Annotated in this window: 108 protein-coding genes, 1 tRNA gene and 3 pseudogenes (2 of these 112 running past the window's edge); 40 read left to right on the forward strand and 72 right to left on the reverse strand. The window is 65.5% G+C overall.

Going from position 1 to position 112778, the window contains the following annotated elements:
• From FHR04_RS05975 to FHR04_RS06015, 10 genes are all read right to left on the reverse strand, one after another.
• Positions 1-330, reverse strand: partial view of a hypothetical protein gene (locus FHR04_RS05975; protein WP_139401581.1) — the start only. It extends 408 nt beyond the left edge of the window; only the first 330 of its 738 coding nucleotides appear in the window; its start codon is at positions 328-330; the stop codon falls past the left edge of the window.
• Between the two features lie 29 nt (positions 331-359).
• Positions 360-1457, reverse strand: a complete 1098-nt coding sequence (locus tag FHR04_RS05980) for a hypothetical protein (RefSeq protein ID WP_139401583.1) — start codon at positions 1455-1457, stop codon at positions 360-362.
• Between the two features lie 161 nt (positions 1458-1618).
• Positions 1619-2017 carry a hypothetical protein gene (locus FHR04_RS05985; RefSeq protein ID WP_139401585.1) on the reverse strand — a complete coding sequence of 133 codons (399 nt, stop codon included), beginning with the start codon at positions 2015-2017 and terminating at the stop codon, positions 1619-1621.
• A gap of 47 nt (positions 2018-2064) precedes the next feature.
• Positions 2065-3663: a S49 family peptidase gene (locus FHR04_RS05990; RefSeq protein ID WP_139401588.1), complete on the reverse strand. Its 1599-nt coding sequence runs from the start codon at positions 3661-3663 to the stop codon at positions 2065-2067.
• A gap of 9 nt (positions 3664-3672) precedes the next feature.
• The gene (locus tag FHR04_RS20890) at positions 3673-3837 is read right to left on the reverse strand and encodes a hypothetical protein (protein ID WP_170213866.1); all 165 of its coding nucleotides are present in this window, start codon (positions 3835-3837) and stop codon (positions 3673-3675) included.
• Complete coding sequence (locus FHR04_RS05995; protein WP_420810987.1) at positions 3834-5159, reverse strand: phage portal protein family protein; 1326 nt, start codon at positions 5157-5159, stop codon at positions 3834-3836. The genes FHR04_RS20890 and FHR04_RS05995 overlap by 4 nt, the downstream gene beginning before the upstream one ends.
• A 16-nt stretch (positions 5160-5175) precedes the next feature.
• On the reverse strand, positions 5176-6651 hold the full coding sequence (locus FHR04_RS06000; RefSeq protein WP_139401592.1) for a hypothetical protein: 1476 nt from the start codon (positions 6649-6651) through the stop codon (positions 5176-5178).
• A gap of 330 nt (positions 6652-6981) precedes the next feature.
• Positions 6982-7536, reverse strand: coding sequence for a hypothetical protein (locus FHR04_RS06005; RefSeq protein ID WP_139401594.1), 555 nt, complete (start codon positions 7534-7536; stop codon positions 6982-6984).
• Between the two features lie 32 nt (positions 7537-7568).
• Positions 7569-7832, reverse strand: a complete 264-nt coding sequence (locus FHR04_RS06010; RefSeq protein ID WP_139401596.1) for a hypothetical protein — start codon at positions 7830-7832, stop codon at positions 7569-7571.
• A gap of 18 nt (positions 7833-7850) precedes the next feature.
• Positions 7851-9059 carry a DNA methyltransferase gene (locus FHR04_RS06015; protein ID WP_139401598.1) on the reverse strand — a complete coding sequence of 403 codons (1209 nt, stop codon included), beginning with the start codon at positions 9057-9059 and terminating at the stop codon, positions 7851-7853.
• A 513-nt stretch (positions 9060-9572) separates the two neighbouring features.
• Here FHR04_RS06015 and FHR04_RS06020 point away from each other — a divergent pair.
• Together FHR04_RS06020 and FHR04_RS06025 are read left to right on the forward strand one after the other, a co-directional pair.
• The gene (locus tag FHR04_RS06020) at positions 9573-9920 is read left to right on the forward strand and encodes a hypothetical protein (protein ID WP_139401600.1); all 348 of its coding nucleotides are present in this window, start codon (positions 9573-9575) and stop codon (positions 9918-9920) included.
• A 35-nt stretch (positions 9921-9955) separates the two neighbouring features.
• A complete protein-coding gene (locus tag FHR04_RS06025) occupies positions 9956-10234 on the forward strand; it encodes a hypothetical protein (RefSeq protein WP_139401602.1) in 279 nt (92 codons plus the stop codon).
• Between the two features lie 8 nt (positions 10235-10242).
• On the opposite strand, the gene FHR04_RS21570 is transcribed toward FHR04_RS06025, so the two are convergent.
• From FHR04_RS21570 to FHR04_RS06120, 20 genes are all read right to left on the reverse strand, one after another.
• Positions 10243-10365: a hypothetical protein gene (locus FHR04_RS21570; protein WP_276341346.1), complete on the reverse strand. Its 123-nt coding sequence runs from the start codon at positions 10363-10365 to the stop codon at positions 10243-10245.
• A 443-nt stretch (positions 10366-10808) separates the two neighbouring features.
• Entirely contained in the window at positions 10809-11132 is a 324-nt protein-coding gene (locus FHR04_RS06035; RefSeq protein ID WP_139401604.1) for a hypothetical protein, read from the reverse strand.
• 16 nt (positions 11133-11148) lie between these two features.
• Positions 11149-12597, reverse strand: a complete 1449-nt coding sequence (locus tag FHR04_RS06040; protein WP_139401606.1) for a hypothetical protein — start codon at positions 12595-12597, stop codon at positions 11149-11151.
• The gene (locus FHR04_RS06045; RefSeq protein ID WP_139401608.1) at positions 12597-12986 is read right to left on the reverse strand and encodes a hypothetical protein; all 390 of its coding nucleotides are present in this window, start codon (positions 12984-12986) and stop codon (positions 12597-12599) included. The genes FHR04_RS06040 and FHR04_RS06045 overlap by 1 nt, the downstream gene beginning before the upstream one ends.
• Positions 12983-13447 carry a PDDEXK family nuclease gene (locus tag FHR04_RS06050; protein WP_249039002.1) on the reverse strand — a complete coding sequence of 155 codons (465 nt, stop codon included), beginning with the start codon at positions 13445-13447 and terminating at the stop codon, positions 12983-12985. Before FHR04_RS06050 ends, FHR04_RS06045 begins: the two co-directional genes overlap by 4 nt.
• The gene (locus tag FHR04_RS06055; protein WP_139401610.1) at positions 13417-13806 is read right to left on the reverse strand and encodes a hypothetical protein; all 390 of its coding nucleotides are present in this window, start codon (positions 13804-13806) and stop codon (positions 13417-13419) included. Before FHR04_RS06055 ends, FHR04_RS06050 begins: the two co-directional genes overlap by 31 nt.
• Entirely contained in the window at positions 13787-14518 is a 732-nt protein-coding gene (locus tag FHR04_RS06060) for a hypothetical protein (protein ID WP_139401612.1), read from the reverse strand. Before FHR04_RS06060 ends, FHR04_RS06055 begins: the two co-directional genes overlap by 20 nt.
• Positions 14519-14550: 32 nt before the next feature.
• Positions 14551-15933, reverse strand: a complete 1383-nt coding sequence (dnaB, locus tag FHR04_RS06065; RefSeq protein WP_249039003.1) for a replicative DNA helicase — start codon at positions 15931-15933, stop codon at positions 14551-14553.
• On the reverse strand, positions 15915-16175 hold the full coding sequence (locus tag FHR04_RS06070) for a hypothetical protein (protein WP_139401614.1): 261 nt from the start codon (positions 16173-16175) through the stop codon (positions 15915-15917). Before FHR04_RS06070 ends, dnaB begins: the two co-directional genes overlap by 19 nt.
• On the reverse strand, positions 16172-17323 hold the full coding sequence (locus FHR04_RS06075) for a hypothetical protein (RefSeq protein WP_139401616.1): 1152 nt from the start codon (positions 17321-17323) through the stop codon (positions 16172-16174). The genes FHR04_RS06070 and FHR04_RS06075 overlap by 4 nt, the downstream gene beginning before the upstream one ends.
• Entirely contained in the window at positions 17320-17787 is a 468-nt protein-coding gene (locus FHR04_RS06080; RefSeq protein ID WP_139401618.1) for an ASCH domain-containing protein, read from the reverse strand. Before FHR04_RS06080 ends, FHR04_RS06075 begins: the two co-directional genes overlap by 4 nt.
• Positions 17784-17996, reverse strand: a complete 213-nt coding sequence (locus tag FHR04_RS06085) for a hypothetical protein (RefSeq protein WP_139401619.1) — start codon at positions 17994-17996, stop codon at positions 17784-17786. Before FHR04_RS06085 ends, FHR04_RS06080 begins: the two co-directional genes overlap by 4 nt.
• The gene (locus tag FHR04_RS06090; RefSeq protein ID WP_139401621.1) at positions 17977-18711 is read right to left on the reverse strand and encodes a hypothetical protein; all 735 of its coding nucleotides are present in this window, start codon (positions 18709-18711) and stop codon (positions 17977-17979) included. Before FHR04_RS06090 ends, FHR04_RS06085 begins: the two co-directional genes overlap by 20 nt.
• A gap of 61 nt (positions 18712-18772) precedes the next feature.
• Entirely contained in the window at positions 18773-19948 is a 1176-nt protein-coding gene (gene bet, locus FHR04_RS06095) for a phage recombination protein Bet (RefSeq protein ID WP_139401623.1), read from the reverse strand.
• A 289-nt stretch (positions 19949-20237) separates the two neighbouring features.
• On the reverse strand, positions 20238-20396 hold the full coding sequence (locus FHR04_RS20895) for a hypothetical protein (RefSeq protein WP_170213867.1): 159 nt from the start codon (positions 20394-20396) through the stop codon (positions 20238-20240).
• Positions 20393-20587, reverse strand: coding sequence for a hypothetical protein (locus tag FHR04_RS06100; RefSeq protein WP_139401625.1), 195 nt, complete (start codon positions 20585-20587; stop codon positions 20393-20395). Before FHR04_RS06100 ends, FHR04_RS20895 begins: the two co-directional genes overlap by 4 nt.
• A complete protein-coding gene (locus FHR04_RS06105) occupies positions 20584-20772 on the reverse strand; it encodes a hypothetical protein (RefSeq protein WP_139401627.1) in 189 nt (62 codons plus the stop codon). The genes FHR04_RS06100 and FHR04_RS06105 overlap by 4 nt, the downstream gene beginning before the upstream one ends.
• Complete coding sequence (locus FHR04_RS06110; protein WP_139401629.1) at positions 20769-21194, reverse strand: hypothetical protein; 426 nt, start codon at positions 21192-21194, stop codon at positions 20769-20771. The genes FHR04_RS06105 and FHR04_RS06110 overlap by 4 nt, the downstream gene beginning before the upstream one ends.
• A 296-nt stretch (positions 21195-21490) precedes the next feature.
• Positions 21491-21781, reverse strand: a complete 291-nt coding sequence (locus tag FHR04_RS06115) for a helix-turn-helix domain-containing protein (protein ID WP_139401631.1) — start codon at positions 21779-21781, stop codon at positions 21491-21493.
• Positions 21778-22011 carry a helix-turn-helix transcriptional regulator gene (locus tag FHR04_RS06120; protein WP_139401633.1) on the reverse strand — a complete coding sequence of 78 codons (234 nt, stop codon included), beginning with the start codon at positions 22009-22011 and terminating at the stop codon, positions 21778-21780. The genes FHR04_RS06115 and FHR04_RS06120 overlap by 4 nt, the downstream gene beginning before the upstream one ends.
• A gap of 141 nt (positions 22012-22152) precedes the next feature.
• On the opposite strand from FHR04_RS06120, the gene FHR04_RS06125 reads away from it, so the two are divergent.
• The 7 genes from FHR04_RS06125 (at position 22153) to FHR04_RS06150 (ending at position 27898) form a co-directional block, all read left to right on the forward strand.
• Positions 22153-22827 carry an XRE family transcriptional regulator gene (locus FHR04_RS06125; RefSeq protein WP_139401635.1) on the forward strand — a complete coding sequence of 225 codons (675 nt, stop codon included), beginning with the start codon at positions 22153-22155 and terminating at the stop codon, positions 22825-22827.
• Between the two features lie 62 nt (positions 22828-22889).
• Positions 22890-23300: a S24 family peptidase gene (locus FHR04_RS06130; protein WP_139401637.1), complete on the forward strand. Its 411-nt coding sequence runs from the start codon at positions 22890-22892 to the stop codon at positions 23298-23300.
• A complete protein-coding gene (locus FHR04_RS06135; RefSeq protein WP_139401639.1) occupies positions 23300-24253 on the forward strand; it encodes a hypothetical protein in 954 nt (317 codons plus the stop codon). Before FHR04_RS06130 ends, FHR04_RS06135 begins: the two co-directional genes overlap by 1 nt.
• Before the next feature lie 93 nt (positions 24254-24346).
• Positions 24347-24523 carry a hypothetical protein gene (locus FHR04_RS20900; RefSeq protein WP_170213868.1) on the forward strand — a complete coding sequence of 59 codons (177 nt, stop codon included), beginning with the start codon at positions 24347-24349 and terminating at the stop codon, positions 24521-24523.
• 60 nt (positions 24524-24583) lie between these two features.
• Complete coding sequence (locus FHR04_RS06140; RefSeq protein ID WP_139401641.1) at positions 24584-25795, forward strand: tyrosine-type recombinase/integrase; 1212 nt, start codon at positions 24584-24586, stop codon at positions 25793-25795.
• Between the two features lie 709 nt (positions 25796-26504).
• Entirely contained in the window at positions 26505-27047 is a 543-nt protein-coding gene (locus FHR04_RS06145; RefSeq protein WP_039683963.1) for a peroxidase, read from the forward strand.
• Entirely contained in the window at positions 27044-27898 is an 855-nt protein-coding gene (locus tag FHR04_RS06150) for a CPBP family glutamic-type intramembrane protease (RefSeq protein ID WP_139401642.1), read from the forward strand. Before FHR04_RS06145 ends, FHR04_RS06150 begins: the two co-directional genes overlap by 4 nt.
• A gap of 195 nt (positions 27899-28093) precedes the next feature.
• Here the strand turns inward: FHR04_RS06150 and FHR04_RS21660 are convergent.
• Positions 28094-28225, reverse strand: a pseudogene (locus FHR04_RS21660) (response regulator); the annotation flags it as partial.
• A 141-nt stretch (positions 28226-28366) separates the two neighbouring features.
• On the opposite strand from FHR04_RS21660, the gene FHR04_RS06160 reads away from it, so the two are divergent.
• The 3 genes and pseudogenes from FHR04_RS06160 to FHR04_RS21335 all read left to right on the forward strand — a co-directional run.
• On the forward strand, positions 28367-30013 hold the full coding sequence (locus FHR04_RS06160) for an IS1182 family transposase (protein WP_139401644.1): 1647 nt from the start codon (positions 28367-28369) through the stop codon (positions 30011-30013).
• Between the two features lie 54 nt (positions 30014-30067).
• The gene (locus FHR04_RS21330) at positions 30068-30511 is read left to right on the forward strand and encodes a helix-turn-helix domain-containing protein (RefSeq protein WP_249039004.1); all 444 of its coding nucleotides are present in this window, start codon (positions 30068-30070) and stop codon (positions 30509-30511) included.
• Positions 30512-30697: 186 nt separating this feature from the next.
• Positions 30698-30904 (forward strand): annotated as a pseudogene (locus FHR04_RS21335) (transposase family protein); the annotation flags it as partial.
• Positions 30905-32268: 1364 nt separating this feature from the next.
• Here FHR04_RS21335 and FHR04_RS06170 read toward each other — a convergent pair.
• A complete protein-coding gene (locus FHR04_RS06170) occupies positions 32269-34839 on the reverse strand; it encodes a DEAD/DEAH box helicase family protein (RefSeq protein WP_139401646.1) in 2571 nt (856 codons plus the stop codon).
• A gap of 455 nt (positions 34840-35294) precedes the next feature.
• Here FHR04_RS06170 and FHR04_RS06175 point away from each other — a divergent pair, with 455 nt between their 5' ends.
• A complete protein-coding gene (locus FHR04_RS06175) occupies positions 35295-35996 on the forward strand; it encodes a hypothetical protein (RefSeq protein WP_139401659.1) in 702 nt (233 codons plus the stop codon).
• A gap of 378 nt (positions 35997-36374) precedes the next feature.
• Here the strand turns inward: FHR04_RS06175 and FHR04_RS06180 are convergent, their stop codons facing one another.
• The 6 genes from FHR04_RS06180 to FHR04_RS06205 are packed head-to-tail and all read right to left on the reverse strand — an operon-like array spanning position 36375 to position 45459.
• Positions 36375-37559, reverse strand: coding sequence for an FHA domain-containing protein (locus FHR04_RS06180; RefSeq protein WP_139401661.1), 1185 nt, complete (start codon positions 37557-37559; stop codon positions 36375-36377).
• Positions 37560-37605: 46 nt separating this feature from the next.
• Positions 37606-40251, reverse strand: a complete 2646-nt coding sequence (locus FHR04_RS06185; RefSeq protein ID WP_139401663.1) for a right-handed parallel beta-helix repeat-containing protein — start codon at positions 40249-40251, stop codon at positions 37606-37608.
• Positions 40252-40269: 18 nt separating this feature from the next.
• Positions 40270-41904, reverse strand: a complete 1635-nt coding sequence (locus FHR04_RS20905; protein WP_170213869.1) for a PP2C family protein-serine/threonine phosphatase — start codon at positions 41902-41904, stop codon at positions 40270-40272.
• Between the two features lie 2 nt (positions 41905-41906).
• Positions 41907-42599 (reverse strand): FHA domain-containing protein, encoded by a 693-nt coding sequence (locus tag FHR04_RS06195; RefSeq protein ID WP_139401665.1) that lies wholly within the window; start codon positions 42597-42599, stop codon positions 41907-41909.
• Between the two features lie 26 nt (positions 42600-42625).
• Positions 42626-44146 (reverse strand): serine/threonine-protein kinase, encoded by a 1521-nt coding sequence (locus FHR04_RS06200; RefSeq protein ID WP_139401667.1) that lies wholly within the window; start codon positions 44144-44146, stop codon positions 42626-42628.
• A 2-nt stretch (positions 44147-44148) separates the two neighbouring features.
• A complete protein-coding gene (locus FHR04_RS06205; protein ID WP_249039005.1) occupies positions 44149-45459 on the reverse strand; it encodes a vWA domain-containing protein in 1311 nt (436 codons plus the stop codon).
• 220 nt (positions 45460-45679) lie between these two features.
• Between FHR04_RS06205 and FHR04_RS06210 the strand changes: the two genes are divergently transcribed.
• The 10 genes from FHR04_RS06210 (at position 45680) to FHR04_RS06255 (ending at position 63332) form a co-directional block, all read left to right on the forward strand.
• Complete coding sequence (locus FHR04_RS06210; RefSeq protein ID WP_211344174.1) at positions 45680-46594, forward strand: DUF4007 family protein; 915 nt, start codon at positions 45680-45682, stop codon at positions 46592-46594.
• The gene (locus FHR04_RS06215) at positions 46591-49944 is read left to right on the forward strand and encodes a hypothetical protein (protein ID WP_139401673.1); all 3354 of its coding nucleotides are present in this window, start codon (positions 46591-46593) and stop codon (positions 49942-49944) included. Before FHR04_RS06210 ends, FHR04_RS06215 begins: the two co-directional genes overlap by 4 nt.
• A gap of 539 nt (positions 49945-50483) precedes the next feature.
• The gene (locus FHR04_RS06220) at positions 50484-51275 is read left to right on the forward strand and encodes a phosphoadenosine phosphosulfate reductase family protein (RefSeq protein ID WP_139401675.1); all 792 of its coding nucleotides are present in this window, start codon (positions 50484-50486) and stop codon (positions 51273-51275) included.
• A 6-nt stretch (positions 51276-51281) separates the two neighbouring features.
• Positions 51282-52562: a DUF4007 family protein gene (locus FHR04_RS06225; protein ID WP_139401677.1), complete on the forward strand. Its 1281-nt coding sequence runs from the start codon at positions 51282-51284 to the stop codon at positions 52560-52562.
• On the forward strand, positions 52552-53043 hold the full coding sequence (locus FHR04_RS06230; RefSeq protein ID WP_139401679.1) for a hypothetical protein: 492 nt from the start codon (positions 52552-52554) through the stop codon (positions 53041-53043). Before FHR04_RS06225 ends, FHR04_RS06230 begins: the two co-directional genes overlap by 11 nt.
• Positions 53044-53054: 11 nt before the next feature.
• Positions 53055-58304, forward strand: coding sequence for a hypothetical protein (locus FHR04_RS06235; protein ID WP_139401681.1), 5250 nt, complete (start codon positions 53055-53057; stop codon positions 58302-58304).
• Complete coding sequence (locus tag FHR04_RS06240; protein WP_139401683.1) at positions 58301-60451, forward strand: DUF11 domain-containing protein; 2151 nt, start codon at positions 58301-58303, stop codon at positions 60449-60451. The genes FHR04_RS06235 and FHR04_RS06240 overlap by 4 nt, the downstream gene beginning before the upstream one ends.
• The gene (brxL, locus tag FHR04_RS06245) at positions 60448-61917 is read left to right on the forward strand and encodes a BREX system Lon protease-like protein BrxL (protein ID WP_139401685.1); all 1470 of its coding nucleotides are present in this window, start codon (positions 60448-60450) and stop codon (positions 61915-61917) included. Before FHR04_RS06240 ends, brxL begins: the two co-directional genes overlap by 4 nt.
• The gene (locus FHR04_RS06250) at positions 61914-63074 is read left to right on the forward strand and encodes a cysteine desulfurase family protein (protein ID WP_139401687.1); all 1161 of its coding nucleotides are present in this window, start codon (positions 61914-61916) and stop codon (positions 63072-63074) included. Before brxL ends, FHR04_RS06250 begins: the two co-directional genes overlap by 4 nt.
• A gap of 42 nt (positions 63075-63116) precedes the next feature.
• Positions 63117-63332 (forward strand): hypothetical protein, encoded by a 216-nt coding sequence (locus tag FHR04_RS06255; RefSeq protein ID WP_139401689.1) that lies wholly within the window; start codon positions 63117-63119, stop codon positions 63330-63332.
• Positions 63333-63725: 393 nt separating this feature from the next.
• On the opposite strand, the pseudogene FHR04_RS21665 reads toward FHR04_RS06255, so the two are convergent.
• Positions 63726-64683 (reverse strand): annotated as a pseudogene (locus tag FHR04_RS21665) (transposase).
• Between the two features lie 364 nt (positions 64684-65047).
• Between FHR04_RS21665 and FHR04_RS06265 the strand changes: the two are divergent.
• The 3 genes from FHR04_RS06265 to FHR04_RS06275 all read left to right on the forward strand — a co-directional run bounded on the left by FHR04_RS06265 (position 65048) and on the right by FHR04_RS06275 (position 67702).
• Complete coding sequence (locus tag FHR04_RS06265) at positions 65048-66304, forward strand: Fic family protein (RefSeq protein ID WP_139401692.1); 1257 nt, start codon at positions 65048-65050, stop codon at positions 66302-66304.
• 64 nt (positions 66305-66368) lie between these two features.
• The gene (locus tag FHR04_RS06270; RefSeq protein WP_139401694.1) at positions 66369-66848 is read left to right on the forward strand and encodes a transposase family protein; all 480 of its coding nucleotides are present in this window, start codon (positions 66369-66371) and stop codon (positions 66846-66848) included.
• A 173-nt stretch (positions 66849-67021) separates the two neighbouring features.
• The gene (locus tag FHR04_RS06275; RefSeq protein WP_139401696.1) at positions 67022-67702 is read left to right on the forward strand and encodes a hypothetical protein; all 681 of its coding nucleotides are present in this window, start codon (positions 67022-67024) and stop codon (positions 67700-67702) included.
• A gap of 36 nt (positions 67703-67738) precedes the next feature.
• Here the strand turns inward: FHR04_RS06275 and FHR04_RS06280 are convergent, their stop codons facing one another.
• Positions 67739-68077: a hypothetical protein gene (locus FHR04_RS06280; protein WP_139401698.1), complete on the reverse strand. Its 339-nt coding sequence runs from the start codon at positions 68075-68077 to the stop codon at positions 67739-67741.
• A 707-nt stretch (positions 68078-68784) separates the two neighbouring features.
• On the opposite strand from FHR04_RS06280, the gene FHR04_RS06285 reads away from it, so the two are divergent.
• Positions 68785-71730 (forward strand): DEAD/DEAH box helicase, encoded by a 2946-nt coding sequence (locus FHR04_RS06285; RefSeq protein WP_139401700.1) that lies wholly within the window; start codon positions 68785-68787, stop codon positions 71728-71730.
• A 182-nt stretch (positions 71731-71912) separates the two neighbouring features.
• On the opposite strand, the gene FHR04_RS06290 is transcribed toward FHR04_RS06285, so the two are convergent.
• The 3 genes from FHR04_RS06290 to FHR04_RS06300 all read right to left on the reverse strand — a co-directional run bounded on the left by FHR04_RS06290 (position 71913) and on the right by FHR04_RS06300 (position 74200).
• Positions 71913-72749, reverse strand: coding sequence for a phage NrS-1 polymerase family protein (locus FHR04_RS06290; RefSeq protein ID WP_139401702.1), 837 nt, complete (start codon positions 72747-72749; stop codon positions 71913-71915).
• Entirely contained in the window at positions 72746-73822 is a 1077-nt protein-coding gene (locus tag FHR04_RS06295; protein WP_139401704.1) for a zinc ribbon domain-containing protein, read from the reverse strand. Before FHR04_RS06295 ends, FHR04_RS06290 begins: the two co-directional genes overlap by 4 nt.
• 84 nt (positions 73823-73906) lie before the next feature.
• On the reverse strand, positions 73907-74200 hold the full coding sequence (locus FHR04_RS06300; RefSeq protein ID WP_139401705.1) for a hypothetical protein: 294 nt from the start codon (positions 74198-74200) through the stop codon (positions 73907-73909).
• A 1120-nt stretch (positions 74201-75320) separates the two neighbouring features.
• Between FHR04_RS06300 and FHR04_RS21575 the strand changes: the two genes are divergently transcribed.
• Positions 75321-75452 carry a hypothetical protein gene (locus FHR04_RS21575; protein WP_260170214.1) on the forward strand — a complete coding sequence of 44 codons (132 nt, stop codon included), beginning with the start codon at positions 75321-75323 and terminating at the stop codon, positions 75450-75452.
• On the opposite strand, the gene FHR04_RS06305 is transcribed toward FHR04_RS21575, so the two are convergent.
• The 10 genes from FHR04_RS06305 to FHR04_RS06345 form a co-directional block, all read right to left on the reverse strand.
• On the reverse strand, positions 75437-76627 hold the full coding sequence (locus tag FHR04_RS06305) for an MFS transporter (RefSeq protein WP_139401708.1): 1191 nt from the start codon (positions 76625-76627) through the stop codon (positions 75437-75439). The two genes, FHR04_RS21575 and FHR04_RS06305, sit on opposite strands and share 16 nt — an antisense overlap.
• Positions 76627-77166: a DUF6428 family protein gene (locus FHR04_RS06310; RefSeq protein ID WP_139401710.1), complete on the reverse strand. Its 540-nt coding sequence runs from the start codon at positions 77164-77166 to the stop codon at positions 76627-76629. Before FHR04_RS06310 ends, FHR04_RS06305 begins: the two co-directional genes overlap by 1 nt.
• 43 nt (positions 77167-77209) lie before the next feature.
• Positions 77210-77380, reverse strand: a complete 171-nt coding sequence (locus FHR04_RS20910) for a hypothetical protein (RefSeq protein WP_170213870.1) — start codon at positions 77378-77380, stop codon at positions 77210-77212.
• A complete protein-coding gene (locus FHR04_RS06315; RefSeq protein WP_139401712.1) occupies positions 77377-77703 on the reverse strand; it encodes an ArsR/SmtB family transcription factor in 327 nt (108 codons plus the stop codon). The genes FHR04_RS20910 and FHR04_RS06315 overlap by 4 nt, the downstream gene beginning before the upstream one ends.
• Before the next feature lie 207 nt (positions 77704-77910).
• On the reverse strand, positions 77911-78633 hold the full coding sequence (locus tag FHR04_RS06320) for a metallophosphoesterase family protein (RefSeq protein ID WP_139401714.1): 723 nt from the start codon (positions 78631-78633) through the stop codon (positions 77911-77913).
• The gene (locus FHR04_RS21635; RefSeq protein WP_338084763.1) at positions 78630-78833 is read right to left on the reverse strand and encodes an arsenate reductase/protein-tyrosine-phosphatase family protein; all 204 of its coding nucleotides are present in this window, start codon (positions 78831-78833) and stop codon (positions 78630-78632) included. The genes FHR04_RS06320 and FHR04_RS21635 overlap by 4 nt, the downstream gene beginning before the upstream one ends.
• A 14-nt stretch (positions 78834-78847) precedes the next feature.
• The gene (locus FHR04_RS06330; RefSeq protein ID WP_139401716.1) at positions 78848-80146 is read right to left on the reverse strand and encodes an arsenic transporter; all 1299 of its coding nucleotides are present in this window, start codon (positions 80144-80146) and stop codon (positions 78848-78850) included.
• Between the two features lie 5 nt (positions 80147-80151).
• A complete protein-coding gene (locus FHR04_RS06335) occupies positions 80152-80613 on the reverse strand; it encodes an arsenate reductase ArsC (RefSeq protein ID WP_139401718.1) in 462 nt (153 codons plus the stop codon).
• A 4-nt stretch (positions 80614-80617) separates the two neighbouring features.
• Positions 80618-80938: an ArsR/SmtB family transcription factor gene (locus tag FHR04_RS06340; RefSeq protein ID WP_139401720.1), complete on the reverse strand. Its 321-nt coding sequence runs from the start codon at positions 80936-80938 to the stop codon at positions 80618-80620.
• Positions 80939-81410: 472 nt separating this feature from the next.
• Entirely contained in the window at positions 81411-81608 is a 198-nt protein-coding gene (locus FHR04_RS06345; RefSeq protein ID WP_139401722.1) for a hypothetical protein, read from the reverse strand.
• Positions 81609-81828: 220 nt separating this feature from the next.
• Between FHR04_RS06345 and FHR04_RS06350 the strand changes: the two genes are divergently transcribed.
• On the forward strand, positions 81829-82137 hold the full coding sequence (locus tag FHR04_RS06350) for a GNAT family N-acetyltransferase (protein ID WP_249039007.1): 309 nt from the start codon (positions 81829-81831) through the stop codon (positions 82135-82137).
• A gap of 154 nt (positions 82138-82291) precedes the next feature.
• Here FHR04_RS06350 and FHR04_RS06355 read toward each other — a convergent pair whose 3' ends face one another.
• From FHR04_RS06355 to FHR04_RS06365, 3 genes are all read right to left on the reverse strand, one after another.
• A complete protein-coding gene (locus FHR04_RS06355; protein ID WP_139401723.1) occupies positions 82292-82630 on the reverse strand; it encodes a hypothetical protein in 339 nt (112 codons plus the stop codon).
• Positions 82631-82680: 50 nt separating this feature from the next.
• A complete protein-coding gene (locus FHR04_RS06360; RefSeq protein ID WP_139401725.1) occupies positions 82681-83727 on the reverse strand; it encodes a zinc ribbon domain-containing protein in 1047 nt (348 codons plus the stop codon).
• Positions 83728-83810: 83 nt separating this feature from the next.
• A complete protein-coding gene (locus FHR04_RS06365) occupies positions 83811-84098 on the reverse strand; it encodes a hypothetical protein (RefSeq protein WP_139401727.1) in 288 nt (95 codons plus the stop codon).
• 1895 nt (positions 84099-85993) lie between these two features.
• Between FHR04_RS06365 and FHR04_RS06370 the strand changes: the two genes are divergently transcribed.
• The 4 genes from FHR04_RS06370 to FHR04_RS06385 all read left to right on the forward strand — a co-directional run bounded on the left by FHR04_RS06370 (position 85994) and on the right by FHR04_RS06385 (position 89380).
• Entirely contained in the window at positions 85994-86998 is a 1005-nt protein-coding gene (locus tag FHR04_RS06370) for a DNA-binding protein (protein WP_139401729.1), read from the forward strand.
• A 147-nt stretch (positions 86999-87145) separates the two neighbouring features.
• On the forward strand, positions 87146-87610 hold the full coding sequence (locus FHR04_RS06375; RefSeq protein ID WP_139401731.1) for a hypothetical protein: 465 nt from the start codon (positions 87146-87148) through the stop codon (positions 87608-87610).
• Between the two features lie 237 nt (positions 87611-87847).
• Entirely contained in the window at positions 87848-88396 is a 549-nt protein-coding gene (locus FHR04_RS06380) for a DUF3995 domain-containing protein (protein WP_139401733.1), read from the forward strand.
• A gap of 3 nt (positions 88397-88399) precedes the next feature.
• Positions 88400-89380 carry a PDZ domain-containing protein gene (locus tag FHR04_RS06385; protein WP_139401735.1) on the forward strand — a complete coding sequence of 327 codons (981 nt, stop codon included), beginning with the start codon at positions 88400-88402 and terminating at the stop codon, positions 89378-89380.
• A gap of 198 nt (positions 89381-89578) precedes the next feature.
• Here the strand turns inward: FHR04_RS06385 and FHR04_RS06390 are convergent, their stop codons facing one another.
• Together FHR04_RS06390 and FHR04_RS06395 are read right to left on the reverse strand one after the other, a co-directional pair.
• A complete protein-coding gene (locus FHR04_RS06390) occupies positions 89579-93349 on the reverse strand; it encodes a hypothetical protein (RefSeq protein ID WP_139401737.1) in 3771 nt (1256 codons plus the stop codon).
• 94 nt (positions 93350-93443) lie between these two features.
• Positions 93444-94043 carry a hypothetical protein gene (locus tag FHR04_RS06395; RefSeq protein ID WP_139401739.1) on the reverse strand — a complete coding sequence of 200 codons (600 nt, stop codon included), beginning with the start codon at positions 94041-94043 and terminating at the stop codon, positions 93444-93446.
• A gap of 145 nt (positions 94044-94188) precedes the next feature.
• Between FHR04_RS06395 and FHR04_RS06400 the strand changes: the two genes are divergently transcribed.
• Entirely contained in the window at positions 94189-94866 is a 678-nt protein-coding gene (locus tag FHR04_RS06400) for a recombinase family protein (protein ID WP_249039008.1), read from the forward strand.
• A 178-nt stretch (positions 94867-95044) separates the two neighbouring features.
• Here the strand turns inward: FHR04_RS06400 and FHR04_RS06405 are convergent, their stop codons facing one another.
• Together FHR04_RS06405 and FHR04_RS06410 are read right to left on the reverse strand one after the other, a co-directional pair.
• Complete coding sequence (locus tag FHR04_RS06405; RefSeq protein WP_139401743.1) at positions 95045-95527, reverse strand: hypothetical protein; 483 nt, start codon at positions 95525-95527, stop codon at positions 95045-95047.
• 50 nt (positions 95528-95577) lie between these two features.
• Entirely contained in the window at positions 95578-95916 is a 339-nt protein-coding gene (locus FHR04_RS06410; RefSeq protein ID WP_139401745.1) for a hypothetical protein, read from the reverse strand.
• 175 nt (positions 95917-96091) lie between these two features.
• On the opposite strand from FHR04_RS06410, the gene FHR04_RS06415 reads away from it, so the two are divergent.
• Positions 96092-96628 (forward strand): hypothetical protein, encoded by a 537-nt coding sequence (locus FHR04_RS06415; protein WP_139401747.1) that lies wholly within the window; start codon positions 96092-96094, stop codon positions 96626-96628.
• Between the two features lie 115 nt (positions 96629-96743).
• On the opposite strand, the gene FHR04_RS06420 is transcribed toward FHR04_RS06415, so the two are convergent.
• From FHR04_RS06420 to FHR04_RS06430, 3 genes are all read right to left on the reverse strand, one after another.
• Positions 96744-98078: a glyoxalase superfamily protein gene (locus FHR04_RS06420; RefSeq protein ID WP_139401749.1), complete on the reverse strand. Its 1335-nt coding sequence runs from the start codon at positions 98076-98078 to the stop codon at positions 96744-96746.
• 883 nt (positions 98079-98961) lie between these two features.
• Positions 98962-99837: a hypothetical protein gene (locus FHR04_RS06425; protein WP_139401750.1), complete on the reverse strand. Its 876-nt coding sequence runs from the start codon at positions 99835-99837 to the stop codon at positions 98962-98964.
• 384 nt (positions 99838-100221) lie between these two features.
• Positions 100222-100497 (reverse strand): helix-turn-helix domain-containing protein, encoded by a 276-nt coding sequence (locus FHR04_RS06430; protein ID WP_139401752.1) that lies wholly within the window; start codon positions 100495-100497, stop codon positions 100222-100224.
• Between the two features lie 63 nt (positions 100498-100560).
• Between FHR04_RS06430 and FHR04_RS06435 the strand changes: the two genes are divergently transcribed.
• Both FHR04_RS06435 and FHR04_RS06440 read left to right on the forward strand, forming a co-directional pair.
• The gene (locus tag FHR04_RS06435) at positions 100561-101259 is read left to right on the forward strand and encodes a helix-turn-helix domain-containing protein (RefSeq protein WP_170213871.1); all 699 of its coding nucleotides are present in this window, start codon (positions 100561-100563) and stop codon (positions 101257-101259) included.
• The gene (locus tag FHR04_RS06440; protein WP_139401757.1) at positions 101256-102542 is read left to right on the forward strand and encodes a site-specific integrase; all 1287 of its coding nucleotides are present in this window, start codon (positions 101256-101258) and stop codon (positions 102540-102542) included. Before FHR04_RS06435 ends, FHR04_RS06440 begins: the two co-directional genes overlap by 4 nt.
• Positions 102543-102747: 205 nt before the next feature.
• Here FHR04_RS06440 and FHR04_RS06445 read toward each other — a convergent pair.
• From FHR04_RS06445 to FHR04_RS06455, 3 genes are all read right to left on the reverse strand, one after another.
• Positions 102748-102822 (reverse strand) — tRNA-Ala (locus tag FHR04_RS06445).
• A 149-nt stretch (positions 102823-102971) separates the two neighbouring features.
• Complete coding sequence (locus FHR04_RS06450) at positions 102972-103268, reverse strand: AzlD domain-containing protein (RefSeq protein ID WP_139401758.1); 297 nt, start codon at positions 103266-103268, stop codon at positions 102972-102974.
• Complete coding sequence (locus FHR04_RS06455; protein ID WP_139401760.1) at positions 103265-104011, reverse strand: AzlC family ABC transporter permease; 747 nt, start codon at positions 104009-104011, stop codon at positions 103265-103267. The genes FHR04_RS06450 and FHR04_RS06455 overlap by 4 nt, the downstream gene beginning before the upstream one ends.
• A 63-nt stretch (positions 104012-104074) precedes the next feature.
• On the opposite strand from FHR04_RS06455, the gene FHR04_RS06460 reads away from it, so the two are divergent.
• Positions 104075-104869, forward strand: coding sequence for an alpha/beta family hydrolase (locus FHR04_RS06460; RefSeq protein WP_139401762.1), 795 nt, complete (start codon positions 104075-104077; stop codon positions 104867-104869).
• 91 nt (positions 104870-104960) lie between these two features.
• Here FHR04_RS06460 and FHR04_RS21580 read toward each other — a convergent pair whose 3' ends face one another.
• The 5 genes from FHR04_RS21580 to fdhF all read right to left on the reverse strand — a co-directional run bounded on the left by FHR04_RS21580 (position 104961) and on the right by fdhF (position 111090).
• On the reverse strand, positions 104961-105092 hold the full coding sequence (locus FHR04_RS21580; RefSeq protein ID WP_260170217.1) for an MFS transporter small subunit: 132 nt from the start codon (positions 105090-105092) through the stop codon (positions 104961-104963).
• Positions 105093-105110: 18 nt separating this feature from the next.
• Entirely contained in the window at positions 105111-106532 is a 1422-nt protein-coding gene (locus FHR04_RS06465) for an OFA family MFS transporter (RefSeq protein WP_139401764.1), read from the reverse strand.
• A gap of 134 nt (positions 106533-106666) precedes the next feature.
• Entirely contained in the window at positions 106667-107488 is an 822-nt protein-coding gene (locus FHR04_RS06470; protein ID WP_139401765.1) for a formate dehydrogenase accessory sulfurtransferase FdhD, read from the reverse strand.
• 2 nt (positions 107489-107490) lie between these two features.
• Entirely contained in the window at positions 107491-107994 is a 504-nt protein-coding gene (locus FHR04_RS06475) for a helical membrane plugin domain-containing protein (RefSeq protein WP_139401767.1), read from the reverse strand.
• Positions 107995-108018: 24 nt separating this feature from the next.
• Entirely contained in the window at positions 108019-111090 is a 3072-nt protein-coding gene (gene fdhF, locus FHR04_RS06480; RefSeq protein ID WP_139401769.1) for a formate dehydrogenase subunit alpha, read from the reverse strand.
• Between the two features lie 164 nt (positions 111091-111254).
• Between fdhF and FHR04_RS06485 the strand changes: the two genes are divergently transcribed.
• Both FHR04_RS06485 and FHR04_RS06490 read left to right on the forward strand, forming a co-directional pair.
• On the forward strand, positions 111255-111875 hold the full coding sequence (locus tag FHR04_RS06485; protein WP_139401771.1) for a hypothetical protein: 621 nt from the start codon (positions 111255-111257) through the stop codon (positions 111873-111875).
• Entirely contained in the window at positions 111872-112453 is a 582-nt protein-coding gene (locus FHR04_RS06490) for a 3'-5' exonuclease (RefSeq protein WP_249039009.1), read from the forward strand. Before FHR04_RS06485 ends, FHR04_RS06490 begins: the two co-directional genes overlap by 4 nt.
• Before the next feature lie 14 nt (positions 112454-112467).
• Here the strand turns inward: FHR04_RS06490 and mntE are convergent, their stop codons facing one another.
• On the reverse strand, positions 112468-112778 hold the end of the coding sequence (mntE, locus tag FHR04_RS06495) for a manganese efflux transporter MntE (RefSeq protein ID WP_052195333.1). 622 nt of this gene lie beyond the right edge of the window; 311 of the gene's 933 nt are visible here — the last part of the coding sequence; the start codon falls outside the window, past its right edge — the gene reads right to left on this strand; it ends in the stop codon at positions 112468-112470.

The raw sequence follows: 112778 nt of genomic DNA on the forward strand, positions 1-112778 counted from the left end.
GAAGACGACACTCGCCACCACGTCGTCCTCCTTCAGGCCCATACCTTCCTGGACTTCCTCTGGCGCTTCCAGCGCGTCCAGGAAGGTCACGAAGGTGTACGTGCCGTCCTCGGCCACGAACACCACGGGGCTGCCGGCCTCGTAAGGGGTCAGCAGCGGTTCCTCCTGCGGCGCGGCAGGCACGGCTGGGCCCGCTGGGCCGATCTGGCCCAGGCGTTGCATCAGGCGGTAGTCGCGCCCAGCCTCCACCGGCACCGGGTCTCCTGGCTGGAGATGGACGGCGCCGAAGCGGAGGGGCCGGAGCGCGATGAATACTTGCTCTTTGGTCATTGAGGCTCCCTCAAAGGTGGTACTTGGGCTTACCAGTCGCTGGCCGCGGCTTCCACCACGTTGCTGAAGAACATGCCCAGGTCCGGCGCGACGATGTTCATGCCCACTGCCGTGTGCGCCTGCACCCAGTCCACGCCGCTGCGGTCGTCGTAGCCCCGGCGGATCAGCGCTAGGCCGCTGCCGATGCGTTCCTGCTCGCCCTTGAACTTGCTGTACAGGTTGTCCCACACGAAGGTGTAGCCGCCCGAGGGGGTGTTGCGACTGGGACGCGGCGCGGCGTAGGTCAGCAGCATGCTGCGCGGGTCCACGATGAACTTGAATTCGTCGTCCTGTCCTTCCAGCGCGGCGTTGTACACGCCGGTGGCGTCCATGACCCGCTCGACATCGAAGAAGCCGGCCATCAGGTCCAGATCGGCCACGCCCTTCTGGACGTACTTCACGCGGTCCACGATGTCCTCGTTAAAGGCCAGCGCGGCGGCCACGTCGCTGCCCAGGATCAGCCGGTTGGGCTTGCGGCCCGTCATCATCTTCATGCGGCGGGCGCGGGCACGGATGAACTGCGCCACGTTCACGCCCGGCTGATCGAAGCGCAGGAATTCCGGCGAGTCCGCGGCCTCGTTCGGGTTGGCAGCCACGCCGGTGTAGTTGAAGGCCCAACCCGCGTCCGGGCTCATGAAGCCCTCGATGAAGCGCAGATCGATGTCCGTGCGGGCCTGCTGGTTCAGGTACAGCGCGGCGTCTTCTTCCGGCTGCAGGGGGTTGCGGCTGCTGGCACGGTCCTCGGGATCAATGGCGCGTTCCAGGCTGCGGTGCGTGGTGCGGTAGTTGCCCTTCTTCTTGCTGGTGTGCGCCTGCACAGGCCGGTCACCATAGGCATGGTCACGGAACTCCGGGCGCAGCAGTTGGCCCCGGTTCCACACGTCGAACTCGCCAGCGGCCGTGTTCACGTTCACGGTAGGGAACACCTGCGGGGCCAGGAACTCCTGGTCCGCCTCGGTGTCGTCGATGGCGAGGTCCGTCAGGTAGCTGTCGCTGCGGCCGCCCTGGTGCATGGGAGGCAGCGGTCCGGTGGTGTCGTCGTAGGCCATCATCAGCGAACCCATCAGGTGGGTCAGATTTTTCAGCATGGGTGTCCTCCTGGGACAGGGATGGATGAAGCAGGCACGAAAAAGCCCCGGACTGACGTCTGGGGCGGCCCGCGCCGACTTCACCCGGTCGGTTTGCATTGAACGGTAAGGGGAGTGTAGATAGGGCCTGTGATCAGACCGTGACCGGCTTATGAGTCAGTTCAGGCCGTGCTGTGATCGAACTCGAAGGGCACGATGGCCCCGACAGGCCCAGCTTCCAGCACGATGCCGAACGCCTTTTCGCCTGCTGCGGCCTTCATGCCGACGCCATCTGCTCCGGCCTTGAGTTTGTCACCAGCTTTCAGGGCCTCGCCCCCCTTGATCTTGAGGCGGCCCTGGGTGTGCAGGGTGGTGCGGGCGCCCTTGCGGTCACCGGGGTAGAAGATGATGCCGATGACAGTATCGCCAGCACCAGCGACGTCGATCTCCTGATCGTTCTCGACTTCGGCGCTGTCGTTGCTGCTGGCACTGCCGGTCAGCTTGGCGGCGCGCCACTGGTAAGGGGTGAGGTCACGGGCGCTGGGCCCAGCGTGCGAGCCGGTGGGTTTGATGGTGGACACGGTTGGTCTCCTTGACGAGAGGGCGGAGAGGAGGGGCGGAGGTGGGCTTACTGAGCCCGGTACCGCTGGGCGAAGGCCGGGTCAGCCGCCAGGACCGCGCGGCCCGCGTCGGCGCGGCTGGTGCCCGGATTGGCCTTGATGTGGGCGGCCACACGGGTGCGGTAGTCGGCCTGCACGTTGCCGCTGTCGCGGTTGTCCTTGCTGCTGCCCGACTCGCTCAGGAGTTTTTGCTGTGCGCCGGTGGCATTCAGGCTCTGTTCCAGCGCCGTGTATTCCTCGGCGCTCAGCTTCTCGCTCGCACTCCGCAGGGTGGCCCCGAAGGCGGCGGGCTGACCCAGGGCGACGGCGCGCTCGGAGAACTCACGGTTCAGACGGTTGTCGCGCTCGGTGTTGGCCGTGGTCTGCGCGGTCTGGGCTTCCTGGCGGGCTGCGGCCGCCTCAGCCTGGGCGCTTTCGACGATGGCGCGGGCCTCGGGGCTGAGCTGACTGAGGTCCACGTTTGCGGCGGGCGTGCCGCTGCCCTGGGAATCCAGGTGGGCATTGAGGGCGTTGCGCTCTTCAGCGGTCAGCGCCTGTCCGGCCTGGACTTTGGCGAGGATGTCTTTAATGTTCATGGTCTGTTCCTCCTGCGCCTGGGGCGCTGAGATGGGGATGGAAGAACCCGCCTCCGTGGGGGCAGGCGGGTCTTCCGTGAGGCTTGCGTTCTGCTCAGCATCGGCGCTGGAGGCAGTGGGGGGAGGGGAAGCGCGGGCCTCCGGGTCTTCCTCGTCGTCAGGCGGCGGTGGCGGCGAGGGCTCGGGCAGTGGGACTGCACCGGTCTGCTCGCCGATGATGGTGCTCATGGTGCCGACGCGGTCTGCCAGGCCAGCCTTAATGGCGTCCGCCCCAGTCCAGACCTCACCGCTGGCCCACTGTTCGGCCACCACCGTCCGGGCTTTGCGGCGGCCCTTGGCCACTGCCGTGATGAACTGCGCGTACACGGCGTCCACCATCGCCTGGAACTCGGCTTTCGCCACGTCAGACAGCGGCTCGTAGGGTTGGCCGAGCGCCTTCTTCACGGCGCTGCGGATGTACGTGGCCACCACCCCCCAGTCGTTCAGGGCCTTGCTGTAGTCCATGTGGCTGATGATCACGCCGATGCTGCCGGTCAGGGCTGTCGGGCTAACCACGATCTCGCTGCACTGCGCGGCCACCCAGTACGCGGCGCTGCACGCCATGTCGTTGACCACGGCAGTGACGCGCTTCTTGCTGCGTGCATAGATCACGGCTTCCGCCGCCTCTACGGTTCCGGCCACCGTTCCGCCCGGGCTGTCGATGCTGACCACGATGCTCGTGACCGTCGGATCGTCGGCCAGTTGGCGGATCTCGCGGGCGAAGGTCTGCGGACTCAGGTAGCCGTAGTACGTCGCCCACTCCGGACAGCGGTTGATCACGACGCCGTGGAAGGTCACCAGGCCAACGCTGCGCCCGTTCTGTTTGACCAGCGGCAGTTTCTGCATGGTGACTTCGGGAGTGACGGTTTCTTCCATCGCCTGCATGGCCTTGCCGCTGGCGGCCAGTTGCTGCAGGTGGTCCAGCATCGAGTCCTTGATGGCCCAGGCCTGCCCGGAGAGGGCCTGTGTCAGGAATTGCGTGTTCTTGGACATGGCCTCTGCTTACCAGCGCTCGCCGGGGCCGTGGATGGCCCCAGGAAGAGGTGGAGTGGGCCGGGAGCTGCCCGGTGCTGGAGCAGGCCGGGGCGGCGGCGTGAGGACGCCAGGTTGCGGCAGTTCAGCGGCGGGCGGGGGGGTGCTGGGCGGACGTGGAGGCGGTGGGTTCATGTGTCTTCTCCTTGCTGCGGGCTGTCTTCGGCCCGCTCAGGCAGGCCCAGCTTCTGGCGCAGGCTGGCTTCCAGGTTGGGATCGTGCGTGATGCCGCCCGCATTCATGACACCCGCGAGCTGGTTCAGCAGGTTGCGCAGGGCCGCGTCACTCAGGCCGCCGTGCTCCAGCTCAGGCCACAACTCCGGAGGCACGCCGTTCAGGCGCATCAGGTTGGCCACGGCGAAGCGGTTGATCACCGACGCAATGCCGCCCAGGATGCCGGTCCCGGCCAGTTCGAACAGATCGGTCAGGTCTCCGCTCAAGGCCTGCGCGCCCTTGCCTTCGGAGCCCCCCAGCAGCAGGAAGGTGGACAGCAGGCTGGTGGCGATGCGCTGCGAGTAGCGCTTGATGATCTTGTCGGTGTCGTGGGCCCGGGTGCCGCCGCTGGTCAGCAGCTTGAAGGAATAGCCGGTGGGCAGGCGGTGGACCTTGCCGTCGTTGTCCGTCACTCCATATTCCTCAGCCGGGGTCAGGACGTAGGCGCGTTCATCGGCGCGCAACCCTGCCGCCATCTCCTGGACCAGTTGGACAGTGGACTGCTCGGCGGCGCTGGCTTCTGGACTGAGGTGCTCTACCGGCACGGTGACGTGCGGAATCCCGGCGAGGTCCCGTTCGATGCCTACCGCTTCAAACTCTTCCAGGCGAGTCTGGAAGCGGTAAGCCCGCCTGGCGTTGACCAGCATGGAGCGCCCTTCTGGATGCCCGCCCGCCTCGGTGGTGCGGAAGTGCAGGGCGCGCTGGATGGGGATGAACACTCGCCCGCCAGGGGCACTCTGGTACATGCCCTGAATACCGCCGTCGCCGTCATAAACCCAGGCGCTGAGGGTGCGCTGCGGGCGCAGAGCGAACTTGCGCCAGCCGATGCGGTTGTCGTTGAAGCGGCTGCGGTACTTCGCGTCTGGCTGCTCGGGGCCGCGCCGCAGTTTGTAGACCACCTCGAAGTAGGCCCAGCCGTGCACGAGCATGCTCAGGATCTCGGCCATCAGGGACGGCCAGGTGTGGCTCATGTCCGCCCGGCACTCTTCCAGGAACTCCGCCCAGAGTTGCGCCTCGGTGCTGTCGTCAGCGGGGACGGCGTGCCACTCCACCTGTCGGAACATGGACTCCAGCGCCAGGAACACGCCGCCGACCACGGGATCCTCATCGCGGATGCGCTGATAGAGCTGGGCGGCATACAGCCCTTCCTCCGGGAGGAACTCGCGGAACCAGGCGTCCTGACGGTGGCCGCTGACACCGATGATGCCGAGGTCTGCTTTCTGGGTTTTCTGGGGTTGCGTGATGGTCTGTCACCTCCTTTTACCTGCGGAACAGGGATTTCTTCTGGCCACCAATCGCCCCGGTGTTGATGGGGGCGGCCGGGGAACGGACGGGCGTGGCGGCCCGGCGCACCGCTACGAACAGCCGCTCCGGGGCCAGGGTCAGCACCGCGCCGTCCCCGTCGTCGGGCGACTGCCCTTTCGTGCGCTTCTTGAAGTCGGACTTCTTCTCCAGCTTGCGGACGTCACGGTCTCCCTTCGTGACGTAGCCGTACTTGCGTTCGGTCAGGTCCCGCTTGAGGAGCAGGGGAGGGTGCTCAATGCGGATGACACTTAGCACCTCATCGGTCAGGGCGTACATCTCGGTCACCAGATCGGCGTACTGGTCCGGATCCTTGGGCGAGCTGCCAAAGGCCACCTCGTGCACCACGTAGCCGTCGGGGAAGAGGGCCGCCAGTTCCACCAGCTTGCTCAGCCCGTCCACGATGCCGCCGCCGTAGCCAGCATCGACGCGAACACTCAGACGGGTCACGCCCTGCGCGGCCAGTCGCCGCGCCGCCCGTGCGACAGCTTGCACATAGCGGTCCGTGCGGGTGATCTCGTCCAGCTCCTGCGCGCCCTGGATGGCCTCCTCGAAGCGCAGCACGCGGCGGGCCAGGGAGTAGATCGTCCCGGCGTCGTCCCCGAAGCGGCTGCAATCCACGCCGATCTGAGCAGCCCAGATCTCGCGGGGTGGGTCTCCCTCAATCAGCGGCGCCGGGACAATCTCACGGTCCCGGCAGGCGTCAAAACGCCCGGCACTGATGAAGGTGTCGCCACCGCCACCGCTGGGTGGGATGCCAAGCGCGCCGTACAGAAACCCGCGCTTGGGGGCGAAAACAGTGCCAGCCGGGTGTACGCCGCCGCCAGCTTTCGGTACGGCCCACGGCACGCTGAAGGTGTGGCGGGCTTCGTCGTGGGCGGGCACCACCTCGCAGCCGAAGGTGCGCTGGTCCTCGATCCAGGCGTTGAAGGTGTCGCGCCCCGTGCCGCCGGGCACCTCACTGGTGCCGTTCCAGACGTTCGGGAAGTCCAGCAGGCTCAGGCGGAAGGCCAGGGCCAGCGGGTGCAGCTTCATCTCCTGGAAGGTGGATGAAGAGGTCTTGGGGTTGGCGATCAGCAGCCAGAGCCGCACCGTGTTTCCGGTGAACTGGCGCTTGACCGCGTCGTACATGAACTCGGGGATGCCCTCGGCTTCCTCGAAGACCCACAGGTGGAAGTCGTTGTGCTGGCCCTGGGCGCGCTCAGTGCCGCTGCCACCCGCGTCGTTGGTGGTGAAGCCCATCGCGAAGTGGTTGGCGGCCTGCTCGGCGCGCATGTCGCGGGGTAGCAGGCCCGGCATGACGTTGCGCCGCCGGGCGCGGGCATTGGTGACGTGGGTGCGCACATCCTTCCACAGGGTGTCGCGCACCTGCTGGACGCTGTTGGCGGTGGACTGGACGACGGAGGGCTGGAAGCAGCGGTAGAACCACGCCATGACGGGCGCTTCCAGCCCATAAGTTTTCCCAGGCCGTGGCCCGCCTCGACGACAAAGATGTACGGCACGTTCTGCTCGCCGTCCAGTTGCCGGATCACGCTGTCCTGAATCGCCTCCAGCACTTCATACTGGCCGGGCTTGCCATTCACGCCCTTCCAGGGGGTCATGCCCAAGACGCGCGTGCAGAAGCCGATCAAGTCGCGGCTGTAGCGTTCCGTCCACTTTTCCTGCTCATTGCGGTCCTGCTGCTGCGGCTGCAACTTGCCCATCTCTTGCAGCCTCTTCCTGGCGATGGCCCGCATCACGTCTCGCCGGGTGGGCTTATAGGCGCTAGAAGTCGTCATCTTCGTTCTCGTCGGGGGGCAGCATCCCGGCCAGTTGCCACAGCTCGGCCTCGCTGTGCTTATCCAGGTCATCGGGAGAGCGGATCCGCCCGATCTTGATGCTGACCTCCTCCATGCCCAGCGCCTTGCGCTCCAGCTCCGCGCCGATCTTGGCGTAGCGGGCGATGTCCACCGGTTCCAGCAGCTCAGGCTTCTGGTGCGAGAGGCCGCGCACGGCCAGGTGGATGAAGGACTTGCCCAGCCGGGCCTGGCGCACGCGGACCTCGGTCTTCATGTCGAGGTCAAGCTGCCGGAGCCTGCCGTCTACCTGCCGAACGAATTCGGCCTTCAGGTCTACCCAGTCTTCGGCGCTGGAACGTTTCTCGATGGCCCGTTTGGTGGGGTAGCCGTCGCGTGCGGCAAGAGCGGTAAACGTCACCGATTCGTCGCCCCGGATGTACTCGCGGCGGATAGCGTTCCAGTCATACTTGGGACGCCTGTCGCCCTGGGGCTTCGCCCCGCTGCTGCTGGTCTTTTTCTTCTGCTTGGCGGGGCTGGGCATGGATGGTCACCTCCTTCCAGGTGCATGTGAGTTCAGGCGGGAATCGTCACCAGATGCCCCACATGGATGTGATCGTTGCCGCCGTCCTTCTCGGTCACCCACTCCGGCACGCTGATCTCCCAGCGCTGGAAGTCCCGGCTGAAGTCGGGCACCTCGGTCAGCCGCAGCGGCATGCCTGCGCCCGCGTCAAGCTGCAGACGTACCGTGGCGATCATGCCGATCTCGGCGAGGCCGCTGAAGAGCTGGGCAACGGTGGTGTCGATGATTCGGGGGGTGGCAGCAGGCGTTCCGTTCATGCGTCCACAATCGCTCTGTTAGGCCCGCTGAAGGTGTTCGGGGCGTGTGCAGGACAGGCCCCGGCGCTCGGCCCGTTCCAGGACCGCGGACACGTAACGCGGCTCGATCTCAGTGGCGTAGCAGGTGCTGCCGTGCTGCTCGGCGGCCAGCAGGGTCATGCCGCTGCCCAGGCAGAAATCCAGCACGTTCATGCCGGGTTCGGCGAGCAGCTCCAGCACCCACACCCCAAGGGCAATCGGCTTCTGCGTCGGGTGGATCCGGCGCTCGTCGGTCTCGCTGGCCCGCGCGCCGCCGCTCCACAGGTGGCGGAACATGCGGGCGGCTCGGTGCTGGTTGGTCCAGGCCAGCTCGACGTCGGCGAAACTCATGCCGTCGTTCTGCTTGTCCCAGACCAGCCAGCCCATGCTGGGCGGAAGCAGATCGGCGTAGTAGTTGCCGCCCCACCAGATCTGCACGGCTTTCGGGTAACGCGTGACCGCCAAACGGTAAGCGCGGGCCGCGACGTCGGTGCTGTCGTCGCCCTGCACGGGCAGGTAGCCGTCGCTGCTGCCGATCATCCCCTTGCCGTCCACGATCTTGATGCCGTAGGGCGGGTCGCAATGGACCAGATCGATGGTGACCCAGCCGATCAAATGGTCCAGAGTGGCTGGATCGGTGCCGTCTGCGCAAAGGATGCGGTGGTGTTGGCCAGGGCGAGTCGCGCTCTCGATCAGCCACAAGTCCCCCGGCTGGACGTTCCACTTCGCCTGCGCGGCTTCGAGTTCGGCCAGGCGGGCGGGGGTGTCCTCGCCGTCGTTCTCGGCGGGGGCGTCGTCAGCCAGGTCCGCCAGGAGCGTGTCCAGATCGTCGGCATCGTAACCAGTCCCGATCAGGCCTGCTGGATCGTCTGCGGCCAGTTCTTGGAGCAGCTGGGCGAGGGCTTCTTCGTCGCGTGTCGCCAGCTCGGCGGTTCTGTTGTCCGCGAGGAGGATCTTCAGGGCGCGGGTGTCGTCCACGTTTACCCAGATCACCGGCACCTGCTGCGCGCCGGACTGGACGGCGGCCCGGTAGCGGTGGTGGCCGACCAGGATGTGTCCAGTGCTGCGCTGGGCGATCACCGCGCCATAGAAGCCGTTTTCCTCGATGCTGGCCTGAATGGCCTCGACATTACCGGTGTTCGGATTGCGCGGATGGGGCCGGAGATCGGCGACGGCGACGAGCTCCTGGGCGTGATTAATAATCTGCATGGTCCTCCATTTCCGCTGTCTACCGTGGTAGACGTGCAGTGACTTATTCCTGGTGGCAACGGCGGGACTCGAACCCGCGCACTGGTCAGCGTCAGACCTGTATCCAACCCGTCGTGCTCTCCGGGCCGTTGCCGTATCCAGCTTCGCCCTCACCGTCGCGCTCGCTCCTGCTGATCGGAGCGGCGTCTAGCAGCCTGCCCGCACCCATGGGGCGAGGGACTGACAGCAGCCGGTTACAGCGTCGCGCGTGCCAACTGCTCAGGGCCACGCTTCCTGCAACTCGCAGGCATGAGGTGACCGTCTCTCCGGTCATGTCACGACAAACCTGTTGTTGGCCTGCAAGGGTGACGGCAGGAGGCCGCCACCGGATTTCGGCAGCAATGGGCGGGCCACCTTCTGGGTCAGGGAAAGGCACGCCCCACCTCCGGTTACTCGGAACGCGGCGTAGTGGGGATGGCGGTCTGGGGTGAGTACACGGTGAGCCTGGGCGGTCCCCGTTGCTAAGCTGGCGCAATGAGCCGGCATTCGGTGCAGAAGTTCGTTCGGTTAGGCCATGACATCGAAATCATCAAGGACTGCCGGACCCTTCCAGGCCAGCTCCACCCGGAGGGCTGGCCCACCTTCGAAGTGCGTTACGGCCTGATCTTCGATGGCCAGCTGACCAACTGGAGTGACGTCGTGCGGGCCGCGGACGACGAGCGCACCGCCCTCAGAATGGCGGACCTGGGCCGACGCCGGGCGCTTCGACTGGGGCCGAGAGCCGCAGGCACGGGCTGTTCAGGCACGCCTTGTGGCGATCCGGCGGCCCCGACCGGGGGCGAGAACGGCACTGAGTCGTCTGATCAACCGGCGGCAGGGTAGGGGGCAGAGAAGACGCCAATGGGTACACTGGCGGCATGGTCAAAACGCCGATCCGACGGTTCTCATACCTGGATCACGACATCGAGATCATCCGGGACCGGACCAACCTCCCCGCCGCCTCGCAGCTCGAGCCGCGGGTCGGCATCCAGGTGCGCTACGGCCTGAAGTTCGACGGCCAGCTCACCGACTGGAGCGCCTTCGTCGAGGCCACCGAGGACGAGGCGTCCGCGCAGGCCATGATTGAGCTGGCCCTGCGGCGGGCCCAGGCCCTGAGCAACAAGAAGGGGTTCTCCGGCGTCTCGCCTGCGGCCTGAAGCGTCCGTTATGGGCGCCCCCGCCGGATCACGGGCGGTAGCTCTCCCCAGGCCGGGCAGCCGCCGAAGCACTCGCGGGTCAGGCCCAGCTCGTGCAGGTAGAACGGTTCGCGCACTTTTGGACGGGGCAAGGGTGGCCGTGGGTCAGGCCGGGCCAGATGCGCCTGGATCTGCTGGCGTCGGCGGTGACGTTTCGAAGCCTTTTTGCTGATGCCCACCACCTCCTGACACGAAAAAGCCCCACGCGGCGGTGGGGCGGCCCTCCCCGCCTTCACCCGGGCGGGATGTGTTGTCGGGTAAGGCGAATCTAGCCCACATCACGTCATGGGGGCGTGACGTTCGTCCCAGCCACGAAAAAGCCCCACACAGTGGTGGGGTGAAACTCCCGCCTCACATCGGCAGGGCCTGCTGGTGGATAGAGCGTAATCCGCCAAATGTCACACGGCTATGACGGTTCCTCACAAACATTGACCATAGAAAACCGCCCCGGAGGGCGACTGGTGGGGCGATCTCGACACTCTGAGAGCCAGGATAAAGATAATTAAGCGAATTAATGGGGTGTTTTGTCAAGCCCTCAGTACCGGTAGCGACGGCCACGGCGGCGCGGGGATCGTTTTGGCTTACTGAAAAGCAGTCCCAGGACAACCACAATGGCGGTCAATCCCTGCCAAAGATTAATGTCGTGCGTGAAGTAAATGCTCATAGCGACGACTGCAATTGGTATGGCAAAAGCAGCCAACACGAGGGGTGAAACCTTCTGGTTAAAGCGACCCGTCCATGCGAGACGAAGCAGTAAGACTGCAAATGCAGCGACGAACAGTGAAGCCAGTAGCCAAAGCGCCGAATAGATGTAAGGCTGATATTGAGTTGCTAGCGTGTTGAGAAAAAGATCAGGCATAAAAGGATTATAGATTTCATTGAGATGGTGTCAATGCAATTTTTGCAGAGGCGTCCCGAACCTTCTCTTCTTGCGGAGCATGATGTCCTGCAGTTGGGTGATCCGGTGGGATTTCCAGGCGATTTGCACCAGTGGCAAAATCATTTCGGAACAGGGCTGCCCGAATCGCTGAAAAGGCCCTCAAAAGATTGGGGTACTTACTCAACGTGGGTCTCAATTCCAGATACTCATCGTGTTCTTGGTAAATCATGTGCTCGTCGTCCGCCTGCCGCCGTCCCTGCTTGCGGCCGCCCGCCCGGTCACTGTGGTCCTCGATCCAGCGGCACAGCGAGGCCCAGCCCTGCGTCCCGACGCGCAGCCCAGTCAACGACTCGAGCTCGGCGGCGTTGGCCACCACGACGCTGTGACCGTCCTCGCCGTAGACGATGGTGAGGCGGGCGTAATACTGGGTCATCCCGCCGCCCTCGTGCTCCTCGCGGACGCTGAGCACATCGCCGTGGAAATAGCGTCCGGTGTGACGTTGGGTGCGGGTCCGGTCCAGTTCACGCTGGGCGGCCAGCGCAGTCAGCCGCAGTTGCTGCACTTGGAAAGCCAGGGTGAGCGCGTGATCTGCCTTGCCGGTCACCAGCATCTGGCAGGCTTCCAGCGCCAGGGGGTAAGCCTGGGTCAGGGTGTCCTGGGCCAGGGCGTGCAGCTCGCTGGGCTTGAGCGCGGTATTGCTGCCTGCCTCTGCCCCGCCAACGTCGCGCAGGCCCAGACCGATGAGCTGTCCCAGGACGCCGCGCACGCCGGCAGCCTCGCGCTCGGCTTCGCTCAAGTCGCGCACCTCGCGGTCTGAGAGGAAGTATCGGCGGTGGATGCATTTGGCAATGCTGTTGGTCATGGCCCGCTGCTCTTGGTCCAATCGTTCCACGTCGGTGTTCAGGGTGGGCGGGGACAGGGGCTGCGCTTTCGGCTGACCTCTCCCACCCCTGCCCGGTGGCTGCGCGGCAGTCTGCGCCTCTGCCTGTGCGGCCTCCAGCAGCACACGAGCGACGTCGAGCTTGGCCGCCTTCTCACTGCCCTTTGGGGCCACCATCCCGGCCAGTTGCCGGGCGCGGGCTTCACTGTCCTGCTGCTGTGCTGGGCTCGTCTCCCCCCGCAGCGCGGTCACCAGGCGTGTCCAGGCGGGGCGGCTGCGGGCGTCAGTCAAGAAGGCAGGGGTGTCTGCCTTGGGTGACGTGCGGCGAAGATGCCTCAGCGGCGCGGTCAGCAGCGCGCCATCAGGAAACTCCAGGCGCACGCTGGGGGTCTTCACGTCGTCGCGAGGGGCGCGGCGTACGGTGGCGCGGCTGCCGGAGTGGGGGCGCATGGTGGGCGGCAGGTAATACACGGTTTCGCCCACCTTCAGGTTCAGCAGGGCCTTGGCCCGCCGGCGCTCGCGGACAATCTCGCGCATTTCTTCTCGGGTGGGCGCATCGGACATCAGCGCACCTGACCTTCGAAGGGTTGCTCTTTCTGTTCCTGATCACGGCGCAGGTTTTCACGTGCCACCTCAGCCAGCGAGGGGCCACGCCGGGGGGCGTGGGCCGGGCCGTAGCGTTGGGCGTAGGTGTCCAGCGCCGCCTCGCCGAAGCCAGTCAACACGTAACCAGGGCCGTCCGGTCCCCACGTGACCCACTGGATGCGCCCGTCAGTTGACAGCACGCGTAAGAGGCCGCGCTGGTGGTCACTGATGGCCGCGCCTTCCTCCTGGGTCCACAGGCCGGAATCCTGCAAGGCATTCATGGTGGTTTTTGGAACGCCACTGAACACGGCCAGCAGGCGGTAGATGGGGGGCAGGTGGCGGTGGTGCTTTGGCTCTGGTTCGGTCATGCGTTTCTCTCCTCCTGCTCGACGGCCAGCAGGTCTTCTAGGGTCCAGACCACCACCACCCGGAATCCTGCGGCGCGCAGGCGGGCGTGACACTCCAGTTGAGCGGCGCTGGGTTTGTTCCCAGGTTGTTTGAGTTCGGCAAACCAGAGCCGACGCGGGGCGCGGTACAGGGTGAGGTCTGGCCAGCCTGCCGTGTACCAGATGGCCCCACCGCCAGCGCTGCCCTGCGGGCCTTCCTGGACGTCCCAGCCCAGCAGAATCAGTTGCTCCACCGCGTCGGCCTGGAAGGCCGCTTCGGAGGCGTAGCCGTTGCTGGCTGAACGTGGGAGGCCCCCGTCCGGCGTGCGGGCCGGGGCGGGGGTCTGGTGGTCAGGGAACAGGTGGGGGAACCGGCGCCGGTAGGCGCGCAGGAAGGCGTCGTCGAACGGGGTCAGAGCGGCACCTCTGCGCGTGGTTTGCACGGCGTCAGTCGCCGGGCTGGTGTGAATAGCCACCAGCGCCACCACGGGCACAGCCTCACGGTCTGCACGGCCACCGCCTCGAAGCGGGCCAGCAGCAGAGTGGCCGCGTCCCACTCTGCCTCGGCCAGCTTCTGGCCCCGGTGGGGCCCGCGCAGCACCTTCTGGGTCTCAAGGTCATACGGCAGCAACAGGCAGGAGCCCGCCGCTGTATCGATATCGCCAGGGTCAATGATGGCCCCCAGACTGTTGATGGCCGCGAGGGACTGACGGCGCTGTTCCGGGCAGCGCGGGCAACCCGCCCAGTGCCTGTTCCCGCCCCGGCACAGGGAGCAGGGCAGGTCACTCCGGGGCACGGTCACGCTCTCCTTCCCACATGGCGCGGGCGTGCCGAATGGCGTCCCAGAACGTTTTGCGGACTGGCCCTTCGCGACGTTCGCCGCTGCTGCGGTCTGTGGCGATGACCTGCCAGCCCTCGACGGTGCCCAGCAGTTCTACCTGGGCCAGGGAACGCAGATCGTCCAGCCAGTCCACCGGCTTCACGTCGTCGGTGCCCTGGAAGTCGCGCCGGTCCTGGCTTCCGCGCCGCACCGCTGTGGCGAGGGCCGGGCCGCGCTGCTTGGGGGGCAGGCTGCTGTACGGCACCGGCTTCCCGGTATCGGGATGTTCGATATGCGCGCCTTCGGCCATGGCCCGGTTCACGTCGGCCACCGCCTGCACGTCGGCGCTGCTGGGATGGGCCTTGCCTGTGGTGGCGCGGGTCACGTCCAGCACGATCTGGTAGTCCTCTGGCAGCACGCCGCCCAGGGCGCGGGTGATGCGCTCAGGGGGCAGCGGCAGATTCAGGACAGCGAACTCGCCAGCAGCGGCGGCGTAGTCGATCAGCTGGTAGGCACGCGGGCGCGAGAAGCCGAAACGGGCCAGGGCGTATTGCTCGAAGCTGGCAAACTCGCCGCGGTACAGGCGAGCGTCGCGAATCTCGGTCAGGGCGCGCCCCGCAAGCAGGGCGGCGGACGCGCCGACCAGGACCTGTTCTTCGAGCTCGGCCAGTCGGGCGCGCTCGTCAGGGGACAAGGACTGCAGCAGATCCGTTCGAGGGACAGCCGTCATGCGGCCCACTCCGCCAGACTGGCAAACCGCACGAACGCACTCAGGAACTGGAGCCTGACCGTCCCGACCGGCCCATGCCGCTGCTTACCGATAATGATCTCCGCAATGCCCTGCTGATCGGTCTGCGGGTTGTAATACTCGTCCCGGTAGATGAACATCACCACGTCCGCGTCCTGTTCCAGCGCGCCGGATTCACGCAAGTCGCTGAGCATGGGCCGATGGTTGGGCCGCTCTTCCACCTTGCGGCTGAGCTGGCTGAGCACCAGGAAAGGAATCCCGAACTCGCGGGCCAGTTGCTTCAGTGCCCGGCTGATCGTGCTGATTTCCTGCTGACGCTGATCACTGCCGCTCGTGCTGCCCGCATTCATCAGTTGCAGGTAATCGATGATGACCAGCCTCAGCGGCTTTTCCTTGTGTAGCCGACGCAGCTTGGAGGGCAGGGTTCGCAGGTGACTGTCGTTCGCCGCGTCATCCAGCAGGGTCAGCGGCAACTGGCCCAGGCGTTCGGCCTTCTGCTCGAAGCGGCTCTTCTGGGCCGGGGTCAGGTGGCCCCGGCCGAACATGGCCCCCTGCATGGCGGTGGCGTCAATGCTGGCTGCACTTGCCAGCAGGCGGACCACAAGCTGCTGGCGGGGCATCTCCAGACTCACCACTGCCACCTGCCCGGCGTCTCCCCGGTTCGCGAGTCCGGCGGCGACGTTCTCGCCGATGTTCAGTGCCAGACCGCTCTTGCCCATCGCAGGGCGCGCGGCCAGGATGTTCAGGGTGGACGGGAACAACCCGCCGCCCAGCTGATCGTCCAGGTCATGAAAGCCAGTGGACAGGGGCGCAACGCCCTGACCGCTCAGCACGTCGCTCAGCACGTCCACCACCACGTCACCCACGCTGAACGCACCGAACTGCGCGGTGGTGTCCAAGTCTGCGCCGATCTGCGCGGCCTGGGCCAGCACGTCCTCAAGGGGCAGTTGGGCGTCGTAGGCCGTGCGCTGCAGCGCGCTGCTCTGGCGGATCAGTTCGCGCAGGGTCCACTTCTCACGTACGATCCGGGCGTAGTGCTCGGCGTACGCGGCAGTGGGCGTCTGGTCCCCCAGGCCGATCAGGTAGGCCACACCGCCCACCTCGTCCAGTTCTCCGGTGCGGGTCAGTTCGGTGTGCAGGGTGGTCAGGTCCAGCGGTGAACCCTGAGCCTGCAGGCGTTGCATGGCCACGAAGATCTTGCGGTGGCCTTCCCGGTAGAACATGCTGGGGGTCAGTTCAGCGATGGCCTCCAGGCTGAGGATGTCGGGGTCCAGCAGCAAGCTGCCCAGCACGCTGATCTCGGCTTCCAGGCTGTGGGGGGGAACACGGGGGGCAAAGTCGCTCATTGCATGTCCTGCCATGCCTGCTCCTGCCGCTCGGAGGCGTACGTCTGAGAGTAGGCCCTGGCGTAGGCGTCCAGCGCGGTAGGGCCATAGCCCAGATAGGTGTCGTAAGCGTCTGGCGTGGAGTCAAACGGGTCAGGCTCAGTGATCACGCACTTCCAGCGAAATTGATCACGCACCTGAACTTCGGTCAGGTGGTAGCTGTGCCGGGCAATCAAGGCATTCAGCTCCCCTTCGGTGGTCAGCCTGGGTTCACTCACGCCAGCACCTCCCAGCCTGCCACCACGGCGTCCGGCCGATCCTGCGGGGCGCTGCCTTCCTCGAAAATCACGTTGCCATACGCGGTTTCTTCCACTGTCCAGACCTGGCCCGTCTGCGGATCGCGGCGGCGCTCGCCGGGCCTGCACTTCGCCTCGCCGAACACCCGTCCGACGTCCCTGGTCGTGCGCTGGGCCGCCTGTTTTGCGGCAGTCACCTTCGCCATGCGGGCCACCAGGGCGGGCCAGGGGTGGGCGTAGCTGCCGGCGGCAGTGATCTCGCCCGAGTGCTGGGCCAGATCGGCATGCATACCCGCCATCACCCACCCGGCAAACTGGAGGATCTGCGCGTCCTGCGCGGCTTTGGGCAGGCGGTGGGCGCGCGTCCAGGCGCTCCAGATGTCCCACGCGCCCGACGCCGTCAGCGTCTCCTGGGCCTCGCGGTACGTCGCCGGGCCGGGCGGAACAGTTTCAGAGTCGGTCACGTTAACGATTTCTCCCTTGCCTGACACGGTTTTTTCCTGTGAGGGTGAAGGCTTGTCGCCGCTGTTGGCCTCGTCAGAGGCCGCGCCGTCAGGCGCAAGCCGTTCGGGCGTTTCGGTTTTGAGTTCATTTTTTTGAAGTGAGGTTTCAAGGGCAACAACAGCCGGCGGAATCTGGGCGGGCCATAGAGACCCAGCAATGAAGATGTTGTTGTCTTTTAATTTCCTTCTCCTTCCTTCTACTTCCTTCAGGGAAAGAAATTTGCTGTACTGGACAGCGTTGCCGCTCTTAACTGACGTACGGTCATTCGCATTCCCGTTCGCACCACCGTTCGCATGGGCGTTCGCCGGGGTTTTGCCGTAGCGCCAGGCCCGGCCTTCCGAATGGCAAAACCCGGCTGCTTCCAGGGCCTTAAGGGCCTTCTCGACGGCCCGCTGACCCAGGTCCGTTTCAACCTGGATCTCGGCCACCGTCATGGGCGATTTGCGGGTGTAGTTGTGCCGCTCAGCAAGCGCGGTCAGGACACGGGTGTCGGCGCTGCCGTGGCGTTTCTGATAGTCGACCACGGCGCTGTCCGTCGTGGTGTACGTGCCGGCTTCCCGGCGGCGGGAGGTGCGCGGGGCGGGTTCGGCAGGGGCCGGAAATTTGAGGTTCTGCGCGGGGGTCATGCGCTCACCGCCTGATACAGCTCACGGACGCGAGCCAGAGCCTCAGGCTCCAGTGTCCACAGCCCCTGCGCGCCCCGGTGCGGGACGGCTTCAGGAAGGGGTGTGACTTTTAGACACCAGTGGTACTGATTCTGGGCTGCCCAGGGTGACGGGCTATCCCGTCGCACGTCCACCAGCTGGGCAACAGCGATGATGCCGGAATGAACCACTGCAGAAAGGCTATTTGGATGGATACTGGGCAGATTGCAACCCTGCCATTCCATCCACACCAAGGCGTCCATGATCTCGTTGGCATAATCGCTGTTGATCTTGTCTGAGCCGCCGTGCAGGGCCAGGAACATCCCCACGCTGCCACCTTGACGGGAAGGGTGCCAGGTGCGGTTCTCCACGTCCTTGCCCGCTGTCTGGAACGCCCACGCCCATGGGTGGCGCAAGGTCAGCCCACGAATCTCAGTGCGCGTCATGCTGCCACCACTTCAGCTGCCAGCGCCTCGCGCACCCGCTCCGCGAACGCCGCGCCGTGTGACGACGCCAGGGCGCACAGCATGGCCTCACGGGCTTCTTCGGGCAGCTCAGCCACCTGATCGGCCCAGAACAGCACCAGATCAGCGCTGACCCTGGAGTGGGGCAAAGGGGCCGAAGCTCGCACGGTTTCAATCGGCCGCTGGTGCATGACCTTCCCCTTCCACGTCGTGGCGAACTTCGGCCAAGACTTCCGTGCCTACCAGATCGGGCCAGTGCTTCAAGATGATGCCCCGCCATTCGGCCATGTCCTTTTCGTCGCTGCTCTTGGGGTCATCCCAGTCGGTGGGGTCATAGCCCACGGCCTGCAACAGCGTGGACAGGTCATCCATCGCGCAGCGGGCCAGGAACGCTTCGGGGCTGTCCGCGTCCTCAGTGATCGGCGTGAACTCGGCGTCCTCGGTCTCGCTGCTGGGCAGGGCCTGGATTTCCTTCGGTGCGTTCAGCACGCCCACCGTTACGGTCTGCGGGGCCTCCGGCTGCTGTTCCTCAGCCTCTTCAAACAGGCCTGCGCCCTTGCCCGGTTCCTGCACCTGGACGATCAGGGCCAGCTCAAAGCGGGCAGCATCGAACAGGCTGTTCAGGTCATCGCCCGCGTTTGCCCACTTCTGCAGCGTCGCCACCGGCACGAAGTCCTTCATCTTGCTGCCCTTGCTGGTGAAGACCAGCTTGCGGAAATCGCCGTCGCTGCGCTGGGCCACCCGCACGGTAAAGGTCACGTCCTTGCTGTCCTGGGCATTGTGGGCGGCGCGCAGGAATTCCAGGGCGTCAGCGGGCACCTGCACGTCCAGCAGGCTGATCAGGTCATCGTGCGTGTCGTATTTGGTTTCGGTGCGGTAGGCCCGGACGGTGTATTCGCTCTTCATGGTTGGCTCCCCGTGTTTGAATCAAGAAGTGAGCCGGGAAGCGGACCTCCCGGCCTTTGGGTTAAAAAGCGAGTACTTTTCTTTGAGCTTCGGAAAAAGCCTGTGCGGCCTCGTGGTTGTCCCAGCCGCTGAAGGTGTCGAGGATGCCCACGGCCTGTTCCTCGGTCAGCTCTTTGGTGCCGACGGCTGTTTCCTGGCCCGTGAGGTAGCCCCACAGGAATGCGCGGTCCTGGCTGGTCTTGGCTCCGGCGCGGGCGGCGTGCTGGCTCAGCAGTTGCCGCTGCTCTGACGTGGCCAGGGCGGGCGTCAGGACGGCGTCCACCACGTCCGGCTCTGTTGCGGTCTGCGGGGCTTCCTGGGCAGGCTCAGCGGGCGGGACGGGGCGGTTGCTCAGGACGGCTTTCAAGTCCTGGCGCAGCGCGGCGGCCTGGCTGGCGTTGGTGCGCCATTCGCTGTATCTGGCGGCGTAGGCCTTCTCGTCAATGTCGGGGCGGGCTTCGGCCCACAGGGCCTTGATCTCGCCCGTCAGGGCCTCGCTGGGGCCAGGGGTGCGGGCGGGGGTGCCGGCCTGTTCCTGGACTTCGCGGGTGATGTTGGCGGGGCGGGTGGTCTGGGCAGGTGCGGTGTCTTTGGGGTTGTCGGCCTGGGCCATTTCGTCAGAGGTGTACAGTCCCGAAAGATCGTTGGGGAAGGCGCTGCGCAGCGCCTGGGCCTCGGCGCACTTCGCAATCATGACGTCGGGCATCTTGCCCCACAGCCCCATCGGCGCCCCGTCCCGCTTCCGGCTGATGTACGCCTCCAGACGCGCCACGGCCCACAGCGGCTCAGCAAAGCCCCGGCGCAGCACGCCCACTTTTGCGGCGGCGGGTGGTTCTTTCTGGAGCCAGACGTCTTTCCATTCGCCGTCTTCACCGCACCAGAACGGCCCCACGCGGCCCGCGTACTGGCCGTGCCGTTCGGCGATCACGCGGAAGCCGTCAATGGCCACCTGAACGGTCATCTTCTGGGTCTTGACCCATTGGCCGTTGACCTGCTTGCTTTCTTCGCGCATGACGGCGTAGATCTGGCGGCTGAAGGGGTCGAGCCCGGTGCGGCGGCACTGCGCGATGAAGAGGGACAGTTCGCCGTCGGATGCGCCAGGGGCGATCTGGGTTTTGATCAGTTCGATCTGTTCCGGGTCGAAGTGGATGGGGGCCAGGGTCATGTTTGGGGTGGGGCGGTGTTCGATGGCGGTCATTTCCTCACCGTGCCTTCGCCCCGACAGTGGGGGCAGTTGATTCGAGGGGGCCTTGTCTTGCCGTTAGTGCAGGTGCAGGGGCGCTCAGTCCAGTGCGAGCCGTAGTCGAGGTGTCCACCCCGGTAGACAACGAGGCTGCCCAGCCCGTCAGCGCACAGCGCGCGGGCCAGAACGTCGGTGTGGACGGGAATGCCGACAGGCCGCACCAGGAAACGGCAGCGCGTCGGAGAGGCACCAGCGGCGTCAAGTAATGCGCTCCACTGCTGCTTGGAGAGGGGGACAAGGCTGGTCATGCGAACAGCCTCAGCAAGTCGTCGGCGTCGGCCATCTTCCAGGCCTTGAAGCCCAACCCAATGCTCACGCCGATCAGGACCGGCAATTCCGTGAAGACGCCGAGGACGATGCAGGCAATGGCCAGCACGATCATCAGGAATGTGGCCCGTCTCATGCCGCCGCCCGCAGGCCCATCCAGGCCAGGAACGCAGCGTGGGCCGCCTCGGCACGGGCCATGTACTGCTGGTGGGCCTCTGAGGCCAGCTCCAACGGCACGCGGGTCATGACGTACTGAGCTGCGTCCCGTTTCTGCACGGCACGCTCGTAGGCAAGGCGGGCGGACTCTTCGGAGGTGGGGGCAGTCATGCCGCATCCCCCTGAGCCGCCAACTCCTTCACTGTCTTCTGGCTGAGCGCGTTCTGGAGCAGCGCACCGCAGTCGCAGCACGCCACCCAGATGCGGTTGTTGTACGTGCCAGGGTCATACGTTGCCCCGGCGTATAGCCGGTGGGGCGGGTGGGCACAGCCGACGGTCTTCTTTCGCTTGCTCACGCCGCCGTCCCCTTGAACTGCGCCAGCCACCCTGCGGCCAGCCCCACCAGTCCCGCGCTCGCCTCGTCCCGCGTGGTCCAGCTGCCCTTGCCGGTCAGGTTGTATCGGACCTTCACGTTTCCGGTCTTGTTGCGCCGCTCGCTGCGGATCACCGCGTCGAAGGTGAAGGCAAAGCCAGTACTGCGACGGGTGACCGTGAAAGCCAGCGTTTCGGTCTTGCTGGTCTGCCCGACGCCCTTGATCTCAACGGCGTAGTTCTCGCCCTCAAAGGCGATCACGGCGTCCACGTTCACGGGGTTGAAGGGAATGTGGTGCAACCGGGCGTGGCTGTGCGCGCTGGCCAGGGCCGCGTTGAAGGCGAATCGGGCCGCCTGTTGGGCACGGGTGTCTACCAGGGTGGACGTGGGGTGGTGTATGCTCATGGCAGGAATCTCCTTTTGTAGGTGGCACGCGAGCTGAGAGGCGCGTGCCATGTTTTTTGGTCAGCCAGCCAGATGGCTGGACTGCCGGACGCCCATAAGGGCGAGAACGTTGATGAGTGGACCCGGTACAAGTGTTGGAAATCTCACATCGGGTGTGCTGGCGGGTGTACGGTACATAGGATTCCCCCTGCAATCGGGATTCCTGTTCTGACTCCTCGGTTTCTCAGGCCTTGGATGGAGTCAGTCAGGTCTAGAAGGTGTGGTTCAGCCCGCGCGTTTTGCGGAGGGCTGCTGTCTCAGCGGGCCGACTGGCCGCGCTGCCGTTCACGCGCCAGATGCGCGGGTTGGGTCAGGGTGAGGTGCGTGGTCAGGGCCTGCTGGCCCTCGCGCTGGCGGGCGGCCACGTAGGCGTCCAGGTCCGTGCGGGCCACCCGGATGGGGCCTCCGGGGAAGATCGGGAAGGCGAGCAGCAGACCGTCACCGATCAGTGCGTAGACCTTGCTGCGGCTGATGCCCAGCAGTTGCCCGGCCTGCGCGGGCGTCAGCGCCAGCAGATCGGAGAGGGCGAGGCTGGGGGCGGGGGTCATATGGATGTTTCCTGTTTTATGGATGTATTTATACCAGCAGGAAAAAAAAGAGCTTGAACCTCAACGGCAAGGGCTTCGGCAATTGCTTGGGCCGTCTTAGTCTCGGTCCCATTGACTGTTCCCAATTCGTGGGAACGGATAGTCAGCGACGAAATACCGGATTTGGCGGCTAGCTCATCGCGCGACAAGTTCCGTTCCTCCCGCAGCCGCCTGATTTCGCTCATTCGCATATCTCAATAATATAAGCTCATCCGTACATTGTCAATGTACACACGCGGGTCTGCCTGGTCTACCCGGACCTATTTTTAGGATTTGCGGAACTCAATCCGTACATTGTGCGTAGTACGGCCAACATGTACGGACTTATGCCTATGGTTACTCCCAAGAACAAGCCGACTAGGACAGCTCCGCCCGCATGGGCGCTGAAGCTGAAAATGCGCCGGTTGGAGCTTGGGAAGGGGCAAGAGGATATCGTCGCCGATACCGGAGATTCCGTCACACAAGCATGGGTAAGTGATGTTGAGCGTGGGAAAGTTGATTTGAACAACGCGGGCTTTGGGAAAGTTGTCGCCCTCGCCCGCGCCCTGTCCTGGTCCCTTGGCGAGATGCAGCGGGCCACGGGCGTCGACCTGGGGATTGCTGAGGTCACCTTGGTGGGTGAGGGCAGCGCGGACGTCTACCCGCTCAGTGCCGCCCTCTCGCCTGACAATCCTGGCGCTGCGATCGATCACGTAGCTGTTACCCCAGGCGTGTCCCGTCCGCTGCTGCTGCGGGCGGACACCGATGAGATGCAGGGCACCTCCCGGGCCAGCGTTCGCCCAGGCTCGTACCTGCATCTGGATCTGGACCTGACCACGCCTGCCGAGGGTTTGGTCTACGTCATCACGGACCATGAGGGGGTCCACTTGCGTCTGTACACCACCACCCGGCTGGGCGCCGTGTTTCGCGCCGAGAACCGGGAACATGAAGACATTCCGGCCAGCGAAGCCCAAGTGATCGGGCAGGTCATGGCCGTGACCACCGACTATTCCCCCGATCTGAATTAAGGAGCTTCTCTGTGTTCCAGTCTTATTTTTTACCTCGTCGTTCTGTCCCGCACAAAGCTGCTGTGCTGGGTTTCATCAGCGCGGGAAGTCCAGCCGATCCTGATCCGTTTCGTCGCCGCCAGCACCTTCCGATTCCGGCCCCGTTCCGCCGGTTCGGCATGTTCGTCTTTCAGGTGGATGGGGACAGCATGACGCTGAAGGGCGGTGGGGGAATTCGCGCGGAAGACTTTGTCTTGGTGGACGCCCGGGACGTGTTGACGGACCGGGGCCAGGTGTATGCCTTCCGGCTCTCGGACGGATCCATGGTGGTCAAGCGGCTGGCGCTGTGGCAGGGGCGGCCCGCGATGTTTAGCGACAACGCCGCGTACCCGCCTGTGCACCTGGACCGCAGCGTCCGCAACTTGGGCCGCGTGTACGCCTTCAGTGCAGATGGACGGCACTGGACGCCGACAAAGTACCGGAGCTGGGACTGATGGCCGACGCCGCTCCTGAAGAGTCGCCCCAAGGATGGTGGGACGGCTTTTTGTCCATGACTCAGCAGGGTCCAAGGCGGCGTCGGTTCACGTCGAACATTATTTCTATAGGCAACTTTTTGCCTCCGGTGATACTCGTCCTGGTTTCGCTGGGAGCGGCACTTTTCAAGATCCCGACTCAGACTCCTTGGATCATCGGTCTAGGGCTGTTCATTGCCGTTTTCGCCGGATTTACGAAATTGCTCAAGGACGGGCTGGAGCTCCGTGAGAAGGCTCAGAAAAAGAGGTTGGAAGAGGAGCTTGCTGCTGCCCGCGCTGGTGATGAAGAAGCCGCGCTGGAGATCGCAACCAGTGCCAGCCTGAAGGTCTTTGGTTACTGGAAAGAAGTCTCTCGACACCACGAGGACGGCATGGAAAATGCCAACCGGCAGCTTCGGGAAGGAATGCACTTCAACCTCGACGAGCGTGGGAATACAGACGCCATCGATTCATATCTCAGGGCCGTCATTGCTGTATTTGAAGCTTTTTATGAGGACGCCCCGGAAAGCTTCACAGCCAATCTTATGGTGCCGAGTGCGGACTGTAATCAGCTGTGGCTGGTCAAGATTGAACCGGGTGGCGGCGGGCGCAGTAACAACATCCCCAGGGCCATTGAGGTTGGAGACGAGGCATGGGGCGCTGCCGAGGCCTTCCAGACCAAACAGATCGTCTACACCGAAGATGTTCAACAATACGGCAACAGTGGAGAGCGCGGGTATCTCTCGGTAGTCAACATTCCCGTACTGGGCAGCCAGGGCCAGGTGGTGGCACTCGTCAATATCGATAGCCCGCAGATCAGCACTTTTGGCTCGATTGATCGGGTGAAGGGTGCGGCGGGGTACTGCCGCCCGATTCTTTCGTCTCTTTCGCTGTGCCTGAATGATCCACGGCTGTTCAAGGAGGTCCGCCAGTGACCGTAAGCTGGATTAAGGCCAAAGTCATACGGCACCCCTACACTGAGGGTAGCTCTAGCAATCGCCCGGCAGATCTGGGCATCGGAGGCATCCATGAAGAGCAAGACCGCACAGCAGACGGTCGTTCGCAGCGCCTCAACTGGCCGTTACACCATCGATCCAAAGCGGGACAACGCTCCAGTGACGCAGGGCATGCGCGAAGCGGCGCAAGCCATCGCGCGAGCCGTAATGAAAGAAAACGCGACGACCAAAACACTCAAACACACCTGAACGGCTCTCTTTTCTGTCGCCCTGGCCTCGTCGGGGCGGCCTTTCCTTGGGTTGACAGACATGCCTAAGAAGCGCGCCAATGGCGAGGGGACCCTGCATTTCCGTGCGGACCGCAACCTCTGGGAAGCCACCATCACCTTGTCGCGTCACCCCGGCACCGGCAAGCTCAAGCGCCGCAGCGTGTACGGCAAGACCCAGAAAGAAGCCCAGGCCAAGCTGAATGTCCTGAAAAAGGCTCAGGCCGAGGGGACGCTGCGCTCACCAGACCGGACCACCGTCGCGCAGTGGGCCGAGGAATACCTGGAGAACGCCGCCGGGCGGGTCAAGGCCGGAACCCTCCAGAGCTACCGCATGAACCTGAACCTCTATGTCCTGCCTGCCCTGGGCAACATTCGCCTGGACAAACTGACGGCCCGCGACGTGGCCGGGATGATCAACGATCTGGCGCGCGAGAAGGGCGTGCGGACCTCCCAGTATGCCCGCACGCTGATCAGCATGATGCTCAACTACGCCGTCAGCCTGGACGTGCTGCCGCGCAACGTGGCCCGCAACACCCGTCCGCCGAAGTCTACCCGGCAGGAGATGCTGTTCTGGCAGCCGCACGAGGTGCGCACCTTCCTGACCGCGATTGACGGCCACCGCCTGGAGCCGTTCTTCCGCCTGGCGCTGGCCACTGGAATGCGCAAGTCCGAGTTGCTGGGCCTGCGCTGGGCGGACCTGAACCGGCAGACCCTCAGCGTGCGTCAAACCGTGGTGCGGGTGGCCTATGAGCCGAAGATCGAGACGCCGAAGACGAACGCAGGCGTGCGGGACCTGATGCTGGACGCTCCGACGCTGGGCTGGCTGGAGGTGCGCCGCGCAGCGTATCTGGCCGAGCGTGAGGCGGCAGGGGAGAGCTGGGCTGAGCATGACCTGATGTTCGGGGATAAAGAAGGCCGCCCACTGATGCCGTGGCGCATTGACCATTACTGGCGGGCGTTGCGGGACGGTTGCGGCGTCAAGCAGATCCGCTTTCATGACATCCGGCACACCTACGCCACGTTGGCGATTGCTTCGGGCATGGACGTGCGGATGCTGGCCGAGCGGTTGGGGCACGCGGACGCGAGTATCACGTTGCGCATCTATTCCCATATCCTGGACAGCCAGCGCCGCCGCTCGGCGCAGAGCTTGGACAGCCTGCTGGAGGTGGCCGAACGTACGGCAATCCATCCGGCAACAGGAAAAAATGTGGGCGAATTTCTGGGGACGGGGGCGGATGAGAAAGCCGGATAATTGGACGTTCTGAGACGCTGGGGGATGTGGTTGGACGTTCGGCTGCCGTCTCAAAATCGAGCGGGAAACCGTGGGGGTTCGAGTCCCCCCATCGGCACCACCAGGAGCACAAGCCCATGCGTCTGCGTGGGCTTTTTGCTTGGGCTGATCTCCTGTGCCGGGGCCGATGGATAGAGTCTGAATTCACGACAATCGAGTGCCGCCCAGCGCAGCCGGAAGTGGCCTCGAAAGAGGGTTTATGCTGCTGTCTGGGCTCTATCAGAGAACTCCGGCGCCCGTCTGCACTGTGCAGGACGCTGACTTGATCACTCTGCAACAGCTGCGGGAGTTTCAGCGGTAGCTCCGAGTGCTGCGGGGGTGCGGGTCACACTGCGCTGGGCTGCCGAGGAGGCGCTGATGGTCAGTGACTCCACCCCGAAGCTGCTCTGTGCTGAGGTGGAGCGCGGCCTGAAGGGCGCTTCGGGAGGGCTGGCACAGCGAGAGTCAGGGTGGCCAGACGGGCCAGAAGAGTCTCCCTGATGCGTCCACCTGAACTGGTCCTGTGGCGATGCGGCGTGTCGGGCGTGCCGCAGCAGTGCGCGTGCCGTCGGGGTCAGTCGCAGTGGCCCGAAAGGGCCAGAGGCACTGCTCCCGAAGGCGGGCGCGGGGCAGGGGCCTCTGGCGGCACGCTGGGGCCACCGGGACATTGGCCGGCACAGGAGGAATAAAGATGACGACGACGGACTGGATCGTGAACCTGAGCATTCTGGCCCTGATGGTATTGACCGCCCTGGGCACGCGCCCAATCACTTTCATGACGTATCTGCGGCCCCTGCTGATCGTGGTGGGCGTGGGCCTGGTATTCCTGCGGGGCCTGCCCGTCAGCGGGCCGGATGTGGGCCTGGAGCTGGCAGGCGTCGGCGCAGGCGTGGTGTTCGGGGTGCTGGCGGCGGGCGTCTCGCGGGTGTCGTGGCAGGGGGGCCGGGTGATGCTGTCGTCGGGCGCGCCCTACGCGGCGGTGTGGCTGGCCGCCATCGCGCTGCGGGTGGCGTTTGCCGAACTCGCCACGCACAATGCCGACTTCGGGCGCGGGGTGGCGCAGTTCAGCATGCAGCACCAGATCACGGGCGCGGACGCCTGGCGCGCGGCCTTCGTGCTGATGGCGCTGGCGATGATCGTGACGCGGGTGGGACTGGTCGCCCTGCGGGCCGGGATGGTTCAGGGCGCGGTGCGGGCGAACCTGGCCGCGCCGCAGCCGGAGGGCGTCCAATGACCGCCCCTGCCGTGTCGTGGCCCCGTTCCCGCGAGGCGCTGGCCCTGCCGCTGTTCTTCGGCCTGACCTTTGCGCTGTCGTGGACGGTCTGGGGCTTCCGAATTGCCGAGACGCGCGGCTGGACGACGCTGCATCTGCCGCAGCTTCTGGCCTTCACGGCCTTGCCCACGGCGGCGCTGCTCACGGCGGCCCTCACCGGCGGACGGGTGGCGGTGCTGGCTTGGCTTGCCCGCCTGGGCCGCTGGCGGGTCAGCCCGCGGTGGTACGCGCTGGCCCTGCTGGGCCTGATACCGGTGGGGGGGCTGGCGCTGGGGCTGTTCCGACTGGGCGGCGGCAACGTGCCCGTCGGCACCGGGCTGACGCTGGCGGCCCTGCCCGCCTTTCTCCTGAACGAGACGATGTTCATGCTGCTGACCGAGGAAAGTGGCTGGCGCGGGTTCGCGCTGCCCCGGTTGCTGCGGCGCATGTCCCCGCTGGCGGCGGGCCTGCTGCTGGGCGGGGTGTGGGGGCTGTGGCACCTGCCGCTGTTCTTCATTCCCGGCGAGGCGCAGGCGCTGTACTCGCCCGCTGCCTTTGGCCTGCTGATTCTGCCCACCAGCGTGCTGTTGACCGCCCTGCACCTGCGCTCGCGTGGCAGCGTGCCGGTGGCGGCGCTGTTCCACGCGGCCTTCGACGGCATGTTCGTGCTGCTGGGGGTGGGCCACCACCCGGCGCTGATGTGGTGGCTGGTGCTGGTGGTCTGGCTGGCCGCGGCGGCGGTCTACGCGCTGGGTGGGCTGCGGCCCACGCCTCAGTCGGCCGGGGGAACGCGCCTGTTCCCAGCACCGCCTGAAGGCGTGGCGGCGAGGTGAGGCGGGGCTGGGTGGAGGGCATCCAGCCCGTCTCCAGCGCCTGCCCCAGCCCCCACACGCCCATCTCTGCCTGCCGCAGTTGCAGGTACTTGCCGGCCACGCTGTGCTGATGAAGATTTCTCCGGCAGCCACCCGCCGCACCGCATCGAACAGTTCTTGCAGGCGTACGTTCTTGAGCAGGTAGCCGCTGGCTCTGGCGCGGATGCCGTCCAGCACGTAGTCCTCGGTGTCGAAGGTGGTCAGGATCGGCACCTGCGAGGCCAGCCCCATTTCCCGGATACGCGCAGTGGCCTGCACGCCGTCCAGCTTGGGCCTCTGCACGTCCATCAGGATCACCTGTGGAGCCAGGGTCTGGGCGAGGCGCACGTCCTACAGCCCATTACCCGCCTCGCCAGCAACGTGACGGCGTCCTTCCTCACTAGACCTGATTCTGCTGGCGAATTCCCAGGATGGCGCGCACAATGAGAAATGCTGCGTCCTACCGCGATCCCAGAGGTTCCGGCTGATACTGCCCGCATTGCCCGCGCTGCGTTTCCCAAAGGTGCGCCTTTTCTCCGCCTGCGCGATGAACTCGGCGTCTTCCTCACCGACCAGGATTTCGCCTATCTCTATCCCCGACGCGGGCAGCCTGCGGCTGCCCCATGGCGATTGATGCTGATCAGCGTCATGCAGTACGCCGAAAACCTGACTGACCGTCAGGCGGCGGATGCTGTACGGGGTCACCTGGCCTGGAAATATGCCCTGTCATTGGAACTGGATGATCCTGGTCTGGATGCGAGTGTGCTCTGTGAATTCCGAACCCGTCTCCTCACAACGCCCGAACCGTTGAGCTGGCTGGATCAGTTGTTGTCCTTGTGCGTTGAGCGGGGCCTGCTGCAACGACACGGCAAGCAGCGCACCGACTCGACGCATGTCCTGGCTGCCATCCGTGTCATGAATCGTCTGGAACTGGTCACAGAGTGTCTTCGGGCAGCTCTGAATGCCCTGGCGACTTTTGCGCCAGATTGGCTGCGTGAGGTGGCTGACCCGGAGTGGTATGACCGCTACGGACACCGCATGGAGAACTACCGATTTCCGAAGAGTGAACGGGGCAAGCAGGTTTACGCTGATCAGATCGGCAAAGACGGGCAAACGTTGTTGGCCCTGATCGCCCGCGACGATGCGCCGCAAGGCAGTCAGCACCTCAGCGAGGTGCTGACCCTGGAACGCTGCTGGCAACGTCAATTTACTGGTCTGAATAGCGTGATTCGTTTCCGTCTCCGCAGCGAGTTGGTCAAGGACCGAGAGATGCAGGTGGAATCACCTTACGATCCTGAAGCTCGCTACAGCACGAAACGGGGGCGAGAATGGCACGGCTACAAGGTTCATGTCTCTGAAACCTGCGATGACGGCCTGCCTCATCTCATCACCCAGGTCACGACCACGACAGCAGAAGTGCAGGATGCCCCACTGGGACAGCAAATTCAGACCGACTTATTTCGCCGTGATCTCCAGCCGACAGAACACTGGGTCGATGCGGGCTACAACGCTGCAGAGCTGATTGTGCGGGCCAAGGAGCAGCATGGTACGGAAATCATTGGACCTGTCCGGCCCAATACGTCTCAAGCTTACCGAACAGCTGGGGCGTTCACGTTGCGAGATTTCCAGATCGACTGGGACAGACTGAAGGCCACCTGCCCGCAGGGTAAAGAGAGTGAGCGCTGGCAGGCAACAAAGCGTAAATCTGGGCGACCCATCATCATCACGACGTTTTCTGCAAAAACGTGTCAGGAGTGTCCGGTTCGGACACAGTGCGTGACATCCGCAACGCGCCCCAAATCGTTGACGTTCCAGCCCCAGGCCCAGCAAGAAGCGCTGCATGCGGCCCGAGACGCCATGATTGATCCAGAGGCGCAGCGCCGCTATCAGCGGCGCGCAGGCATTGAGGGCACCCTTTCACAGGGGGTTCGAGCCTTTGGGTTGAGGAAATGTCGGTACCGAGGACTGCAAAAAGCGCGTCTACAGCATGTGTTGACTGCCCTGGCGATCAATGTGATTCGTCTCTGTGTCTGGTTGGATGGTGATCGCCCCGAAGGAACGAGAGTCTCGCGCTTCACCCAACTGCGGGCCGCCTGAATTCGCCAGCAGAATCAGACCTCTTGGGAAAGTCGGTTCGGTAAGGTGACCGACATGTTTCACCCCCGCTACGAGCAGACCATCACGCTGAACCCCAGCGGTTTTCGACGTCGTACAGGCGTCTGTCCAGAGGTGTTCGCCGACATGCTTGAGGCGCTGCACGACTGGCACAGGCGAAAGACCCGTGCAGGCCGCCCTCCAGCCTTGCGCCTGGAAGAGCAACTGATGCTCACACTCGAGTTCTGGCGCGAGTACCGGACGTTTTGCCATCTGGGTCAGGACTGGGGCATCCACGAGGCGACAGCGCACCGCGCTGTCGTACGGGTCGAGGATGCGCTCTTGGCCAGCGGTCGCTTTTCGCTTCCGGGGCGCAGAGCCCTGCATGCGGACACCACAGTGTGGACCGCCGTTCTCGTCGACGTCAGCGAAATCCCTTGCGAACGGCCCAAAAAAACCAGAAACGCTGGTATAGTGGGAAGAAAAAGCGCCACACCATGAAAGCTCAGCTGCTGGTTCACCCGGTGAGTCGCGCCATCATGTGTACCGCCACGGGGCAGGGGGTGGGCGCACGATCTCACCCTCTTCCGCAGGTCCAAGACGCGCCTCCATCCGGAGACGGAACTGCTGGCGGATGCCGGCTAACAGGGTGTCTGGCGGGAACACGCGTGTTCCCGCACCCCCCACAAAGCCACGAAAAAGAAGCCCCTGACGCCGGATCAACGTGCCCAGAATCGTGACCTGGCCCGCACCCGGCTTCCCATCGAACATGTCATCCAGTCCCTCAAGATCTTCCGGTGCTTGAAGGAGGTCTACCGTCACCGTCGCCGACGGTTTCACCTGCGCCTCCAACTGATTTCAGCGCTCTATAACGTCATGTGCGCCAAGCCGTGACTTTCGCAAGAGGTCTACTGTCGAAAAGGGCGCGCAGGCCAAAGCGCATCAGCGGCTGATCGTCCACGATGGCGACGGTGATGGGCGTCATGGGGTCACGTCCTGGGGCTGGAGGAATGTGGGCAGGGCGGTGCGAGCCTCGGGCAGATCGCGGGCGGGCAGGCTGGCCCCCAGCGGCAGCCGGGCGGTGGCCCCCGCTCCCTCGCCGGGGGCACTGCTCTCAGACGTTTTCTGGAGTGGGCTGGCAGCAGTGAAACTGGTCTGGGGACAGGAGTTTTTGCTGTCTCAGAGAGTGTTTTGCTGCCTCTGTCCCTGCAAAGTCGACATTCGCCGCAACATACACCAGGGTCTCTGGAGACCAGATTCTCGGAGCGAGACTGGAGGTCAATCGGACCACTGTTGAGGGTGCCTCCCATGCCCACAATGCTGACCGGCGGGTCGATCAGGTAGAAGCTCTGGAGATTGGCAGGCCAGCGCCTTTACAACCCCCATCAGTCTATGTTTGCTAGGTGCTCAACGCCCCACGCGGAACCTCCCCGACCACGCCTGCACCGTTGAAGGGTCTGGCCCGTCAAAACTGTACGCAGTGGGGCTGGGTCGAGGGATCTGAAGTCAAAGATGGATATTGCGGTCACTTTGCGGTTTTTCGACAGGAAACGCAATCAATTCGTTCGGCATAAAAGGAAAAACCGCGTACGAGACGCGGTTCTTTCTGGTGGAGGCTTGGGGATTCGAACCCCAGACCCTCCGCTTGCAAATTGAAAATGCTGTCCCAGAGGGCAAATCTATACCGTTCTGGACGGGATTCATTTTTTGGCCCGACCCCAATTTTTCCTCAATGAGCTGTCTTTCTGAGGATTTTGGTGACGGAATGGTGACGGGTTGGTGACGGGTCGGGCTGCAACAGATCGCGTTCCAAATGGAATCGATTTGATCGGCTAGAGGAGACTTTCTGAGAGGTGCCGTCGGGCAACCGGGGCGATGGTGACGATCCTGGTGATGGCGCTTAAATTCCGGAGCCTGATGCTGCGCCAGTCCCTGCTGTTTCAGCTGAGGCGGCGCAGCGCCGGTTGGAGCCAATCCCCTCTGACGGCGCCCTCATCAGCATGGCCGAGGCCAACAGCACAGGCTCTCCTCGGCACGTCCTGTTCACGGCATTAGGATGAAGCGTGACCATGAAGAATAAGAAGAAGGCACCGGGTTCCGAGGATTTCCAGGACATCATCATCCGGCGGACAGGCTCCCCCAGGAACGAACGCTGGTGCGTGGTATTGCTCAGCCGGAGCCCCTCTGGGGCCAGGCTTGTTCATGACGCTCCCTCCAAGCGTCAGGCGTTGGAGTGGGCCCTGGAACACCTGGCGGGCTCAGGGGGCTACGGCGAGAACCTCGCCCGCGTAGAGGCGCTCGAAGCCGGGCACGTCCCTTTTCCAGAGAGCTAAGGCCTGATCCAGGATGGGCTGCACCCAGGCGGGATCATTCCCCTCCTTCACCCGAACCTCAAAGCAGCCGTAGGGGCGGGCGTCCGACGGGGGCAGTCTCCTGATTCCGCCGCAGGCCTGACACTGATAGGCCATGTTGGTCATGCGCTCCAGCAGGGTCACAGGTTCGTCACTGGCCCGCGACCCCGTGCGGCGGAAGATCCAGTCGGCATTGGCGCGCACAGCTTCAGCGGAAGTTAGCGGCGTCACGTCGGCCCGAAAGTTGATTTCCCGGGTGCCCTTGAGGGCATTGCAGACTTTGCACAACAGCTGCAGGTTGTCCTCGCTGTGGTCACCGCCCAGGTAGCGGGGCCGGATATGGTCCACCTGCAAGAAGGTGGTGCGGCCACAGCACAGACATTTGCGGTCCCTGCGCTTGACGGCCTTTTTCATTGCAGTGGGAACCTCTTCGGGCGTGAAGGTCTCCTCGACTGCCCCCAGCGCAGGTGCCGCTTCGGGATGGTGCTCGAGGTACAGCAGGCGGTCGACGCTGGCGTTGTACTGCCGCTTGAACTGATCAAAGCTGCGGTAGAGGTTCTGCCAGAGCCGCTCACCGCTGCCGAACTCGGTCCGCAGGGCCTGGTCTTCCTGCTTGCGCGGCAGTTGCTGCTCGAAGGCCAGACGCTGGGCCAGCGCGTCCAGATCATGTTCCTGGCGGGCCTCGAAGGGCGTGAATGTCGGCCACGTCCCGTTGCGGGCGCGGTGGCGCACCACCGACAGGACGTCGTCGTGCAGCTGGGTCAGCCGCTCGCCTGCTTTGAAAAAGTGCGACACCCAGCCCCGGATGTTCTGGCGGGCCGCCTCACTGAGTTCCACGTCCCCGAAGTCAGTCAGGCGGACCTGATCCAGCTCTGCGAACAGGCGCTGGTACGCCTCCTGGTCAGGGCTGTAGACCGGGATCAGCTGGCGCACGGTTTCGATGTCGTCCCCGTCATCGGCACCCTCCTGGGGCAGCACCGCCGCGTCATAGCTCACCGCGTACCAGCCGACGGGAAGCAGCGTCAGGAAGGGGATGCCCGCGAGCTGTCCGGGATCCAGTTCGCGGGCCAGGTGGGCCACCAGCTCGGCGCTCACCAGTTCTACCGGCAGACGTTCCCTGGCCGCCGTGCCTTCACCGTCATCGACAGGCAGGCCCAGCAGATCGTCCCACCGCGCCCAGTTGATGTGCTGCTTCCAGTCGTCGATGAAGGCAACGATGTAGGCCTCCTCGGTGCCGCCGAAGCGGGGCCCGCGCAGCGCCCGGCCAATCATCTGGGTGATCAGAATGCGGCTGGTCGTCTGCCGGGTCAGGAAGACCGACTTGACGTTGGGAACATCGGTGCCCTCGGTGAGCATGCGGATATTGACCAGCACATCAAGCTCGCCCCGCTTGAACTGGTTGAGCACCAGCGCGTTGTTGGTGGCGCTGCGGGCGTTGCGGGCCTCCACCGAGCCAGGATCTGCCTCCTGATGCGTGAAGATCGCGTCGGCCCGCACGCCCCTTTCCCGCAGCAGCTCGACCAGCGCCGTACATTGATACCAGCGGTCTGCAAAAATGATGGTCTGGCCGTACTTTTCACGGTTCTGGGCGTAGGTGTCGGCAATCATGGCGTTGCGTTCTCGGTGCTGGGCGAGGTGGGCGATGACCCGCTCGGGCAGGTCCCGGTAACTGCCCTGCCACGTCCGGTAATCGGCCTCGCTGAACTCCGGTTGAATATGGGTGACCGGTTCTTCCACGATCGGCCGGGCCAGGATGCCGGCCAGCATCAGTTCCTGGGTCCCCACCTGGTGGAGAATCGTCTGCGGGAAAAGTTTTTGCAGGTAGCCCTGACGCCGCTGGTCCGTGTAGGTCGGCGTTGCGGTGAGGCCCAGCAACACCAGGGCAGGCACCCGCTCCCGCAGACCCTCGATCAGCCGGCGGAAACTCGGGGCCGGCGCGTGGTGGCACTCGTCAAAGACCACGGTGAGGCCGGTCGAGCCAGCCTGGGCCAGGAAGTCGGCCAGCCCCTGGTGGGCGCCGGCAGTCAGGGCCCGCGCCAGGGTTTGCAGCGTGATGATGACGACGTCGTCGCTCGCCCGGATCTCGGCCACCTTGCCGTGGCCCAGGGTGCCAGAGACGGTGCGCAGCGTCAGGCGGTCGCGGTCCCCGCCGATATGGCCCACCTCGTACCGCCCCTCGGCGTCCCGCCCAAAGCCGGCAAAGGCCTGGTCGAGCAGGTGGTGGGTGTGGGCCAGCCACAGCACCTTGTGACCTTTACTGAGCGGCCCCTCGGTCAGGAAGCGGGTGGCGGTAAAGGTCTTGCCGCCGCCGGTGGGGAGCACCAGAATGCCGCCCTTATGTGTTGCCGGCTGGGCGAACCAGCGCCGCAGGCGCAGCAGCGCCTCTTCTTGATGTGCGGCTGGAACCTTGCCCGAGGGATACCGGCGGGCTTCGGCCAGCGGGTACGTGATGATCCCCCGGCGTGTCGCTTGAGTCATGCAGAGAGTATGCCGGGCCAGCCCGTGCGAATTTGCCGCAAATTGGTGCCCTGCCCAGGTGAACCTGCGCCCCAGTGACCGACAGAACTTCAGTCCAAGCGTTGTGGGGCTCTTTACTGCCGGCCGGCTCGGCCTGCCCCCGCTTTTTCACGCCTGCCAGATCATTCAGCAGTTCTTGTCGTGCAGCCGGAAAAGCAGCGTTGGCCTGCTCAGCAGCCCATGCCCTTGTCCCAACAGCATCTGACCCGCACCGGACGCCGCGCGCTCAGCGCCCTGTCCGCTCTGGCCGACGTCCAGCACAGAGTTATGTGCCACGAACCAGGATGCCGTCAGGACCCTCTTACACCATCGAGGCTGTTTTGTAAATCCCGGTGTGCCGGTAGTAAAGGATTCTGGGAGACCTGAAATTCTCTGTGGGTGCCGGATCAATCAGGCCCGGGCACACGGAGGCTTCTTTGCACAACATAAATACGCTTAACCCGGACGTCGATTCGCCAGCAATCCAGGACATGATTGAGCTCGTACTGTTCGAGGCAGATGGCACTGTGGTGCTGACTCTTCAGGCCGCGCTGAATGGCGCTGGTTGCCGGCTGGCCGACGTTGAGATTCTTGAAGGTTTTTCGGGGACGCGCCTGGACATCGCCCGTGAGTCCGACCCGGTCGAACGGGCCCGCCTCGAGATGGCTGCGCGCTACGGTGGGGGAGGGGCGCCCGTGCGGGCGTTGCAGCTCGCCGTCATGACACTGTGGCATCCCCGTGGCGAATTCGATTGGTTCTTGCGGGATTACCTGCTCGCTGGCTGCCACGGCCGCGCCCAGGCCGCTCCCGTCCGCCAGCACCTTTACGACAGCCTGCTCGCCGTCAATGTGGGGGGGCAGATGGGCCTGCTGCCTGTCGACGACATCTGCCCGGCCCGGGTCATACGTGACGTTCACCAGCGGGCCGCACTGTGGGCGTACGTTCGCGCCGTGCTCGGCCGGCAACGCTTCGAGGCTGCGCCGCTCAGCCCCTCGCCCGACAGCCCTGCGCTCCACGCCGCCATGTGGCCGGTGGTTGAGGGCCGGTCCACGTCGCGCGCAGAAGCCCAGCTTCTCGCCGCGGCCCGCACCGTTGACCCGAGTTTCCAGCGTCTCGACGACGTCATCAACGCACTCTAACAGCCCCAAAAGGCCGTCTGAGCACAGCAGCAAAAATTGGGGGCGGCGCAGGCCGCCCTCTTCTCGTGCAGTTGCGCTGGGCCTGCCCTCCACCTGCACGAATTTGACAGACGCTCAGTGACGCTTGTGCCCGGAACAGTTGCACGTTGCCCAGACGCGTTCTATGCCCGTCCACATTAAAGAACTCCGCCCTGGCACCTGCGCCGGCCAACAGGCGATCAGGTGGTCCACGAGCCCAGTGTCAACCCAGTGCCCCAAAGATCTTCAGGTCGAATCACCATCGACGCAGGGCCTGCTCGCCGTCTATGTGGGGGACAAATGGGCCTGATGCCCGTCGAGGACAGCTGTCCGGCCCTCCTTACCGAATGCCTCTCATGCCTAGTCTTTGGCCCGCAGCAGCGCCAGAGACACGCCGCCGAATTGCAGCAGGTCCCCCGCCCGGACCGCTTTACGCTGACCAGTCGTGACGGGTTCTTCGTTAACCGAGGTCGGCCCCAGCGCCCTGAGTATCAGTTCTCCATTCTGCACCTGCAGCTCAGCGTGGCGCGGCAGCACGCCTGGCCCCTGCACGGCCTGAGGCCCATGACTGCCCAGCGTCACCCGGCTCAGCGGCACAGGCAGCGCAATCACCTGGGTATCGCCGTGAAGCAGCAGACGCTCGCTCAGCTCCTGTGCCGCCTTGCCCTGCACCTGGCCTTTCTCCTGAAAGATGAACTCGTTGTTGCCCAGGCGCAGGCGGTCGCCCCCACGGACCAGTCCCTGGCTGACCCGCTGCCCGTTGATCTCGACGGTCTCACCTTCCCAGGCCCACGCGTTGCCCCGGCGCACCAGCTGCCCAGCCTTCAGGGGCACGTCGCGGTCGTGGTACAGCGAGATGTCCTGCCCGTCCGAGCGGCCCACTGTCACGGTGTCCTTACCCAGCACGTACTGCTTGCCCTCATAGGGGCCGGTGGTGGTGCCCAGCAGCCAGGCGCTCTTGAACAGCTCCTGGCTCAGCTGCAGGGTGAATCCGATCGCCGCGCCCAGCACCGTGAGGCCCACCAGGCGTGCAAGGGCCCCAGTGTCATCCGCGCCTAGCGTGAGGCCCGCGAAGTTGTCAAAGACCAGTCCACCCACGGTGCCGCCCACCACGCCGCCCAGCAACCCGCGACCGGCTTTCTTCCAGGACCGATCAGCCAGGCCCAGCACCAGGCCCACCCCGGCACCCATCAGCCCCCAACCCAGCCCACGAACCAGCCGCGGCGACACGTCACTCATGTTTAAGGCCAGCCCATAGAACAGCTGCGCCAGGGCCCCGGACAGTGCCCCGAGCAGCAGTGCTGGGAGCCACACACGCCCCAGGTCACGCCACCAGCGCCCCCTTAGGCCCAGCACATTCTCGGCCGCGACAAGGAGCAGCGTGAGTGGCAGCATCACTAGCGCCGTCCAGGCCGCGGTCGAGAGCATGGCCTGTAGGGCCGTCTCCCCACCTGCGGAGCCCATCAGGCGCTCGGACAGCAGCGCGCCCAGCAGCCCACCGAGACCGCCCACCAGGCTGGTCTGAAGCGTCACCGGCACTTTCATTCCCAGTCCTCTATGCACATATTCCCGCCAGGAACCACGTCGTTCCTCATAGCCCGCACCCGGCCGCCGTCAGGTCAGGGCCGGCCCCGGTCAGCTCCAGGCCGATCACGTCGCTGCCATTGCCGGCGCAGGTGTTGGCCACCGCCAGTCCAGCCGCGTCCCGCTTGTAGAGGATGCCCGCCTTGCCGTTCTCCATGAAGACGTTCTCCCGCAGTTCGGGGGCCGCGTCGTCAGTCACCACGATGCCGTTGAGCGCATTGCCGCTTACCTCGTTGCCGTACACCATCCCCCCGACCCGCTCGGCAAGGACAATGCCGCTCTGTTTGTTGTTGCGGATGGTATTGCCGCTCAAGGTGGGCTGGGCGTCGCCCCAGGCCGAGACTCCCGGGTGGGCATTGGCCTCGATGACGTTCTCGGTCACGGTGCCCGCCGCGTGGTCGGCGAAGGTGATGCCGGCGTCCACGTTGCCCCGGACGCTGTTCCCGCTCAGGGTAGGCGCGGCGAATTCGGTCAGGGCCACCCCCGTGCGGTTGTTCTCCATCACGTTCTCGCTGGCGGCGCCTCCCCCACGCCCGAAGTACGCCAGGCCGCTCTGCTTGTTGCGGCGCAGCGTATTGCCGGTGACCGTGGGCCGGGCATCGTCTTGCACCCCGATGCCTTGGAAGCCGTTGCCCTCGGCGGTGTTGTCCTCCAGGGTGGGTGCGGCGGTTCCGTGCACCGTGATCCCGCGCTGGCGGTTGTCCCGCACCTGGTTGCCGCTCAGGGTAGGCGCAGCGCGGTCCATCACCATCACGCCGTGCACCCCGTTGCGGTCAAACGAACTGCCGGCGATCCGGCCGCCCGAGTCGTCCAGAAAGATCGCTCCTGCCAGCGTGTTGTCGCTGAGCCCCGTGCCAACGGCACTTACCTCGCTGTCCTCGCTGAGATAGAGCCCATAGCCGTTGCCGGTGAGATAACTGCCTTCCAAATCGCCCCGGGCGCCTTGTGAGAGCCACAGGCCACTGCCGTAAAGCCTGGCCTCAGCGTCGCGGACCGCGCCACTCAGGCGCACCTGCCGCAGGGTGACCTGCCCGCCCTCAGCGAGCATCACCCGGCCCGCCGAGCGCCCCGTCCACAGCATGGACAGCGCCTGAAAGCGTGCGTCTGTTTCACGGGAGATGACGACGGTCTCGCCTGCCGACGACGCGATCCAGGTCTGGTCGAGGCCGGCTCCAACCAGGCTGGTCTCGGCCTCCAGGGTCAGGGGCGCGTCCAGCAGGTACACCCCGCGCTCCAGTTGCAGCTCGCCGCCCGCGGCCGCCACCGCCTGCAGTTCGGCCAGGGCGTCCTCTCCAACCAGCGGCAGCGCAAAGCCCGCGCTGACCCAGCCGGTCTGCCCGGCGTGTTCGACCTCGTACCAGCCGCCCTGCTCGCGGGTGGCCTGCAGCACGGTACCGCCGGGCAGCACGGCGAGTGAGGTCGCGCCCTGCGCGGGCGAGGCCCGCAGGTGCAGGTTGAGGGCCACCGTCATGATGGTCAACGTCGGCGCTGCGTGCTCCTGTGCCGGGGCTGCGGTGTCGGCCGCTGCTCCAGCAGGCGTGAAGGCCGGCGTGCCCTCTCTGGCAAAGCGCTCCAGCCCGCCGCCGAACACCGCGTAGCCGCCGCCGGCGAGCAGAGCCGCGAGCACCCAGGGCCAGGCCGCCGCGCGGCGGCGGGCCGGAGCGGGAGGCGCCGGGGACGGGGAGGCCGGCTGAGGGGCCGGCGGCGCTGGGGACCGGGGAACTGGCTCTGGTGCAGGCGGCGCTGCGAGAAGAGCGAGCACCTCGTCGGTGGTCTGGGGGCGGTCCGTGACCTTGATCTCCAGGCTGCGCTCGATGGCGCGCCGTAGGCCAGGCGGCGTGCCTGGCGGCAGCGGCGGCAGCGGCGTTCCCAGCATCCGGTCCGTGACCGCAGGCGGGGCCTGCCCCGTGAGGGCGTGATACAGGGTGGCGCCCAGCGCGTAGATGTCGGTGTAGGGTCCGAAGCGGGCTGCGCTGCCGTACTGCTCCAGCGGCGCGTACCCCGGCGTGACCAGCCGGGTGTGGTTGACCGTCTGGCCCTGTGCGTAGCCCCGCGCCGAGCCGAAGTCGATCAGCACGACGCGGCCGCCCTGCTCCAGCAGGATGTTGTCGGGCTTGAGATCGCGGTGCAGCAGTCCGGCGCCGTGAACGAGGCCCAGCGCCCCCAGCACCCGGCGGGAAACCGCCTCGACCTCGCCGGCCGGCAGCGCGCCGCCGCGCTCGATGCGGCCGCCCAGCGTCTGTCCTTCCAGGAACTCCATGACCAGGTACGCCGTGCCCGCCTCCTCGAACAGGTCCATAACACGCACGATGTCCGGGTGGCCAAATCGGGCCAGGACGCGGCCTTCCTCGGTGAAATCCCGCTTGGCCTGCGCCCACCCGGCGAGGTTAAGCGTGACTGGGGGCCGCACGGTCATCCCCTGGCGCAGGGTGCCGGCCGGGAACAACTCCTTGATGGCCACCCGGACACCAAGTTGCTGCTGCACCGCCGCGTAGGTGATGCCGAAGCCCCCCTGCCCCAGCACCCCGTCCAGGCGGTATTTGCCCTGCAGCACCGTGCCGGGTGACAGCGTCTGGCTGCCCAGCGGACTGCCGCAGGTGGGGCAGGCCGCTGCGCCGGGCGGCGTGACGCTGCCGCAGGCCGGACAGTTCATGGTGTCTTTTCCATAGGCTCAGCGCACCCGCTCGATCAGGAGGGCCGTCGCGTTGTCGGGCGCGCCCGCATCCAGCGCCAGGTCGATCAGGGCATCGACCACCTGCTGGGTGTCGGGCTCGGTCAGCAGCAGGTCGCGCAGGGCCTGCTCCGGCACCTCCCCCCACACGCCGTCGCTGACGAGCAGCACGCGGGCGCCCGGCACCAGCGCCAACGGCGCGTCCAGCGTCTGGACGTAGTACTCCTGCGGTTGGCGCACGCTGCCTAGTGACCGCAAGACCTTGTTGCGCTCCGGGCTGCTGGCCGCATCTTCCGGCGTCATCATGCCGTTGGCGACCATCGCGGCGACGTAGGAGTGGTCCTGGGTGAGCTGCCGCACCTCACCGTCAGAGGCGTGGTAGGCGCGGGTGTCTCCGACGTGGCCGAGTTGCAGCGACTGCCCTTCGATCTGCACCCCGCTGAAGGCGCAGCCGCCGTCTTGCCCGTTCAGGGCCTGCAGCAGCGCCGCGTTGGCCTCCCACACCCACCCGACCATGTCTGGTGCCGTCGAGGCCAGGAAGCCTTCCACGGCAGCGCGGCTGGCAACCTCGCCAGCGGCCATGCCGCCCATGCCGTCGGCGACGCAGGCACGCAGACACGTGACCTGGGCGCCCTCGGCGTCGATCTGGCGCAGGTGATGGCCGAAAGCGTCCTCATTGAGCGGCCGGTCAACGTTCAACCCCACGGTGGTGGCCGCCGCGACCCGGTAGCTCGCGGCAGGGGTCCGGCCCAGCTGTCGCAGCGCGTCCATGAGGGCGGTGGGCGTCAACCGCTCGGCAGCCGGGGCCAGGGCCCGGTGCAGCAGCTGCGGCAGCCCCGGTGCGCGCAGGCCGGACAGGGTCAGCGCCGAGGCACCCTCCGGAGGCAGCGGCTGACCACTCAGCCAGCAGTACAGCACCGCGCCCAGCAGGTACACCCCGCTGACCGCCTGCGCGGGACCGCCGGATTGCACCTCGGGGGGCGTGTAGCCCTCGCGCAGCAGCGGCTCGATCTCCTCGCCGATGCGCGCGACGCGCGGTGGAAAGCGCAGCCGCAGCTCGCTCCCCGCGGTCCGCAGCAGGCCGCCCGGCTCCAGGTCGGTCAGCGCGTAGCCCTGCTTTTCCAGCGCGAAGACCAGGCGGGCCAGTTCTGTCCACAGCGGCAGCGCCTCGGCTGCCGGCAACGGCCCCGTGACCGGCTCGCCAGCGGTGTCCGGCACAAGGTAGGCGCCATCAAGCGCGGTCCAGCGGGGCAACAGGCGGTGCGGTGCGAGGTCCGCCCAGCCCGGCGCCGGGCGGACATAGAGCAGACCGGGCCCGTCGCCCGCCGGGTCGGCTGCCACGAACCAGCCGCGTCCCAGGTCCTGCCCCAGCCGGGCGCCGGCGACCATGTCGCCTTCCTGCGGACTCGCGTCGGGCACGGTGATGGCGTAAACCTCTTCTTCCAGATCGTCTAAGACGGCTCCCGGAGACTGCTCAGCACAGGCCGCGTCTGCGAACTGGATGTCAAGGGCGGGCAAAGACAGCGCGGCCGGAAGAGCGGGCTCAGCGGAGAGGGGCGGCTCGGCAGGCGCCAGCTCTATCCCGTCAATAACGGTGTCTGGCGCAGCCACGGGGGGATCAGGGAACTCAGTCATGGTCAGTCCTGGTGGAAGGTGAGCATCAGGTTGCCAAAGGCCAGCTCGTCGCCGTGGGCCAGAGGCGTGGGTTCTTGCAGGCGCGGTGAGAAGTTGCCCTGGCCCGCCCGCTTGAGGTAGACGCCATTGGTCGACCCCAGATCACGCACGAACCAGCGACCCCCTTCATGCGACAGCTCGGCGTGCCGGCGCGAGATGTGCTCGGCCCCCGTGATCCCCGACACGTCGATGTCGACCGGGCCGCTCGACGCATCAAAGCGCCCAACCACCAGCCGCTCCCCCGCCAACGGAATGAATTCACCCGTGGGGGCGCCGAATTTCTTCAGACCCAGCCGTGCAGTGCCGGTGGGCACGGGCAATTCCAGCAGCGGCGCGGACGCGGCGTCAGGCACCGGGATGGGCGTGGGCGCGGCGTCTGAAGCGGGCGAGTCGTCCTGGGCCGGCTTGGTGAGCGTCAGACTGGGGGCCAGCGGGGCTGGCTGCTCCGGGCCGCTGCTGGTGTCGGTGGGCCTATCCCACCCGGAACCTTCCAGCGCGGCGGGCGCCGTGGTGTCCTCGCCCGCAGAATGTGCAGGTTCTGACGGGACGGCAAGTTCTGACGGGGCGGCGGTCGGGCTCAGCTCGACGCCGCATCCATCGCAATAGGTGGTGCCGTGAGGGTTGATGGTGCCGCAGACGATGCAGGTGAGGGTCATAGGGTTCCTTTTAGAAAAGTAGAGAGTCAGAGACGGCGAACGGCCCGCAGCACACCGAACGAGATGAGCGCGGCCAATAAGGGCAGCCCGACGAGGTAGACCGGGGGCAGCGCCGCATCTTCGCCGTAGAGATAGGCAAACACGCCAGCGACCGCCGGCAGCGCCGGCAGCGTCCACCACACCAGGTTGCTGAGCAAATATCCGCCCAGCGCTCCGAGGACGCCGCCCAGCAGAGCGATAGAGGGGCCGCCCTCACCCACAAGTGCAGCGGCAACGCCTCCCAAGATGCCCAGCACGACGCCCGTCCAGCGCAGCGCCGCGAGGGCGGGGCGGTGAACAGGGGCTGGGGCCGCTTTGGGAGTCGGCGTCTCCCAGCGGCGCAGCGGTCCGGGCACCTCCCCGGCGCTGTCCAGCCAGCGGCGCCCCACCAGCGCCTGACGCACCGGGTTCGGGAGCGTGCCTGGCGAGAGGTCGCCGTCATACAGCAGGTCGCGGAGCTGCTGCTCGGTGAGGTGCCTGGCGCGCAGGTAGTCGGCCAGTGGATCTGCGGGCGGTGCCGGAGGTTTGGGGACAGGCTTCGGCTGGGGCTTTGGGGTCGGTGCCGGCTTTGGTGCCGGCTGGGGCGCCCCTCCGCGCAACAGGACCAGCAGCTCCGCCGCGCTCTGGGGACGGTCAGTGACCTTGACGGCCATTGCCGCTTCGACAACCCGGCGCAGCACCGGGGGCGTGGATGCGGGCAACGGGGGCAGCGGTGTGCCGAGCGCGCGGTCGGTCGCGGGCGGCGGCATCACGCCGGTCAGGGCGTGGTGCAGGGTGGCGCCCAGCGCGTAGATGTCGGTGTAGGCCCCGAATTTGGCCGCCGTGCCGTACTGCTCCAGTGGCGCGTACCCGGGCGTGACCAGCCGGGTGTGGCTGACGGTCTTGCCCGGCGCAAAAGCGCGCACCGAGCCGAAATCGATCAGCACCACCCGCCCGCTTTTCTCCAGAACGATGTTGTCGGGCTTGATGTCGCGGTGCAGCAGTCCGGCCCGGTGCACCTCCGCGAGGGTCTCGGCCAGCGACGCGGCGACGCGCCCGACAGCGGCCGCCTCCTGTGGGCCCCGCGACGCGAGAAGCGCTCCCAGGGTCTCGCCGTCCAGCAACTCCATCACGAGGTAGGCCGTGCCGTGGTCCTCGAAAAAGTTGAGAACCCGCACGATGCCGGGATGGTTGAAGCTCGCCAGCACGCGGGCTTCTTCCAGGAAACGCATCTTGGTTTCGGCGAAGCCCTGTGTGCCCAGGGTGCTCGGCGCGAAGACCGTATTTTCCCGGCGGCTTGACCCACTGATGAACAGCTCCTTGATGGCCACCTGATGCCCCAGGCGCTTGTCGCGCGCCTGGTAGGTCACGCCGAAGCCTCCCTGACCCAGCACCTTGAGCACCTCGTACTGTCCCAGATTGAGGGTGGCGCCGGCCGGCAGCGTGACGGAGGCCGAGAGTGGCGCGCCGCAGGTCCGGCAGCTTGTCTCTGCTCCCTGAACCGGGTCACCACAGACGGTACAGACCACCCCTAGGCTCCAGACATCTTCCGGATGTCTTCATCGGAGGGCAGGTCATGGCCCCCCACCTTGATGGTCTGCGTTTTGGCCCCAATCTTGAGCGTCTTGGCCGTTCCTAGGCTGATGGTCTTGGTGCTGCCGAGTTCACCCAGCGCGCGGTCAAGGGCCAGGGTCATCGCTCCGTTGCCCAGGCGCTGGGTCATGGTGCGCGCGAGTTCCAAAGTCTTTTGCGCCTGTTGCGGGTTGGTCTGCGCCTCGCGGGTGGCCTGGGCAACTAGACCCTCGACGTTGCGCTGCTGCACCCACTGCATCACTTCAGGGTCGATGCGGGCGGCGAGACTCTCATCCCGCGTGAATTCCACAACCACGTCGAGCGGTGGGATCTCGCCCCGGTAGTTCGCGCCCGGCACCTCGTAGGTCACGCCGAGCTGCGCGAGGCGCATGCGCGCCGGAGGACGCGCGGGCAGGCTGAACTCCAGAATGTAGGTGCCGCCGGGTCCTGCCTCTACGTTGCCCAGCGGCAGGGGAGTGCGGTCCCGGTCCACCTCGGTCTGTGTTGGGTGCACGCGGGTCACGCGGTCGAGCACCACGTCCTTGACCGTGCGCACCGACAGCCCGACATTGGTGACCACCTCACTGGCGGCGTGCTGCAGGTCGCCCAGCAGCGCGGCGGGCAGGTCAGAGGCGCGGACGGCGGGCGGTTGCGGGCTCTGCGTGTCCGGCACCACGTCGATGGGCTGCCCCTGGGTGCGGTCGGTGATCTGCAGCAGCAGACTGGTATTGACCTCATCGCCGACACCTACCGTCGTGACCGGAACCTGCAGCCGGGCAAGCTCAGCGATCTGTTCCTGCACCAGCGCCTCGTCAAAGGTCTGGCCGTCGCTGAGCAGCACCAGGCGCCGGTTGCCCGTCTCGGAGGCGAGCAGGACTGCGCCGGCGCGCAGGCCCGCGCCCATGTGGGTGCCGCCGGAATACCAGTCCAGGCGCTCGGCGGCGGCGAGCAGCCGGGCCCGCTCCGAGGTGCCGGTGAACGGCACGAGAACTTCGGCAGTGTCGTCGAACTTCACCAGTGCCAGGCGGTCTTCGGCGCGCAGCAGATTCGAGGCGAGCAGGCCGCGCAACGATTCGATCACCAGATCCATCTTGGACTTCGCGCCGCGCACCACCTCATAGGTCTTGCCCTCGACGACGGCGGTCCGGCCGGTGTGCTCGGTGGGTTCGGTGACGACCTCGCGCATCGAGCCGGAGGTGTCCACCACAAAGGCGACCGATAGGGGCGGGCGCGCCTGGCGCGCCGCGGCCTGCGGGCGCAGGGTCAACATCAAAAAGAGCTTTTGGCCGGCAGACTGCGCCAAAAGGTAGTCACGGTGGGGCTGGAGATGGGCATCAAGCATGGTGTGGGTTCCTTGGCCGGTGAGAAAGGCGGCAGTCCTAGCCTACGGGCTTGGGGACCAAACTAGGACCGCAAATGTGTCAGCGGTCTTACCGCGGCGCAGATGTGCGGCTGGCCTGTGCCCCCTGCTCGTCTATAGTTGGCGGGTTGTGTCCCCTGCCTTTCTCCCCGATGTCCCCACCTCCAAGCTCGGCTTTGCCGGACATGAGACCTTTCCTTTCCGCTACGGCTGGCTGACCAAGGGCATCCGCGGCGCGCAGCGCCACGCCATGTTCTTCTCGCAGCCCTCGGCCCTGGTTAATCTGGGCGTCGGCAAGAACATGGTGCAGAGCATCCGGCACTGGGGCATCGCGACCGGCGTGCTGGAGGACATGGGCCGGGGCGAGACCGCCATCACCATGCTGGGGGATCGCCTGCTTGGCCACTGGGATCCATACCTGGAAGACGCGGGATCGTTGTGGTTGTTGCACTGGCAGCTGGTCAACTGCCCCGAAAAAGCCGCCGCCTGGCACTACGCTTTTTTCCGCTGGACCCGGCAGGAATTCACGCGCGGCGAACTCACCGACGCCTTGACCGAACTCGCCGAGCGGCAGCAGGCCCGCAGCAAGCGCTCGACCATCGAACGGGACGTCGACTGCCTGATCCGCACCTACCTGCCGGGCAAAAGCAGCAAAAAGGGCGTCGCTGAGGAATCGTTCGACTGTCCGCTGGCCGAACTCGGCCTGCTGCGGCCGCTGCACGACGGGGAACGGTACGCTTTTGTTGTCGGGCACAAGCGCACCCTCCCGACGCTCGTTTTTGGAGCGGCCCTGTTGGAATTTCTGGAGCGTACGCGGGGCGAGCGGCAGACGGTCGCGCTGCATGACACGCTGTACGGCATAGGCAGCCCAGGACAGGCATTCAAGCTCTCAGAAAACGCCCTGGTTGAGCTGATCGAGGCCATCCAGGAAGAGACGGATGGGGCCATCGAACTGGACGACACCGCGGGCCTGAAGCAGATCTATCTACGGCGGCCCCTGGACCCCGCCGCGCTGCTCGCGCGCCATTACGGAGCGCAGGCATGAGCGCCGCTTCCCCCAGCGTCCCGCTGAACGGCCCGCTGCGCTTCCTGCGTTCGGTGCGGCTGGAGCGAGATGCCCACACGCCCAGCGCCCTGGAGGGCTACACCCTCACCGCGCAGGCCCGCGCCGTCTTGCGCCGCATGCTGGAGGCGCTCGGCCCGCAGGGCACCGAGCGCGCCTGGACCCTGACGGGGCCGTACGGCAGCGGCAAGTCCGCCTTCGCGCTGTTCCTCACCCAGCTGCTGAACGCGCCAACGGGCGAAGGATACGCCCTGTTGCAGGCAGCAGACCCCGCTCTGGCGGACGAGTGGCGGCGCACCACGCCGCGGCCCTTCCTGCCGGTTGCCCTGACCCTGCGCCGGGCCCCCCTGGCCGTGGCCCTGCTCGAAGGACTGCAGGAGGCAGCCGTCGCCCTGAGCGGCGCAGACACTGACGCGTGGCGGATAGGTCTGGCTGGCCTGCGTGCCCAGGGCAGCACGCCTGACAGCCGTGAACTGCTGCGCCAGCTCGAGGGCCTCCAGGGCCTGGCCGCCGCCCAGGGATACGGGGGCGTGGTGCTCGTGCTCGACGAGCTGGGGAAAGCGCTGGAATACGCGGGTCGCTTCGAGGGCGAGGACATCTATCTCCTGCAGGAACTCGCCGAGGTGGCGGCCCGCAGCGGCCCGCGCCCCCTGCTGTTCATGGGCGTCCTGCATCAGGCTTTTGAGCACTACGGCGAGCACCTGATCGCCAGTGCCCGCAAGGAGTGGGCGAAGGTGCAGGGCCGTTTTGCGGACATCGCTTTCCTGGAGCCCCCCGAACAGCAGATGCGCCTGGCGGCGCAGGCGATGGACGCCCTTTCCATCCGGCCTGCCCGCGACCTGCTCACGCAAGCCAGCGCGGCGGCCGAAGGGATCGCCGCGCTGGGCCAAGCGCCCCGCGCCCTCGGGAATACGGAATTCCTGTCCCTCGCCCGTTCAGCTGCCCCACTACACCCCACCGTGCTGCTCGCCTTACCGTACCTTTTCCGCCGCTTCGCGCAGAATGAACGCTCCCTGTTCGCGTATCTGCTCAGCGGCGAGCCGCACGCGGTGCCTGACCTGTGGCCCGCCCGCGCAGCGCTCGTGCGCCTGGCAGACCTGTTCGATTACTTTGCGCTGAACCTGCTGGGCAGCCTCTCGCGGCAGGCCTTTGCGCGGCGCTGGCTGGAAGTCGTCGACGCCGTCGAGCGTCATCCCGATCTGAGCGAGCTGCAGGTCCAGACCCTCAAGACGGTTGGGCTCCTGGGCGTGCTGGGAGACGTCAGCACGCTGGTGCCGGGCGCAGAACTGATCTCGCTGGCGCTGCGTGACACCGCGGAAGACCCTGAGGTCGCGCGCACGCTGCAGGAGCTCGAACACCGCTCGCTGATCGTCTACCGCCGCTTCAATCGCACCTTTCGGGTCTGGGAAGGCAGTGATGTGGACATTGAGGAGCGGCTGGAGGAGGGACGCCGCAGCGTGGGCGCGCAGCTTGCCCTGTCCGAGATCCTGGAACGGTACCTGCCCAGGCGCCCGCTGGTGGCCCGGCGGCATTCCTTCGATACGGGCGCGCTGCGCTTCTTCGAGATCCGCTACCTGGATGAACCGACTGACCCCGCTCGCCTGACGCCGGCGGCCGGCGCCGACGGCATCCTGGTGTGCAGCCTGCCGGCGAGTCCGGAACAGGGCGAGGCCTTTGCGCGTTGGGCCCAGGCAGACGCCTTGCGTGAACGCCCTGACCTGGTGGTGGTCGTGCCCGAGCAGATCCATTCGCTGCGCGAGGCGGCCACCGAGCTGCGCGCCCTGCACTGGCTGCGCGAGAGCACGCCGGAACTTCGCGACGACCGCGTGGCCCGGCGCGAGGTGGCCGAACGCCTCTCCCACCTGGAGACCCTGCTGGTCACGGCCGTCGAGCAGCTGCTTGACCCACGCCCGGCCCCCCAGGGCAGCCACGCGGCCTACCACCACCTGGGCGAGCGGGTCGGGGCCCCGACCCCCCGTCAGGCCACCCAACTGTTGTCAGCGGCAATGGACGCGGTCTATCCGCAGTCGCCTCACGTCCTGAACGAATTGGTCAACCGCCGCACGCTGTCCTCAGCGGCGGCCGCCGCGCGGCGCACCCTGATCGAGCGCATGCTCACGCAGGCTGAAGAACCGCTGCTGGGCATTGAGGGCTACCCGCCCGAGCGCAGCATGTACGAAAGCGTATTGCGGGCAACCGGTCTGCACGCGCCCCTCGATCCCGAGGAGCCCGAGGGAGGCTGGCGCTTTCTTGAACCCCAGGAAGGGCACGCCACCCACCTGGCCCCAACCTGGGCGCGAATCGGCGAACTGATCTTCGGGACGGACGAACCGCTGGCGGTTGACCTGCTGTTCGCGCAGCTGGCGGCCCCGCCTTACGGCGTGACGGCGGGGCTGCAACCCGTCCTGCTCGCGGCGTTTATGCAGGCACATCCGCACGAGATCAGCCTGTACCGCGAGGGGGCCTTCGTGCCCGAACCCAGCATTGCCGACTTCGAGGTGCTGCTGCGCCGCCCCGAACTGTTCGCCGTTGCCGGCAGCGCCGTGCGCGGCGAGCGCGCCGACGTGCTGACTCGCCTGGCGGCAAGCCTGAACACGCCCGAAGCCCTGGTGCCGGTCGTGCGCACCCTGATCCGGATGGTCAAAGGCCTACACGACACTTCCTGGCGCACCCGCCGCCTGCCGGACGAGGTGTTGGCGCTCAGGGACGCTTTCGAGCGCGCCCGTAGTCCGGAAAAGCTCTTGTTCGCAGATATCCCTGCTGCCCTGGGCTTGCCGGCCATTGGGGATGGCCCTGGTGATCCTGGGCGGACCGCCACCTTCTTCGAGGCCCTGAACGGAGCCATCCGTATCTGGGCCGCCCACGCCCCACAGCAGACGGTGCAGGCTCGCGCCACGTTGCTCGAAGCGCTGGAATTTCCTGCCACCGATGAGGGCTGGCAGGCCCTGACCGAGCAGGCGCAGACGCTTCAGGGCCGGCCACTGCCCGCCTCGTTGGTGCCGCTGGTCAACCGCTTGTGCAGCCCTGGCAAGGCGGAAGCGGTGCTCGATGGCGTGCTCGCGCTGGTGGCGGGTCGCTCGCCGCGGTCCTGGACGGATGCGGACGCCGACCGATTTCCCACACAGGCCCAGGCCATCGCGCAGACGTACGGGCTGGCCGCGCGTCAACTGGGCTACAGCAGCCCCGAAGCCGAGCAGGCCAGCGAGCGCTACGTTCAGAGCCTCCGCGCTTCCCTGGGCCTGACGGGCGCCGGCCCCAACATCCCGGCCCGGCACCGGGATGCCGTGAAGCTCGCGCTGCTGCGCCTCCTGCAGGAGCTGGACGCCGAATAGTCCCACCGGCCGTGACCGCTATCCCGTCGCCCGGTTCAGGCTCCATATCTGGACCCAGAGCCAGCGCCGCCCCGAAGCGCCCGCGGTCATCCCGCGCGGCGCGTTCGCGCAGGGCGTCCTCGGCCATCAGGTTCCTCTCAGCTCGGCTGGAAGCTCACGAGGCGCGAAGGCTGTGACGTCGAAGCGCTCGCTGCTCCGAAAGTCCCAGACCCAGAAAGTCACGGTGTGGAGGCAGGCCAGATTGGCCAGGAGTTCGGGCGCCATGTCGTCTTTCGGGTCTCGCAAGCAGCCGGGGGCAGCAGCAGCAGAGATAGCGGGCCAGCGAGGCCACCGGCTGCAAGACAGACATCTGCCTCACGCACTACGACGACGCAGTGCCCCCAACGTGACCGCACCGCGCTGCACGGCACATCGGTGCCCTGCACGTCCTTCGCAGCCCGACGACGTCGAATGCAATGCGGTGTCAGAACTGGCTTTCTACCCGGATCCACAAATGTGACAACGACGTGAGCAGTAAGGCAGTAGAGTCAGTTCAGATCATGACTTCATCACAGTCCCGCTCCCCGCGTCACATCCTTTCGCTTTCCGGCGGCAAGGACAGCACCGCGTTGGCCATTTTCATGCGCGACAGGATTCCAGAAATGGAGTATGTCTTTTGTGACACTGGTGAGGAGTTGCCAGAGACTTATGAATATCTCGACCGACTTGAGGCGTACCTGGGAAAGCCAATTGTGCGCCTCAACCCAGATAGGCCTTTTTCGCATTACTTGGATATCTACCGAGGGGTTTTGCCAGATAGTCGGACCCGATGGTGTACGAGAATGCTGAAGATCAAGCCTTTCGAGAAATATGTTGGTGATCAAGAGGCTATTAGTTATATAGCAATCCGAGCTGATGAGCCCCACCGCAAAGGATACATTTCCACTAAGCCCAATCTGAAAGCAGTCTATCCATTCATTGACGAGGGATTGATCAAAAGGGATGTCTTCAAGCTTCTAGAGGAAAGCGGACTGGGTATCCCGGAATATTACCAATGGCGTTCCCGGTCGGGCTGCTACTTCTGCTTTTATCAGCAGCGCAGAGAATGGGTAGGACTGCTAGAAAGGCACCCCGAACTTTACGAGAAGGCCAAGACCTTCGAGAAATTCGACACAGTGACAGGCCAGAGATTTACTTGGTCGGCAACTGAAAGCTTGGAAGAGCTACAAGTCCCAGAGCGCGTGGAACAAATTAAAGAATCCCAGCTGCGCATTAAGGAAGCCTCAAGCAGCAATTTGATCGACTTGCTAGATGAAGAAGATGAAGCTTCCTGCCTGGTCTGTCACCTCTGAGAAGGCATGGATTTCCTTGTTGACAAGATAATCGAGGAGTCGAAAAGGGGGAGCTGGGGAGGCCGCAAGAAGCCACATAAGCTCATTCTATGGCTGGCTGTCCTTGAGCTCCTCGATCAAGGGCATATCAGCGGGAACAAAATTTATCTTGACGCCCAGTTGAAGAAGTCATTTCTAAGAATTTTTCAGGAGTTTGCTGTTGGCGATGATTTGCCACAGATAGGACCTCCATTTTTTCACCTTCGGTCTTCTAATCTGTGGAACCACGTTATTAAACCAGGCCAAGAAGAGTATTACGCCTCGATTACCACCTCTGGAGGCGGAACCAAAAGACTGGAGCAGTCCGTTGAATATGCGCAGCTGGATGACGGAATATTTCAATTTCTTTCTAGCCCCAGCGGAAGGGAATCATTGCGAGGAGGTATTATGGATGTGCTGATCTCAGAGCAGAGGACTGTGGCGGTGTCGTCTAGCACAAGAAGTGGGCTGATGTTCCATGAAAGCTTCCCACTGAACAGGCCGGCCATCGCAGCGGTCCTGCAGTCTATCGGGCGAGGCGAAAGCGAAGATGCCCTCTCCTCAGTGCTGCGCGACACTACCCATCTTGGCAACAATTATGTCAAGGCCATGCCTCGCTACGCCTCCTGCTGTGGGCTACGACAGCCTGGAAAAAATCAACTCACCCCACTTGGACAACATGTGTTGGCGCACGACGCTTCCTTATCTCTGCCCGCAACCCAGTGGTTGATGCATTACCACCTCAGCGCCCCGCAGGGCCCAGGTCCACGCTTCTGGCATGACCTGACCCTGAAATTGCCTGAATTGGGTGTGACCTTCGGTGGGAATGAGTTGACCGAGGAAGTGGGCCGTAGTGTGCAAGCCGAGCAGGGACGAGACCTGGCCCCCCGCAGCTTGCGGACTTGCGCGACAATCTACGCAGGAACGTACACCAAGCCAGAGGGTCTAGGCGCGTTACATTTGCTGGAAGAGTCGGGAGAAAGCTATGGCTTGGGCGACCCTGAGTCGGTGCCCCCAGGCGTGCTTGCCTATGCCCTAGCCCTCTACTGGGAAGGGCAGTTCGGATCGGTGCAGACCCGCAACCTGAGCGACCTGTCCGAACCGGGCGGCTTTGGCAGCCTGTTCTTCCTGAGCCAGTTTGCCCTGAACCGTGCGCTGCGGGGCCTGGCCACAGAAGGCGTTCTTGAGCTGTGGTTGCAGGCCCCACCCCACCAGGTGACCCGGCCCCCTGCGCCAGCGGCGCTGCTGGACGGCATTTATGCCCTCTGAATCTGCAGCTGGTACAGGCACCGCAGAAGCCTCGGCGCTGGTGCGCCGCCTGACGGGTGGGGGCCTGTACGTCAAGACCGGTCTGCTGCTGTTGCCCGACGCATGGCTAGGCCGCGAAAAGGAGGTGGCTGCCCGGTTGAATCTGGGGCACCTCGATTTCCAGAGCTGGCGCGTGGCGCGGCTCAGGCCCGATGAACGGTTGCTACGGTATTCCGCCGATCGACTGATTGCCGAGCTGGACGCAGTCTGCGCCGAGCGGCACGAAGCGCAGCACCTGCTGCTGTCCAATGTGGACCTGCCAATCGCGGCCCTCAGCGGCGAGGAGCGACAGCAATTTTGGACGTTCTTGCACAGCACATTCATCAAGCGGCCCCGCGCCCTGCTCGCCGCGTTCCCGCAGGCCGCCGAGGAGCTGCTGCCGTGGGACGCCGATCTGGCCCAGTGGAAAGACCAGGGGCGACTCTGCACCTGGAATCTCTAAGGAGAGAAAATATGAGTGGCCCCGCCCTGATCCGCGACATCAGCGTTCCCGACACCGACACTGAGTTCCGCAGCGACGTTCAGTTGTCGACCTACTTTGAGAACCGTGACCTGAACCGTGACCTGACCCGGCGGTTCATGTTCACCCGTGGCAGTGGGGGGCGCGAGGAGCGGAGAGGAACAGCGGAGCTACTTGACCTGTTGCGCCAGACGGCCACATCGCCGGCGCTCGACAATCGCTTCGTGTTTATGGCGACCTACGGACACGGCAAGAGCCACTTCGGTCTGGCTGCCGCCAATTACTTTGGGCAGCCCCAGGGTTCGCCAGAGCTGGAGACGGTGCTGGGCAAGCTCGATCATGTTCTCCCGGCAGACCGGGCAGCGATGTTCCGACAGTACCGCAGCCACACCGCTCCTTTTCTGGTGCTGATCCTGCGGGGCGACAAGCCGGGCAGCCTGCGTGACGGCTTTTTCCGCGCGCTCGACGAGGCCTTGACCCACCATGAGGCGACTCGTGACATCAAGCCCCCCTTCTGGTTTGAGGCGGCCGAACAGGCTCTGGCACGAATCGCAGGGAATCCCAGCTATGCCAAGCAGGCCGAGCAGTTCCTGGCGGGGCGTGATCTCGATTTGTTCAGTCTGCGGGACATGGTGCGTCAGCGCGAGTCGGCAGCGTACACCCTGTCTGTGGATGCCTTCCGTGCGGTGTACGGTGTTGCCCCCGATCTTGGCGCCGAGACGTCCCTGAAAGACGCCGTGAGCTGGATTACGGGGACGCTCTGCGGACCGGACAAGCCCTTCGGCGGACTGCTGATTCTCTTCGATGAGTTCAGCATGTTCGTTCGTGATTATCTGACGAATAACCCGGTGGGCGCTCCCTTTCAGGATCTGATGAACGGCGTGTCCAACGCCCGCGGCAGGGCGCTATTCGTGGGCCTATCACAGCACGACCCCAATGTTATTGCCGAGAGGGTCGGCGGCCCCGAAGGTTCCGACCTGATCAAGGAACTCAACCGCATTCCACAGCCCAACCGCCAGCGCATGCAGACCATGCTGGAAGATGTGCTGGGCGCCTACTTCCGGACCGACGAGGCGGCCTGGGGACAGTTCATGGCGCAGCGCGGCATCGGCACCCGCGTGGCCGACGCCAGCGAACTGGCCTACACCCTGTACAAGAGACGTTATGGCCCCGGCCAGATGGGCTGGACCTTCGATGTCTTTCAGGAAAAGGTGGCCAAGCAGTGCTTCCCACTGCATCCGCTGACCACGGCGCTGCTGTCCAGCGTCGACCTGGAGCGGTCGACCAGCGTCCGCTCGGTGTTGAACTTTGTGCTCGACGAGGACGGCGGTGTTCGCACGCACTTCGACGAGTCCGCCCAGCTCGACGGCGGCCGCCCCAACTGGGTGCTTCCAATCTCGCTGGTCGACTACTTCGGCGAGATGCTGGACGAGGACAAATTCAAGAACTTCAAGAACGTCTTCAAGCCCGACCTGACTGAAGAGCAGAAGGCCGTTCTTAAAGCGATGGTACTGATCGACATTGCCGCCCTCGCCACGCGCGAGGTGGGCTATGACGTCACCGTGGCCGAACTCGCGGGTCTGAGCGAGGCCACGGCAACCCAGACGCTCAAGGCCCTGGAAGCCGAGCACTACATTCGCCGCGACGGCGCGAACAAGACGTACTCCTTCTGGGTAGGCTCCAACGGCGCATTGGAACTCGACCGCCAGTTGCGGGAGACCACCGCGCTGCGCGAGCAAAAAGGGACGCTGCACACTTTGTTCTCCACCTATACGGCAAATGGCAATGCCGTGAATGCCCTAGGGCTCACCACCTGTCATGAGGTATCGGTGGAGTGGGGCAATCCTAGCGACTGGGCTGCACAGGAAGTGCTGCTGCCCTTCTCGGCCCTCAAGCCCACGGTGTTGGACGCGCTGAGGGCGCAATACGCCGTGCCGCTGGACAAGGGGCCAAAAGCGCGCGGTGTGGTGGTGATGGTGGTTCCCATGACGCAGGCGGAAGCGGACGCCACCCCCGCCAAAGTCCGCGAACTGTTCAGCATCTCGACCAGGTACGAGACTGCCCCCATGTTGTTCGTCTGTCCGCGCGAACCGCACGCCGAGCTGACGGGCACCCTGCACAAACTTGCGGTGCTGAATGACCCCGTCTTCAAGTCGGCCAATGAGCTCAAAGTGGGGGGCGTGGTCTACGAGGAGATGATCGGACGGCTCCGTGACCAGGCGATCGTGGTGCTTGAGCGCATCCGCAAAAGCGGTGATCTGACTGCGCCCCCGACGATCAGCGGCGGGCTGGCCGCCAAGAACATCACGTCGGTGACTGCCAACCGTCTGGGGATAGCACTGGGCGTGGTGTACGCAGCGGCCTACAGCAAGCATCCGGACCGCTTCTTCACCCAGTACAAGCTGAGCGGAACCAATCTGAACAAGGCTGTCGTCGACCTGATTCACGAACTGATCGACAACAGTCTCGACACGGTGCAGTGGTCTGCTGGCGCGGCCATCCAGAAGGATCTCGTGCGCCTGCTTCAAGAGAGCTGGGGCGTCATCAATTTGCGCAAGCAGCTGGTGGAGCCGCAGCACAGCCGCATCAAGGAAGCCTGGACGCGGCTTGACATGACCTTCTCACCCCGGGCGGGCAAGGTGCCACCCGGCGAGGTGCTGACCGAATTGCTGCAACCGGCTTACGGTTACGACCAGAACACCCTGGCGCTCCTGTTTGCCGCCTGGATCGGCAAGAACCGCACAGCCATCAAGCTCGGCGGAGTGGGCAGTCTTAGCCGCCCCGTAGACGACGACGGCAAGAAAAAAGCAGTGTTCAAAAAAGCTGCCGACTTCCTCAATGCCATGGCCGCCACGGAAATATCGCGCAAGGACATGGGACAGGAGCTGGCCAAGGTCAAAGCGGTGCTGGACGCCCTGGAAGTCGGGCCACTCAGTCAGATCGACGCCAAGAAAGGCGTCCTGGCCCTCGCGGAGTTTGAGACCAACAATTCCCGTTACGACAGCGAGTATCTGGAGACCTTGAAGCGCGCCGCCAACAAGTTGAAGCAGGGGCTGGAGAACCTCGACGCCTACGACCGGGCCGTCGCGGACTTCGAGGCCAAGCTCAGCCGGGCAAGCAGTGTCGAGGCGGCGGTTCCCCTGATGAATGTCCTGACCAAGCTGCCCCCCCTGACGGTGGTCGCTTCTGAGAAGGCGGGCGTTGACACCCTGCGGCAGGAACTGACCCGGCGCATCCTGCAGGTCACGGACCAACAGGCCACAGACTTTTCCAAGCTGCCCGATCTGGGGAAATTTGCCCTGCGCGAGCAGCAGCTCAAGAACATATTGAGCGCCCTGCGCCCGCTGAACCTGACCGAAGCGAACGAACGCGTCCAGCAGGCTCTGCAAGACCTGAAGGCTGCCAGGGAACGTCTGGAAGGCGATCAGGCTGCGGAACAGGAAGTCAGTATTATCCGGAGCATTTCCACCCAGGGGAATTTGGCGACCCTGCGCGAAAGCCTGAAAAGTCTGCAGAAGATTGATCCAAAGTCGGACCAGGCCGCGATCATGGCTGACCAGAAATACACCGAAATCAAGGCGGCCATTGCCGGGCTGGAAAGCCGCCTGATTGGGCTTCCCGATCAGCTGGACGGCGTCACCGATGAGAACGCGGCCATAAAGCTCCGTGAGCAGTTGCTGCAAGAAAATTACCAGTACCGCGACACACCGGAAGCCGAGCAGATGGCCGCCATCACCACCCGTGCTGGTCAGCTGGTGGCGTACTTCGAGGCCGTCTCGGGCTGGCGCACTCCAGCAACGCCCCAGGAAGCCGACGAGACCCGCGGACGCCTCGCTGCGCTGGCCGAACAGTTCGCCGCTGTCCTGTCGCCTGCGCAGCAGGCGCTGGTGGCGCAGGCCGTCTCAGCGCTGGATGCCCAGGTCGCTCAGTGCGGGGCACAGGCGCTGACCTGGCTGGAGGAGCGGCGGGCGAAGCTGGAAAGTGGCGCGGCACCCGCAGCGCTGGCCCGCGACCTGGAGGCGCCGCCGGCTTTCCTGCCGGAAGCGAGTCGCCCGGACCTGGACGCCCTCAGGGACGCCCTGCGCTCCCAGGCCGGCGCGGCCGCACAGGAAAAAGCAGCCCTGGAACGGATCCGGGCCGTACCCGAGACGGGAACGGTCGTAAAGCTGCGCGAGCGGCTCGCCGAGCTAAAAGGCTGGCCCACCCTCACACCACCGGCCGCTGAAGCTGCTACAGCCAAGCAGGAACGCCTGCAGGCCGAACTTGCACGCTTGGAGACGCTGCCCGCCGGATGGAGCGCGCAGGCTGAAGACCTGCTCACGGCTCAGGCCGCCAGCAAGCTGCATGCGGACATCATCCGTCAGGAGACCCGTTTCCAGGGCAGCGAATGGGACGAGCCGGTCCAGACGCTGGCGGCACGCGCCAAGCAACTGGAGGACGTGCTGCGTGAGGCCGAGGCCCTGCGCGGACGCCGCGACACACGCCTGCATGACCTGAGCGAACGGCGGCAACTTTTCGAGGCCCTCCTCTCCCACGCGGCCCTGGGAGAGCGGCAGCGCGCCCGCATCGAACAGGACCTGCAGCAACTTCAGCGACAGACCGACGAGCAGCTCGGGCGACTGGCCTCCGAAATCCAGCAGCAGGCAGAAGCGCTGGGCGCAGCAACGTCTGTTCGGGCCATTCAAGCCGTGGATCTGGGGCGCTTCCCGCGGGCGTGGCTGCCCGCTGAGCTGCAGACTCAGTTGCAGGGCCTGGCAGCCCAGCGACAGGCGATGGAACCGGTGCTCCGGGAGCTGGAGACCCTGGGCGCAACCCCCCTGCGTGACCTTGGGCAGGCGCACAGCGTCTTGCAGCAACTGGGCGAGTTGACCGCGCATCCCGCGCTGTCTGCTGGGCAGCAGGCCCACGCCGAGAGGCTGAGGCAACAGCTCCTGGAGGCGCTCAAGGTCAAGCGCCAGGAGGCCGAAAGCTGGCTGGGACAGCAGCGTGAAAGTTTCAGCGCGCTGCGCCCCGAAGACGGCGCCGGTCTCGCCCGGGTGCAACAGGCGCTGCACACGCCACCCGTATTCCTGGACGGTCAGGCGGTTCAGAAGTTGCAAGCCCTGCAGGCCGACGTGGCGCGCCGCCTGGAAGAGAACGAGGTGTTGCAGATTGAGGCCCTGTTCAGCCGCATCACCTCGCCGGAACGTCGCCAGGCCTGTCTGGAGCGCCTGCAGCAAATGAGCGGACTGACCCTCGCATGAGCGCCCGTTTCTACCTGGACGCGGCGGGCGGCGCCGAGGTGGCCGGGGCGCACAGCGTGAACAGCGAAGCCGAGTTCCTGCGCCTGGCGCTGGGCGACGGCCCCCTGCTGGTCCACGGCGAAGCGCTCTGCCGCTGGGCCAGGCGCTTCGGGGCGGGGCGGGGCATCCCCACCCAGGAGGTGGTGGCCCCCACAGCCCGCCTGCAGCGGCTGTTGCCGCGGCTGGCCTTGACAGACGCGCAGGCCGCCCTAAGGGGCTGGCCGGCGCTGGCGCAGGCAGACAGTGCCGATGAACTCGCCCAGACGATGCTGGACAGCGCCGCCCTGGTCGGTGAACCCCAGCATGCCGCGCAGTGGCTGTTGTGGTGGGTGGGGCCCGAGGCCCAGCAGCCCGGAGCGCAGACCCTGATGCGCCAGGTGGGTACGGCCCTGGCTGGCGAGGTCAGCGGCCACTGGCGCGGCGTGTACGACGGCGCCGCAGATGACGGAAGTGAAAAGGCCCACGCCGAGGGCCTGCTGCGCCGCTGGCTGGGTCTGGACAGCGAGAGCCTCGACTGGCCGCGGCCCTTTCCGGCGGTTCTCCCGGACCACGTTTGCAGGCGGCTGGGCGAGATGCTAGAGCACGCAACCGCAGCACGGGGCATCGCGGTCTACCGCGAATTGCGGGAGCGGCAGGCCGACCCCCAGGTGCTGGCTCTTGCCGGCACGGCGGCCGGGGAGTGGCTGCGTCACCATCCCGAGGCCCTGGGCCGGGACACGCTGCGAGAAATACAGGATCATCTCCAGACTGAGCTGCATGGTGACCTGCTCGCCCGGTTGCCCCGTCCGCTGCCTCCCTTGCCCCCCCAGGAAGTCCCAGCCTGGGCGGACTGGATGACCGACGCCTACCTGCCCTATCGCAGCTGGAACGAGGCCGACCACGCCGCGCTGCGGCCCCACCTGCGGCAGTTCGTGGAGGCCTTCCTGGACGTCTACGCGGCGGCCTTAAACGGCGGCGCACACGCGGAGCGGCTGATCTGGCGGCGCAGCGCGGCGCTGTGTGGCCAGCCTTACGTGACCCTGGTGGCTGTCTGTGACGGCCTGCACCTCCATGACCTCGCCATTCTGCAGCGCGAACTGGCCCGCCACGATACCGGGCGCCGGCTGACACTCACCGGACAGGACATCGCGTTCGGTGCCCTGCCCACCATCACCAGCCGCGCCAAGCCAGCCTTGTTTTGTGGCGTGGCGCCCGCACAGACTGGGACGCAGCCTCTGCTCGGCTTTCAGGCGACAAAAGAGGACCGGGTAGGAGAAGCGCTGCGCGGAGCCGCCGCCGGCGACGTGGTGTTCTGGAACATCGCTGAACCCGACGTGATCTACCACAAGGCCGAAAGCCTGGACCGCGCCCGGGATGAGGTCTCGGCGCGGCTTTCGGTGATCGCCAGGCGGCTGCTGGGCCTCTTGACCGCCCTGCCGGAGGGGCTGCCGGTGCAGCTGGTCGTGACCACCGACCACGGACGATTGCTGCGCGCCTCCGGGCGCACCGCCACGCCGCCCGACGGCTTTAACCCCGAGGGCCGGGCGGCCTACGGCGCCTGGGCGGACATTCCTGCCGCAGGCTTCCGGCTGGAGGAGAACATGGTCCTGCTGGGCCGCAGCCGCTACGGCCTCGCTGAGGACGCCGCGGCGCTGTTCAGCGACGAGACGTTCGTGGACACAGCCGGACGGGGCGGCAACGTGATCTGTCCCCATGGGGGCCTGAGCCCTGAGGAAGTCCTGCTGCCATGGGTCACGTATGTGCGTGACCTGGCGTTCCGCCTGCCCACCCTGACGGCAGAGGGCGATGGCCAGGCCGAAGAACCCGGCACCTTCATCCTGACCCTGACCAACCCCAATTCAGTGCCGCTGGTCGTGGAACGCCTGGGGGGTCCGCTGGGCGCGCAGGTCACCGATTGGGCACCCTGGACCGTGGCGCCGCAGAGCCAGCAGCGCTTGACCGTGGCCCTCGGCTCCTGGCCGACGTCGGCGGCGCTCAGCGCCCTGACCCTGCGGGCCACGGTGCGCGCGCCGCGAAGCGCGGCCCAGGACGTCGCCGTCACCCTGAAGCTGAAATCCGTTGAACTGTACACCTCCACCGCTGACATCCTGGGAGACTTGCTGTCATGAATGCCGAGGCCGTGAACACTGTTTCTCCCCTGGACGGGCAAGCCCTCCACGACTTGAATGGCAAAGTCGTGCAGGTCTTCAAGTCGCTCGCCATCGATAAGCGCCGTCTGCCCGCCAGCCAGCTCACGAAGCGCGGGATTCCGGCCTATGTGGCCGAGTGGGTGCTTGAAAGCGTGGTGCCTGGGCAGGGCGAGCTCAGCATCGAGGAGGCCACTAAGGTTCGCGACTGGGCCGCACGGGTGATCCCTGGCCCTGGCGAGCAGAACGTCATCAAGCACCGCCTGGCGCAGGGCCAGACCGTGAAGGTGCTGACCCCCCTGCAGGCCGAGGTGCGGCTGAAAAAGGGCAAGGATGCCGAGCGCGTCGCGCAGCTCAGCTTGCTGGGCATCGGGGACGCCTACATTGCTGACGCGCTGCTGGAAGACCACCCGGACCTGCTGCGGCACGGGATGTGGGGCGTGGTGGAACTCGGCGCCCTGAAAGACGGCGTGGCCGTCTTGTCCTTCAAGCCAATGCAGGCCAGCGTGAACCTGCAGCTCTACAAGGCGGCCCGACGGCAGTTCAACCTGCACGAATGGCGAGCGCTGCTGCTCACCTCGCTGGGCTTTGACCCGTCAGCCTTTACCGAGTGGCAGCAGACCCTGCTGCTGTGCCGCCTGCTGCCGCTGGTGCAGAAGAACATGCACCTGATGGAGCTCGCACCCAAGGGAACGGGCAAAAGCTTTACCTTCGAGAACATCAGCCCGAAGGTGCGCCTGATCAGCGGCGGAAACATTTCCCCGGCCGTGCTGTTCGTGAACAACGCCAGCGGGCAGTGGGGCCTGCTGGCGCGCTTCAAGGTGGTGGTGCTCGACGAAGTCCAGACGGCCCGCTTTGAGAAGCCCGAGGAAATCGTGGGCGGCCTGAAGGGCTACCTTGCCAACGGCAAGCTGACGCGCGGCGGCCTGCACGAGACTGCCAGCGACTGCGGCTTCGTGATCCTGGCCAACATTTCCCTCGATGACCAGCAGCGGCCGGTGCGCGAACTGCTGGTGGAGGAGTTGCCCTCTTTTCTGCAGGAGACCGCCTTTCTCGACCGCATCCGCGCCCTGCTGCCTGGATGGCAGTTGCCCAAGCTCAGCTCCAAGCTGCTTGTTGGCCTGGACTCCGCGCTGACCGTGGGCCTGAAGTCCGACTTCTTTGGCGACGCCCTGATCGCCCTGCGCGAAGATCTGGAAGCCGAGAGCTACGCGGCCCGCAACGTGCACCTCGCAGGCGCGAGGCCCTATAGCCGCAACGAGGAATCGGTGCGCGCCATCGCTGCCGGACTGATGAAGATCCAGTTTCCCCATGGCGAGCCGACCCCGCTGGAATTCCACCGGTATTGCGTGAAGCCGGCCCTGCAACTCCGGCAGCTGATCTGGGATCAGCTGTACACCCTCGACAGCGAGTACCGGCAGTACGAGCACGGCCTCAACGTCCAGTGACCGTCTACCTCGACGATCACGCCACCACCCCCTGTGATCCCCGTGTGGTGGACGCCATGCTGCCGTATTTCACCGGGCAGTTCGCCAACCCCTCCAGCACCACCCACCTTCCCGGGCGCCGGGCGGCGGACGCGGTCGAGGGGGCCCGCGAGCAGGTGGCCGAGCTGCTTAACGCCCCCCCGAGCGATGTGGTGTTTACCGCCAGCGCCACAGAAAGCAACAACCTCGCCCTGTACGGCGTGACCAGGGCCGCGGTGCAGGGCCACCGGCGCCGGATCATCACCCTGCCCACCGAGCACAAGGCCGTGTTGGAACCTTGCCGCGACCTGGCCGGGCAGGGCTTTGAGGTGGTCTACGCTCCGGTCGACCGATATGGCCTGGTGGTGCTGGACGCTTTGGACGAACTGCTCACGCCAGAGACGCTGCTGGTGTCCATGCAGGCGGCCAACAGCGAAATCGGCACCGTGCAGCCTGTGGCGGAGGTTGCTGAGCGGGTCCGCGCCGCAGGCGCGCTGCTGCACTGCGACGCGACGCAGGCGGTGGGCCGCCTGCCGCTGGACTGGCGCGCGCTGCCGATTGACCTGCTGTCTCTCAGTGGGCACAAGCTGTACGGGCCAAAAGGAAGTGGGGCCCTGCTGGTGCGCCGCGCCCTGCGCCGAGGGGGGCTGACCCCCCTGATGCGGGGCGGCGGACAGGAAGGGGGCCTGCGCCCAGGCACCCACAACGTGCCCGCCATTGTGGGTCTGGGCGTCGCGGCCGATCTGATGCGGCAGCAGGGAGACAGCGACGCCAGGCGCGTCCAGGCCATGCGGGACCGCTTCGAGTCAGCCCTGCGGTCCTGTCTCCCGGCAGCGCGCCTCAACGGCCACCCCACACAGCGGCTGCCGGGCAACAGCAGCGTCACCCTGCCTGGTGTGGAGGCCGACGCCCTGCTGCTGAACCTTCCCGAGTACGCACTGAGCCTGGGTTCAGCGTGCAATAGCGGCGCGCTGGAACCCTCTTACGTTCTGACCGCAATCGGCCTCAGCCGGGAAGACGCGGACGCAACATTCCGCGTCGGCCTGGGCCGGTTCACCCAGGAGGAAGACCTTTCCCGGCTGGTCAGGGACTTGGCGCTGGTGCACGCCCGACTCGCGTCCTATGCGCCTCCCACCTGAAGCCCTGGCCCCGACGACCGCCCTCTCGCCCGAGTACTCACGTTGCTCAGCTCCGTACAAGATCGCAGCTGGGAGGCCTCTGGTCAGCCCCCAAAGGTGGTGCCGGTGGCCGTGGACGCCCAGGACACGCCGCTGCCCCGGCCTGAAGATCCGGTCGAGGACGGCTGGGGCGGCATCGAATACTTTGAGGAGTGCCTACCCGACCTGCACGGCTGGCGCCGGTGCGTCGAGGTCTACTTCGATGGAACCAATTCCTGAGAAGGGGCCAGAGGCCTGGCAGGTTCTAGGGGACCCTGACGCTGGCCATCCCCCGCCCCCTCCTGTGCCCAGAGAGCGGCGGCGGAGCCCACGCGCGATCAGGACAGTTGACCACCGTCGCGCAGCGGAGGCCGCGTCCGGCCGCCCGGCGGGCAGCGTCCCCACCCAAATGCCAGTTCCGCCGCCTAGGCGTGGCGTTTCAGGCGCAGACCAACCCGGACCGTCGGGGTACTGCCCGCAGCGTACTGATCTGCGGCACCAGCGTGCCCAGCAGGGCCGCTCCTGTTCTGCTCCTGGAGCCCAGTGGACACTTTGGGACAGACGCTGACAGCGTTGTGTTGCCCGATTCAATGAAAAAATAGCCCTGAGACCTCTGTACCGGACATCTTTCCTTTAAACCCCGTCTGGCATGGCAAATGAAGTCCTCAGCAGCTTGAGCAGACAGGGTAACTCGGGCAACATCCAGCGCAGCGCATGGCCGAGACGTTCGGCGCCGTACCGCACCAGGCTCATGGCCGGGCCGCCATGAGCCTTCACCTGGACTGGCACCTATGCCTGGAGCCACACGCCCACCCGCAGGCAGCTCACCCACGCCAGGATCACCAGCCCGAAGAGACGTTCCAACCGTTCAGGGCGAATGATGCCCGTGCGCTCCAGGTCAAAGCCGCGGACCTTGAGGCTCGCGAAGGTGCACTCCACAGACCAGCGAGCCCGGTACAGAACACAGGTGTCCCAGACGCTGAAATCCGTTGCGATGGCCACCAGATCCCCTGCAGGGGACCTAGTGGCCACGACTTGCATCACCTCACCGTAGACGTTGGCCTTCTCGGCGAGGCACCGCACCTCCCCAACTTGGAGATCGCCGAACCACGTATCAATCCGCAGCTCGTCCACCACAGCATTTTTCCGGATGCGGATGGCCCGTTTGATTTTCTTGCGCCTCAGAAAGCGGAACCATTCACCGCCGATGAATTCTCGGTCGGCAGGCCCTTTCAGCGTCCCGCTGGAAGGCCTTCAGGAGACGCGACACCAGCTGAATACACTTCACGGTGCCGCTGTTGCCGTCATGGTCCAGCGCGGTCCAGACGAGTGGCACGGTGTACCCGTGGAGGACGATGCCAAGGACCAGGAGATTCAGGGGGGATTCCCCACGTTCCCAGGTGGTGCGGTCCAGGCTGAGCAGCAACTTCCCTGGGGGCAACAAGGCCAGGAGAAACGCCAGGAAGACGGGCTTTGTGAGCTGAGGATCCCGGCAACCTCGTTCCACCCGGCGTTTCTTCGCTTCGATGGAACTCGTGCCGGGGAGATGAGCACACAGGTCACTCTGATTCACGCTCCTGGCCGTGATCATCGCGAAGACGATGTCCACGACACGCTGCAGCGTGTCGTGGCGCAGGAAAGGGACGCAGGCTTTGAAGTGGCGGGTCAGTTCGCTCCGCTGGAGGTCGGCGGGTTTTGGCGTGGTCACACACCCAAAACACCGCCATTTGTCGTGCCGGTTCGCAACCAGTCACACGTTCAGGGATTTGCCGTCCAGCACATTCTCAATATGGAGTTGTCCGGTACAGAGCCCTGAGACAACCTGACTGCTTGACCTTCTCTGGCATCGTGACTTCTTCAGGTGCTCTGGCCATGCACGCTGTGCCGCAACAATGCGGCGATTGCAGATACGAATCGCCGCTAATAATGCGGCACTTAAGTGATAGAATCGCCGCATGACCCGCTTTCAGCCGCGCTATCTGCATAACCATCCCGGCTGGACGAACTTCACCTGGAACAGTGCCGCCGTGTCGAACCTGCTCGCACAGGTCAACTTCCAGCGCGGCGTCCTCAGCGGACAGCTCAGCATCCTGGGCCTAGATGCCCAGCAAAGCGCCCTGATAGACGCCCTGACCGACGACGCCGCCCGCAGCAGCCGCATCGAGGGCGAGGTGCTCGACGAGATGAAGGTCCGCTCCAGCGTGGCCCGGCGCCTGGGCTTGCCGTACGCGGGCCTGCCCGAACTTCACCGCGACGTCGTCGGCGTGGTCGACGTCACCCTCGACGCCACCCGGAACGCCTCTGAGCCCCTCACCGAGGAACGCCTGTTGCGCTGGCACAACGCCCTGTTCCCCACCGGGCAGAGCGGCCTCACCCCGATTCTCACCGGCCAGTACCGCACCGACGCGCAGGGCCCCATGCAGGTTGTCGGCAACCGTCTCGACAAGCCCACCGTGCACTTTGAGGCGCCGGCGGCCGGCCGTGTTCCGAACCTGATGGACGATTTCCTGGCGTGGTTGGAAGCCGAGCAGCACCTCGACCCCGTCATCAAGGCCGGCCTTGCGCACCTGCACTTTCTGACCATTCATCCCTTCGAAGACGGCAACGGGCGCCTCGCGCGGGTGATCACCGATCTACTGCTCGCCCGCGCCGACCGGCGCAGCGAGCGGCACTACTCCCTGTCCCGTCAGATCCAGGAGCACCAGCGGGAATACTACGAGATCCTGGAGCGCACGCAGCGGCAGCATACTCCAGACGTCACGGCGTGGCTGAAATGGTTCCTCCAGCGCGTCCTCAACGCCACCGAACAGACCCAGCAGGCCCTGGGCGCGGTGCGCGCCAAGCGCGCGTACTTCGACCAACACCGCGCTGCGGCGCTGAATGACCGGCAGTTGGACGTCCTGAACCGACTGTTCGAGCCCTTCGACGGAAAGCTCACCCGCCGGAAGTACGTGCGTCTCGCCGGTAAAGGCCAGGCCTCCGGTGGCCTGCAGCGTCGGCCGATCAGCGAGGACACCGCGCTGCGCGACCTGGACGGCCTCGTGGCAGCCGGCATGCTCGTCCGTGAGGGCGCCGGGCGAGGCGTGCATTACCGCGTGCTGCTCCCTGACAATGCGGACGTCTCAGCGTTCAGCGAGGATCTGTTCACCACGGCGTCCGGCCTGACATGCGGCGACATGGCAAAAAGAGAGACAGCCGAACAGAATGTCTAGTTAAGCTGAGCAGTCCCAGGCTTTTGTCTTGATTAAGGGTTAGGAAAAGGGCTGATAAGGAGTTGTGCGACCACATATCAGCCTACTACCATTTTTAATCCAAATCCCGGGCTGGTGTGACCCGAAGCTCATCCATTACCCCTGGGAGACGCTGTGGACAGTCATTCTGGTGGGCTTATTGTCAGGGTCAGAAAATATTCTGGCGCTCTCTCAATGGTTGCCAGGGCAGCGCGAGGTGCTGACACAGCACCTCGCGCTGGACCGGATCCCACAGCATGCGATGATCTACCGCTTCTTCTGGTGGCTGGAACAGCATCTGGGTCAGTTTCAAAGCGTCCTGCTGGAGTGGGTGAAGGCCCAGCATCCGGCGGCGCATGACCGGCTCGTCCTGGTGGCCGGAGACGGCAAGGTCCTGAAGGGAAGCGGGCGAGAGGGCCAGGCGGCCCTCTCATTCCTCAACCGAGTTGAGATAAAAGCCTGTTGGACACGCGCACTCCTTGGAAAGCCTGTCGGAACTGAGCTGGTCCATCAATGTATGCCGTAGATCGCCTTACAGGCGGCTTAAATGTGGCGGCTGGCTCCAAGGCCACATGGATGAGCACGGGGCGACTGACCGATTCTGAGCCTGTGAGCCCTGACACGTCGGCGCTGGGAGGACAGCGCTCAAGCTCATGAGGTACACAGTCAGCACGGGCGTCCTGCCCCAGGAGAACCACAATGACGACGAACAACGACGAGCCCTTCCCTTCAGGCGTCGAGAGCCACTTGAGGGGCCATTTGGACGACATGATTCTGGCTGGCAATCGCCATGCGGCAGTGCTGGGCCGGTTTGCCAATGGCTGTCCCGTTCCCCCGGCGAAGCAAGCCTGGGCGCTCGGCGCGCTGGTGACGCTTCAGGAGGCTGCATTCCAAATGGCATGTGTGACGGCCGAGCGCGTCGAGGCCATGCGCGCCGATCCGGTCACAGCCATCCTGCCGATTCTGCAGCAGGCCCTCGCCCCGCTGATGCGCAACCCCCGCGACCTACCTTGGGCCAGCCGCACCGTCGCGGCCGCTCTCGTCCACTGGTGCTGCCCGCCACCATCGCTCCTGGTGACGAAGGAAGCGCTGGAGGACGCGTGGCATCTTGCGCCTGAAATCTTGCCTTACGTCCGGCACTATATTTCGGGCCGCGAGCTGATGCGCTCCTGGCCCGAAGTGGATCAGAACCGCTGGGAGCACACGGCGGTTAATTGGTACTACGTTCAGGACGAGATGGAGCAGGAAGCGTTTCAGTCCACTGCTGACTATCTGTGCATTGAGTCGATAGGGGAGACCTTGCACTGGATCGCTTCCGAAGCCGCACGTCGGGAACAGCACGAAAACCACTGCAACGTCTGCGCCCGCCACGCTCAATAACTCGTCCCCGCGGCCAAGGCCGCGGGGACGTGAGACTCAATGGAGGTCGTTCGGGTCAACCTTGCTGATGATGTACAGGGGCTCGGCAGGTGGGTTGCGGTTCAGGCCCGTCCACTCTTCGAATTTCTCTGGCGTGCCCACGCACCCTCGCGGAAAATTGCACTCAGACTCCCGGCACAGCCAGCCCAGGGCCTCAATCTGCTCTGCGCTTCCGTCGAGCGCCGCACTCATGACGCGACCACACAGGAACTCCTCACTGAACGAGCTCAAGTGACCTCGCCAACCATTGTCGTTGTACGGAATCAACTCATCACGGAGGCTCTGGGGCAGGCGCGCCAGGGCCTCCGGAGACCACTGGTAAGGATAGAACGGCATCAGCGCCCATCCTGTCCGAATCCACAGGAACAGGGCTTAAAAAGCCTTCTGCAAGGTGCTGCCCAGCGCACCAGGTTGTGGCAGCGCCTGGAAGTTCGCTCCACCTGTGCTCAATGACCCACAGGACGTCCGACTACAACTTCATCCCATCAGCAGCGTAAGCGTCGAGGCCTGCCGGCCCAGGAATCTGCAGGTGACTGCTCGCCCATCAGGCGAGCGGTTATGTCCAGCCCAGGCGTCCTGCGTTGAACACTTCAGTAATACAGATTCAGGGCGGCTGGGGCCGCCCCATCTCACTTCGGCAGCACTCGTGGCAAATCGGGCGGGTCGCTCCACAACCCACAGGACGTCCGCTCCCTTCAATCTGTACCCAGATACCTTGGACGATGGGCCATGTCATCGACGGTGTGCTGGTGAAGTTCACGGCACGTCAACGACCCCCTGGGCATCAAGCAACCCCCCCTGTGCCTAAATCTATGTGGGCCCAGCGAGGCCTGCCCAGCGCGCTGACGCCACAAGTTTGGCCCACGCTGCTGGTGGCGTGGGCCATCATGCTGCTGGCACTCTGATCAGTTCAGGGTTGGCCCCTCTGTCGAAAAGCAACTGGGGGCCACGGCGGCACCCCTCGCCCCGGTGACCATGGAGGTGATCGGCACATTCTCTCGTATTTCGAGCAGCACGCACCGAAAGTGACGCTCCTGGGTCAGGTGGACGGCAGCCACCTGCGGCCCAACCAGATTGGAGCTATCAGTGCCGTCCAGGCGCACTTCAGCCTCCACACCGAACCGGCCCTGCTGGCCATGCCAACCGGCTCCGGCAAGACGGCAGTGCTTATGGCACTCGCCTTCGTGCTGCGCGCTGGCCCGGTTCTGGTGGTGACACCCAGCGTCATTGTGCGTGAGCAGATTGCGGAAGGCTTCCGGAGCCTGGACATTCTCAAGCGCACAGGCGTCCTCCCGTTGGACTGCCCACCGCCACGTGTCCATGAAGTCACCGGTTGGCTGGCAACAGAAGAGGCGTGGAGAGAACTGGAGGGCTTCGACGTCGTCATTGCGTCCCCCCCCTCGATCAGCCCACGGCCCGGGCAGGTGGCCCCGCCGCCAGAGAAGCTGTTCGACCTCGTTCTCGTCGACGAGGCCCATCACGAACAGGCCCCCACGTGGAAAGCGCTGCTGGACTCCTTCGGGGAGACGCGCAGGGTACTGTGCAGCGCCACGCCCTTCAGGAACGACAGGCAGCGCCTGGGCGCCCGGATCGTCTACCACTACCCTCTCAAGCGCGCCCAGGAGGACGGGATTTTTGGGCGGATCAATTTCGTGCCGATTAACCCTGGTGCGGGCGAAGACGCAGACGTGCTGATTGCCCTTAAGGCCGCGGAACTCCTCGCTGAAGACCGCGACCAGGGGCTGGACCACCGGCTGATGGTGAGAACGTCCGTCAAGTCGCGCGCCAGCGCCCTGGCCAAGATCTACGCCGACCACACCAGCCTCAAGCTGCAAGAGATCCACAGCGGCCTCCAGCCCAGCACCATCCGCAGGCGTATCGAAGCGCTGAAAAAAGGTGAGCTAGACGGCGTTATCTGCGTGGACATGATGGGGGAGGGCTTTGACTTTCCGAACCTCAAAATTGCTGCAATCCACGCCCCACACAAGTCACTGCCCATCACGTTGCAGTTCATCGGGCGCTTCGCGCGGACTGGCCACTCAGGACAACCTCTGGGGGACGCGCGCTTTATTGCCGAGGAGAACCGGATCCGGCACGACGAGTTCCAGCTGTACAGCAGCGATCCGGAGGAGCCGGACTGGCGCGAGATCATTGCCAACCTCAACGACCGGCGCGTGGCCCACGAGGTGGAGAACCAGGCACTGTTCGACTCTTTCCGGCCAACCAGGCGGCCATCAGACCGAACCCGCGCGGCCCGGGAGCTGTCGCTCGGCGCCCTCGAGCCTTTCCACCACGCCAAGGTCTACCAGCTGCCCGATGGCGCGGGCTTCGACCTCGAGGCCATGCCCAAAGGCATGGACGTGCTGTACTCAGAGGTCAGCGACGACCGCCAAGCCGCGGTGATCGTCTGGGATGAGGTCGAGACACCGCGCTGGTTGACCGTGCCGGTGCTGGACAACGTCCGCCATCACCTTCTGGTGGTCTATTTCGTCCAGGAGCAGCGGCTGCTGTTCGTGTGTTCAACCCAAAAGGAGGAGGACACCTATGAGGCCATCGTGGAGGCGTTCGCCCCGGACGGGGCCTACGAACTCCCCGCTCCGCAGCTGCGGCGGGTGCTGACCGGCTGGACCGACCCGGAAATTTACAACATCGGGATGCGCAACCGCCAGGCCGCAATCGGCCAGGAGTCCTACCGTATCCTGACTGGCAGCGCCGCGCAGCACGCCATCTCGGAGCGCGATGGACAGCGCTTTACCCGCGGCCACGCCTTCGGGGCCAGTGTAGAACCAGACAGCAAGAAGACTCTGGGCATCAGCAGCAACTACGCGAAAATCTGGAGTCTGCGGTACGCCGGCCTGAATTCCTTCTTGAAGTGGTGCCGCGCCCTGGCGAGCAAGCTGAGCGACCCGGCGGCCGACAGTCTGCCCACCCCGCTGGACGCCCTGGACGGAGGAACGGTGGTCACCAGTTTCCCGGACCCGCAGGAACGGATGCTGCTGATGGCCGACTGGCCCGCCGAGCTTTACCACCTCAGCAGAGCAGAACGGCGACTTCACCTGACCGCGCCGGGCGTGGTCGGCGGCCTCACCCTGCATCCCACCGAACTTGAGGTCCGGGTTCGGCAGGACGAAAGCACCGTGGGCGCCCTGCGCTTCGACCTGGCGTACCGGGAACACATCCTGCAGTGCCGGCTGGAGCTGACCCCCCGGCCGCAGCACGTCGTACTCCCCGGCCAGGCTGTCGAATTGCGCGTGGCGCAGCGCCTGGGGGAAGAGAAGGGCATCAGCCCGTTCCTGGACAGTCATGCCCCTCAATTCTGGTATGACGACCTCTCCAGCGTGACCCGGAACGTCCACTACCGCGCCCTGGACTTCGAACCACAGGTTCCCGGAGAGATTTTCAAAATGGTCGACTGGGCTGCCGCGGCGGTCGACATCACCGCTGAGATCACCTGCGAGAAGGCCGGTTATGTCTCCATTCACGACCACCTCAGACGCGAACTCGACGGCAAGCACCAGGTCGTGTTCTTTGACCATGACACTGGGGAGGCAGCCGACTTCATCACGCTGGACCTGATAGAGGATGACCGCCTGCCAGTGCGCGTGAACTTCTACCACTGCAAGGGCAGCAAGGAAGATAAAGCTGGGAGTCGCGTCGGGGACATGTACGAGGTTCTGGGACAGGCCGTGAAGTGTCTGCGTTACCGTGACCGCAATCTGCTCAGGCGCCACCTGGCCGAGCGGGAAAAAAAGTATGGGGCGGGCGCTCCTGGGAAAAGTCGCTTTGTCACGGGCGACCTGACCACCGTGGGCAGCATCCTGTCCACTCCCGGTCCTCTCCTGCTCCCCATTACGGTCTGGGTCGTCCAGCCCGGCCTGGACCGCGCCAAAGCGGAACACGAGAGCGATCCGAAAATGGGGCGCCTGATCGACAACGTTCTGTATTTCACGCAAGATCACGGCAGCAGCCTGCGAATTATGTGCTCGTAGTCTCCCTGGGCCCAACGCTCAGGAAGGGGCGCCGTGACGCCCCTTCGTCCCGTAGTTGCCGTCCCTCACCAGCACCTGCACGCCCTCGCCAGGAGCGCCGGGACACCGTAGAGACATCCACGCCTCTTCTGTCGTGACGTTCCCCCTCCCTGTGTCCAAAATCGGCTGAATGGCAGGCACGGTCAGGCGGCCGAATTCCGCCACACCGGCCCACCGAGATCGAGCGCACGCCGGACGGTGCGCTCGAGATAATCGGCGTGATCCCATTTTTCTCGCGCCAGCGCAGTAGAGCGCAGGATGCGAATGATTTTCTCCGCGTCCTGGACATAAAATCGCAGCATCCTGGCCGCCGCCAGATCCGCTTCGCTGGCGCTCAGGTGACCCAGCGCCGCCCAGTCGCCTTCAATCAGCAGGCGATGGGCACGCGCTCCATTCCGCGCCGCAAAGAGGCGCGGCAGGATCTGACCGTCCTCAAGCGGCGCCCCGCGCACCCCAGCGGGCGAGACCGGGCACACGGCCTTGTTGGGCAGGCAGGCCAGCACGGTGTCCAGCGGTGCCAACGCACAGCCACGGTCTGGCAACACCTCGCCCGTCACGGTCACGTAGCCGGCGGCCAGCAGTTCGACACCCGGCAGGCGCCGGTTGCCCATCAGCGCCCCCGAGGTCCACAGGTGGATGCCCCCACCAGGAGAGCGTTCCGCGTATCCCGGCAGATCCAGGAGCGTCCGTGCCTGTGCCCCGAGCGGGACGTCCAGATCCGCGACGACCAGCTGGTCGTCAGGACGCAGCACCACGCCCAGGCCAGCCGCGTGGTGCTGACGCCCGAGGACGTGCGCTTCGTTGAGGGAAAGCCCCGCGCCACGCGGATCCACCGGCCGCAGCCGTCCGTCCCGGGGCAGGCTGGGGGCTTTCCCGATCCGTCCGTTGCCCCGGGGCAGCCCGATCCACGGCAGCCAGGTCTCCAGGGCCAGCACCTCCCCCGGCAGCACGCCCTGGAACTGGGTCAGCCGGCGAATCACCGCCGGCCCCGCCGGATCACCCTCCAGGCCCGCCGCCGGATGTTGAGTGCTGCGTTGTGGTGTGCGTTGAGCACACCACACCTTGCACAGGTGAACACCGCACCGGCGCGCTGGCCGGTCTGCTGGCAGCGGTGGCAGCGTGAGCTGGTGTGCGCCGGCCGCACCCGGTACAGCCGCCCGCCGGCGGCATAAATGCGCTGGGGCAACACCCCCTGCACCCAGTCGGCCACCGCCAGCTCACGGGCGCGCTCGACGAAGTTCGACCGGAAGGTCCCAAAGCGGAGCGCTTCAACAGCTACGGTGTCAGCACAGCCGATCAGCTGCGTGGTCAGGGTGGCCAACTCTGCCTGCGCCGCCCCATACACCAGCGCGGCGTAACGGGTCTGCACCTCGGCGCGCTGGGAAGGGGGCAGGTTATCCAGTTGACTGTTCAGCGCGTGACGCCCCGCCTGGTCCAACAGGTGCAGCGGGCGGGTGGAGAGCATCTGGCCCCCGTGCCCGGCCGCCACCGCGAGTGGCGCCAAGCCCACGTCAACGCCCATCAGGCCCAGACGCTGCGGCCGCGAGACCGCGTCCAGCTCGAAGGCGAGGCTCAGGAACCAGAGGCCACCCTGGCACACCAGGCGGGTTTCCTCAGGCCGCCAGGTGCCCGGGGGGGGAGCCACCAGGCCAGGCACGCCAGGTGCTCGCCCCTGGACCGTACTGGCCACCAGCCGGTTGACCCAGGTCTTCTGAGCGGCCGGATTCATGGGCCTGAGCAACCCGTGGGCCAGGCCCTGCTGCTGGGGGTACTCCATGTATCCGGGACTGCCGGCCACCAGCAGGGCGTGCTCCTGCACTGGCAGGCGGTGCAGCTCGGCGGCCAACGTCGTGTTGCCCAGCTGCAACAGGCCGTCGTGGATCACATGCTGCCCTGCGAGCGCAGCGGCCTCAGGCACGTACACCTCGCCACCGGTCATCCCGCTGATGGGTTGGTGCTGCCGCAGCAGCCCACCGCTGTGTACGAGCGAATTGAGCTGGCTGGCATCGGCGTCGGCGACGCGCACGTTGTATCGCGTGGTTGTTGTCTGCATCTTTTACTTCCTCCCGTTCCGTTCCTTTCCATCACCCCCTTGGCCCTCCTCGCGCTGTGCGCCCGGCTCCGGTCCGGGCGCGGTCTACCGCATGCGCTCAGACAGCATCGGCAACATCGCACTGACCTGCTCCGCCAGGTGCGGGTACAGCGGTACCGTGGCACCCCAGTACGTATCGCATTGCCTGTAGAGCGCGCGCAACAAATCATGTTTGGGATCACCCAGCATCCACTCGCACATGTCGCGCCATGCGTCGGGCTGCTGCGCGCGGATCGTGTCCCACAAGGTCATCACCTCTGGCACAGCCCAGTTGATGGTGCCCGCAATCACCAGGGCATCGAGTTGTGTCTGGAGCTGTTCAAGGGTCAGCGTTGTCATATCCAGATTTTTTGCTGGCATCTGACTGTTCCTGATTCACCTCCACGGCACAGGGGCGGTCCCCTGGTGGCCACCGGTGGGTAGAACCTGCACGGTCCGCCGGCGATGCCAGGAACAGCGTTGCAACCCGCCGGCGATGGACGACTGCTACGGCATGACGCGCGGTGGGTCGCAGCGTGGGATGTGGCGTGCGGTGGGCCCAGGCACGTCATGCAACGCATGGTGGGTCTGATGCGCAGTCCCCCCGGCGTGGCTGCTGCCGATGCTGGTGGGCGCGGGCAAAATTGCCGCTGAGCCGCGCATGAGGGCGTAGATCGGACCCACCTTGGGGAAGGACAGCCTGCCCGGAAGTTCTAGGTCAATCAAAGTTTCCCGGACCCCTGTGGGGAAGCGCTCCAGTCCGTCCAGGTGGGCATTGCTTGGACTCGCGCTGCAAAAAGATGAGAACTGGCCTGACAGCACAATGGAGTGCCCTCGGGCGCACGCCTGGCCAGGCCGGCGACGCGGCGCCAAGCGGCACTGGAACCATCAGTGCCGCCTGACGACGGCCCTCCCCGCGGGAATGGAGAGCCAGGGCCAGGGGCGAACGTGGATGTTGCGCACGCAAAGTGCTCAGGCTGAGGCGCCGCGCACAAGCGACAGCCCATGATGGGTACAGGACACGCGACAGTGCGCACGGTGGGTTCGAAGTCATTCAACTGATGCTGACGATGGACCCCTAGATGCCACAGGCCTGCAGCCCCTGAGCCCCCAGGCAAATTGTCTCTCCTTATGGCAGCCATACCTCTGCCACCGCATCATGAGATCCACGGAGCCCCTGCCGTCCCCACTGCAGTCCCCCTGGGGCGGAGCGAGGGACAGTACAGCCCGGGGGCGTGACCGACCGGGTGGCGCGAGGCCGAGAGCGCTGTTCACCAGCCCTGCTCACCGGCACGTGCGGACCGTCATGACGGTGGCAGAGTCTGCCCTTTTTTCGGCCTGACCCTCTGCCAACCGTTGTTATGCCGCACTGCGTTCAGGACGCCATTGCCCGCAAAGTGTCAGGTGCTGAGCCACTGGCTGCCCGCCCGCCTGGTCCAGTCCGGCCACGGAAGCTCGTCTTCCGGGTCTATCCTGATCTATGACCCACCTGCCGGGGTCACCGGCGGGTGCGCTCGCCCTACTGCACGGCCGCGAGCAGGATCTGCGCCAACTGCCCAAAAGGCCGGCACTTTGCCTGAGTGCAGCCTTGATCGGTCAGGTGACGGTCTGATCGCCCGCAGCCTTCCGGTTGAATCCAGCTCCAGCCAGCAGGGCCACCCCAGCCGCCACGCCCAGGCCGGTCAGCAGCCACAGCGACCCGCTGTACCCCCCGGTCCAGGTCAGCAGCAGCCCGACGCCAAACGGCGTCAGGGCCTGTGCGAGATTCACCGGGCGCGCCATTCGCCCGTTGGCCGCCCCGAACACCTCCGGTGGATACCGCTGGGCCAGGAGTTCCGCGCGGGCCAGGGTCAGGGCTCCACTGGCCAGTCCGAACGCCACGATGCCCAGCGCGGCGAGCACTGGGTTCTGCGCGAAGTGCAGCAGCGCGGCGCCCGCAGCAAGTTGTCCGAACAACGCCGTGGTCAGCGGCAGCGCTCCAAATCTGGCCAGGAGCGGTACGAACACCACCCGGCCGGGCAGCGCGGCCAGGCCCATCAGGCCCGTGAGCCCCGCGGCGAGGGCTGGCGAATGGCCCGCGGCGAGCAGCAGAGGCGCCAGTTGCAGGCCGATCCCGACGGTCACGATCCGCGCCAGCGTGAACGCCAGGGTGAGCGTCCGGAACGGTGGGTCCGGCTGAAAGGGGACCGACGGGCCAGCCGCTGACCAGCGGGTCCTTTCCGGAGGAAGGCCGCTCCAGGTCACGCCGGCAGCCAGCAGCAGCAGTCCAGCCAGGCCCAGGAACGTACCTTTCAACCCCCACTGCCCCAGCAGCGCCGTGGTGAGCGGCACGAAAATGGTACTGGCCAGGCCCGCGATCAGCGTGATGGTCAGCGTGGCGCGGGTGCGCACCGCGCCCTGGACCTGCTGCCCGAGCGCAGTAAAGGCCGCCTCGTAGAAGGTCAGGGCCATGGCGGCACCGGCGAGCAGCCACCCCAGGAGAAAGACCACGTAGGTGGTGGATGCGGCCAGGAGCGTGAAGGCCAGGGCGCCAAGAAGGGCGCCCACACTGAGCAGGCCCCGGCCGCCCCGCGCATCGAGGGCCCGGCCGACGGCCGGGGCCATGAACGCCGTGACCAGCAGGGCGAGGGTGAAGGCTAAATTCGTCTGCGCCCGGGTCCAGCCGCGTTCGTGTTCGGTGGCCACAGCGAGCAGGGGCTGGGCGTAGTACAGGGCCCCGTACGCGACCGTTGTGAGGCCGGCCAGCGCCCACACGAGCGGACGCCTGCCGGCAGCCGGGTGGGTCATCAGCCCAGCGAGATGGGGGCCTGCGGGGTGCAGCAGCCACTCTCAGGCGCACAGCCCTCGTCGGCACCGGCGGCGGTTACGCCGCAGCGGTCCCCAGCTTTGCACTGCACGCCGGGGGTGCGCAGGTGCACGATCACGCGGTCAGGTTGAGCTTCGACGTGGGTCACGTGGTACTGCAGCGCAGGGACAGCCGTGTTGCCGTACTCGAAGCGGACTTCGGCTTCGGCACGCACGGGGATGCTTTTCACCACGCGGTCGTAGATGGCCAGGAACTTGCGGTTGGTCATGAAGCCGGCTTTCGCTTCCTCGGCGCTGCCGTCCATCAGCTGAATCACGGTCTCCCGCCAGGCGTTCGCTTTGCCGCCGCAGTCCATCGCTTCGATAGTGACGGCTTTGACTTCGGTGACGTGGTAGCCCGCGGGGACCAGCCGTTCACCGTGCAGGTGGAATTCCAGCGGACGCTGGGGAAGCGCGCGCAGATCGGCGAGCAGGGCGGCGGTGGTGGTCTGGTCGGTGAGTCCGGGAATCGTCTGGGTCATGGCAGGCTCCTGATCGAAGAGTGTCGATGCGTGAGGGCAAAAATCAGCAGGTGGCGCAGGGGGTCGAGCGGGCCGGGAGGTGAATCACGCCGGATGGCCTGGTGGTGGCTGGACGTTCCTGCTGTGCAAGGTGTGCGGCGCGCTGTTGCTCGGCTGCGTGCAGCAGGTCCTGGTGGTGCATCAGGGCGATCTGGTGAAAGGTGACGAGATTCATACGGCCTCCTTCTGAGCCTGGGGCGCGGCGGCCAGCAGGCGATCAAGGGCAGAACGGACGATGAGTAGGCCCTGGGCACTCAGGGTGTAGTACGTCCATTTGCTGCTTTTCTCGGCGTGGACCAGGCCGGCGTCGACCAGGATTTTCATGTGGTGGCTGGTGGTGGGCTGGGAGAGGCCGAGCCGCTCCTGAACATCGCAGGTGCAGATGCCCTGCCCGGTCGAGCAGCAGCCGGCGTCCGCGGTGGCCAGGAAGTGCAGCGCCCGCAGGCGGTGCGCGTCCCCCAGCGCCTTGAACACGCTTGCCGTCTCATCGAAGTTCATAGATGTAAATTAGAGGATAGATCGAAGAATGTCAATGGGACTGAGCGGAGATCTCGCAAGCGGGACGCGGGCCCTCTCAAGGGCACTGACGCGAGTGCACGCCGCCCAATGATCGGGTGGTGCTGGCCCACAGCCAGCAAGGGAAAGCTGCCACCCAGGCTGACCGTGGTCAGGATCAGGGTGGCGTCCGCCAGCTCTTCAGCCTGTTCAGAAGTTGACGGTGCTCCCCGTGCGCAGTTGCGCGGCCTCTTCGGCGCCCTGATGCGCCAGCTGCTCTGCCCAGCGGGCCGCCGCTTCAACGTCATACGCCACGCGACGGAACGTGACGTTCCACACGTCATCCTGACCTTCGAGCAAGACCCAGCGGGCCAGTGGACTGCCGTCCTTCTGCCGGGACACAGCGCCAGCGTTCACGACCGTCAGCCGCCCGATCTGCCGGACATGTTCCAGGTGCGAGTGCCCGACGATCACCACGCGGGCCTCGCCGAGGTCGCCCAGCCGCTCCAGAACAAGATCGTCGCTGGCCCACCCCTTCCCGTCCCGCAGCAGGTACGTCCAGGCGCTGTCTGGCGTGCCGTGTGCGGCGATTACCTGCCCCCCGGCGAGCGCGACGTGGGTGGGCAGTCCGGCAACGTACGCACCGGCGCCCCCGGGCAGCTGGTCATGCAGCCACTGAAGCATCCTGCGCTTCTCGGTCGTGTCGGTCAGCACCTGCCCGAGCCGTTCGTCGGTGTTGCCCCGCACTTCCAACACGCCGCGCTGCGCTTTGAGCGCCTGTTGCAGCTGCCAGGCCCCGGCCGGGTCCGCACCGCCGAACAGCTGATCGCCCAGGTTCACCCACGCGTCCGGCTGGTGGCGCTCGATGTCGTGCACAACGGCGTCCAGCGCGAACCGATTTCCGTGAACATCTCCGAATACGGCGATTTTCATCCCTGAGCCTCCATCCACTGCCTGACCTGCGCGTCGATCTGGTCGCGCACCTGGCGGGTCAGAGGGTGTACCTCGCCTGGCTCCAGCCCCGCGGACATGACCTCGAAGCGTTGCTGGCCATGGTGCTCGAGCAGCACCTGGGCCATCTGAGAGCGAGCGGTGTTGCCGGTGGGGATGAACAGGACTGAAGGGGATTTCATGGTTTCCTCCTTGTTCACGAGAGGCGCAGGGCGAGCGCGGCGAGGGTAACGAGCAGCACCGGCAGGGTCAGGACGATGCCCACCTTGAAGTACTGCCCCCAGCTGATGCGAACCCCTTTGGTGGCCAGCACGTGCAGCCACAGCAGCGTGGCCAGGCTGCCAATCGGCGTGATCTTCGGCCCCAGATCGTTCCCGACGACGTTGGCGTAGATCATGCCCTGCTTGACGGCGCCGGTGGCGGACGACGCGTCGATGGCGAGCGCACCGATCAGCACGCTGGGCAGGTTGTTCATCACGCTGGCGAGCACGGCAGTGAGGACGCCTGTTCCCAGCGTCGCGCTCCACAAGCCGCCGGCCGCGAAGCGGTCCAGCACCCCCGCAAGCAGATCGGTCAGCCCGGCGTTGCGCAGCCCGTAGACCACGAGGTACATGCCCAGCGAGAAGAGGACGATCTGCCACGGCGCGCCCTTCAGAACCGCGCGGGTGCTCACGGCCTTGCCCCTGGCGGCCACCAGCCACAGCAGCACGGCGCCCAGGACGGCGACCACACTGACGGGGATCCCCAGGGGGCCAGCAGCGAAGTAGCCGACCAGCAGCACGCCCAGCACGATCCACCCGACCTTGAAGACCGCCGGGTCCCGGATGGCGCTGCCCGGGGCTTCCAGCGTGGAGGGGTCGTAGTACCCCGGCAGGTCACGACGGAACATCCAGTACAGCATGCCAAGGCTGGCCAGGACGGCCGCAATATCGACCGGGACCATCACCGAGGCGTACTCCCCGAAGCCCAGGTCGAAGTAGTCGGCGCTGACAATGTTGACCAGGTTGCTGATCACCAGCGGCAGGCTGGCGCTGTCCGCGATGAAGCCGGTGGCCAGGATGAACGCGAGCGTCGCCGCAGGCCGGAAGCCCAGGGCGGTCAGCATGGCCAGCACGATGGGCGTGAGGATCAGCGCGGTGCCGTCGTTCGCGAACAGGGCACTCACGGCGGCGCCCAGCAGGATGACCAGCGGGAACAACAGCCGTCCACGTCCCCCGCCCCAGCGGGCGACATGCAATGCAGCCCACTTGAAAAAGCCCCCCTCGTCGAGGATCAGGCTGATGATGATCAGCGCAACGAAGGTGATGGTCGCGTTCCAGACGATGTCCCACACCACGGGAATGTCGGTGACGCTGACGACGCCGGTCAGCAGCGCCAGCAGCGCTCCCAGCGAGGCACTCCACCCGATCCCGAGGCCATGCGGCTGCCATTTCAGTTTGGGTTGCCAGATCACCAGCACCAGGGTGAACAGGAAGATCAGAACGGCGAGGACCATCCGGCTTACCGCGCGTCCACAGCGGGGCTGTCGGCATAGGTGGGGGGAATGTCCCGGCCGTCGCCCAGGGCCTGCACAAAAGCATCAAATTGGATCTTCAGCTGGTCGCGCACGGCCCGCCAGCGGTCGAGGCTGCCGCCGCTCGGGTCAACAAAAGGGTAGTGGCGGCGCTCGGTCTTCCCGGGGTAGACGGGGCAGGCTTCGGCAGCGCTGTCGCAGACCGTCACCACGTAATCAAAATGCTGCGCGTCAGGCACGTCCCACAGGGTCTTGCTGGTGTACCCGTCGAGGTTCAGGCCGAGTTCAGCGATGACGGCTCTGGCCTCGTCCTTGACCCGGGTGGCTTCCGTGCCGGCGGAGTGCACCTCCAGGTCAAGGCCGGCCTGTCGGGCGGCGGCGCGGGTGAGGGCTTCGGCCATCTGGCTGCGGGCGGAGTTGTGGGTGCAGAGGATCAGGACGCGGGGCATGGTTTTAGCATATCGAATTGTTTTGATGCGTCAAGCTGGGGCCATCTGGAAAGATCTCGCTGAGCAGGGCGCCCCCCAGGTGAAAGAGCGGCGCACACTGAAGGGTGTAATAGACGTTTTTCCCGCGCTGCTCGGAGCGGACCAGCCCAGTTTCCCGCAGGATGCTCAGGTGGTAGGACACCTTGGACTGCGGCAGCTCCAGCAACGCTTCGAGGTCACATACGCAGCGTTCGCCCTGCGCCAGATGCTGCACCAGGTCATACCTGATTTCGTGCGAGAGGGCCTTCAGCTGATCCAGGACACTCGGGGCGGTCTGCACAGTCATGCACCCATTCTATTTGATTGAGCTGCCCGGGCGGAGCCCAGCGCTCGTGGGCTTTGACGCGCAGATCTGCATCTCGCCCTGTTGTGATGCCCCGTGACTGCCACCAGAGTGCGTGTATTAACCGCTTAGAGCGCGGTCAAAGATAATTTTCATTCTCCTGCAGGGCATGGGAGACCCGGATCACAGCTTGGTTCTCACGGACTAAGAATGAAGTGAATCCGACACAATACTGAGCTTCAGGTAGGGCTGTACAGCAAACCAGGGTTCCAATTGTTTTTGTTCTGCCGGGGAAGAAGGTGCGCGATCAGCTGTCAGCGGTTCTGAGCTCGGCCACGCGACGAATCGTTCCAAGAACGTCTGTCGTCCTCGGCTCTCTGGCAACGCGTGCAGCTTCATGATGAAGGCTACCTGGTGCCTCTGGATTGGCCTGAATACGTGGAGGAAGGCCGCTAGGACGTGTTCACTTGCAAATTCAGCCGCTGCGCTGCATGGCCTGCTCCTCCAGCCAGGCCAGCGTCGCCGGCAGGTCGCTGGCCCGCCCGACGACCTGCTGCTGGTAGCCGCCCTCGTCCACCTGGGCCAGCACCCGCGGCTCGGGCGACGCAGGCTCCACGGGCATGCGCCGCACGGGCACGGCGATCGTCAGCTCGAACAGGATGTTGTTCTTCATGGTTACGACCTTCCTGCGCACATGCACCAGGGTACCAGCCCTCGCACGCTGCTTCCTGTTGCGCGGAGTGGGCGCTGCCTCGTCACCCTCGGGTATGCACGCAACTGCCACTCCATATCGTCGTGACGCGTCCCCCAGCCGTTCCTGGCACACTCTGGCCAGACACATCCGAAAAGCGCGACCAGCCGATTTTCGACAACGCAATCCCATGCTGTTGGACATGGGCTTTGTGGACGATGAAGGGGCCCTCAATGACCGCTTCTGTGCGGCGCCCAACCATCATCTCATCGCGGCAGGGCAGGCAGAACGGTTGCCTGGGTATGCTCTGGCGAATGACTGCGACCCTTTGCTACGTTCAGGCAACCAGCACCGGACAATGAAGTTGGAGGATCTGTCTACCCTTCCAGCTGGGCGTTGGCAGGGTGTGGGACGCGCCCTGATGCAAGCGGTGGAAGAGTGGGCGAAGGCCGATCCCATCCGGTATGTGTTCCGGTACGCCAATCAGCGAGAAGCCGGTCTGGTGTACTAAGCGATGGGCTATCAGGCCATGCCCTCGGGGGCGGGAAGGGTCTGACTGCTTTGAAATTGATTTAAGGGATCCGGCGCAGAGACTCTCGCATGCCCTGCGAGGATCGTAAGCCTGTGGTCCCCGCTTCAACCTACGCCCCTACGCCCTGCTGCCTTCAGCTGAGATTAAACGCCCAGCCCAGCGAGAAGGTCAGCGCCCCCGCCTGGCTGGCCCGCACTTCTAACCGGTCCAGAAAGCGCGGCGTCAGCCACGCCGCCAGCCGCTCCCGGTCCACGCCCAGTTGAACGGTCAGGCCGCGACCGAAGTAGTCACGTGCTCCTGCCTTGCCCTGCCAGAAAGTGTCCCAGAAGCGCCCCCGCGCCTCGTCCTCGCTGGTGGCGACTGTGACCAGCATCTGGGTCAGGACACCTTCCCCAGTGGCGTCGTAGTCCAGGTGCAGGGTGTACACCCGCCGTGTGCCCAGCGGTCCAGCTGGCCCCACGTCCTCATTCATTGCGGTCTCCTCAGGATTCACGTCATCAGGAAGCTGCGGGGGAACACTCACTAGTTCCGGGCCTTGGAGCGGCGTACGGCCCAGCCCCGATTGAGGATGTTGCGGCCAGCATTGACGTGTGCGTCCAGCACGCCACAACGGGGGCACGCGAAGCGGTGTCGGTCACGCTGTCCCTTGCGGCGGCAGAGACTGCAGTACTGACTCGTGCCGTACGGCTCCACCCGCAGCAATGGCGCGAGACCGGCCACACGCAGCGCCTGAGGCAGCCAGCTTTGATGCCAATCAATGATGGCTTCGCGCCGCCCCTGCGCCACAAAGTCGCTTTCGAAGGTGGTCAGGTTGAGGCGCTCAACGGTGACGCTGCAGGCGAATTCCATGATCTGGCCAGTGAATCCGTGCAGGCTCTGGCGCGCGACGGCGTACTGTACGCGTCCGAGTTCAGCGCGCACGTCTTCCAGAAGGGGAAGGGGCAGGTCAGCCAGGTCTTTGTCGAGATCATCCAGCCGCTGCACGTAGCCAGGGCAGAACGTGTCGCGAGCGCTCACCGCAACAGCCAGGGGACGCAGTCCAATGTCGATGCCCAGGTGGACGCGATTGATCCGCGCTGGCTTCCTCGGCTGCGGCGCTGCAAATTGCAGGCTGGCGAACCACAGGGTTCCCAGCCGCACCAGGCGCGTGCCCTCCGGCTGCCAGACCACCGTCACGGTTCTGCCGGCAGCTGGTACCCGGCCGGCCCTCACGCTTTCCACCAGGTCGCCCAGCCACGCCTGCTGTTCGCGCGGCGTCAGCGGAGACAGCAAAGCGTCTGTCCGTTCTTCCGTGCCCGGGTAGATCGTGTACCCGGGCGAACCGCAGACCAGCGCCCAGTATTCGGCCTGAGGCAACCGGTGCAGCTCGGTCTGCAGGCTGACCTCACCGATCAGCAGCTGGTTGTCGTCCAACGCCCTCTGAGTTACGCGGGCGGGACGGTACACCTGGCCACCCGTCATGCCGCTGATAGGACGATCCTCCGCAATCAACCAGCCGGTGCGCGTGAGCTCGTCCAGCTGCCACGCCTGACGGTTGGCGATTCTGATGTTGTGTCGGGTTATAAGCATCTTTCCTCGTTCCTCCTGCCCATTCCCTTTCCAACACCTCCTTGCCCCTGTTCTTCAGGCGCTGGGCGCCCCCAGCGCTAGTGTCAGCGGTCAGCGACCGCATCCAGCATTGCGCTCACCTGTTCTGCGAGTTCCGGGTGCAGCGGCACGCGGCAGCCCCAGAACGCATCACACTGCCGGCACAGGGCCCGCAGCACGTCATGCTGCGGGTCAGCGATGACCCGGAGGCACATTTCCTGCCACGCCTCAGGCTGCTGCGCGCGCACCTGATCCCACACCGCGAACACCTCGGCCAGAGGATTGGAGACTGCGCCGGCGATCACCAGCGCGTTGAGTTGGGTTTGGAGCTGCTCGGGCGAGTTTGATGTCATGCCGCTAAATCTTGCATCGCAAGTGTGTCCCTGCTCGATCACAGGCGCGGTCAGTGACAGCGCGTGGGCGAACGCCGCCTCATCTGCCGGCGATGCGCTCAGACTCGCCGCGACCGGCCCGTGGTGGGCAGAAGCGCCCGAGTTGGCCCGTGGTGGGATACTGCGCGCGATGGGTTGACGGTGGAATCAGATGTGTGCCGAGCTCCACGGTGGCTCTGGCCGTACGGCGGCGAGGCATGGCTCCGATGGAGCTGCCCATGGTGCGGGTGTGGGTGTCCAGGAGTGGGGCCGCAAAGGCTGACCACGGCGCAGTCGCCGGGGATTTTAGAAGGCGCCATTCAACCCGGCCCCACTCCCGGCCACGCTTGGACAACCGAGAGGAAGTTCTAGGTCATTCAAAGTTTTGCTGTATTGCGTGGTCACTTGAACTGACGGTGCAAGACGACTTCTAGGCCACCCTGCGCGCTGACAGATGAGAATCCGCCGCAACGCGCTGATTGGGGATCCTGGCAATGGATGCCCCGTGCTCTCTGCCCAGGCCTAGCAGCGCAGTGACAACGCACCGTCGGCGGCTTGAACGCCACCTGGGGGCCGATACGCCGAACACCGCCCGAGTTGAGCGCCATCGGACGACTCAGCTGACGCATCACATCAGTCTCAGAGCTTTGCTCTACGTGAGTTCCGCCTTCCATCAGCCAGCTGGAGCCAGCGGTAGGCGGAGCCTGCACGATCAGCCGGTGATGCCGGTCCGGCGTTGCAACTCGCCGGCGGTAGGTCACCCGCGATATGACGCGCGGTGGGTCGTACCGTGGGTGTGGCCCGTGCGAATGCTGCCGCTGATGCTGCGAGCGGGGATGGGAATCCGTGGGGAAATATGTGGCTGAGCCGCGCATTACGGGGGCAGATCGCGCAAGTTGTGGGGGAGGACAGCTGATCCAGAAGTCTTACGTCATTCAAAGTTTTGCTGACCTGTGTTCCTGCGGCCTGGACGGCATCGGGTTCTAGATCATGAGAGTGTCCGCATGACACGTCACGCACTGGTGGTCCATTGCTCCACCAGGACTGCACTCCAGGAACCCCGCGCCCAGCCGGCCTAGCCCGGAACGCGTGGGCTGTACGACACCGCGCGGCACCACGTGCGCCGGCGACGGATGTCGGGAGGTGGTGACCAGAGCTACCCACGCAGTGTTGGCGCCCGGTGGCCCACGGCCCACGCCAGATGGCCCGTGATGGGATCGGCGGCCTGCGCACACGGCCGGTGGTGGGCGCATGACCCATGGTGGGTACCCGTCATGGCCCACGGGCAACTGGTGGTGGGCTGAGGTCCGCCCGACATTGCTTATGGTGGGCGCAGAACGACTGGCCGTGCGGTTCGATCGTGGGTTTTGCGGTGGGTGGGCTCCGTGAGCCCACACTGCATGAGGGTGGCGCGTCGCGGGGCGCCGTATGAAAAAAGCCTCCAGTGCGGGGCTGGAGGCGTGGCGGAGGCGGCCTATGCACGCTGCCGGCGAGTGGGGATGGGAATCCGCGGGGGATTATGGCTGAGCAGCACAGTTCGAGGCAGATCGCGACCGTTGAGGGAGAGGACAGCTGGTCCAGAAATTCCAGGCCATTCAAATGGAGCGTCTGGTTCGAGTCGCCATCGGCAAGACAACTCTCCTTATGACGATCCTTCAGACAGCCGGCGCAGGAGCTTGAAGGAACAGACAACGATACACGGCGCCCGCCCAACCACCAAGGCCAATCGGAGGGTGAATCCCTTGGCGGGTCTGATGGTTGTTGTGGCAGAGAGGCGCCCGAGGGCAGACGCAGGAAGGACCCAAAAGAATGTGGAAAGATTAAGCAAAGTATCTTTTCGTAGTACGATACAATTCGATACGATATGAGACACAGATATGGGTAGGCCGCCAACCATCACTCGGGAAGAGATTTTCAAGGCTGCTGAGGAGATCGCAGCCAGCGGCGAGAAGCCGACACTACAGAACGTGCGTGCCCACCTGGGACGTGGAGGGGGCCAGACGCTGTCAGACCTGATGCGCGAGTGGCGCGAACAGCATCAGCCGCCTGCAGGCTCGGTTTCCCCGGCCCTGCAGCTCCCAACGACGGTCGCTGACCTCCTGCACACAGCGACAGAGCGCCTGTGGGCGGCCGCCACGGAGGTGGCCCACACCCGTCTGGCCGCCGAACGCGAGCAGATGCAACAGGAGCTCAGCCAGGCGGCGCAGGAGCGCCGCGAGGCCGATGACCTGACCGCTGACCTCGAATGGCAGGTTGAGAGCGTGCAGGCCCGACTGCAGGAGGCGCAGCAGCGCGAACAGCACCTGCTGGGCGAGGTCAGTGAGCTGCGCACGCAGCTGACAGCGGTGCAGACGAGCGCGGCACAGGCGCAGGCCGCCGAACAGCAGCTGACCGGCGAGCTGGAGCGCACGCGTGCAGACCTGGGCAGTGAGCGTGAGGCCCGGGAACGCGAGCGCCACGAGGCCGCCCAGCAGCGGGACGCTGCGGTCACGCAGGCGCGTGAGGAGGCCCGCAATGAAGGGGAGCGCGCGCTGCAGCAGGCCCGCGCCGACGGGGAACGTGCGCTGCGCCAGGCGCAGGAGCAGGCCCAGCAGCGGCTGGCGAGCGTCCAGGAAATCAGCAGCCGGAACGAACAGGAACTGCGCCAACAGGCCGCTGCCGAAGGTGAGCGTGCCCGTCAGCTGGAAGAGCAGGTCCGGGAGGTCCGCCAGGCCGCCGGCGCACACGCCGCTGAGCTACAGGCACACGTGCAGGCCATCACCAGCGAGCGTGACCGGATGCAGGGCGAGCTGAGCAGCCTGCGCCAGCAGTTGGAGATCCAGCAGCAGCTTGTGCAGCAGGCCCTCGCGCGTCTGCCGGAGCGCGACAAGCCCGCAGACTAATATGGGTGCCGAAATGTGAAGCCCCAGTGGAGGTGATGGCAACTGCCGATCCCCGCCGTAACGCTGCCAGATGGACGCCGCCAGGCCACCCATTTCACATCACCATGGACGTGTGGACCGCAGGGTGGGGAAGGAAACTGAATTTGTATGTATACGACCCACGACGAATTCGATCCCACAGACAAGAACTTCCCGACCACGCCCCAGGAGGTCACCGACCGTCACCTGGTGGGTGTGCTGGGCATGGCCCTGTACGGCTGCGCCTACTGGTGCGATGAGCTCCGCGTCGAGGACGACGACGCGGTTCCGGACCGGCTGACACCCGAGCAGGCCAGCGCGCTGCGCGGTGAGCCGACCGACACTGGTGACACGCTGTGCTTCGAGGAACTGCCGCTGCTGGGGGCCACCTGGGTGTTCGTCCCCTGTGAGCCGGAGATGCCTGAGGCCCGCTTGAGCATTCCCCGGCTGCGCGACGCGGTCGCGCAGATCTACTGCCGCGAGGCCGCGCGGGGGCACCTGGGTCTCGGCGATTTCGGACCGCCGGTCCTGGACGCGCAGCAGGCCGACGCGGCGGTGCAGCTGGCCCTGTTCGGCGAGATTCTGTTCGGCTGAGGGTGGAGGCAGGGGGATCGGTCCCCCAGTCTTCCTTTTCTCCCATGCGGCCTGTGGCGCCCATTGATCAGCAGCGCCGCATCCTCCATGCCGCGCACGAGCGTAGGGCGTTTTCTCCTGTGCCGTCACTGTGGGTGGCGAGCGGTACGGTATCGCCATGCCGCTTCCCAGCCGATATACGCCCTAGGGGCGCGGCCTGGGGACATTTTGTAGCCCTGGGCACGTTGTGATAGGCCCATGCCCCAACCCTCGACTGCCTACCGCGCTGTCTCTATCGGCGCGGCCCTGCTCACGGGAACCATTGCCACGGTGCATGTGTACTGGGCCGCAGGTGGAACGGTGGGTCTGACGGCGGCCCTTCCGGAGGCAGACAGTGGAGCGCTGGCGTTCACGCCGCCCCCCGTGATGACGCTGGGTGTGGCGGCCGGGCTGGCGAGCATGGGCGTGGCCGCCCTGGACGCCCGCTCGCCCCGGGTGCGCTGGCCGCTGCGCCTGACCACCCTGATGTTCCTGCTGCGGGCCGTCGGGGATGGGCGCGAGGTCGGTCTGACCCGGCTGGGTGGGGACAGCCTGTTTGCCCGCAACGATGCGCGGTTGTACACCCCTCTGTGCTTGGTGCCGGCCGCCCTGTACGGTGTGCTGGCGTTCAGGCCCAGGGGCCAGTCGGCGACGGCAGTGGGCGGCACGGGCAGCGCCGGCACTTCAACAGCTCCCCCAGACCGACAGAGCACCGTCTACAGCTCCTGCAATGCGGTACGCGGACCAGATCGGCGGGCAGTACAGTGAGCCATGAAAAAGGTTTTGCTGGGATCAGTGGCAGCTGCGCTCACCGCCTGCGCGCCCGCAACAAGCACCAATTTTGCGCCCGCCGCCCTGGAGCAGGCCCCTTCAATCAATGTTCAAGTCGGCTTGGCGCCCACCATGCCCAAGCTGAAGACATTTACCGTCATACCCCTGGTGCAGATCACTGATCAGGCCCAGGCTACAGGCATCACGGCACAGCACCTGGCGTTCCAGGCGAGAAATTATATGGAGATGCTTGGGTACAGCTTCGTGAACAAGGTAGAGGACGCCGACTTGTCCGTGTTGGTCGACGCTTCCAGCCGGTACAGTGAGACCTACGTTCCGCCCACGCAGTACACCGCACCTGCTTACGTCCCTGGCACCACCGCCACGTACAACTCGAACTCAGGCGGCTCCTTTAACTATGGTGGAGCGTCCTCAGGCTGGGGAACGTATACGGGTAGGACGAGTGGCACTGTGACGGTTCCTGGGTATTACACGTCCAGAACGTACGTTGCGCCTGGATACACCCGTGGCTACCACTACCCGGCAATCACAGTGTTGATCTATGACGTGAAGACCCAGCAACAGCAGGTGTCTGCGTCTGCCGTTGGAACATCACAGAACCCTGACGTCCGGGTGTCGATGCAGAACCTGATGTACGAGACATTCGCCAAAATGCCCTTGGCCAATGATCCTCAGAACGTCATAAAATCTGGCCGGATAGGAGTGAGCTTTGCGCCCTGGACCGCAGACGGGAACAATTACTACCCAATCATTACTGCGGTTGACAAGGATCAGCCTGCTGCCCGCGCAGGCATCGTATCCGGTGATTTCATCCTGAGCATTGACGGCCAGCCCACCCTCAATAAGCCTATTGCGGACTTGGACGTCATGATCGCTGGCGAGGCGAATCAGGAGCGCACCCTGGTCATCAACCGGGGAACAGAGACCAGAACGGTGAAGCTCAGAATGGTCCAGCGTTAACCGTAGACCTGTAAGGGGCTGGGGGCGGGAATTGGCCAGTGTTAGGCGCCGCTCGCCCCGATTGACCCAGGGTGGGCGCCGGGATACGCGATGCTGCACATGGTCAGCAAGCGGCATTTGGTTGGTGTGCCGTTGGGCCCTGCTTAGCCCGGACAGACCAGCGGTGCTGCGCAGGCCCGAGAAGCTTTCTCCTTATGGTTATCGCCAACGGTCTTGCGTCAGTTCCGCACGTTCATCATGACTGCCCGCTTCGGCCAGATAATGCTGTGCCAGAGCGCGCAGCACTGACGACGTGCGTGGCCATCGCCCTTCCAGGGTCTGGGCCCGCTGCGTATAGAGGGCTACCAGCTCATGCTCTTGCTGGCCACCTGAATCGAGATTCCGGCTGGTCACTCCCCGGAGATTGAGCCTTCCGACGCGAAGATTCTCCTCAAGAGTTTCGCTCGCCACTTCCTCAATAACGTCGCAGACTGGAGCTGGTGGCCACTGGCCATCGGGGGCCTGGGAAGCGGTGGCCAGGAGCTGACCGATGGATGAATCACCTATTCTGGTCAGGTCAAGGGCCTGCAGCCGTTCACGAGCCCCCAGGACCCATTGCCTGAGCGCTGAGGCGTCAATCTGCCCATCTTCTGTTGAGCCTGGTATCCCCCTCAGGGACTGAAGGAGACCAAAGGCTCTTTCCCGCTCTGCCTGCCGCTGTCCATCCCGGGTGTCGGACTCCTCATCCGCTTCCTCCTTCGGGTAAGCCCGAGCCACCATATCGGCGTATTCAGCCGGGTTCGAGAGCAGAACCCGCGTCAGTGCCCGAGGTGCTGACCTGAAGTGGTAGAGCGGCAAATACAGCCAGGTCAACTGGCTGAGCGCAACTTCATCAACGTCACTCTGGTCAGACAGTCGTTCGAGAACCTTGAGAATCTGATAGCTCCGGTTCTGGATGGCCTCGTTGCCTTCTGCGACCATGCGAAGAAGGAGGCTGATCCACTCTTCCCCAGTCAAGGACAGTGGCGTGGCCTCTGCAAGGTCGAACGCCGCGCCTGGGCGCGCGTGCACCAAGAATTGGTTGAAAGCTGTGCGCACATGGCCAGCTGCCTGCCGGTCTACAGCGTAGGGCTGTACCTGTTGCCAGTACAGCTGCTCAACCTCCGCCTTTTGCTGAGCCACCAGAGCCCAAGTCCGTTCGTCAGTGGGCAGGACAAGCAGAAGTTGCGCGCTTTGCTGGTCTGGGCCGGCGAATAGTCCAGAGCTTTTCAGGAACGTTTCTGTGTGTTCACGCCCTCTGGTGGACAACCAGGTGCGCACCACGCCCAGCACCAAGAGCAGACCAGTTTCCCCACGCTGAATCAGCGCCACCAGGACATCAGGATCATCCAGGGGCGCATCAGGGATACGTGCCAGCACATGTCCCACCGCAAAGGCGACGTCTGACTTGTCTAACATATCGAGCAGTCGTTCAATCCCTGGCAGGCCCTGTCCGGTCAGAATTTCTGTCAGGGCTCCAATTCGTGTCTGGTCAAGCGCTTCCTCGCGCGCCCCGTACTCTTCGGGTTCCCAGAGGACTCCGAGCATCGGCGCATGCCCGAACAGCCACCGATGACGAAGAACCGGGTCGGCCGGCCGCAATTGATCAGCGAGGGCCTGCAGGCGCTGTAGACGGGTACCTTCCATGGCCCAACCCGCATCTGGATATTCCTGCTGCTTGGCCACGAAGTGCCTCAACCCCTCCCAGACCCGCATGGCAGCTGCATGGTCGAGCAGCTCAACGGCATGGAGCAGCTGTGCGTTCAAGCGGTCCTGCTGCTGCTCATCAAGATAGCCGTGGACTTCCAACAGGTTCAGGGCCCGTTGACCATCATTTTGAACGTCGTCGAGAAGACGTTCGACGACGCCTTGCCACAAAGTCTGACGCTCCTCAAGCGGAACCTCGCGGTCGTCGTCTTGGCCCCAGTCACGCCAGTTGGGCCGATGAGTCGGCGTGGAATGATCAGAACCAACAGGCAGCAGCGACAGCATCAGCGGCCAGGCCACCTCAGGTGTCTGATGACGCAGCGCGTCCAGGGCCCGCAGCTTGTTCTCGGCGTCGGCACCCGTGTTCCTGGACCACGCGACAAAAATCTCACGCAGGCTGGCCTGAGGACGATTGGTCAGCCGCCCACCCGGATCAATTCGGGCCAGCCGGGCCAGAGCGAGCGCGGAACGCGTCAGGTACACGGGAGACCAGGCCAGCAGCTCCAAAGCCCAGAGCAACGCAGTATGAGGGGATGAGGGGCCGAAAATCTGATTCTGCTTATCTTGGAAAAGATCGTGAAGGACTGATGCATCCCCACCTTCGTGCAGCTGGCGCTCTACCGCTTCTAGGAAGACTTCCGGTGCAGCTTCGGCCAGATTTGGAAGAACCCAGGCCATTGAGGCCCAGGCTGCGCTGTCCTGCGGGGCCAGCAGTTGCCGGACAATGTCGTTGACCACACCCTGCGGAGTTCTCGCCAGATGCCAGTTGGTTTCATCGGACCGGGCGGCCATCAGGGTCAGACTGTCAGCCAGCTCCTCACGCAGAAATCCGGAATACGGCATCGTTTTCCCAAGAAAAGATGCCAAAGGACGCTGTTCCTGCGAGAGTGCAAGGGCTGGATCGAGTGTGCCGAGGACGGCCAGTGTTGTCGTCCTGAAGCGCTCGATATCGTCTTCCGTCAGCGTGGGAACCAGCAAGGCCCAGGCGTCCTCCTTCGACGTCAACATCCATGTCCGGCCCACCCGCCTCAGCGGCGGATCATCTTCTGTTGCCAGTCGAACGACGTCACGCTCCACATCTGCGTAGGCCCGACCGGCCAGACGGGCCAGGACGTCCTGATCTCCAGGCTCGTCGCCGTTCCAAGCTCCTGCCAGCGTTGGAGCGATCAGGGCAACGGTTGCTCCGGCCTGGGCCCAGGCTGGACGGTGAACGGCGGGCACATACGCCAGGCGGCGTCGGAGAGACAGGAGGCTCCTCCGACCAATCGTGGCCAACGCCTCAGCCCGCTCGCCCGGTAATTGCAGATCGGTCAGCGCAGCGCGCAACTCGCGCCTCTGTTGACGGTCCAGATGGATCTGGGCACGCAGGGCGCCATCCTTTCGCCCCAATGGGATCAGGATGTGGTGGCCCTGACGGACGGCGGCACTGACCTGCTCACGTTGTTCAAAGCGGGGAATAAGGATGGACGCCCGACCGTGATCGACCGCGCTGGTCCATACCCGATCGTCGTCGACAAAGAGCGTTCGGGCACGCAAAGACTCGCTTTCCTCGCCCCAGGCCACCAGTGCCGCTGCAATAAATGCGGCTGCGACTTCGCGAGATTCCCCGGCCACACCCACAGCTGTTGGAGGCCCCTGGAGAATTTTACGAAGGGCTAAAGTCGGATCGTTATTCCAGCCAGCCAGCACTATCTGGGGCACCAGAGGCGGATTTGTTACACCTGACCAGTCTTTCCAGAATCGCTCTGCACTCCGGATTCCATTGCTTGGCCTCCCCAACAGGGGCGCCAGCCAGCCCTCAACGGGCGGCGCGATGGACAGCCAGGCCTCCAGATCATCGGCATCAATAACCCGGACGTCCTGCCAGATGCCTTCTGCTCGCTTCTCCTCAGCCCAGATGTCCTTGTCCTCCCAGCGCCTAGGCGTGACGAAGACGAAAGTGGTGTTGATGGGAACAACAGTCAAAGGATTGGCCGTGCGGCTCGCGTAGTCGCCTTCTGCCTTTACTCTCCGATCGGCGGTTACGCCCATCTCCCAGATGGAGGCTCCTTCAGGAATGAAGCTGTGTGATTCAGGCTGGACAACAGCGCCATCGAATCCACCCAGACGTGTGCCCTCGCCCGCCCGCATGCTGATTCCGGCTGAACTGGTTGCCAGAATCAGGCGACGCACGAGCTCCGGCAGTTTGTGACTTGCTTCAACCGTTCCAGCCCAGGTCACGAGGTCTGTGCCGGTAATCCTCATATTGAGTTCTTCATAACATATCTCTGTAGGCCATATGAGCTTTTTTGCCCATCTTTGACAGGAAAGCGCGCTTTTCCAACAACAGCCCTTCTTGTTACAGCTGAGGCAAAGCGCGCAGGACGAACGCAATGCCTTCCGGATCTAGCCTACGTATGCGTGGCTCAGCAATGGCCGCGACCACCAACTCGCTCCAATAGTCGGTTTGACCTTCGAGTGCATATTCGCTCACTGTCTGTCGGCGCTTACACGCGGCACTCCACAACCGTGCAAATTCATTACGCAGTCCGGGATTGTCACGAACCTGGGCTTGAATGTGGTGCGCCACCTCGTGTAGGAGGGTACGGGTCACCGCTTCCTGATGATTCGGGGCCAGCTGCGAGACTGTCAAGTGTTGTCCGACATTTCTGCCGTAATCATCCAGCCCCCCCTGTGCTACCGGGACACGAGGCATCCTGACCCTAATGTACCCATGGTCATACGCACCGTCGACGCTGGGCGCGGCTTTGTTATTCAACACCAGGATCGACTGAAAGCTGACCTCTTTGATGGGCAGGCGCGCCAGGAGGCGCAGCACGTCGAAATTGTGGATACTCGTAAGCACTGCGCTACCCAGACTGCGCACATTGTATGGCTCGAACTGCAGTTCCTTAGCGTAATGCAGATCCATGAAATGTGTGCGCTGAATCATGGCCATAACGGTCATGCTACCGGTTCTTTCTCCCATTGCTGAGATCGGCGTTGACTTGCTCTAATCCTGCATGACCCAGGCTGCAAGGAAAGGAGTCGGACCGCTTGTCACAGGACATGAACGCCCCGATGTGCCCTGTTACACTCCCCCTGTGTCCATTCCCGCCGTTGCCTACTACCGCGTTTCCACCCAGAAGCAGGGCCAGTCCGGCCTCGGTCTGGAGGCCCAGCAGGCGGCTGTGCTCGCCCACGCCCGCGTCCAGGGCCTGAGCGTGGTGGCCGAGTTCACCGAGATCGAGACCGGCACCCGCAAGCGGCATCGCCCTCAGCTGGAGGCTGCCCTGACACAGACCCGCCGGATGGGTGGTGTGCTGCTGATCGCCAAGCTGGACCGCTTGGCGCGCAATGTCGCGTTTGTCGCCAGCTTGATGGAGTCGGGCGTGAGATTTACCGCTGTAGACATGCCCGAGGCCGATAATCTAACCATCCACGTCATGGCGGCCGTTGCCGAGCGCGAGGCGGCATTGATCTCGCAGCGCACCCGCGCCGCGCTGGCGGCGAGAAAGGCAAGAGGGCTGACTCTGGGCAAGGCAGCGAATCTGACCGACAAGGCACGGGCCGCCGGCGCGGCCGCGACACGCGCCGCGGCGCTGCAGGCGATGAAGCCTGCTGCGGCGTACGCTGGCTCACTGCGGGGGCAGGGGCGCAGCCTGCGGCAGATTGCCCTGGCCTTGGAAGAAGGCGGGTTTTCCACCCGCGCCGGCGGCCCGTGGTCAGCAGAGCAGGTCAGGCGTCTGCTCAGCCGCACGGAAGCGCCGCAGCGGCACTGATGCCTGCCCAGCAATTCCGGCGAAAGTCCCGTGAGAAAGGCGCCGCTGCACATTTGCTCTGCATGGCTTCTTGGTGCGCCATGAGGAGGGCCGATGATCAAGTCGGAACGGCGCGGCAGCTCCAGACCAAGGACCCTGAAAATCCAATCAGCGGCCGCCTTCGGAGCTTGAAGCAGGCCTATTTCAGCAGGAAAGATTTGAGGCCATCGGGTGTCAGCGCCAGACTCATTCCCCTGGAGCCGTCCATTCCGAGCACGCCGGCAAAGCTGCCCGCACTGGTGAACACCGCGCTGGTCCCTTCAGGGTTGTACAGCGCCCGCTTGCCAGAGGCCGAAAAGAAATTGATGACCCCGGCCCCGTTCTCAGCGTAGTAGCCGACGTATCTGCCCACCTGAAGCAGCCGGTTGCTGCCGCTGCGGGTGTTCTTGAAGTTGTTCGGCGAGTTGGCAAAGTTCGACGGCGAGTTCTTGAAGTTCGAGGCGCTGTTGCTGAAGTTGCTGATCGAATTGCTGAACTTGGACGGCGAGTTGGCGTAGTTGTTGGGCGACAGGGTGTACGGCAGCGACGCGGCGTCGATGATCACCACGGGCAGATCGGCCAGCGCGCTGCTCGAGATCGCCAGAATCAACACACCCCACAGCCTGCGTGAACTTTTCGGCATGCGCTGAGCATACTGCGGCGGTCCCCCGGGTGACGTTTTCAAGGGGGCGCTCACGGGGTCCGGGTTGGCGTGACCCGCGCCGCCCGGCGTCCCAGGCTGCCCTTCAGGCGACGGGCCACGGCGCCCGCGCAACCCCGGCAGGTCAGCGGTCCGGTGACCTGCGGAGCTTCGGCGTAGACCCTCGGCCCACGCCCGCACAGGGCAGCCCCGTCCGAGAGCCGCACCAGGTGGGTGACGCCGCCAGGTGCCAGTTGAAAGGCATGCGGTTCTTTCAGGTGATGCCGGGCAGCGATCTCGCGGCACGCCTGGTCAAAGGGCAGATCAGCCAGGTCGGTGTGCTGCGGAGCTGTGCGCGCGCGCAGCGCGGCGGAGGAGCGGGGTGCGGCCATGGCTCAGCAGGCTAGCGCTTGGCCGCCTCGCTCAAGACTGTGGGAATTGACGCGTTGGTTACAAAAAGGCAAGGTACGCTGCGCTCTAGGGCGCAAGAGGCGTTATGAAGCGAACTGTTCTGGCCGGTACGCTCGCCCTCACCCTCTCGGCCTGCAGGTGGCGCAGGCGCAGGACATGGCCCCGGTGACCCCTGAGCTGTGTGAAGGGCTGATTCGCCGTCTGGCCGACGCTATTGTCGCGACCATCTTGCTGGACAGAAATGACGCCACCCAGGTGTATTTCGTAACGCGCAACTTGGCGTGCCGGCGGGTCAGCGAAGGGGACTATCGTTCGCGGATTTTGATTCGCAAGTACAACTTCATGGTGGAGCAGGCACGCAATTTTAATATCGACGCCTTGCCGGAAGCCGCCCAGGAATTGATCAACCAGAACAACGCCTCTGACCGCTTTACCGGCTGCTGGAAGACCATCACCCAGAATGTGGGCGTGGTTAGTCAAAATCTCGAGCGCGCGATTCAGATCGTGGTCGAGGACAACCTGCGCTGGAAGGCCCTGCTCCGGGGAACTGCTTGTGTTCCCTGGAGCGCACCAAGGCGTGGCGGTAGAGCGTTTTGCGCTGCGCCCACAGGTTCTGGCTCGGCTGTTGAGTTCGCGCTCCCCCGGGCTGGGGGCTGGCGATCTCGAGCGGCACCTCCAGCAGCATCAGGGTGACGCTCTGGGTCCGGTGGTCGATCGGGTGGCTCTCGAAGCGCACCCCAACAACCCGCAGTCTCTGGAACGCAGTCTTCGCTTTGGCTGCTCCCGCACACGTTGATCACAACCTTGCTCAGGAGCGGCCGGCAAAATCGTCTTGCTCCTGCTGCAACTGGCGCTGGAGCGCCTGGCGCCGTCGCTCCTTGAGCTCGCGCCGCAGGTCGGTCGCCGTGCGTCCTGAACGCAGCGTCACCAGCACGCAGCTCCCCGGATAGTGCAGGCTCTCGCTGAATTCAACCGTCCAGCCGGCCTGCCGCAGCGGCCCGTAGGCCGCGTTGCTCTGCAGTCGGGCGACCGTGTCGTATGGTTCGCTGGTCAGCACCAGGTGGCCGCTGCCGTCCTTCCACAGCCGGGTGTGGTCGAGTTTCAGTTCAGGCGACAGGGTTTTGAGCAGGTCGCTGACCACGCTGGTCTGGACCGGGCCCCTGACTGGCCGCTGCCCGCTCTGCTGGCGGTACGCCTGGTATCGCGCGTCCCGGCGGCTGGCGTGCACCCTGAGCAGCTGGTGGTACGCGGCTCTTTCGCTGCTGGTGGGCTGATGGTCCGCCCGCGTGCGGAGTGAGCTGAGTTCGGCGTGCATCTCGGCGCGGTTGCTGCTGACGTGGTAAATCACGGCGCCGGTCCACCCATAGCGGTCCAAAACCGCGGCCGCGTCTTCTTGATGTCCCAGGCCCAACGTGATTGTCAGGTCGCTGCTGCGCCAGCGCCATTCCTGGCGCAGCAGCGACAGATGCTGGTCTGAGGGAGCATGGACCACTAGGTCGCGGCGGTGTTCCAGGGTCGTCTCGTCTTGCAGGGCGCGGGTGGTGGCCTGTGGTCCCTGGACTGCGGTGTCGATTCCACGGCCCAGCACCTGTGGACCGTCGCCGGGCAGCACCTGGCGTTCTCTGCTGGCGTCCATCACGGTGACCCGGTCGTAGCCCAGGTGCTCGCTGAGCGGGTAGCGGGCCGCCTCGTGACGCGCCAGACACCGCAGCGCCGCGGCGACCCGTACAGGGTCGTCTCCGGTCACCGCTCGGATCTGAGCCTGGCGGTCGCGGGGGCGCGCCTGAATCTCGTGGTCGCGGCGGACCAGGGCTTCAGCTGCCAGGGCTGTTCCGGCAAAGGCGGCGGCGTCCACGCAGGCCAGCAGTTGCTGGCCCAGCTGATCCTGGACGCTCTGCGGCAGCTCACCGAGGAACTGCCCGGCGCGTGCGCCGGCTCCTGGCAGATCAAAAGCCAGCGGCCGGCCCTGGCGCAGCAGGCCCGCGGCTGTGTTCCAATCGTGGTAGCCCAGAAAGCGCGCGGTGAGCTCCAGGGTGTGGCCATGACTCAGGATGCGCAGCACTTCGAGTCCGCGCTTCGTGTGTGCGGCGGCGCGCAGGGTGTTCGCAGCTGCCTTGAGCTGCTCGGTGGATATCACGGGCATGGGAGACCTCCGTCAAGAAGACGAGTCCAACTCTGTGAAGCGCTCGCGTTAGAACAGAGTGGGCTCACCTTAGTACGGGGGAATCCGAACAACGGGGCTGCGCGCATCTCGTGGGTTGCCTTGACCACCGCCTCTGGAGAGGCGGTTGCGAGCCAGCAGGCGCAACCCGAAAACCGCCGTTAGTGTATGCCGCACGTGCACTGGGTGGCAAGGGGCGGGCACGCTTCCAAGTGTGAATCAAGGCCCAGGCCACTCCGTCTTGCCATGGTGCTCCCACACATCGACGGGCAATGGCGCCGGGCGCTGTGGAACGGCAGCACTGGTGAGTCCGTGCTCCCGTGCAGGCAACGTACAGGCAATGGGTGGCAAGGGCGTTCCAACTTCCCCATCTGGCTGAAGACGCATCCGGACAGTCTGCTGAAGGCACTTGGCGCTGCAGCGACGCTGCCTGCGGCAGACTGTCCGCGCCCTGGAAAAGGGCGAGTTCTCTACCCGCGCCGGCGGCCCCTGGTCGGCTGAGCAGGTCAGGCGTCTGCTCAACCGCACGGAGGCGACGCGAGCCCCCTGACGTCGGAGGGACCCTGCGTTCAGGGGCCGGGGCTGAGGCCAGACCGCCCCGGCAACCCGGAACCGGGTCAGCGGCCGAGTGGCGGACCGGAGCGGGGGCACAGGCTGAAGCGGACTCCCCCAGGTCCCGACTGGGCAAGTTAGTGCGTATGCAATAGGGCAGGGCTCAAGCCAAAGCCTAGCCGCGCTCTGGCTTCCAGATCACCTGGAGGCGGCCGGCCACCAGGGGGGTCCGTCGCCCTCCACGGTGACGCGAACCTTCCCGGTTAGTTGAGGGCAGGACTGTGATTGGATCTGGCCACATGTAGGTGACAGCTCAGCGGCGCGACCAGCTGCTGCACACGGCCCGCCAGACGGTCACGGTGCGCGCGATCAGGACCCGCAACAGGCCTACGCTCCGGACGACGGATGGGAACTGCAGCGGCGCCGCTGCTGCGGCCGCGTCACCGGTGATCCGGACCGGGTCAGGCTCGGTCGAACCGTAGGACACGGCGCGCGGAACCGGCGTACTTCCTGGCGCACTCACAGAAACCGGGGCACCAGGGCTCTGGGGGCCACCCTGGTCGGTGGGCTGAGGCGCACTCGCGCCAGGCACGGGCGCAGCAGGCAGCTGATTGCCCCCGGGGGGCAGCCTGGGCAGGTGCCCTGACCAGACAGTCCGGGGCAGCCTCGACAGGCCGAGCTGTTTGCAGGCGGCCAGGGCCTCGTCGAGCAGCCTCTCGGCATGCAGGTAGGCTGGATGCTGAGGACCATGCGCCCGGAACTCCTGTGCGCCGGCCAGTGCAGGCTTGCGCAGGTATTCCAGCACTTCCTTGAGGTCTTCCAGGGTCTCGCCCACCTCCTGCTGGTACACAATTTGGCTTTTGACAATCACGCCAGATGGCGTGGTTGTCTCGAAGGATTTGGGAACAAGCGTGCCCCGTGGCACCATCAGATGCACGTGCAGGCCGCCCTTTTTCTTCCTTTTACCCCGTTCAAGGCTGCACTGATACGGCACCGCTATGTCCACGGCCGCAGTTTTGCCCACGGCCAAGGTTTTGAGCAGGGCCGCGATTTTGAGCACGGCCGCGAATATGAGCAGATCCGTGATGTGGGCGCGGACGGCCGCGACAACAAGCGGGAGATGCGGGTTGTCCCCGGCCCCGTGGATTGTCAAGACAAACACATCCCATTTGGAGGTAACCGCCCACATACGCTGGGCGATCTCCTCAACGCTCTGTTCAACCTGCGAGGGATGTCGACGCAGCTGGTCGCGCGCATAGCGCTTTAGAGGGATCCGGCGGTACCCGGTCCTGGTCCGGGACGGGGCCGCCGTCGCCGCGCCTGGCTGGGGCCGCTGGGAGGTCGGAGCCGCCGCTGGGCAAGGGTTGACCCCGGTGTGGGGCGACACGTGGACAGTGCCCTGGCCCGCCGGGGCAGGCCCGACAACCTGACTCGTTGCTCCAGTGTGGCGGGACTGTGTCTCCCGGCCCGTCATCAGGCCTGATGACAGTCTCTGAAGGGCCAGCACGCACTGGCGTCCGACCCAATAGGTCAGCTGCAGTATGGGGCGAGACAGGGCGGACAGCATCAGAGGTCAGGCGGCGTCGTCGTCCAGCACGTTTTCCAGCGCCTGGTTGCGGAAGGTCTCCAGCAACTGCAGCCGCGAGAATTTGTAGCCGTTGCCGAGGCGCAGGTGTGGCACGCGACCGGCCCGCGCCAGATCCAGCAGCTCGGCGGTACCGATACGCAGGAGGCGCGCGGCCTCAGCCGTTCCCAAAATTTCATCCTCTTGCTGCTTGATTTTTTGCAACATCTGCGTCACGTCCTCCAGCAGACGAGGAATGCGAGTCAGGACTTCCAGATCTATCACCAGATGATGATAGACATGGAGCACGCCATTTGTCACCCCCCCCTGGTGATGTATCATAAGGTCATGGAGAGCAATAATCTGAACGAATCCCGTCTGGGACCGAATCGATTTGATGAGCTTGACGCAAATGCGGCGGGCAACCTGATCCGCCGACGCCGAGAACAACTGGGTTTGTCGCTGGCAGATGTGGTGTCGCGGACTACCGTCTCTTCCCCCCAGTACCTGCACAAATTGGAACACGGTCTGGTACATGTGGGCCGGAGCAAGCATGTTGCGAGCCTGGCCATCGCCCTGGAACTGGACGGCGAGGACATCGCCGCGCTCAGCAACCGCACGCAGTCCATGTCCGTGGTCGACGTGCGTTACCCGACCGCGTTCCAGGTCCCCATCGTGTTGGCGGGAACTTACCCGAAGATCGGGGCCTACACGCTGGCGCGACGGCCTAACGAAGTGCAGGTGGTTGACACCACGCAGAAGGACCTGATCCCCGGCCGCCTCTACGTGATCGTAGGAGAAAAGCCCAAGACCGAAGCCCCCGTGGACAAACCGCCTGCGCAGGAGGGTGCTGTGGAAGAGAAGGCGACGGAATTGGACGCTGCGGAGAAGCAACGCCAGAAGGAGGATTTTGAAAAATTCGGTCATTGTGCCCGGGCCGTCGAGGCCACGGACGGTTCGATCCACTTCGTGACTGACGAGGGGATCTTCAGCTCTGAGGAGGTAAGGGTTTTTGGCCGCATCACTTTTGTGGCTCACCCCCAATGAGCAGCGCAGCCCGCGACAAAGCCCGGGCGCCCAATGGGAGTGTCTCGATCGTCAAGCGGATGGACGGCCGGTTTTCGCTGACGATCGAATTGCCCCGGGGGGCAGACGGCAAGCGTAACCGGCACCAGAGTACGCACCGGACCCGGCAGAAGGCGGAGGCGCGCGCCCGGAAGTTCAACTACGAGGTGGCGTCCCGCGCACCTGAGGCGCGAAGCGAGGTGACGGTGTCAGCCACGCTGCAACACTGGCTGCGTGAGCAGCCGCCCGGCGAGTACAGCACCCAGCTCAACCGGGCGTGGCTGGTCGCGCTGATTGAAAGCCATATCGGCGAACAGAAGCTCGTCAAGCTTCGTGAGGGCCACATCAAAGCATTTTTGCAGAATCTGGCAGCCGAGAAGAAGCCCAGCACCTGCGCCAAGGTGCTGCATGTGCTCCGGGCGGCCCTGCGGGGCGCAGTGCGCGACGGTCTGATCACGACCAATCCGGCTGACGACATCAGGCCTCCGACGCTGCATCACGAGGTCAAAGACGCCTGGAGCCGTGATGAAGTCCGGCGGATTATGCGTGCGGCACGGGACGGGGCCATGCCGGCGCTGATCCTGGTGGCCCTCAGCACCGGAGCACGCATCGGCGAGCTGGTGGGCGCGGGGTGGGAAGACTATGACCCCAGGGCAGGCACCCTGCACATCACAGAGACCGCGAAGCGCAGCGGCGGCAGGGGCAAGCCGAAGACGCATGCGGCCCGGCGAAAGCTCAAGTTGACGCCTCTCGTGCAGCGCGCCCTGGCCGCGCATCTGGAACAGGTGATTGAGCGCAAGCGACTGGCAGGACCGCTCTGGGGACAGAAGCGCATGGTTTCCGAAAAAGTGCGCGAGAAGCAGCGCCAGGCCGCGCGTGCGCGCTGGAATTCCAGCCTCCCCCAGGGTTGGATTCCGCGCCCGCCACCAGCTGTGGCTTACGAGCCCCTTTTCCCGACGAGTCACGGCACGCCGCTCAGCCCGCGAAATGTGCGGCGCGAGTGGGCGCGGGTTCTGGAAAAGGCCGATGTGAAGTACCGGGAGTTTCACGCCATCCGGGCCTCGTTCATCACCGCTGCGCTCGTGAACCGCGTGGTGAGCCTCAAGGACCTGCAAGATGTTGTCGGTCACACGTCGCCGGTCATGACGCTGCGCTATGCCCAGCGCAGCCAGGAGCGCCAGGCGCAGGTGATTCGGATGGCGAACGAAGAAATGGGGCTCGACGATGACGATGAGGAAGACAGGTCAACCACGCGATCGGCCTGACCTGGGTGGGCATCCAAGCGGCAATCATGGGCGTCGTCTTCGGGCGACGCCTTCGCGTCTGCCTATTAAGGACGGCTTGTCCTCCTGGCTTCTTGACCCAGGGCTCGTCACCGCGACGCAGGGCAGAAGGAGTTGTCTGTCACTTGTCTGTCAAATTGAGCTACGATCGGAGGCAATAAAAAAAATGCCGTCTAGGACGGCATTCTGGTGGAGGCTTGGGGATTCGAACCCCAGACCCTCCGCTTGCAAAGCGGATGCTCTCCCGCTGAGCTAAGCCCCCTCAGCGGGGCGCAGACTAGCAGACGCGGGGGCTGCATGACAAGAGGTGCCGCTGTGGCGAAGGCAGCAGGCGCGAGGGGACGTTGGCACCTGGGGTCGAATTGCAACACGGCGCCTCTCCTTTCCCAGTCTCCAGGGCAGTTGATGACCTCAGCCCGCCAGTGCCCGCGCGGCCCAGTACGCCGCGAAGCCCCCCAGGATGCCCAGCGCGAGGTGCCCGCTGCGCCACACGATCACCCCTCCCACCACGCTGGCAAGCAGGCGGCGCGGCCATTCCGGGCTGCCCAGCACTTCGGGGACGATCAGGGCGGCGATCACGCTGACCGGCACAAATTGCAAGAATGCCAACCAGAACGGCGGCAGGCGCACCCGGCCCAGGTTGAGCCCCAGCCAGCGGGCCGGGTAAGTCACGGCCCACATCAGCACGATCACGGCAGTGACAGTCACGCGCCCGCCTGTCGTTCGGCTGCAGATGCCCGTCCAGTCAACCACGCCCCCAGCAGCGCGCCGCCGATACCCGACAGCAGGATCACCACACCGCCGGGCAAAAAGCGCGACAGGCCCCACGCGGCCAGCCCTGACATCAGCGCCACCAGCACGGTCACGCGGCCCCGCAGCATCGGCACCAGCAGGCCCAGGAAGGCCAGCGGAAAGATCACGCCCACGCCCAACGCTTCGGGAGAGGGCAGCACCGCGCCGCCCACCGCCCCCAGCAATGTGGAGGCGTTCCAGACCGTGTACAGGCTGAGTTCCGCGCCCAGCACGTAGCCGAAGCTGGGGCCACCCGGCTCCTGTTTGCCCTTGACCGTGACCATCCCATACGACTCGTCGGTCAGGAATTGCGCGGCGATCAGGCGTTGTGGGCGGGTCAACACCAGTTGCCGGGACAGGCTCAGGCCGTACAGCAGGTGACGGGCATTCAGCAAAAAAGTGGTCAGCACAATGCCGATGGCCGACGCCCCGCCAGCCACACCGTAGCCCGCGAACAGGCCCGCCGCCGCGAACTGCGACGCGCCCGCAAACACGCTCAGGCTCATCAGCTGCGTTTCCCACACGCTCAGGCCCGAGGCCCGCGCCGTGACCGCGTAGGCCACTGCGAACGGCACCATGCCCAGCCACAGCGGTGTCATCACGCGGAAACCTCGCCAGAACGCAGGCCAGAATGGCGACACCGGGACAGACGCGAGCATGCCTGTCAGCTTAGCGGGTGATCCTCCAGTCTGGAGGTTGACGGCCCCTCTATGCTTGTCGACATGACCCGCCTGAACGCTCGTTCCCGCCTCGCCCTGCCGCCGCGTGTGCGGCTGTGGCTCGGGTTGCTCGTGGCCCTGGCGCTGGGCTATCTGGTGGCGCTGGCGCAGAACGCTGTGGTACGGCCCCCGCTGGTAGTCGGGCAGGACGCCGTGCCCCCGGCGGGACAGGCGCCGGGCGTGATCGCCACGCTGGAACACGAGGGCGGCGCGTTTATCGACATCCGGCCCGCAGGCGAGGTGAAGACCCTGCTGGTGTATTACCCGGGCGGGTTCGTGCGCCCGCAGGCCTACGAGTGGCTGGGCCGCGCCCTGGCCGCCGACGGCGTGCAGACGGTCATCCCGGTGTTTCCCCTGGATCTGGCGGTGACCGGCGTGGGCCGCGCCGACGCGCTGATCAAGAAGTTCGGCGCGGGCAGGATGGTGGTCATCGCGGGCCATTCGCTGGGCGGGGCGATGGCGGCGCAATACGCCACAGACCACACGGCACAACTGAATGGCATGATCCTGATGGGCGCGTATCCGGCGGGCAACGTCAGCCTGAAAGGCGCCGCCCTGCCCGTGCTGTCGCTGCTGGCGGAGCGTGATGGAGTGGCTGCTTCCGCCGACGTGCGTGATGGCCTGAACCGCCTGCCGGACAGCGCCCGGCTGACCGTGATCCCCGGCGCCGTCCACAGCTTTTTTGGACGGTACGGCTCCCAGAAGGGCGACGGCCTGCCCACCGTGACCCGCGCGGCCGCCGAGGTGGACATCCTGAAGGCGGTCAGGGCATTTCTACGGCAACTGCCCGCTCCGTAAGGTTACGGCGGGGCACTGTCACTACACCGGCACGGCGCTGGATGGTCCCAGAGCCGTGCCGGTCTCCCACAGGTTCTTCCAGTGTGCAGGTCTATTGAAACAGCTGCGCCACCTTGATCAGGGTCTGCCACACGCCCCACACCAGCGGAAGGCCAGGGACCAGCCACACGAGGTAGGTCATGGGAGAGGTCTTTTCGGTGGGCGTCTCGGTCCGGTTGGTCATGTCGTTCTCCTCGGCGGCTCAGTCGTCGGCGGCGGACGGGCTGGCGAGCGGTTCCTGGCCTGCAGGTGGGGCGGCCCAGTAGCGGCTGGCCACCGGGCGGATCAGCAGGTTGGCGACAAACCCGACGATCAGCAGCCCGGCCATGATGTACATGACGGTCGAGTACGCCTGTGCGGCGGGAATGCCCGCCTTGATCTGGCTGTCGCGGAAGCCGTTGACCAGCGTGGGGCCGGCAATGGCCGCCGCGCTCCAGGCCAGCAGCAGCCGGCCGTGGATGGCGCCCACGTTGGCGGTGCCGAACAGGTCCCGCAGGTAGGCGGGCACCGTGGCGAAGCTGCCGCCGTACATGCTGAGAATGACGCAGAAGCCGGCCACGAACAGCGCCAGGCTGGCCAGGTTGCCGAACAGCGGGATCAGGAAGTACAGCACGGTGCCCAGCACAAAGAAGACCATGTAGGTGGGTTTGCGTCCCAGCCGGTCGCTGATCGTGGACCAGAAGAAGCGCCCCGCCATGTTGAAGATGCTCAGCAGGCCCACGAACCCGGCGGCGGCGGCGGCCGTGACGCCAGCCCCGGCCCCCAGCACCTTGTCGCTGAACATCTCCTGAATCATGACGCTGGCCTGCCCGAGCACGCCGATTCCGGCGGTCACGTTCAGGAACAGCACCGCGAACAGCAGCCAGAACTGCGGGGTGCGGAACGCCTGATCGACCAGCACGTTGTGGTTGGAGATCATGCCGCCCGCCGCATTGGCCCTGGGCACGTAGCCTGCCGGCGCCCAGCCCTCGGCGGGAATCCGCACCATCAGTGCGCCGAACACCATGAACAGGAAGTAGACCGTTCCCATGATCAGGAACGTGGAGCCGACGCCCAGCGTGCCGTCCCCGGCGAAGCGGGCCATCAGCGCCGTGCCCAGCGGGCTGCCGATCAGCGCGCCGCCGCCGAACCCCATGATCGCCATGCCGGTGGCCAGTCCGGGCCGGTCTGGAAACCACTTGATCAGTGTGCTGACGGGGCTGATGTACCCCAGACCCAGGCCAATGCCCCCGATCACGCCGTTGCCCAGAATCACCAGCCACAACTGGTGCTGGCTGACGCCCAGCGCCGCGATCAGGAAGCCGCCGCAGAACAGCAGGGCACTGGCAAACATGGTCTTGCGCGGTCCCTCGCGCTCCACCCACTTGCCGAACAGCGCCGAACTCGCCCCCAGGAAAAACAGCGCCACGCTGAAGATCAGGCCCACCTGAAACAGCGACCAGTCGCCCGCCGCCCCGGTTTCAGCCTGTACGTCGCCGCTGATCAGCCGCGAGAGGGGCTTGTTGAACACCGAATAGGCGTAGATCTGCCCGATGCTCAGGTGAACGGCCAGGGCGGCCGGCGGCACCAGCCAGCGGCTCCAGCCCGGCCCGGCCACGGAATGTTCACGGTCCAGAAATCCCATAGAAGCTCCTGTCTCCATTTTGATTTAACGTGAAATGATCTTAGCGGCTTTCACGTGCATTTCGGTACGTGTTGCGACAGTTCCTCTGCCATGGTCCCGGCAGGAGGACCGCTGGCGGATCAGGCCGTGCCTGCTCACTCTGCCGGCCCCCGCACCCGGACTGCGCCCGCGTACACCGTGAAGCGGCCCTCACGGGTAAAGCCGCACAGCGTGACCCCAAAGACGGCCGCCGTGTCCACCGCCAGACTGGTGGCCGCGCCCACCGCCACCACCACCCCGATGCCGGCGGTCACGGCCTTCTGCACGATCTCGAAACCGGCGCGGCTGCTGACCACCAGCACGTGATCACGCAGTGGGAGGCCAGCAATCTGCGAGCCGACTACCTTGTCCACGGCGTTGTGCCGCCCGATGTCCTCGCGGGAACACAGCAGACGCCCTGCCGCACTGAACAGCGCCGCGCCGTGCAGCCCGCCCGTCTCCTGAAAGCCGGCCTGGGTCTCGCGCAGCCGCTCCGGCAACCCGGCCAGCACGGCGGCGCACACTGGCCCCGCCGTCCAGGGTGGGGGAGACGCCCGGCTCAGCAGCTGCTCGACGCTGCCTGACCCGCAGACCCCGCAGGCGCTCGACGACACGGTCAGTCTGGCCCCCGCCGCCAGCCGCTCATGCTCGGGGGTGTGCAGGTGCCAGACGTTGGCGTTTTCCGGGTCGGCCTGCAGCGTGGAGTCCTGCGGCCACAGGCCCTCGGAGACCAGCCAGCCCAGCAGCAGCTCGCGGTCCTGGCCGGGCGTCCGCATCAGCACGCCCAGCGGCAGTTCGCGGTCCGGGGTGTGCAGGCGCAGTTCCAGCGGTTCCTCGACGGCGACGGCGTCGGTGCGGCGGGACCACTCGCCGGTCCGGTACAGCCGGACGGGCAGGTGAACGACGCCCTCCGCATCTACCGGCCCGCCCGACGGCATGTTCAGCGGCCCACCTCGGTCTGGTTGGCGGTCTGCGTGGTCTCGCCGTTCGCCTCGCGCAGCGCGCGGCCCGCGCCCTTCAGCACGGCCATCAGCGCGCCCAGCGCCACTTGCACGTCCCGGTCTTTCAGCAGGCCCAGCAGCTCGCCCAGGCCGATGCCCTTGCCGGCGGCGACGTGCCGCGCCCCCTCGTGAACGCCCGTGGTCACGGCGCTGCCCAGAATGCCGACCTCGTGCGGGTCCAGGGTGGACAGCGTCTTGCCCAGCTCCGTGACGTTGCGCAGCAGGGTGGTGCCGCTCTCGCCGCCCAGGATGTGCAGCAGCGACGCGGTCAGGCCCTCGCCGCCGCGCACGGTCTTGCCCAGCACGTCCAGCACGCCGTGTTCGTGCAGCTGCCGCAGGACGTACAGCCCCTCTTCCAGCGCGGCGGTCGAATCCTCGACGGTCGAATGCAGGCGCTCCTGCGGCGTGGGTTCGCGGGGCGTGAAATCAAGCGCCTTGGCCATGACAGCTCCTCGTGGAAAGTTGCATCAGTCGTCCGCGCCCAGCGCGTCGGTGCGGGCGTTCAGGCTGTCGCCCAGCATCGGCAATTCGCCGCCCGGATACACGTAGTCGGGCCGCGCCCATTTGCGCTCGACCTCCACGCCGGTCTGGGGCGTGGGGTGGCCCCAGCGGAAGTTGCGGGCCGGCAGCGGGTTGTCGCCCACCTCGCCCAGCAGTTCCATGCGGACGCGGTTGTCCTTGTAGGCCGGCGTGTTGGTGATCGAGTCCCCCTGGGAGCCGGTCAGGTGGTTCACGGCGTCCTGCGCCTTGCGGGCGTTCATGGGGACGTACAGTTCGTTGCCGCTGACCCGGCCCGTCACCAGGGCCTGAAGCCGCACTGCGCCGTGCGCGCTGACGAGGCGCACCCACTGCCCGCTCTGGATCCGGCGCTCGGCGGCCAGTTCCTGGCTGACCTCCACAAACGCGTCGGGGGCCGTGACGGCGATGCCCTCCACCCGGAAGGTCATGTTGCCCTCGTGGAAGTGTTCCAGCATGCGCCCCGAGTTCAGGTGCAGATCGAACTCGGCGTCCGGGGCCAGCTGGCGCGGGCGGTATTCCCCGGCGTACAGGCGGGCCTTGCCGTCCGGGAAGTTGAAGCGCTCGGTGTACAGCAGCGGCTGATCGGTGCCGTCCTCGGCCACCGGCCAGCACAGCGTCTGGTACCCTTCCAGCCGCTCGTAGGTCACGCCCGCAAAGAATGGCGTCAGGCGCGCGATCTCGGCCATGATCTCGGAGGGGTGGGTGTACCCCCAGCGGCGGCCCATGCGGTCCGCGACGCCCATGTAGATCTGCCAGTCGGGCCGGGTGCCCTTCAGCGGTGGCATGACCTCGTACAGCCGCTGCATGCGTCGCTCGGTGTTGGTGAACGTGCCTTCCTTTTCCAGCGACGCGGCGGCCGGAAGAACCACGTCCGCGTACCTCGCCGTGTTCGTGAAGTACAGGTCCTGCACCACCAGGAATTCCAGCGCCTCGAACCCTTCTTGCAGGTGGTTGGCGTTGGCGTCGGTCAGGCTCATCTCCTCGCCGGTGATCCACATCGACTTGAGCTGCCCCTGAATCGCGGCGTCCAGCATCTGCGTGTTGTCCAGGCCCCGCTCTGGCCGCAGCGTCACGCCCCACTCGCGCTGGTGGCGCTGCACGGTCAACTCGTCGGTGACTGGCTGGTACCCGCTGACCTGATCCGGCTGGGCGCCCATGTCCGACGCGCCCTGCACGTTGTTGTGGCCCCGCAGCGGGTACGCCCCGGTGCCCAGCCGACCGTAGTTCCCGGTGATCAGCAGCAGGTTGGAGATGGCGGCGCTGGTGTCGGTGCCGCCGCACTGCTGGGTCACGCCCATCGCCCACAACACGCACACGCGCTCCTCTGAGGCGATCTGGCGGGCCAGGGCTTCCAGGGTGGCGGCGCTTAGGCCGGTTTCCCGCTCGGCGTAGTCCAGCGTGAAGTCCTGGATCGACGCGCGGAACTCATCCAGGCCGTTGACGCGCTCGGCCAGGAAGGGTTTGTTCTCCAGGCCGTGGTCGAGAATGAACTTGCTGACCGCGCTCAGCCACACGAAGTCGGTGCCGGGCTTCGGGCGGTGGAAGGCGTCCGCGCGCCGGGCCAGTTCATGCTCGCGGATGTCGAACACCACGACTTTCGTGCGCCCCAGCTTCTGCGCCCGCTTGATGCGGGTCGCCAGGACCGGGTGGCTCTCGGCGGTGTTGCTGCCCACCGTGAGGATCAGGCTGGCGTTCTCGATGTCGCGGATGGTGCCGCTGTCGCCGCCGATGCCCACGGTCATCGCCAGGCCCTTGGAGGCCGGCGACTGGCAGTAGCGCGAGCAGTTGTCCACGTTGTTGGTGCCGATCACCTGCCGCGCGAACTTCTGCACCAGGAACGCTTCCTCGTTGCTGGCCTTGCTGCTCGCCACGAAGGCCAGCGCGTCCGGGCCATGCTGGGCCTTGATGTCCATGAAGCGCCGCGCCACCAGGTCCAGCGCCTCGTCCCAACTGGCCTCGCGGAAGCGGTCGCCCTCGCGAATCAGGGGCGCGGTCAGGCGGTCGCCGCTGTTCACGTAGTCCCAGCCGAACTTGCTCTTGACGCAGGTGCTGATGCCGTTGGCGTGCCCCAGCCCCGGCTCCACTTTCAGGATGTGCCGCTCGTCGGTCCAGACGTCGAAGGAGCAGCCCACGCCGCAGTACGTGCACACGGTCTTGGTCTTCTTGATGTAGCGGTCACGCGCCGCCGACTCGATGTCGGAGACGTTCATGATCGGCTTGAGGCCCATGCTGGCCTCCACCCCCTTGACCACGTCCACCGCCGCGTTGAACACCGGCAGCGCAATGCCGGTGAACAGCCCCGCCTGTCCCAGCATGGACTTTTCCTGCAAGGCGTTGCACGGACACACCGTGACGCAGTGGCCGCAGCTCACGCAGCTGGATTCGCCGATCGGCTTGCCCCCGTCCCACAGCACGCGCGGCTGTTCGGCCTCCCAGTCGATGCTCAGGGTTTCGTTGACCTGCACGTTCTGGCAGGCCTCCACGCAGCGTCCGCACAGGATGCACTGGTCCGGGTCGTAGCGGTAAAAGGGGTTGCTGTCGTCCTTGGGAAACCCCTTGGGCTGAAAGGGCCGGGTCTGGTGGTTGATCCCCAGCACGCCCAGCGTGTTGTGCACGGTGCAGTTGCCGTTGTTGTTGTCGCAGACCGTGCAGTACAGGTCGTGGTTCGACACGATCCGGTCATAGGCGTCCCGCTGCGCCGCCCGCGCTGCAACGGTCTGCGTGCGGACCACCATGCCCGCCGCCACTGGCGTCCCGCAGGCGCGCCCGATCTGCCCGTCGATCTCCACCGAGCAGGTGTCACAGGTCTGGATCGACCCCAGTTGCGGGTGGTAGCAGACCTGCGCCAGCTCGATCCGGGCGCGGTTGATGGCGTCCACCAGGGGTTCGCCCAGATAGGCCGTGAAGGTGCCGCCGTCGATGTGAAGGTCCACCGCTGGCCCTGGTGCCGGACGGGTCGGTCCCACCGTGGAGCGAATGTGGACCTCGTTGGAGACGGACAGATGATCCGGTTGCTGCATGCTTGAATGCCTCCCAGCACTTGTGTGATGTCCGGAGTATAGAAGCGGCCCGGCGGCGGAACGTGGATTTTTAGTTACGAAGGCTGTGTGCCGACAGCTGAGTGGGCCGCGATGGTGGCCCCGGCGCTGTTGCGAGGCGGCGGGCAGGCGGCACAATACGGCGGATGCCCGGTCCCGCCGCTCTCACCCCGCCTGCCGCCCCCGGTCTGCCCGCACCGAACGCCACTTCCGCCGAGCTGCTGCGCCTGGTTCACGGGGCGCCGCCGCCTGTGCTGGAAGCCGTGGCCCGCCATCCCAACACCCCGGTTGCGCTGCTGGGCGAGCTGGCCGTGACCTTTCCGGAGGCGGTGCTGGCCAATCCTGCCCTTCCGCTGCTGCGGCTGGCGCAGGCGGGCCAGATCCGGGCGTGGTCCGGGCTGGCTGTCTCCCGGCTGGCGGCGGTAGACACGGCCCCCGAATGGGTGCAGGAACTGGCCATGCGCCACCCGGACCGGCAGGCCCGCTGGGCGGTGGCCGGGCGGGCGCGCCTGAGTCCGGAGCGGCTGGCCCAGCTGGCCGACTGGGGCGAATGGCAGCTGCGCGCGGCGGTGGCGCAGCACCCGGACCTGAGCGCCGAGCTCGTCGAGCGGTTTTCCACCGACGGGGAGTACGGCGTGCGGCTGGCCCTGTCGGCCCGCACCGATCTGCCGCCCCACATCCTGAGACGCCTGCGCGTGGATCCGCACCCGCTGATCCGCCGCCGCCTGCAACTGCAGGGATTTGGGATGACCGGAACAGGCCCGTGAGCGACGTGATCCCCTCCCTTGCCTTGCGCCAGCCGATCATCTTCCTGGACGTGGAAACCGGGGGTCGTGACCCGGCCCGCCACCCGCTGCTGACGGTGGGGGCCGTGACGCTGGGCCTGGACGGTCAGATTTCACGGCCCATTCACCTGCGGGTCAGGCATCACGAATACTGCGTGGAGCCGGGCGCCCTGGCCGTGACCGGCATCGATCTGCTGGACCATGACCGCGCCGCCCAGCCGCCCGAGGAGGTGGCCGCCGCCCTGCGCGAATACGCCGCCGGGGTGGGCCGGGTGATGCTGGGCGGCCACAACTTCGGCTTTGACCTGGGCTTCTTGCGCCCGCTGCTGCCGGACCTGCGCCGGGTGTTCCGCAGCAGTTACGTGGACACCAAGCTGACCGCCCAGTTCCTGATCCACGCCGGCGTGCTGCCGCATGGGGTGGGCACGCCGCTGGCCCAGCTGACCGAGCATTTCGGTATCGAGTACGCGGCCCACGACGCGCTGGAAGACGCCACCGCGACGGCCAAGGTGTACGTGGAACTGCTGAGGCTGGTGGGGGCCGGTCCGGCCACCGGCTGACTCCGGCCCTGTCGCTACAGCACCAGCACGCCGTGGTGCTTGGCCTTATCCTGCGGCTCCACGTGAATGGTGATGCTGCTGTCGGGCATCTCGGCGCGGATGGCGTCTTCCAGGCGGTCACAGATGCTGTGGGCCTCCTGCACCGACATCTCGCCGGGCACCACCATGTGGAACTCGATAAAGGCCAGCCGTCCGGCGTGGCGGGTCCGCAGGTCGTGCATTTCCAGCGCGCCGTCGCCGTGTTCGCTCATCACCCGGCGGATGCGGCCCTCGGTCTGCGGGTCGACGGCGGCGTCCATCAGGCCGCCCACGCTCTCGCGCACCA

It is taken from the genome of Deinococcus radiopugnans ATCC 19172 (assembly GCF_006335125.1).
In the GTDB taxonomy this organism is placed as follows: domain Bacteria; phylum Deinococcota; class Deinococci; order Deinococcales; family Deinococcaceae; genus Deinococcus; species Deinococcus radiopugnans.

Bases quoted from the DNA above. Each gene is read 5' to 3' on its own strand.
- FHR04_RS05980 (WP_139401583.1), bottom strand. From the start codon at position 1,457: ATGCTGAAAAATCTGACCCACCTGATGGGTTCGCTGATGATGGCCTAC.
- FHR04_RS05990 (WP_139401588.1), bottom strand. From the start codon at position 3,663: ATGTCCAAGAACACGCAATTCCTGACACAGGCCCTCTCCGGGCAGGCC.
- FHR04_RS20890 (WP_170213866.1), bottom strand. From the start codon at position 3,837: ATGAACCCACCGCCTCCACGTCCGCCCAGCACCCCCCCGCCCGCCGCT.
- FHR04_RS06000 (WP_139401592.1), bottom strand. From the start codon at position 6,651: ATGGCGTGGTTCTACCGCTGCTTCCAGCCCTCCGTCGTCCAGTCCACC.
- FHR04_RS06005 (WP_139401594.1), bottom strand. From the start codon at position 7,536: ATGCCCAGCCCCGCCAAGCAGAAGAAAAAGACCAGCAGCAGCGGGGCG.
- FHR04_RS06010 (WP_139401596.1), bottom strand. From the start codon at position 7,832: ATGAACGGAACGCCTGCTGCCACCCCCCGAATCATCGACACCACCGTT.
- FHR04_RS06015 (WP_139401598.1), bottom strand. From the start codon at position 9,059: ATGCAGATTATTAATCACGCCCAGGAGCTCGTCGCCGTCGCCGATCTC.
- FHR04_RS06020 (WP_139401600.1), top strand. From the start codon at position 9,573: ATGAGCCGGCATTCGGTGCAGAAGTTCGTTCGGTTAGGCCATGACATC.
- FHR04_RS06025 (WP_139401602.1), top strand. From the start codon at position 9,956: ATGGTCAAAACGCCGATCCGACGGTTCTCATACCTGGATCACGACATC.
- FHR04_RS06035 (WP_139401604.1), bottom strand. From the start codon at position 11,132: ATGCCTGATCTTTTTCTCAACACGCTAGCAACTCAATATCAGCCTTAC.
- FHR04_RS06040 (WP_139401606.1), bottom strand. From the start codon at position 12,597: ATGTCCGATGCGCCCACCCGAGAAGAAATGCGCGAGATTGTCCGCGAG.
- FHR04_RS06045 (WP_139401608.1), bottom strand. From the start codon at position 12,986: ATGACCGAACCAGAGCCAAAGCACCACCGCCACCTGCCCCCCATCTAC.
- dnaB (WP_249039003.1), bottom strand. From the start codon at position 15,933: ATGGCAGGACATGCAATGAGCGACTTTGCCCCCCGTGTTCCCCCCCAC.
- FHR04_RS06075 (WP_139401616.1), bottom strand. From the start codon at position 17,323: ATGACCCCCGCGCAGAACCTCAAATTTCCGGCCCCTGCCGAACCCGCC.
- FHR04_RS06080 (WP_139401618.1), bottom strand. From the start codon at position 17,787: ATGACGCGCACTGAGATTCGTGGGCTGACCTTGCGCCACCCATGGGCG.
- FHR04_RS06085 (WP_139401619.1), bottom strand. From the start codon at position 17,996: ATGCACCAGCGGCCGATTGAAACCGTGCGAGCTTCGGCCCCTTTGCCC.
- FHR04_RS06090 (WP_139401621.1), bottom strand. From the start codon at position 18,711: ATGAAGAGCGAATACACCGTCCGGGCCTACCGCACCGAAACCAAATAC.
- bet (WP_139401623.1), bottom strand. From the start codon at position 19,948: ATGACCGCCATCGAACACCGCCCCACCCCAAACATGACCCTGGCCCCC.
- FHR04_RS20895 (WP_170213867.1), bottom strand. From the start codon at position 20,396: ATGAGACGGGCCACATTCCTGATGATCGTGCTGGCCATTGCCTGCATC.
- FHR04_RS06100 (WP_139401625.1), bottom strand. From the start codon at position 20,587: ATGACTGCCCCCACCTCCGAAGAGTCCGCCCGCCTTGCCTACGAGCGT.
- FHR04_RS06110 (WP_139401629.1), bottom strand. From the start codon at position 21,194: ATGAGCATACACCACCCCACGTCCACCCTGGTAGACACCCGTGCCCAA.
- FHR04_RS06115 (WP_139401631.1), bottom strand. From the start codon at position 21,781: ATGACCCCCGCCCCCAGCCTCGCCCTCTCCGATCTGCTGGCGCTGACG.
- FHR04_RS06120 (WP_139401633.1), bottom strand. From the start codon at position 22,011: ATGCGAATGAGCGAAATCAGGCGGCTGCGGGAGGAACGGAACTTGTCG.
- FHR04_RS06125 (WP_139401635.1), top strand. From the start codon at position 22,153: ATGGTTACTCCCAAGAACAAGCCGACTAGGACAGCTCCGCCCGCATGG.
- FHR04_RS06135 (WP_139401639.1), top strand. From the start codon at position 23,300: ATGGCCGACGCCGCTCCTGAAGAGTCGCCCCAAGGATGGTGGGACGGC.
- FHR04_RS20900 (WP_170213868.1), top strand. From the start codon at position 24,347: ATGAAGAGCAAGACCGCACAGCAGACGGTCGTTCGCAGCGCCTCAACT.
- FHR04_RS06140 (WP_139401641.1), top strand. From the start codon at position 24,584: ATGCCTAAGAAGCGCGCCAATGGCGAGGGGACCCTGCATTTCCGTGCG.
- FHR04_RS06145 (WP_039683963.1), top strand. From the start codon at position 26,505: ATGACGACGACGGACTGGATCGTGAACCTGAGCATTCTGGCCCTGATG.
- FHR04_RS06150 (WP_139401642.1), top strand. From the start codon at position 27,044: ATGACCGCCCCTGCCGTGTCGTGGCCCCGTTCCCGCGAGGCGCTGGCC.
- FHR04_RS06160 (WP_139401644.1), top strand. From the start codon at position 28,367: ATGCTGCGTCCTACCGCGATCCCAGAGGTTCCGGCTGATACTGCCCGC.
- FHR04_RS21330 (WP_249039004.1), top strand. From the start codon at position 30,068: ATGTTTCACCCCCGCTACGAGCAGACCATCACGCTGAACCCCAGCGGT.
- FHR04_RS06170 (WP_139401646.1), bottom strand. From the start codon at position 34,839: ATGACTCAAGCGACACGCCGGGGGATCATCACGTACCCGCTGGCCGAA.
- FHR04_RS06180 (WP_139401661.1), bottom strand. From the start codon at position 37,559: ATGAAAGTGCCGGTGACGCTTCAGACCAGCCTGGTGGGCGGTCTCGGT.
- FHR04_RS06185 (WP_139401663.1), bottom strand. From the start codon at position 40,251: ATGAACTGTCCGGCCTGCGGCAGCGTCACGCCGCCCGGCGCAGCGGCC.
- FHR04_RS20905 (WP_170213869.1), bottom strand. From the start codon at position 41,904: ATGACTGAGTTCCCTGATCCCCCCGTGGCTGCGCCAGACACCGTTATT.
- FHR04_RS06195 (WP_139401665.1), bottom strand. From the start codon at position 42,599: ATGACCCTCACCTGCATCGTCTGCGGCACCATCAACCCTCACGGCACC.
- FHR04_RS06205 (WP_249039005.1), bottom strand. From the start codon at position 45,459: ATGTTGACCCTGCGCCCGCAGGCCGCGGCGCGCCAGGCGCGCCCGCCC.
- FHR04_RS06215 (WP_139401673.1), top strand. From the start codon at position 46,591: ATGAGCGCCGCTTCCCCCAGCGTCCCGCTGAACGGCCCGCTGCGCTTC.
- FHR04_RS06220 (WP_139401675.1), top strand. From the start codon at position 50,484: ATGACTTCATCACAGTCCCGCTCCCCGCGTCACATCCTTTCGCTTTCC.
- FHR04_RS06225 (WP_139401677.1), top strand. From the start codon at position 51,282: ATGGATTTCCTTGTTGACAAGATAATCGAGGAGTCGAAAAGGGGGAGC.
- FHR04_RS06230 (WP_139401679.1), top strand. From the start codon at position 52,552: ATGCCCTCTGAATCTGCAGCTGGTACAGGCACCGCAGAAGCCTCGGCG.
- FHR04_RS06235 (WP_139401681.1), top strand. From the start codon at position 53,055: ATGAGTGGCCCCGCCCTGATCCGCGACATCAGCGTTCCCGACACCGAC.
- FHR04_RS06240 (WP_139401683.1), top strand. From the start codon at position 58,301: ATGAGCGCCCGTTTCTACCTGGACGCGGCGGGCGGCGCCGAGGTGGCC.
- brxL (WP_139401685.1), top strand. From the start codon at position 60,448: ATGAATGCCGAGGCCGTGAACACTGTTTCTCCCCTGGACGGGCAAGCC.
- FHR04_RS06265 (WP_139401692.1), top strand. From the start codon at position 65,048: ATGACCCGCTTTCAGCCGCGCTATCTGCATAACCATCCCGGCTGGACG.
- FHR04_RS06275 (WP_139401696.1), top strand. From the start codon at position 67,022: ATGACGACGAACAACGACGAGCCCTTCCCTTCAGGCGTCGAGAGCCAC.
- FHR04_RS06280 (WP_139401698.1), bottom strand. From the start codon at position 68,077: ATGCCGTTCTATCCTTACCAGTGGTCTCCGGAGGCCCTGGCGCGCCTG.
- FHR04_RS06295 (WP_139401704.1), bottom strand. From the start codon at position 73,822: ATGCAGACAACAACCACGCGATACAACGTGCGCGTCGCCGACGCCGAT.
- FHR04_RS06300 (WP_139401705.1), bottom strand. From the start codon at position 74,200: ATGACAACGCTGACCCTTGAACAGCTCCAGACACAACTCGATGCCCTG.
- FHR04_RS21575 (WP_260170214.1), top strand. From the start codon at position 75,321: ATGACCCACCTGCCGGGGTCACCGGCGGGTGCGCTCGCCCTACTGCAC.
- FHR04_RS06305 (WP_139401708.1), bottom strand. From the start codon at position 76,627: ATGACCCACCCGGCTGCCGGCAGGCGTCCGCTCGTGTGGGCGCTGGCC.
- FHR04_RS06310 (WP_139401710.1), bottom strand. From the start codon at position 77,166: ATGACCCAGACGATTCCCGGACTCACCGACCAGACCACCACCGCCGCC.
- FHR04_RS20910 (WP_170213870.1), bottom strand. From the start codon at position 77,380: ATGAATCTCGTCACCTTTCACCAGATCGCCCTGATGCACCACCAGGAC.
- FHR04_RS06315 (WP_139401712.1), bottom strand. From the start codon at position 77,703: ATGAACTTCGATGAGACGGCAAGCGTGTTCAAGGCGCTGGGGGACGCG.
- FHR04_RS06320 (WP_139401714.1), bottom strand. From the start codon at position 78,633: ATGAAAATCGCCGTATTCGGAGATGTTCACGGAAATCGGTTCGCGCTG.
- FHR04_RS21635 (WP_338084763.1), bottom strand. From the start codon at position 78,833: ATGAAATCCCCTTCAGTCCTGTTCATCCCCACCGGCAACACCGCTCGC.
- FHR04_RS06330 (WP_139401716.1), bottom strand. From the start codon at position 80,146: ATGGTCCTCGCCGTTCTGATCTTCCTGTTCACCCTGGTGCTGGTGATC.
- FHR04_RS06335 (WP_139401718.1), bottom strand. From the start codon at position 80,613: ATGCCCCGCGTCCTGATCCTCTGCACCCACAACTCCGCCCGCAGCCAG.
- FHR04_RS06340 (WP_139401720.1), bottom strand. From the start codon at position 80,938: ATGACTGTGCAGACCGCCCCGAGTGTCCTGGATCAGCTGAAGGCCCTC.
- FHR04_RS06345 (WP_139401722.1), bottom strand. From the start codon at position 81,608: ATGAAGAACAACATCCTGTTCGAGCTGACGATCGCCGTGCCCGTGCGG.
- FHR04_RS06350 (WP_249039007.1), top strand. From the start codon at position 81,829: ATGGGCTTTGTGGACGATGAAGGGGCCCTCAATGACCGCTTCTGTGCG.
- FHR04_RS06355 (WP_139401723.1), bottom strand. From the start codon at position 82,630: ATGAATGAGGACGTGGGGCCAGCTGGACCGCTGGGCACACGGCGGGTG.
- FHR04_RS06360 (WP_139401725.1), bottom strand. From the start codon at position 83,727: ATGCTTATAACCCGACACAACATCAGAATCGCCAACCGTCAGGCGTGG.
- FHR04_RS06365 (WP_139401727.1), bottom strand. From the start codon at position 84,098: ATGACATCAAACTCGCCCGAGCAGCTCCAAACCCAACTCAACGCGCTG.
- FHR04_RS06370 (WP_139401729.1), top strand. From the start codon at position 85,994: ATGGGTAGGCCGCCAACCATCACTCGGGAAGAGATTTTCAAGGCTGCT.
- FHR04_RS06375 (WP_139401731.1), top strand. From the start codon at position 87,146: ATGTATACGACCCACGACGAATTCGATCCCACAGACAAGAACTTCCCG.
- FHR04_RS06380 (WP_139401733.1), top strand. From the start codon at position 87,848: ATGCCCCAACCCTCGACTGCCTACCGCGCTGTCTCTATCGGCGCGGCC.
- FHR04_RS06385 (WP_139401735.1), top strand. From the start codon at position 88,400: ATGAAAAAGGTTTTGCTGGGATCAGTGGCAGCTGCGCTCACCGCCTGC.
- FHR04_RS06390 (WP_139401737.1), bottom strand. From the start codon at position 93,349: ATGAGGATTACCGGCACAGACCTCGTGACCTGGGCTGGAACGGTTGAA.
- FHR04_RS06395 (WP_139401739.1), bottom strand. From the start codon at position 94,043: ATGGCCATGATTCAGCGCACACATTTCATGGATCTGCATTACGCTAAG.
- FHR04_RS06405 (WP_139401743.1), bottom strand. From the start codon at position 95,527: ATGCCGAAAAGTTCACGCAGGCTGTGGGGTGTGTTGATTCTGGCGATC.
- FHR04_RS06410 (WP_139401745.1), bottom strand. From the start codon at position 95,916: ATGGCCGCACCCCGCTCCTCCGCCGCGCTGCGCGCGCGCACAGCTCCG.
- FHR04_RS06415 (WP_139401747.1), top strand. From the start codon at position 96,092: ATGGCCCCGGTGACCCCTGAGCTGTGTGAAGGGCTGATTCGCCGTCTG.
- FHR04_RS06420 (WP_139401749.1), bottom strand. From the start codon at position 98,078: ATGCCCGTGATATCCACCGAGCAGCTCAAGGCAGCTGCGAACACCCTG.
- FHR04_RS06425 (WP_139401750.1), bottom strand. From the start codon at position 99,837: ATGTGGGCGGTTACCTCCAAATGGGATGTGTTTGTCTTGACAATCCAC.
- FHR04_RS06435 (WP_170213871.1), top strand. From the start codon at position 100,561: ATGGAGAGCAATAATCTGAACGAATCCCGTCTGGGACCGAATCGATTT.
- FHR04_RS06440 (WP_139401757.1), top strand. From the start codon at position 101,256: ATGAGCAGCGCAGCCCGCGACAAAGCCCGGGCGCCCAATGGGAGTGTC.
- FHR04_RS06455 (WP_139401760.1), bottom strand. From the start codon at position 104,011: ATGCTCGCGTCTGTCCCGGTGTCGCCATTCTGGCCTGCGTTCTGGCGA.
- FHR04_RS06460 (WP_139401762.1), top strand. From the start codon at position 104,075: ATGACCCGCCTGAACGCTCGTTCCCGCCTCGCCCTGCCGCCGCGTGTG.
- FHR04_RS21580 (WP_260170217.1), bottom strand. From the start codon at position 105,092: ATGACCAACCGGACCGAGACGCCCACCGAAAAGACCTCTCCCATGACC.
- FHR04_RS06465 (WP_139401764.1), bottom strand. From the start codon at position 106,532: ATGGGATTTCTGGACCGTGAACATTCCGTGGCCGGGCCGGGCTGGAGC.
- FHR04_RS06470 (WP_139401765.1), bottom strand. From the start codon at position 107,488: ATGCCGTCGGGCGGGCCGGTAGATGCGGAGGGCGTCGTTCACCTGCCC.
- FHR04_RS06475 (WP_139401767.1), bottom strand. From the start codon at position 107,994: ATGGCCAAGGCGCTTGATTTCACGCCCCGCGAACCCACGCCGCAGGAG.
- fdhF (WP_139401769.1), bottom strand. From the start codon at position 111,090: ATGCAGCAACCGGATCATCTGTCCGTCTCCAACGAGGTCCACATTCGC.
- FHR04_RS06485 (WP_139401771.1), top strand. From the start codon at position 111,255: ATGCCCGGTCCCGCCGCTCTCACCCCGCCTGCCGCCCCCGGTCTGCCC.